Origin of the sequence: Pontibacter pamirensis, assembly GCF_010015475.1 — a bacterium.
GTDB classification, from domain to species: domain Bacteria; phylum Bacteroidota; class Bacteroidia; order Cytophagales; family Hymenobacteraceae; genus Pontibacter; species Pontibacter pamirensis.
In genome coordinates, this window is record NZ_SSNI01000030.1 from 1 (window position 1) to 83260 (window position 83260).

The window sequence follows — 83260 nt, forward strand, 5'->3', positions numbered from 1 at the left end:
CTGGGAGGATGGAAGCCACATGAAAAGAGAGCAGGTGTTATCACCCTCCACCGCGGATACATGGAATTCTGTAAAATCTTCGATGGGTGGATGCTCGCGCAGAAATTTGTGTCCTAATCGTAGCCTTGTCCAAGGAGGGGAGCCTGGTACTGCGACTTCAGGCTGCAATGCTTGTAGCTCATAATATTACAATACAGTTTGAAGCTCTTTTCTCTTCAGAATACACATGAGTCATGGAAAAAATTTGCAGGAGTAGGAAAGAAAACTCTCCGCCTTAGACAAGGAGGGGTCAGGGGGTGGTTGGACCCGGGAATCAAGATGCAGCATTAACCAAGCAGCAAAACAGGGATTAAAAAGATATATTAGAACTAAGAAATAAGACGATGATAACGCTAAAAAATATCGAAAAAGTCTACCAGACAAAGTCTATTGAAACGGTAGCCCTGCAGAACGTGAACCTGACGGTTCCACAGGGAGAGTTTTTGTCTATCATGGGGCCCTCGGGCTGTGGCAAAAGTACGCTCCTCAACATCATGGGGCTACTGGACGTGCCCAGCAGCGGCACTGTGGAAATTGGAGGAATGCCTATCACTTCCTATAAAGACAAAGAACTGGCGCACCTCCGCAACGAGAAGATAGGCTTTGTCTTCCAGAGCTACCATCTGATCCAGGACCTGAGCGTGCTGGATAACGTAGAGTTGCCCCTCCTCTACCGCCCCCATGTCTCTGCCTCTGTTCGCCGGAAGCGGGCGCAGGTAGCGCTGGAAAAAGTGGGCCTCAGCTCGCGCACCGGCCACTTCCCAAGCCAGCTATCGGGCGGGCAGCGCCAGCGGGTAGCCATTGCGCGCGCGCTCATCGGCATGCCGGAAATTATCTTAGCCGATGAGCCGACTGGTAACCTCGACTCCGTGATGGGCGAGGAAATCATGCAGATCCTCCTCGACCTGAACCGCAAGGAATTTACCACCATTGTGATGGTGACACACGATGAGCAGATGGCCCTGAAAACAGAACGCCTCGTGCGCTTCTTCGATGGCCAGCAGGTATCTGACGCTAAACTGTACGACTTCCAAAAAGCATAGAGCCATGTTAAAGAACTATTTAAAAATAGCCTGGAAGGTGCTCTTGCGGCGCAAGTTCTTTACCTTCATCAGCCTCTTCGGCATCAGCTTTACCCTGATGGTACTGATGGTGGCAACATCGCTTTTCGACCATGCTTTTGGTCCACAAATGCCGGAGCGGGAAACAGACCGGTTGCTTTTTGTGAACCAGATGCGGGAACAGGTAGGTAGCGGACAAAGAAGCGGGCCTGTCAGCTACCACTTCCTCAGCCGGAATGTGCGCACCCTGCAAACGCCTGAAACAGTTTCTATCAACTCTGTTTTCACCAGCGTTAACAGCTATGTAAACAACCGTAAGCTGGCGCTAGATATCAAATTTACGGACCGGGAGTTCTGGGACATTCTTAATTTCAATTTCCTGGAGGGGAATGCATTCAGCCAACAGGACGTAAAAAGCGCAAACCGTGTGGCTGTTATCAACGAGAACACCCGCCAACAGTATTTCGGCACGGAAGCGGCAGTGGGGCAGTACATCGAGGTAGACCAGGTGAGGTATAAAGTTGTAGGCGTTGTGGAAGATGTGCCGGTGCTGCGCCTTCATTCTTATGCTGACGTATGGGTGCCGATTACACTAAAGAGCCAGGATTTTAACAAGCCACAACTGCATGGCACCTACTTTGCCACCATTATGGCAAGGGAGCCTGCTGACATACCTAAAATAAAGGAGGAGTATGCAGCCATGATACAGGAGGTGGAAGGCCGGCAACCGAAGAAAGGCACAAGGCTATATTCCTTTCCTGACACCGTACTGGAGAGCTTTGCCAGAACCTTCTTAGGAAACGGGCGGGAAGCAGGTGTTGGCATCCTGTACGGTATACTGGCTGTTCTGGCGTTTTTGTTCATGCTACTCCCCACTATCAACCTGGTTAGCATCAACATCAGCCGCATCATGGAGCGCTCTTCTGAGATTGGAGTGCGCAAAGCTTTCGGCGCCTCCTCTACCACCATCATAGGCCAGTTTATCGTCGAAAATCTTTTCCTGACGCTGTTAGGTGGCCTGCTGGGCTTCCTGCTTTCGGCCGGGGTGCTGTGGCTTATCAACGACAGCGGCCTTATTGTGTATGCAGACCTGGGACTTAACCTGCGCGTGTTTGCTATTGGGCTGCTGCTCTGTCTTGTGTTTGGTTTGATTTCCGGGGTGTATCCGGCTTATAAAATATCACGATTGCATGCCGTAGAGGCGCTGAAAGGAGGTTCAAAATGATACGCCATTTGTTTAAATTAATCTGGAACAGGAAGAGGAACAACTTCCTGCTGATGACCGAAATTTTCTTTTGCTTCCTTGTGCTGTTCGGAGTACTGAGCCTGGTGGTGTATAACGTGCGCAACTACACCAAGCCGCTGGGATTTGAGCATGAGAACGTATGGTTGCTGACCATGCGCCCTACCAACGACTCCTCTGCCCTGAACCACCAGAACCTGGAACAGGTACTCCAGCGGGTGCGGGCATTCCCGGAGGTGCAGTATGCCTCTCTTAGTACAAGTAATGCCCCTTTTGCTTTCAGTCAGATGACAGATGTCCTGTCATATGGCAGCGTTAAAGACTTGCAGACGGATGTGTATGAGGCAGAGGACGACTTCCAGGGCGTTATGCAGTTGGAGTTGAGCCAGGGTCGCTGGTTCGGGCCGGCAGATAATGCCTCTCACCACGAGCCTATTGTCATCAACAAGGCATTGCAGGAGCAATTGTTTTTAGCAGAAGATCCGCTGGGCAAACTCATCCATAAAAATGATTCGACCAATTACAGGGTGGTAGGGGTGCTGGATCATTACCGTGCTTCCAGCGAGTTTGCGGCAGAAAGCCCGGCCATGTTCTCACGTATCAACCTTCAGAAAAACAAAGATTCTTTTTGGGGTGAGCTTCTTATCCGGGTAAAGCCTGGCACTGGGGTTAACATTGAAGAAAAAATGGTAAAAGAAATTTCAGGCATTAGCAAAGATTGGACGCTGGAGGTGGCTACACTGGAGAAAATGCGCCAGAACAAAGCAAAGCTCACCCTGGTACCGATGATTGCTTTGGGCTTTATCTGTGCTTTTCTAATCTTCAACGTTGCCCTTGGGCTGTTCGGGGTACTTTGGTACAACATCAACAGCCGCCACAGCGAGATTGGCCTGCGCCGGGCACTGGGTGCTGACTCCCGGCAGATTTACTTGCAGTTTATAGGCGAGGTGCTGGTGCTGGCAACGTTTGGTTTGCTGCTGGGTGTTGTGTTTGCCATGCAGATTCCCCTCTTGCAGGTATTCCAGGTGGGGTCTGTGGTATACACTATTGCCATTGCGGGGGCCGTTGCCACCATTTACCTGCTCACTGTTCTCTGTGCCTTCTACCCCAGCCGACAGGCGGCGGCCATACATCCTGCCACTGCTTTGCATGAAGAGTAAGCACTATATATACCAGAAAAAATTTATCTTTATATCTCCAGATCACCAGCTTAAACCAGACCATCAGATGATTCTTATTGTAGATGATGATGTTGCCATTCGCGCCTCACTTAGCTTGCTTATGAAGCAGAATGGCTATAAAACCCAGCAGGCGGCTTCTCCGAAAGAGGCGCTCGAACTTGCGCAGCAGTACAGGTTTAAGCTGGTGATCATGGACATGAACTTCTCCATCGAAACTACCGGCCACGATGGGCTGCAACTGCTGGAACAGTTTAAGAAGCGGATGCCAGAGGTACCTGTTATCCTAATCACAGGCTGGGGCTCCATCAACCTGGCCGTGGAAGGCATGCGGGCCGGTGCCGCCGATTTCATCACGAAGCCCTGGAGCAACGATTACCTGCTGCAGGCGGTGCGCACAGCGCTCAGCTTATCGGAGGAGACGGCTGATGCAGGCGATGCCCTGACGCGCAAAAAGCTGGACCAGCAGTATGATTTAGTCTTTATTGTAGGCCAGGACCAGGAGTTGCTGAAGATACTGAAAAAGGTTGGCCAAATTGGTCCTACTGATGCCTCCGTGTTAATAGAGGGAGAAAGTGGCACCGGAAAAGAGCTGATTGCGGAGGCGGTGCACCGGAACAGCCTCCGTAAGAATCAGCCTTTTATAAAAGTGAACTTGGGCGGCATCTCCTCTTCCCTCTTTGAAAGTGAGATGTTCGGCCACAGGCGCGGTGCCTTCACAGATGCCAAGGCCGACCGCGTGGGTCGTTTTGAGATGGCCAACAAAGGCACCATTTTTCTGGATGAGATAGGAGAACTGGATCTGAGCAGCCAGGTAAAGCTATTGCGCGTGCTGCAGGACCGGACGTATGAGGTATTAGGCGACAGCAAATCCCGGAAGCTCGACATCCGCGTGGTATGCGCCACCAACCGTAACCTGGAGCAACTGGTGGAAGAGGGCAAGTTTCGGGAAGACCTGTTCTACCGCATCAACTTAATAAAAGTTAGACTGCCCTCGCTGCGGGAGCGCGCAGATGACATCCCGCTGCTGGTACAGTACTTTGTGGGCAACCTTAAAAAAGTATACCATCGCCCGGAGCTGCAGGTAAGCTCCCGGGCCCTGCAATGGCTGAAGGAACTGGCGCTGCCAGGCAATATCCGGGAGCTGAAGAACCTGGTGGAGCGCACGGTGCTGGTGGCCGAAAGCAATGTGCTGGAGGCAGAGGATTTCCAGGCGCAGGCGCAACAGGGTCCTGCCAAACCAGGCGACAAAACGCTGCCTGCCGTTGGCACCATGACGCTGGACCAGATAGAGGCTTCGATGATAAAGAAGTCTATGGATTTTTATCACAACAACATCAGCAAAGTGGCCAGGGCACTAGGTTTGAGCCGTGCCGCCCTTTACCGCCGCCTCGACAAATTCAATATCCCCTATGACCCTGCGGACTAAGTTTCTGCTGTTCGCCGTTTTCGTGCACTCGCTCCTGGCTGTGCTGGCTTGGTATGTGCTGCAAGAGAATAAATTCCTTTTCCTGAGCGTCGAGCTGGTGATTATTATCTCTGTGCTGGTTACAGTACAGTTATACCAAGCATTTTTTAAGCCGCTTAAGCTGATTCGGGCGGGTATAGAAGCTATCCGCGACAAGGACTTCTCCACAAAATTCATGGCGGTGGGCCAGGAAGACCTGGACGAACTGGTGAAAGTGTATAACCGCATGATAGACCAGCTGCGCCGTGAGCGCGTGGGGCAGGCAGAAAAACATTTCCTGCTGGAGAAGCTGATTCAGGCCTCCCCTGCCGGTATCATTTTGCTGGGCTTCGATAACCAGGTGGAAAGTGTGAACCCGGCGGCGGAGCGGTTTCTGCAGCACAAAGCGCAGGAGCTAATGGGGAAACACGTAAGCCAGTTACCAGAGGAATGGTCAAAAGAGTTAACCCACCTTTCATCCGGCGAGTCCACCACTTTTCGCCTGCATGGCACCTGGACCTACCGCTGCCACCGCGCCCACTTCCTGGACCGTGGCTTTCAGCATTACTTTATTTTAATAGAGGAATTGACAGAGGCTATCCTACAAAACGAGCGGCAGGCTTACGAAAAGGTTATCCGGGTGATGTCGCATGAAGTAAACAACACCACCGGTGCCATCAACTCTATATTAGACTCTTTGCAGTATTATACGCCCCAGCTAGAGCCGGAGCACCAGCCTGACTTTGCGCATGTGCTGCAGGTAGCCATCGACCGGAACGCCAATTTGAGTCGTTTTATGGCCAACTTTGCGGAAGTAGTGCGCCTGCCTCAGCCAAAGAAAGCCCTCAAAGACTTGCACACTCTCCTGCAGAGGCTGCAGCGCCTGCTGCAACCACAACTGGAGAAGCGCCACATCAGCTGCACCTGGCACCTCGCTCCACAGCCACTTATCATCCTGATAGATGAACAGCAGATGGAGCAGGTAGTGCTTAATATCCTTAAGAACGCCATGGAGGCCATTGGGGAGGAAGGGGAAATCTGCATCCGGACGCAGCTCAACCCGCCGCAGCTAACTATCACGGACAATGGGGAGGGAATTCCCAAAGACGTGCAACAGCATCTTTTTACACCCTTTTACACAACCAAGAACAATGGCCAGGGCATTGGCCTTACGATGGTGCGCGATATCCTCATAAACCACGGTTTTACCTTCTCCTTAAGCTCTGAAGCAGACCTCACCAGCTTCACCATTAAACTGCAGCCCTTAACCTGAAGCGGACTCTTTCATCGAATTAAGAACTATGACAATTTAGTGAAATAACACCATTTTTGTGTACTTTTACGCCTTACACACAACAATCATTTATTTAACAACTCTACTTGTTTTTTACCATACTCCTTCAAACCATTATAATTGCTTGTTAAAAGTATAAATATTTAGGCCAATAAATGAAAATTTGCAAGATTATAAACTTTTTGTAAATTTTTCCGTAGCGCAACCATACAAGTTATGTTTTTATTCTTTACATTAGACCTATAGTTAGCACCCAAGGTCATGGAATATAACATTGTAATCGCCCCGACATTAGAAATATTAGCATCAGAAGTAGCAGGTTTTATCCCGCAAGGCTGGAAATTAAAAGGAGCTATTCTGGAGCATATGAACGGTTATGCACAGCAAATTGTGCGTCACCCAAAAGACAGTATCCGCCAGATACAGCAAAAGCAGCAAGTTCCTGTTAAACAGCGGCGCACCAGATGGATTGAATAACCTAAACCTATAAAGCAGTACTTTTAGCCAAATTATGAACCACTTCTGTTGTCTGCCTCAAAAGAAGCAGGACATAGAAGTGGTTTCGCTTTTGTATCAGCCGTATTCGCCTAAAATGCCACCACATCCTTCTACTGCCCAAGTGTACCACAATAGAAACAGGAACTCTAAAAAGAAGCCTCTACTATTCAAAGCCGTAGAAGATGAAGCCCTACAGCATGCACATTTGTATGAAGCAGGTCGAGATTTTTAGCTAAAGGGTATGTAAGGGGCGCTCCTGCGTATTGCTTCTTTCATTTTATACTTGTAGATTGATTTTCTAAAGTACGTTACCTTCATACCTCTACTGACCATTTTATCATAAACTGCTATGTTAGTAAAGAAAATTTTAGGCGTCTTTTTCGGGTTAGTTTTCATTTCCTTTGCAGTGGTACAGTACAACGACCCTGATCCTGCGCTATGGGTAACCATTTATGGTATAGCGGCTGCTCTGAGCGTTGCTGCGGGGTTCGGCAAGGTAAGTGACACGGTACTTGCTGTTGCTTGTGTCGTATTTGCCGTTGGTGTTATTTATTGGTGGCCTGAACAGTTTGAGGGAGTGGGTGACAGTATGCGGGATGATACAACAGGTTTACTTTTAAGGAACGTGGAAGAAGGACGTGAGTCATTAGGGCTAGCCCTTTGCAGCATAGCCATGGTAAGTTTTATCTTAGCATCCAGGTTGAGCAGTGGCAGCAAAACAGCCAATAAAGCACTATAACAAAACAGGGGCTAGCTATGAAATTGGCTAGCCCCTGTTTTGTTAAATAATCATTTCTTTAGATTTGCTCGGCCTTAAAGCCTGCTTTTTCTACTGTGGTTTTTATCTGCTGCGCATTTAGAGAGTCTGACTTTACTTCCAGCACTTTATCGGGGTTATTTGTATCTACCTTCCAATCCTCTACGCCTTCCAGCTTATTCAGATGCGGAGTTACAGCCTTTACACAGCTCCCACAATTTATGGTTGTTTTAAATTTGTACGTTTCCATATTTATTTTAATTAATTCAGTTAACAATAATTCTCATTTATAATTTCCTGCCTCTTAAGCGGAGGCTGTTCCCCACCACCGAAACTGAGCTGAGCGCCATGGCTGCACCGGCCACCATCGGGCTCAGCAGGAAGCCTGTGAAAGGGAAAAGCAAACCTGCTGCCACCGGAATACAGATTACATTGTAAAAGAAGGCCCAGAACAGGTTCTGATGGATTGTCTGCACGGTAGCCTTGGAGAGCTTCACAGCACCGGCTACCTGCATTAGGTTAGAGCGCATCAGCGTGATATTTGCCACATCCATGGCAATGTCCGTGCCCTGCCCCATGGCAATGCTGACATCGGCAGTGGCCAGGGCCTGCGCATCGTTTATACCGTCTCCTACCATAGCCACGACTTTGCCTTCGGCCTGCAGCTTCTTCACAAAATCAGCCTTGTCGTTTGGCAACAGCTCCGCCTGGAAATGCGCCACACCTACCTGCCGTGCCACAGCGGCTGCGGTCTGTTGGTTATCACCTGTGAGCATGTATACCTCCAAACCGGCCTCCTGCATCGCTTTTACACCTTCCGCCGAAGCCGGCTTGATAGGGTCGCTCACAGCGAATACCGCCAGCGCCTGCGTCGCATCTGCAAAGAAGATAACCGTCCTGGCGTCTTCCTGCAGCTGCCTTGCTGCCTGCAGCAGGTGCTCCGGCATTTGAATGTGCTGTTGTTTAAGCAGCTTTTCGTTTCCGGAATAATAATGCGTGCCCTCAAAAACGGCCTCCACGCCTAAACCTGTCAGGCTATTGAAACTAGCCGGCTGCAGCGCCTGCAGGCCCTTTTCTTTGTAGAACGTATAGATGGCCTGCGCGATAGGATGCTCTGACTGCGCCTCCATGGAGAAGAACAACTGCTCGAGACGTTCCTGCGCCACCGTTTCATCGGCCCATACCACATCGGTTACAGAAGGTTTCCCCAAAGTAATAGTTCCTGTTTTATCTAGTATCACTACGTCCGCTTTATGCGCGCGCTCCAGGCTCACGGCATCTTTTATCAGGATACCGTTCTCAGCACCTCTTCCCACTCCCACCATGATGGCTGTCGGGGTAGCCAGCCCCAGCGCACAGGGGCAGGCAATCACCAGCACGGATATGGTGGAGAGCAACGCTTCCGAAAGGTATGCTTCCCCGCCTATTACCAGCCAGGTAACGAAAGTCAACACTGCAATAACCAGCACAATGGGCACAAAGATACCGGCGATTTTATCCACCAGCTTCTGCACGGGTGCTTTACTGCCCTGCGCCTCCTGCACCAGTTTAATGATGTGCGCCAACATGGTTTCACCACCTGTCTTGCGGGCCACGAGTTGCAGGCTCCCCTTCTGGTTGATGGTTCCGGCAAAAAGCATGTCGCCGGCCTGCTTCTGCACCGGCAGCGGCTCGCCGCTCAGCATGCTTTCGTCTACGTAGGTGGTGCCTGCTACCACCTCGCCATCTACAGGAACGCGTTCGCCGGGCAGCAGCAGCACCTTGTCCTCTACCTGTACCTCTTCTATCTTGATCTCCAATTCGCTCCCGTTCCGTATTACCCGCACCGTTTTCGGCTGCAGCCCCATCAGCTTTTTAATAGCGGAGGAGCTTCGGTCTTTAGCGTTTTCCTCGAGGTACTTGCCCAAAAGGATAAAGGCGATAATCACCGCCACCGCCTCATAATACACATGCGGCATCAGTCCTCGGCTCAGGAAGAACTCGGGGTATACGGTATTAAAAAGGCTGAAAAGAAAGGCAATGCCGGTGCTGAGCGCCACCAGCGTATCCATGTTGGCCCGGAGGTGCTTTGCCTGCGCCCATGCCCCTACAAAAAATCGCTGCCCCGCCCACAGCAGGATGGGTGCGGTAAAAAGTAAACTCACCCAGTTGCCCCAGGCAAAGGCATTATGAAAGAACATCCCCAGGATAAACACCGGCAGCGCCAGCACACCTGCCACAATCGTCTTACGTTTCAGTTTTGTGAGCGCAGCTGCCTGCCGCTTCTCCAGTTCCTCCTGCGTTTTCTCTTCAACCAGTATATCAAAGCCAATCTCCTGCACCGTTTCACGCAGTTGTTCGGGGCTAACCTTTCCCGGCTCATAGGCGACCTGCAGTGTTTTGCCGGCAAAATTCACATTCGCCTCCTGCACGCCCTCCCTCGACTGCAGCATGCTCTCGATACTACCGGCACAGGAAGCGCAGCTCATCCCTTCTACCGGAAAGGTGGCTTTAGTCAGTTTACTTTTAGTTACAGTTGCCATTTTCTATCTCTGCTTTCATTCTTTTACAAAGGTAAGGCAGCTCCTTTGTCCTTCTGTTACACAATTCTGCCTTCGTGTTACAGATTTTTATACTCCGCCTAAACTGAAAAGATACCCTAACCGGGCTTCGGACTGGAGGCAGCAGCTTCTTATTAAACTTTTTTAAGATTCAAAAAGCACGGTATCCATAAGCTCTTAACTCTCCTGCTATGAACGATGCTTTGCAAGACAAAATATATTAACATGTAAACATTTAATGTATAAACATGTAATATTAAAATATTTTGATTCGAAAAAGCAATTTATATATTGGTAAAGTTCAAATAATAGTTCTTGATTTACCCATTTGTAAAACACAGGCCATACTTTTTGCCATTCTCATTCCTATATAGTACTTTTCACTTTCTAAAACTGCTTCAGCAGTAGTGCGCCTTATTTTTCAGGTTTTTATCTTGTATGCACCCCAAAGAATATAATCAAAATAGCAACAGTACTTATGGACGGACAATTCGTTCTATCGGATTTGCTTTTGCCGGTTTAGCATTTGTGCTCGTTGCAGTTTGTACTATTTCCTTTATAACGGCAAGGCAAGTGCAGCAGAACTATACTTCAGTAGTATTGAGTGCATTAAATAAGCTACAGCTTGTAAATGAGCTCCATAACAATGATGATGAGGTACAGAATTTAGTGGCCACATACATCAGTTTAGAGGATTCAAGCCTGAAAGAGGAAATAAGGAGAAGGATTAGGGTAGCACATGACGAAAACACCGCTGCTATCAACCAACTTGACAAGCTGCTACAGGACCAGGAAGGAAAGGAGCTGCTTCGTAGCATTATCAGGGAGCGTAATACATATTACATTGTATCCGATAGCCTGCTGAACCTGAGTATCGAAAGCCCGGAGGTGGCAAGGGCTTACGCACGAACAAGCCTTCATCCTATTCACCAACGCCATCAGCAATACCTCCTGGCACTGAGCAAGAAGATTAAGGAGACTGCAGACATACGGGCTGACGAGGCGGTAGCGTCCATCAACTCCTCCGTTGACAAATACACCCTGCTGTTACTCCTTGCCCTGGCTTCCGCCGCCGGTGCCGGCTACATTATGCGATTTGTCTTTAAAAAGCTGAAACAGGAAAACGAATACTTAAACGCAGAGATTGAGGAGCGCAAAAAACTCGAGTACGCGCTCGGCGAGCAGCAGCGGGAGTATAAAATGCTGTTTAATCGCAACCCGATCCCAATGTGGATTTATAATCAGAAAACATACTGTATACTGGAGGTAAACCAGGCAGCTGAGCAGGAGTACGGGTACTCCGAAGCGGAATTCCTGAACATGACAGTGCTGGACCTGCGCCCTGAGGAGGATATTGACAGATTTAGTGATAGCCTTAAAAAAGCAGCAAAAACGAAGAATGACTTGTCTGCTAAGTCCGTACACAAGCGCAAGGACGGTTCAGTGTTTCAGGTAGAGGTACGTTCTCATTCCCTGCCTCTTAAAGCTGAGCTACAACCAAGGCTGGTAGTGGCGGTAAATATACAGGAACGGGAACAGGCGCTGGAACAGTTGAAGCGGAACGAAGAGCAACTGCGTGAAGTCAGTTCCAGCGTGCCGGGGGCTGTGTTTCAGTACCAGATGGAGCAGGATGGCAGTTTTTGCTTTCCGTACATCAGCGAAGGAGTTCTTGGTTTATGCGGTGTTACACCCGAAGAAGTTTACCGGGAACCGATGCTGCTTTACAAAAACCTGCACCCCGATGACCTGACAGGAGTAAAACACACAACGACAGCCTCTTACAACAACCTAACCCCATGGGAGCAAGAGCTGCGGGTATGGCAGCCCGAAAGCAAAAAGTATATGTGGGTGCGGGGCCATAGTTTACCTTCCTGCAGAGGGAAAGGCACCGTTGTCTGGAATGGCACTTTCATAGACATCACAAAGCAAAAAGAGACAGAGGAACAGTTGAAGCGGAACGAAGCAAACCTGCGGGCCCTGCTTGACAGTTCTTCGCAGGCTATTTACCTGCTGGATGAAGAGTTGAAGGTAATTTCTTTTAATAGAGAAGCAGCAGCCGACGTATGGAAGTATCTTCTAAAAAAGCTGGAGCCCGGGCAAAGTATGCTGGAGTATATCTCAAGCACAAAAGTGAACAGCACCAGAAAGTGCCATGCCAGAGCTATGCAGGGCGAAACAATCGTTTTTGAGGCTGGCCACGGGGAGTTTTGGCACGAGATAACGTACCAACCTGTTACCAGCGATGAAAACCAGACACTGGCCGTTGCCCTGACTATCCGCGATATCTCGGAGCAGAAGATATCCATCGAAACGATCAGGCGAAACGAGCTACAGCTAGCCCGGGCACAGCAGCTGGCGAAATTAGGAAGCTGGGAATACCATGTAAGGCAGGGTATGCTGACATGGTCTGAGGGGACTTTTGCCGTTTACAGAAAAACGAAAGATAGCTTTGTCCCCTCGCTTCACAACATGTTAGCCCTTATTCATCCCGAAGACAGGGACAAGGTGAAGGCGAACTACCTGAGGGCCATCGAAACGAAAAGCAAGCTAAACTTTGAGCATCGCATTCTATTGCCAGGTGGGAAAGAGGCAAATGTAATGGAGGTGGCTGAAGTAACCTGTGACGAGGCCGGAGAAGTAATTAAACTATCTGGTACGGTGCAGGACATTACAGAACGAAAAAAGGCGGAGCAACAGGTCACTGAGGCTAAGAACCTGCTGCAGACAACCATTGAGAACATACCGGAAATCATTTTCACTCTGAATCCTGGCCTCAGCATTATTTACATAAGCCCACAGTGCAAGCAGATTACAGGCTACACGGAGGAGGCTTTTTTAGGAAAGCCAGAAACGTGGCTCAAGGTCATACACCCTGAGGATCAAAAGCCCTTGATGCAGGAGGTGCTGCCCCTGATTCTCTCAGGAGAGCCGCAGGAGTATGAAATGCGCTTGGTAGACAGTTCTGGAAAGCTGCGCTGGCTTTTGCTCCGTATGTCGCCAGGCCTGGACCAGGAGGGAAAAGTGATGCAAGTGTATGGCTCGGCCTCTGACATGACAGCGTACAAAGAGGCGGAGGCAAAGCAGCAGGAGCTCTCCGACCAACTGATAAAGCAAAACCAGAACCTGCAGCAGTTCGCATATATTGTATCGCATAACCTGCGGGCGCCTATTGCCAACATGCTGGGCCTTACCTCCATCTACGACAGGAACAGGTTTGATGCTCCTATCAACCAGAAGGTTATAGACAACCTGTTGAAGTCCGCACAGCTTTTGGATGCAACTATCCACGACCTGAACGACATCCTGACTATTCGCAGCCAGATCAGCAGCATCAAGGAAACCATCGCTTTCGATTGCCTGCTCCAAACCGTATTAGAAATACTGGATGCTGAAATAACTGCCTGTGGAGCCTCTGTGAGCACTGATTTCAGGGATGCACCGGAAGTTAGCAGCATCAGAAGTTATGCGCAGAGCATTCTGCTAAACCTTGTTTCCAACGCTATCAAATATAGGTTTCCGGGCAGAAAACTAGCGATTCGCATTAACACATTCAGGGTAAACAACTATATTTGCCTGCGTGTGCAAGACAATGGCTCTGGTATAGACCTGGAAAAGCAACAGGATAAAATCTTTGGTCTCTACAAACGATTTCATCAAGGTGTTGAGGGTAAAGGACTTGGGCTGCATCTGGTTAAGACCCAAGTAGAATTACTTGGAGGCAAAGTAGAGGTCCATAGCACGCTGCATGAAGGCTCCACCTTCAGTGTCTACTTCAAAAGTTAGATTTCTTACCATGAGTACTTTAAAGAAAGTAGTATTAGTAGATGATGACCAGGTAAACAACTTTGTTTGTGAGAGTATAATCCGCAACGAGAACTTTGCTGACGAAATTATCAGCTTTGATTGGGCGGAGGATGCTTTGAAATACTTGCAGGAAGAATCAGATAAAGGGGTAGATAACTTCCCTGACCTTATTTTCCTGGATATTAACATGCCCGGCATGGATGGCTGGTCGTTTATACATGAATACAAAAAGCTTCCGGAGCAGGCAACTGCTCACTGCAGCCTGTTTATGCTTTCGTCTGCCGTAGACAGAAAGGACATACTAACAGCAAAAAGCAACGAAGAAGTGAAGGAATTCTTCTCCAAGCCACTGTCGTCTGAAATTCTGAATATAATCAGGGAAGATTATATTCAGAATCGTTAGGCATTATCCGGCTCTGCATCCGAATTCGGCACTTTAGAACAGGTTTAATTCCCGGACCTGTTCTACCCTTTTCTCTTCCCCTATGTACCTTTGCTATTGCAGAAGCATCAGCTACTTTGCAAGCAAGATATGCAAACCCAGCATTTCTATCCATCATCTGGCAAATCGAAAGCACTATCAAAACATAGGATAAACTATATATTTCCGGGTTGCCTTTTATTGTGTATAAGCACCAAATCCGGTTAGAAAATCTTTGTTTTGGTGCGTTTATCACTGATTTGTTAGAAGATTTAAATCAAAAGAAGCATCTACTAATGCCAAATGACAAAAATTCAGATTACAATCAATGTATATATAGTATATCTAATATAAACTTATCTTACCTGTTAAATAACTTAAATAATATATTAAAATATAACTATATTTTTCAAGGTTCGTATCACGGGGCATCTACTATATAAACATGTTAATATATAGTAGAATCAATCAACATAAATAACCAAACCCTTATACACCCATGAAAAGGATATTATCTTTCGTCTTATTCGCTTTACTTCTGACTGCTCCTGCGTTCGCACAGGTTAGTATACTAGATTTATCCCCGGAGCTAGAGAAAAAATGCACCAGCATTACGCAAACTATGACGCAAAAGCTACAACTGAATGAACCTGCTTATATTCAGTTGAAGGCTCTAAACCGGAATCGGATGGCTAAAACAGCGGAAATAATGCGCAGCTATAGTAACAACGACAGCTTATCGCTTGAGAAACTGCGGGAAGTCGAACTTGATTATGAGCAGCAGCTTATTACTTTTCTGTCACCGAAGCAGATGGAAGTTTATGCCACCTACAGAAAAGATGCTTCAGATTTTATGTTCGTAGCAGCGAAAGAGAAAATGTAAGCCCCAAAAGCAGGCTTCCACAATGGAGACCTGCTGAAAGCATAAAAAGCAAGAGGGAGAGCCAAATGGCTCTCCCTCTTGCTTTTTATGCTGCCTTGTTAATTAGCGTCGGCTGTGGTCCGCGTTGTTTGGTCTTTCTTCATCTTCACCCAAAGGCTGATCTCCGCTTCTGATACCGTTCACACTATCATCCATGGCAGTATCACTGCCTTCAAACTCAAAACCTGGCCCCTGAGCACTCGCCTCTACGTTTTCATCCGTGTTGGCTCCGTAACCGGTCCTTTCGTTGCCACCAATGTGCAGGTTCTCCAGCTTGTCTTTCTGCCCCGGTCGTTCTGTAGTTCCGTCAGGCCCCATGTTACGCTTGGCAGAAGGGTCCGGATGGTTGCCCATGCCTACACGCTGCTCGTAATCGCTGTTTATATTATCTTGTTCGTTGTTTGGATCTTCTTCTTTTTTGCTCATAACTCAGTTTGTTTTAATACCCTTATGTATACGCTGCCTAGTGCCACATGTTTGGAATACACAGGTTCAGTTTAACATAATTAATCAACTATATACATGCTACCTCCCGCTGCTATCGTTGAGGTCCCAACTGTATGTATAGTAGCCCAACCGGTGCCCCTGCGGCAAAGCATGCTGACGGTACCGGTTTATGTAGGCCGCTATAGATGGTGCCTCCTGCAAAAAGTCCTGCTCATACCATTTAAATATCTCCGAGACCAGCACCTTTTTAGCGCTATCCTGCACTTTTATAAAGTCGGGGCTTTGCAGTGTTTGCCTTGCCTGTGCTTCCAGTTGTGCCTCTACCTGTGCAGGAGTGTAGGCTTTGTTCAGAAGCGGCGGGCAGGACTTAGCAGCACACACTAAAGAAAAGTGAACGCGGGCGTCTTTATAAGTGGCCAGTAGCTTTTGCTTTTCCAGTTCATTCAGGGTAAGGCGCTCTCCTGCCACGTTAAACTGCTGCTTATCAAAAAAACCTGGAACATCCATCACAGATTTAAGAGGGTAATTTGATAATACCTGCTGTAACACCAGCACATTGTAGGCATTGATATAAAAGGCTTTTCGTTCTGCAGCGGGAGCACCTTTAATATTATAGCGCGCTATCTGTTGCACCAATCGCTGCAGTTCCGCTTTGTCTTTTTGCAGGCTCCTGTAATCTACCTGCCCCTCCGTTACATGCTTTTGCAGAAGCCGTGACAAGGCTGTGTAAAAAGCATCATCAGTTACGGTCGCCGTACTTAATGGTACTGCAGCCTGAGCTGGCATGTTACCCATTATAAGGCAGCACAGGAGAATCGAAATGTTGTATAGGATGTTCTTTTTCATTGTTGCAAGAGTTAGCTACGGGCTTTGTTTTGCACACCTACAACAACTACTGCGCCGTTCTGTTATCTTTGCAGCAAAAAATACCAGGTTATGGCACCACTGTTGCTAAATAATCGTTAGGCAGAAATCAGGAATAGAACAGCAGCTTATGAAATTTACAAAAATATATGACCCTCGCGAGATGAACTCTTACCAGTTTGTGGCGGCAACCGGCTTAGTCATGACCTTGGTGGCGAACATTATCATGCTACTCATCGGCAAAAGCATGCACAACTTTGAGGCGCTTTACCTGTGCTGGGTAGTGTTTTTTGGCTTAGGCACCATTGCAAACTTCAATAGCAACCCCGACGACCACGATCACCACCACCACCATTAACGTACTGCTGCTACTTCAGAAACGATAGCAGCGCCTCATGAAAACGCTGTGTGGCGGCTATATGCGGGATATGCCCTACTCCCTGCAACTCTACCAGTTTAGCATTCGGAATGGCCCGGGCTGTTTTCTTTCCCAACTCCGGATACTGCCCATGCTCCTGTAGCTTCCGCTTGTCTTTTATATACCCTTTCCCCACTATGGTTCTGTCCTCCTGCCCTATCACCAGGAGTGTAGGCACCTGCAGCTGAATAAATTCATACACGACCGGTTGCTGATAAATCATGGCATACGTCAGGGCTGAGGCCTCGGCCACCTTCGGATAATCCGAGTGCCCGATTTGCGCTGCAGGCACCTTCACCCACTCGTTATAGGCTGGTTTCCATGATGTATAGTAGGATTGGTGGTAGCCGCGGATACTTTCCTCTGTGCGTTTGAGCTCTGCCTGGTACAGCTCCTCCAGATTTTTGTAAGGCACAAACAATCTGTAATCCTCCAACCCAATTGGGTTTTCCAGCACCAGTTTCGAGGTCATCTCCGGGTACAGCAGTGCAAAGCGTGTGGCCAGCATGCCTCCCATGGAGTGCCCGACAACCGCCACCTGCTGCACACCTAAGTGCTGTAAAAGCGCCTTCGTATTCTCCGCTAGCTGGTGAAAGTTATAGTATACCTCCGGCTTGTCAGACTTACCAAAGCCTATCTGATCCGGCACGATAACGCGGTAGCCGTTCTCGGTCAGGAATTTTATGGTCTGCGCCCAGTAAGCCCCAAAAAAGTTCTTGCCGTGCAGCAGCAGAACTGCCGGAGGGTTTTGTATCTGCCTGGCAGGAGGCACATCCATATAAGCCATTTTGTATTGCTCGCCTTCCACGCTAACGGGCAGGTATTTCACTTCATAGGGGTAAGTATAGCCATCTAGCGTCGCGTTAAGCGTGGCAGGCACCTGGGCCTGTAGCGGCAGGCATAGCAGCCAGCACACACAGAGGGCACATATACTTCTGATAGTATTGTTCGTTTTCTCCATTTTTTCGGGTTGTACCGCTATAATTTACTACGGAAACTTCAGATGGGTTTAAAACAAAAAAACCTGCCACCTGGGGTAGCAAGCTTTTCAGAACAAACAATTTATACGAACCAATTTTACTGCACAAGAATCTTTTTTGTGTGGTACTTGTTGCCCTGCGCAATCTGCAGGTAATAAATACCGCGCCCGAAGGGGGTCAGGTCTATCTGCCGGTTATAGTCCCCCGACAGCTTCTCCACGGTATCAACAAACACTTCTTCTCCGTTTCTGTCCATCACGCTTACCTTGGTGGTGCCTTTGTCCTGGAGGCTAAAGTTCAGGTTAAAGCGCCCATCGTTCGGGTTGGGGTAGAAGTTGATTTCTTCTACTTTTAACGCCTCTTTCTTTTTAGTTTCCACGGCAGCGCCCGCCTCTTTCAGTACTTGTTTGTCTTCCGGCTTCATGTCCTCCACGGTGGCTTTCATGAAAATCATGATGTGTGCACTTCCATGGTCAAGCTTCAGGAAATCTGCTTTAACTTCTTCTTCATTGCCATTCTCATCTATTCTATAAACTTTATTTTTACCTGTCTTCTCATCTTTTATCACTTTAAGCTGAATCTTTGTTTCTCCCGGAGAAAGCAAGGAATCAATACTGATGGCACTCCTGCCTTTATGGACCACAATGCTTCTGATTTCATGAGGCTTCAGGGCTGCAATTGTTTCGCTACCGTGCCGCAGCCGGAATACGTTGCCTGCTGAATCTTTTACTGATTCAAACAGGACGTTGGGATGCAAGGTGCGGAATTTGACTACATCCCCATCCTTTACAGACTCTACTCGCTGGAAGTGCATGGCGCTGTCTCCTTTGTGGTTTAAAATCCTGCTTCCTTTTATCGAGCGGGCGAAGATGGTATCCATCTTATGGCTTCTGATACGTTCAAGCAGTGCTTTGTGATCTGCGCTGCTAACTTCACCGTCCAGCTTGTAGACTTTGAGTTTGTCGCCATGTAAAACACGAAACGCTGCGGTGTCCATTCTCAGGCCCTCCACATTAATAAGTGCTTTTCTGATGTCAGTAATGGCTACTGTAGTATCGAACTTAAGCGTACCAGCTATACCCTTGTGTAGGCGCCTCATCAAAACCGTATCCGCCCTGATGCCTTTAACGGACTGAAGGAGCTGTGCATGGTCTGCTGCCTGCACCGTAGTGTCCGTCAACTGCATTTTCCCGTTTACCTCTTTCATCATCCTGATACGCAGGGTCTTTGTTTTCTCTGTTTCTGCATCCTGTGCAGCTAGCTGGTGGAGGGGGAAAAAGGCCAGTAAAAAAGCGATGGCCATCTTTACCACATGCAAGAGAAGCGTAGTTACAGTATTCATCTTTTTGTCCTTTTAAATTCTTGTTCAAACTTACGCCGTTTCGCGCCTCATTTTAGTTAAGGCAAGGTTAAAGTCTGTTAAAGAAATGTTAAATAAGAGGAAGGCTGCCAACTACTGTAAACATATGGTGGTGGTTGATAATACCGTCCGAAGTTCATACCTTATACTTGGCATTACCTCTTTCTGTATCAACAACTTAAATTTTTGCTACTGCATCTGTTAAAGCATTATCTAAAAGGTTAAAGAAAAGTTAAAGTCGAGCGCAGGGAGTTTCAAAAACGTACATTTGTTTTGTGAGCAAGCATATTATCATAGGCGTTATCGTGCTGATGAGCATCTCCCTGCTGGGTGTAGTAGGGCTGCAACTGTATTGGATTAACGACGCCATCAAAGTAAAGCAGGAGCAGTTTGACCGCAGCGTGAATACAGCGCTCACGAAAGTGGTGGAGAAGCTCGAAACACATGAAGCCGTTTCGGTGGTGGCGCACCAGATGGCATCCCTTAATAAAGAAAATCCAACTCTTTTACCGGACACAGCGCATGCCCCAGCGTTAGCAACAGAAGAAAAACACCCGGATACACCTTCGAAACCTGCAAAAGTCACTAAACCTGCTAAGCAAGTTCTGAAACCTCAGCCTGAAACGCCTAAGTCTACCGCCCTTCCATCTCCCTCCAAAAAAGAAACGGTAACAGCACATCGGGTAACCTATAATAATAACTTGCAAAAGGGTGAACCGGCAGACTTCATCATTATATCTCCGGATGGAAACATAAAATTTGACAACGGCAGAGTTACTCACCCTCTTGGGCGAAAGAACCTGAGAGACAATAAAGCAGAGGCAACCGCTCAGGTTATAGCCGCTTCTCCAATTTTCTACTCCTATCTCGATCGAGTAAAAGATTTGCCGGATACCATACATTTCAGGAATCCAGTTCTTGGGAAAGCCTATTCAATAGACTCTGCATTTCAGTGGGATAAAACGCTGGAATACAGAAAAATCGCTGATTCAGCAGCTATTTTGCTTCGGACACATCATACCCCACCCCTCCATATTTCTGTTGATACGCTGCGGTTTCTCGCAGCAGAAATGGGCAACCTGAAACATCAGAAAAGGATACCTATAACGTTTGAGCCTGCTGCTATATCCTCTGTAAATGTGCGCAACGACAGCATCTTTATTTACCGTACCGATACGGCAAGGCAGGCATACTTCCGCCGTGGCGCTACAGCCCGATCAGGAAACGCAGCCCGCGCCACCGTCTGGAGAGAAGCTACGCCGATGAGGATGGAAGCGCCATTGAAGGTTACTGCAAAGCTACAGGAGACGAAGGTGGCCACACCAACAAGAGTGACGACCAAAGGCAAGGACGGCGCAGTGAAACCCGCCAGATTGCCACATGCCAGAACAGACGCCTCCAATATTGAAAAAATAGAAATTAAGAAGGATAAGCTAAACGATGTAGTACAGAAAATGGTAGTGGAGTATGCGGTGAAAGACGAGCCTCTGCAGGAGCGCCTGAACCTGCACGGCCTGCAGCCACTGCTGAAGGCGGAACTGCAGCAACAGGGCATTCAGCTTGATTTTGGCTTTTGGGTCGTAGCGGGGCAAACCGATACAGTGGCCGCGCAGAACTTGAGCGCCATCCGGCATCAGGCCTTACCTAGTTACAAAGCTACCCTCTTCCCGAACGATATTTTTGATAAGCCGGATTACCTGGGTCTTTACTTCCCCGATAGTAAAGCCTATGCCTTGAAATCGCTGTGGGGGATGTTGTCGCTTTCGGTCCTATTCACGCTGGTAATCATCGCTACCTTCGGCACCACCATTCACATCATCTATAAGCAGAAGAAGCTCTCGGAGATGAAGAACGACTTCATCAACAACATGACGCATGAGTTTAAAACACCCATCGCCACCATTTCATTGGCTACAGATTCCATTGCAAACCCGAAAGTATTCGAGAACCCGGACAAGATACAGTATTATACCCGCATCATCCGGGAGGAAAACAAGCGGATGAATGCACAGGTAGAGAACGTGCTGCAGATAGCGTTGCTGGAGAAAAATGAGTTTAAGATGAACCTGCAGCCGATTGATGTGCATGCACTTATTATCAAAGCCATTGAAGGTATACGCCTGCAGGTGGAGCAGCGCCTGGGGCAGGTAAATGTGCAACTGGATGCCCTGCAGCATGAGCTACTGTCTGATGAGGTGCACCTCTACAATGTGATCTGCAATCTCCTCGACAACGCAAACAAATATTCACCTGCATCACCTGACATACAGCTTGTAACAGAAAACGTGAACGGGGGCATTCTGATTGCCGTGGAAGACAAAGGCATAGGCATGAGCAAGGATACGCAGCAGCGGGTGTTCGAAAAGTTTTACAGGGTACCAACAGGCAACCTGCACAATGTTAAAGGCTTCGGCCTTGGCCTGAGCTATGTGAAGGCGATTGTACAGGCGCACCACGGAGACATCAAATTAAAGAGTGAATTAGGAAAAGGCAGCCGGTTTGAGATTTTTTTACCATTGATTTAATTCAGTTATTCAAATATGCAGGAACCATGGCAGAAACAGTGACGAAAATACTTTTGGCTGAAGATGACCCAAACTTCGGCATTGTGCTGCGCGACTACCTTGAACTGCACGATTATGAAGTTACCCTTTGCGTCGACGGTTGCAAAGGCCTTACTGCTTTCCGGAAAGGCACTTACGACCTTTGCATACTCGATGTAATGATGCCGGAGAAGGATGGCTTTACGCTTGCGCGGGACATAAAGAAACTCAACCCAAACGTGCCGCTTATCTTTCTGACTGCTAAAACCTTGAAAGAAGATATGCTGGAGGGTTTTAAAATAGGTGCCGATGATTACATCACCAAGCCGTTCGACTCTGAAGTACTGCTCTGCAAGATAAAAGCCATTCTTAACCGGAAAGCCGGAGCAGGAACGGCAAAACCTGAACAATCAGAATTTATGATTGGGCAGTATATTTTCCAGCCAAAGCTGCGCCTGCTTACCCGGAAAGAGCAGGAACAAAAGCTTTCTCCTAAAGAAGCTGACCTGCTGCGCATGCTGTGCCAGCACCTGAACGATGTACTACCCCGCGAAGAAGCCCTGCATCAAATCTGGCACGAAGACAGCTACTTTACCGCTAGAAGCATGGATGTGTACATCGCCAAGCTTCGGAAATTCCTGAAAGAAGATTCTACTGTAGAAATCATCAACATACACGGGCAGGGTTATAGGTTATGCGTACACAACGGTGCCCAGCTTTAGTTTTGCTGCAGCTATAACATACGCTGCAGCCCCTGTCTCTTGTGTTGTCAGTTCCTTTTATCAACAAACTTAATAGTTTGATTCCTCCTTTTTCACCACTAAGCCTCCCACTATTTTATACGCCTCTTTTATTCCAGATTGACAGACTTTTATAGCTTTATAAGGAATTTATATACCAAAAAATAAATACTTTTAAAGTAATAATACCTGTTCAGATATTATTATATATTTGGCTTCTGTAAGGCACGTTCATCTTCCTTTTCTGGAATATCTCTTTTGATTGGCAAGCGCCAAAAGGTGCTGCCTAGGGGTGGTGCGTCTGGTTTTGAGCTATTTGAATATTTATACATTAACTTAATTAGCCATGAAAAAACTTTTACTATTCGTCATGCTCTGCGTTGTCTTGACAAGCTGCGGACCTCAGATTTACCAGGCTGCCTCTTTCAAGGAGGAAAGCAAGAACCACAAGGTAGTGGCTATTATGCCTTTCGAGGTGCTGATAGAAGCCAGAAAATTACCGAAAGGTATAACACATGAGATGCTTGAAGAGCAGCAGCGTGACTATGGCTATGGCATGCAAAGCGATGTGTATGGCTATTTTCTGAGGCAAATGAGTAAGAACCGTTACACGGTAACTTTCCAGGATGTGCACAAAACGAACGCCATATTAGAGGATGCCGGCATCACGTACGAAGAATTGCGCAAAGCCTCTAAAGAAGAAATCTGCGAGATACTGGGTGTGGATGCCGTTGTATCTGGCAATGCTACAATGGCAAAGCCTATGTCTGACGGTGCAGCCATTGCTGTAGGGCTTTTGGTTGGTGCCTGGGGGCCAACAAACTCTGTAAACACTACCATTACCATACACGAAGGAGCGAAAGGCGACCTGATGTGGAAGTATGATTACGTAGCCTCCGGAAGCGTAGGCAGCAGCAGGCAATCACTTTCCAACGCCCTGATGCGTAACTCATCCAAGAAATTCCCTTATAAGAATCAAAAATCTTAACAAGGTCATCAGATAGCATAAAAACGGCCCCTGCATTTATTACAATGCAGGGGCCGTTATATTTAAACGAGTTTAGGCTACCGCAAAGCAGTAGCCCAATACTTAACTAAACATTAAACTCATTATTAAAATGTAAATCCGACAGATGCTTTCACCACACGATTAAAGGTATCGAAACTGCGATTGTCATCAACGCTGTTGAGGCCGTAATCGTAGCCGGCGCTCAGGTTAAAGCCATTGGCGAATTTATAACCAAGGCCACCTGTTACAGCCACATCAAATTCACGAAAGCTGCTTTTCACATCAAACTCCTGATTTAGTGCCCTGATTCCTAAAGCACCTGCCTCTGTTCTCACTTTATTAGAGATAAGGTAAGAAACCTGCGGACCGGCAAAAATATGGAAGCCCTCTCCTACATAAACCTTGGCCAGCACAGGTAAATCCAGATACTCAGCCCTATTGGTGATAGTAACGTTTGTATTCAGAAAGTCAAGCTGCTCTACTGGAACTTTGCCTGTCAGCACGGTACCTTTTTGCGAATACTGCAGCCCCGGCTCAATTTCGAAGCCCGGTAGTATCGGAATGGCTACATAGCCACCTGCATGAAATCCTGTGCGCATTTGCCGTGAAAAAGAACCACCCGACATGTCAGCTAAATCCTGCAGGCTCTGCATAGTTTCACCTTCCCAATCTGCCAGGTTTACACCTGCTCTTATCCCGAAACGCACCGTTGATTGCTGCTTCTGCGTGTTGTATGGTTGTGATGGATTTATATATCCCGGTCTTTTTTGTGCACTCGCATCGCTTACTGCAAAGCCTAACGCAACTGCCATCAGTAGAAATATCTTTTTCATGATTGTAGTCTTTTTAACATACCCTATAAATTTCTAAGCTGCGCTGCTTGATTGTGAAGAATGGAATAACCGTGCCAGAAAGGTTCCCTTGATGCCTGCCCTATGTAAATTAAATTGCAATTAGTTCATTATCAGATAAATAATTTTAATTATAAATATGAATCTGATATTAAACGGAGGAATTTATAATGATTACCAAGCCTTTTTTAAGGCGGAGAGAGTAGACGAGTGATAGACTCAAAGAAAGACTGGCGCTAAAGCTGTAAGGAAATTAGAGGTATACGATACAATTATATACTTGTGAACAGTTGCCCACACCATGTAAATACTGAATCGGCAAAGATTAAAATAGTAGCTTTGCAGCCGCAACAGAAGGATACAAGAGATGAACGAAAAAACACAGGTGCGACTGAAGCAAGTAGCCGTGCACCGGGTAGGTAACAAAGCAAAAGACGAAGGTGTAGTGGCCTCGAAGGAAGTGGTGGATCTACGTGATGAGCAGCTGTCGGACCTGCTGCTGAACTACTTTCTGTCCCCTTTTAAGCAAGAAGAATTCTTCCGGTTTACGCATACCTCCGACATTGCCCTGAATGAGATGTTCGCCTATTCCGCCCTGATTTTTAGTGAGCCCGCCAAGTTCTTTGAATATTCCGTGCATATCCTAAACCACCTGTATGAGCAGTCGGACCACCCGAAGGTAAAAAGCGGTGAACTGTACGTGGTGCATTTTGCAGGTTGCTTGATGGAAGACGATTTTGTGGAGGCCGTTGGTATTTTTAAATCAGAGAATAAAGATACTTTCCTGACTTTCCAAGACAACAACGATGACCTGAACGTGGATTACCACTCCGGCGTTAACCTGAAAGGCGTAGACAAAGGCTGTATGATATATAACATGGAGGCCGAGGATGGCTTCAGAGTAAAATTAGTAGATGCCAACAGTACCGATGCCGTTTTCTGGAAGGAGGATTTCCTGAACGTGACGGAACTGAAGGACACGAACTTCAACACGAAGGCTGCTCTGAACCTATGCAAGGATTTTTCGGAAGAGGTGTTCGCTAAAACTGAAAGCAAAAAAGCACAGGTCGATTTTATCAGCCGCTCTGTCGACTATTTCTCAAAGAGTGAGACATTTGACCTGGAGGAGTTCACCAGCAGCGTGATTGATGAACCGGAAACAAAAGAGCGCTTTAAAGACTATAGCCAGGCATTTGCCGAAGAGCGCGACATAGAAGGCTTTGCAGACTTTGCCATCAACAAAAACACGGTGCGCAACATGAAGCGCAAGTTCCGCAACTTTATAAAGCTGGATACGCAGATAGAAATCAAGTTCAGCGGTTATAACCCTGAACAGAGTGAGCAGTATGTGGAACGCGGCTTTGACCAGGAACGGGGCATGCACTTTTACAAAGTATACTTCCACAGCGAAAGTTAACGCCAGCTGTAGAACTATCGCTAGAGCGGCTTTGTTAAAAAACCTTCAGTGACGTATAAAACGGAACGAAAATTGTTCTGCAACACCGGAAGATAAAAACCGATAATATGAAGAGAATAGCCTTTGCTTTATTTTTTGCACTTGCCACTACGGCCACTTTTGCACAAGGCCCTGCTGTTTCACAGCAGGAGGCTACAGCCGCACAGGCAGGTTCTAAATCACTTGAGCAGCGTGCGAACGAGATTACAATAGGTATGGCCAAACACCTGCGCCTTACCCCGGACCAAACTCAGAAGATAAAAGCTATAAACCTCAAAAGCATGCAAAATGCGGAGGAGGCCAAAATAAAGTTTCAGAGAGACCCCCAAAAGATTGTAAAGCAGATGGACGTAATCAGCCAGTCCAGGATTTCTCTGATAAAAGACGTGTTGACGCCACTGCAGTTTCAGCAGTACCAGCAGCGACGAGAAGAAAAAATGGGCGTGCCGCGCGAAGCACAGAGCAACCCCTCGTCGCGGCATGAGAGTTCACTAAACCAGGAAAGTTACTAATCAAAAAGCATGGCAACTGCCATGCTTTTTCTCTTCTAAATGACTTATACTCAGGCGGCGCCTGCCGTGTCTGCTGGTTGGTTGATTACTTTTTCGGGTGTTACCTCCTGCTGCGGTGGTGGCACAAGGCGCAACTGCTGGTGGGCTGTTACAATTGTTCCGGGAGGGCTGAACAGCATACGGAACACCTCTTTTACTGATTTAGTGTGCTTCAGATCCTTCACCAGATCCACCCATTCATGAAATACCAGGTACACGGGGTTAAATGATGTCACAGGCTTGGTAAGGCCATAGACAGGCTTCTTTTCCTCCGGTACAAAGGTGCCAAACATCCTGTCCCATATAATAAAGGTGGAACCGTAGTTCTTGTCTATATATTCAGGGTTAGTGCCATGGTGTGCGCGGTGGTGCGATGGCGTCACGAAGATATACTCGATGGGCGCAGGCATCTTCTTTACCAGCTCCGTGTGCACAAAGAATTGATACAATACCGCCACCTGGTGGCATATGAAGAACGTGAACGGATCTATACCGAGTAAGGGCACCGGGATAAAAAATATAAACTTGATATGCTGCGTCCAGCTGGTGCGGAACGAAACAGAGAAATTCATTCTTTCGGAAGAGTGATGCGTGACATGGGTTGCCCACCAAAAGCGTTGCTCATGCGCAATACGGTGTGCCCAGTAACGGCAAAAGTCCACGGCTACGAAGCAGATGATAAACCCCCACCATTCTCTTGGCATGGCCCAGGGTACCATGTTATAGACAACGAGGGCTACACCAAAGAGCCAGATTTTAAGCACACCACTGAGAATTGTGTTTACTGCCCCAATGGTTAAGGCCGAGACAAATTCTGTTTTATGATAGTAATTACGTTTTTTGTAAACGCCCACAATCCACTCCACCACCACCGACAGCACAATAACCGGTATGGCATAGTGCATTATGGTAAGGTCATCGAGTTGCTGTAGCTCATCAAACGTAAATATCTGTTTTTCCATAGCCTGCTTCTTCCTGCTTGTACCATCATTAGAACGTCCAAAGGAGTAAAGGGTTAAGCAGAAAGCGGCATAAGCGGAGCCAATGGAAAGGCCGGATGAAGGGAAATCACCAAGTCAATGGTTAAGCAGCGGTAACAAAAGTCTTGCTTCTATTCCCATAAAAACCTGGGCTTCGTACCTTTGCAGAAAACTTATCATGCGCATCAGAAAGAAAGTAAAGGCTCCGGTACCCGCAAAAGGCTCCCGCTTCACCGCGTTAGATATTTTTGTAAAAGCCGCTGAGAAGGAAAACTGGACCGAACAGGAGATTCAGTTTGTGATAAATGAGGTTGTAGAAGCCCAAAGTGATGAGGAGGGGCTGGAGATACTGCAGGACTATAAGTTGTAACCTGTGAAGGTGTGATTTTTTTTTACACCCCCAGCTTTCGCAGGGCCAGCAGGCAGAGGGCCACAGAACCGGAAACCTGTATTTTACCTTCCGATATCATATCGGCGACCTCGTGAAGCGGTATCTTCAGTACTTCAATCGCTTCTGACTCGTCCAGGTCCTGCGCTGCTACTTTTTTAACATTGCGGGCCAGGTAGTAGTACATCCTGTTCGTGTCTTTGGTGGGGTTATCTGTCACCTCGAGCAGCAGTTCCACCTCATCAATTGTATAGCCTGTCTCCTCCAGCATCTCCCGTTTGGCGGCTTCAGTGGGTTCTGTTTCGTTTTCATCCACCACTCCACCAGGTAATTCAATAAATATGTCACCGGCCGCATGCTTATACTGCCGCACAAAGATTACATGGTTGTCTTCAGTGAGCGGGAAAACGAGCACTACATTTGGCCGCACGCTCACATAATAGTCATCCATCTCTAGCCCGTTGGGAAGTGCTACGTGGTCGCGGCGCAGTTTGTACCACTTCTCATCTACTACCATTTCTGACTTTAGCACCTTCCAAGGTGCCGGGGTATGTACTTTGTTTTCCATTTAAATAAAGCTTGCCGCAAGTTAAGTTTTATCCCTTTTAAAACAGCAATGCCCGCTGTAATAGCGGGCATTGCTTAAAAATTTATACAATTTTCCGGTTTACCTTTTGATAAGAGGTATACTTGCTAGAATCATTTCCTGCCGTTCTGCCCCACCATATACTCATTTTTTCCCGCCACCTTCTGCTGTACCGCCTCCTGCCAATCCTGGCCTGTAGCCGAAAGAAGCTCTGACTGGTTCCACTGCTGCGCTTTCCGCAGTACCTCGTCCACCTCCAGGATGTAAATTTCGTGGCCCGGCTGTTCGGTTACACTCAAGCCGCAGGAGCGCAGCATAGCTTTGATGGCAGCATGGTTAGGTGCCCACCAGTTGGTAATATCCCCGGCCATCTTCTTTTCAATAAAAGCCATCTTTGGCCAGCTTTCCTCCAGCATACGCTGGCGGTCGTTTATCTCGAAATCATCTGGTGTTTCTGTGTCTCCAGCACCGGGCATCGTTAATGTCTGGAACACCATCATGCGGCGGGTTTTCTGGGAGAGGATATCCAGGGAGAGCAGTGGGTAGCGCAGGTGGTACAATACCCCCATATACCACACCAAGTCGAACTGCCGGTCCAGGCGGGCGACATCATACACCTGCATTTGCTTCAGTTCAATTTTATCTTCTAGGCCAAACTGTTTGGCAGCCCACTCGGCTTGCCGCAGGTAGTGCGGGTCTACATCAATCCCCAGCACATTCGCACCACGTTTAGCCAGTTCTATAGAATAGAACCCAGCGTTGCAACCAATGTCCAGCACCTCCCAGCCCGACAGATCAGTTGGAATATGCGGCTCCAGTTCCTGCCATTTGAAAGAGGGGAAATCACCTAAAAAATGATTCGGTGCTGTTTCTTCTCCGTTTGGCAAGTGCAAATTATGAAACCATGGTCCTAACTGTTCTATTTCCTGCATAATTGATTTTAAATTCTAAAGAATAACTCCTGCTATAAGTACGACAACGCAGGAGCTTGTGATAAGGTTAGAGGCTGATGCGTTCTCCCCTACAAGTACTTGATCAGGTTGGCTTTTATCGCCAGCCTGTCTCCTTCTGTATCTGACCTCTCCAGCCCTACATCTGTAAAGATGATTCCGTCGCCTCCGGCCTGCTTCGCTTTCTCAATCATTTTTGCCTTTACCACCTCCACATCATAATCCACCACTTTGTCATTCGTCATTTTGCCGATAACTTTATATTATCTTTTGCATCGTAGAATACCGCTTGGTTCATATGATTCACCCAAGTAGTGGTAGTAGGCGCACAAGAGTATAAAGCAACCTGTATACCGCCAGGAAAGCGGTATACAGGTTGCAAGCATTTATCATAGTGCTTCTCTTACAGCAGGTTTGAATAAGTTAAATGACAACTCCGTAGTCGTACGAATCATGATCACCATCCAGGGTCATGAGTTCTTCCGCATAGCTGACAAGCTCCTTTGCTCTGTGAGCTGCCGTGTGATGCGACAGCACTTTTTTACGGGCACGCTCGCCTATCATTTTGCGCTCAGACTTACAGATTTCACGCAGATACCGGAGCGTGTCTGTGGCAGAGTAAGACACCAGAATTTCAGAATCTATTTTAAAGAAAGTATCCAGCCCTTCCCAATAATCAGATATAATCGGAGTGCCACAGGCCGCTGCCTCAAACAGGCGCACACTTGGTGCATAGCCTGCCTGTATCATGTCGGCGCGGGTGATGTTTTGTGTAAAGCGCTGGCTATTGTAAAACTTGCGGTGCTTTGCAGGCGGCAGGTGATTGATATGCTGCGTGTTAGCAGGCCACTGCACGGTTTCCGGATACTGCGGCCCGGCCACCACAAAGCGACCTCCCGGCCAGGCGCGTGCCGCATCCAACATCAGCTTCTCTAAAGGAGGCTGGCGGTCGTTGGAGTAAGTGCCGAGGTAACCGAGATCCCAGATGGCTTCCTGAAATTCCGGATAATACAAGGTCGGGTCAACAGAGCAGTAGAGGGCACGTGCCATGGGGGAGCCGTACTTTTCCTCCAGTAGGTCTAAAGTTGGGCCACCTGTAAACGACAGGTATAAATCGTATTTGGGTATCAGGTCCGGGTGCAGGTATTCATAGTCCTTGCGCTCGAGTTTAGCCAGTGTTACAGGTGTGTCAATGTCGTAAAAGGATTTAATACCCTGCGCCGTCTTTACGACCCATTCTCCTACCTGTACGCCGTCCGGCACATAAGAACCCACCATCACCAGATCAGCCTCGCGCACCTGTTCGGTAAAGCGCTGCTTTAAATCCTTCAGGGAGGTATAGAGTTCTGTCTGGCAGTACTCCGGTTCAGGAAGGTCACGGTGGCCTGCATACCAGGGCACATCACGCTCCAGAAAAAGTACATTGTTGTTCTGATTATTCAGCTCACGCACCAATCCACGGAAAGTGGTGGCGTGGCCATTGCCCCAGCTCGAGGTGATAGATAGACCAAGGATAACTATGTTCATGCCCATGCTGCATTAGATTGTTTCACTTTTGTATATAGCAACTTTTCCAGTTGCGCTGCCCTGTGGCGGTATGTATGTGCCGACAGTACTTTTCTATACGCAGCTTCTCCTATTTCCTTTGCATTTTCTTCTGATAAACTTGAAATAATTTCACTTATATCTGCACCGTCCTTCGCTACTAAGATTTCCTTGCCTGGCTCGAAGAAGAAATCAATACCCTCCCAGTAGTCGGTGATGATGCAGGCACCGGCGCCGGCAGCCTCAAAAACACGCGTAGCAGGCGAAAAACCATAGCGGGCCATGCTTTCGCGGCTGATGTTGAGCACCGCTTTGGGTGTGCAGTTAAAGGCATTGTGATCTTTAGTATACACGTGGCCGATGTAGGTAACATTATCGGTCATGGGTTTATCACTCCAGCCGCTGCCTCCAATCATGTATCGTTTATCTGGTGTTGCCGCAGCAGGCTTCAGGAAGAATTCCTCCACGCGTGCCTCCCTGTCCGGCAGCCGGTTGCCCAGAAAGGCAAGGTCGCAGGCAAACTTTGCGTCCGGTGCTACCGGGTGATGGGTGGCCGTATCCAGGGCATTGTAAATCGGCACACACTTCTTAGCACCCAGGGCTTCATAGGCATTTACCACTGGATCACCGCCACCATAGGTCAGTATCATGTCGTATTGCGGAATCAGCTGGTGGAACTGGTCATCGGGGTTGTGGTGCACGCGGTCCAGGGTGGCAGGCGCATCCACGTCCCAGAACACCACCAGCCGCTCTTCTGTCTGCAGTTGCAGCACCTCGCGCTCCAGCAGTTCATCAAACACGCCCACGCCACTGGCTTTAACAACCATATCGGCACTGGCTGCCTCCTGCAGGCATTTCGCCACAGCTTCTTCTGTCGCTTGATACACTACCACCTTTGCCCAGTCCGGGTCATCCATGTCGCGGTTTTTCTGGCGGTCGTAGGCATCTGGTTCGTAAAAGGTAATTTCATGGCCACGCTCGCTCAGCGCCCGCACTATACCTCTGTAATAGGTGGCGGCACCATTCCAATAAGCCGATACCAGACTTGAGCCGAAGAAGGCTATTTTCAATTTTTTACTTTTCATGCAGGGCTTGTTCTTTTTGGGTGAGGTATATTCTGGAAGTTCCTATACCTAGTTCTTCACACACCTTCTCCAGTTCGTCTACACGGTGGGCACAGGTGTGGCGGCTACGTATCGTCTGAAGGCCATGGTCGGTCACTTCTTTTGCTGTGCCAGGCCGGTTCAGGATGGTTTGCAGCTGCTGCTTCATTTCCTCGCCGGTGCGGGCCACTAAAAAGTCTTTGCCAGGCGTAAAGAGGTTTTCAGCGTCCTTCCATGGGGAGGATATCAGCGGTATACCACAGGCCATGGCCTCAAAAGGCCGGATAGTTGGAATACCGGGTAATGCCTCTACATAAGGCCTACGCGGCACGTGCACCGTTACTTTGTACTTCGCGAACTCCTCAGCGGCTTTATAGTTAGGCAGCCAGCCACCGTACTCAATACCAGCATCTGCCAGTGCCTGGCGGGCGTGCTCGGGATAACGCACCCCGTAAATCTTCGCCTTCAGCCCCAGTTCCTTCACCGGGTTTATCAGGAACTCGTGCAATTCAGCGGTGCGTTCTTCATCGCCCCAGTTGCCAATCCAGATTAAATCCCCCTCCTTTTCTTCTGTTTCGTGTGGGTAGAAGACGGAGGTGTCTGCCGCTTCGTGCCAAGTCCAGGCTTTGCTTGTCCAGTTTTCCTGCAGGTATAGGTCACGGATCACCTGTCCGAATGCCAGCACCCCGTCGTAATGTGTCAAGTCATACTTGCTCATGGCTTCACGCTCTGTTACGGCGCGGTGGTGGGTGTCATGGAAAATCAGTTTATAGTGGCCTGTGCTGGCGCGGTGTTCGCCGATGCGCTTCACCAGCTCGTGCTCATTCCACTCATGTACCAGCACCAGGTCGGCTTCTGTGAGAACATCATCTAGGTCCAGCGTTTCCAGGGTATAGAAATTTGTACTGACGCCGGGGTAATACTGCTGCAGCTCTTTCAGTTTTTCTTCTCCATAGCCTTCCACCAGGTTCTGCAGGCTCCAGCCGTTCTCAGGTTCATATACCTTTACCTGATGGCCCCGCTCCTCCAGTTCCCGCACGATGCCGCGCAAGAAGTGGGCGTTGCCATGGTTCCAGTCAGAAAGTATAGAATGGTAGAAAAGGGTTATCTTCATTTTTTAGAATTTTGAATGACTGAATAACTGAATAATTGAATAATTACTGTTAACATCCCGTGTATTCAGTCATTCAAAATCCAGTTAATCAAAATTTAAACTTTTACAGATGACTTTAGCAGCTGCCGGTATACATGGTCATAATCCTGGCCCATGGGGTCTGCGGTGTAGCCGTGAGAGCGTTTTACAGCACGACAGCCCATGATGTTGCGCCCAAATTCATCTTCCGTTAAGTTATTGAGCGTGTCCCGCAAATCATCGGCGCTTCCCGGATCGACGTACTTGGCGGCATTGCCCCATATTTCCATCAGGCTATCAGTTTTACCAATCACAAGGGCGCAACCGGACATGGCGGCTTCCAGTATGGTCAGTCCAAACGGCTCATACCTAGCTGGTAGCGCATAGATGGAGGCCCGTGAAAGCCAGTCAACCACTTCTTTCTCCGACAGCTGCCCCAGGAAATGCACATTCTCAAGTTCTACTGATTTGCCTGTGGCAGGGTGCTTCTCGTCACCGGCTATATACACGGGCCACTGCAAATCAGATGCAATGTGCGCCAGCATCGAAATGTTTTTTGCCTCGTCCCATACACGGCCCATGCTGAAAATAAAAGGTTCTTTTTTTCCAAACTGGTACGTGTTCTGGGCCCGCCCATTGTAAATGACAGTGCGGGCCTGAAACGGGCCGTAAAGTGACTCTGCCTGGTTCATCATGGCCTGGGTTGGGGCTACCACCATATTGGCGGCCTGCAAACCGCGCGTCACCATCTCTTTGTACTTACCCCAGTTTTTCGGTGCCTCCTCGTCCTTCACGGCTCTCCACCACGACAGCACACAGGAATGCACCACCACCACCACCGGTACGCCCCATTCCAAGCCACCATGCACCATGGCATTCAGGTGCACAATATCCGGCTGCACTTCGTCTTTCAGCTGCAACAGCCAGGCGCCTGCCTTTTCTACGTCCTCCCAGGGTTCCTCCATCCACTCCAGTTTATAGTCACTCTCATGCAGGGTCAGGTTATTGAGTTCCTCCACCTGCCTTCGCTGATCGGCACTTAGAGGTCCACCCATCGTGGCCAATGCTACCTGCGTTCCGAACGGTGCCAGTGCGCCCACCAGTTCTATTGTATAATTCCAAACCCCTCCTACCGTATCTGTAGTCATCAGGATTTTTGAAGGATGATGTGCTTCCATCTGCTTATCTGCCGTAAATTTTATCTAATACTTCTGCTACCTTTACATATTCTTCTGCCGCTTCATCAAAGCCTTCGCCATTGGCCAGCCGCTTTGCCCAGGCCACTCCTGCCCTGCCCGACCACTCATCTGGCGGCGAGCACAGTGTTTCGGTTTTGGTGCCATAGTAGCGCTCGGCTACGAAATCGTAGAAAGACCCGTTCACATTTTTCATGGCTACACCACCCTCTGTGCCGTAAAAGGTGGCGCTGATGATGGCTTCCTGGCCAGCCGGCAGGTTCCAGGAGCAGCTTAGCTGCATGTGAGTGTTTCCCGCTAATTCCATACTGGCCGAGGCATAGTCTTCTACCTTACCCTCTGCCATGCCTATTGGTTTGCCTTTCGAGAACAGCTGGCTCTGCACCTGCTTCACCTTCGGGAAATTCAGCGACCACAAAGCCAGGTCCACCAGGTGCACGCCCAGGTCAATGACGCAGCCGCCACCGGAAAGCTTGGGTTCATAGAACCAGGCTTTGTCAGGGCCATAGGCATTATGGAAGACCAGCTCAACAGCATAAATGTGGCCTAATTCACCGCTCTGCACCACCTTATATACCTCCTGCATGGCAGCGGTATGGCGGTACGACAAGTCTACTCCCAGCAATTTGTTGTTTTTCCGGGCAGCTTCCACGACCCTTTTTGTTTCCTCCACGTTGCGGCCCAATGGCTTCTGACAGAAAACAGATTTGCCCGCCTCCAAGGCCAACTCACTTTGCTCGGCATGGAAAGCACTTGGGGTGGCGATAACGATGCCCTCTACCGCCGGTTCATGCAGCATAGCCTCCAGCGAAGGGACATGCTTTGCTTTAGGAGCGCTTTTAAGCGCCTCCTCCGCGTTGTGTGGTGCAGTATCAGCGATATAGGTTACTTCACCAGCATCATGCTTGGCTATCATTTCCATACGGTTACGGCCAATCCACCCTACACCCAAAAAGCCAAGCCTAGGCTTAGCGGAGGTAGATGAAGAAGATGCTGAAGTTCCCTGTTGTTTATCCTGTATCGTGTCTGGCATAGTTTAGTACGTTATAAGGGCTTTTACAAATCCGTCGGGGCGGCTTTTCAGGTTATCGAATGCTTTATCGATGTTTCCTAAGGTATAGGTGTGTGTGTACAGCTTATCCGGGTTCAGGGTTCCGTCTGACACTGCTTTTGCCGCTGCCTTGATGCCTTTAATGTATTCCTGTGGGTCGCGCTCATGCGCATTGATGACATCAATGCCGCGCCAGTTCCAGAGCTGGATGTTTACCTGCCGCATGCCGTCCTGGTGAAATCCGGCAATGATGAGTTTGCCACGCTCTGCCGTCAGTTCACCCGCCAAATTCAGCGGCCATTCTTTTCCAGTGCACTCTATCACGCGCTCACAGAAATTTTCCCCTGTCAGCTCCTTTACTTTTTCAATGATTTTATAGTGGTCATCCATTGGAACGATTTCATCGGCACCACATTCCTTTGCCATCTCCAGCGAGAACTCCCGCTGCGACACAGCAATAACTCTTGCGCCGGCATTTTTTGCCAGCTGCACCAGCAGTGCCCCAAGAAAACCCACACCTAGTATGGCCACTGTCTGACCGGCAGAGATATCGCTTCTCTTAAAAATATTCATGGCGCAGCCCAGCGGCTCACCGGGAAAAGGCTTACCTGCCAATGCTTCCGGCAGTTTCACCACCTTATCGGCATCCGCGATGTCATACTCGGCATAAGAGTTGTAGGAAAGGGCCGCCACACGGTCTCCCGGCTTTACGTTTTCTACGCCTGCTCCTATAGCATCCACTATTCCCCACCCTTCGTGCCCCGGGTTACCGGCGGCAACAGGATAGGTAAACCACTCGCGGCCTTCCCAAACAGGTATGTTGGAGGCGCAGAGGCCGCAGCCTTCCAAACGCAGACGCACCTGCCCGGCCTGTGGCTCCGGCAGGGTGGCGTCCTGTACTTCTACTCTTTCTGGTGCTGTAATCACAGCAGTTTTCATGCTTGTAGCGGGGGTAGTGGCTACAGCTTTATCTTCTGGTGTCAGTGTTTCTTGCATTTTAAGCTACTGCTACTTTTTTGGCGGGTTCTTCTTGGATATTTTTAGATGATATAGTGAATGGCACCTTTATTCCTCTGTTCTCGCAGAGCCACTGGTACAGCTTAGCTACCCCTTCCTGCACATTGTGCTTGGAGTACCAGCCGGTGGCTTCCTGGAACTTGCGCGTGTCCGACACATAATAGTGCTGGTCGCCCGGCCGCCAGTCGCCGAACCTGAGCTGCACTTCTTTGCCCCGGTACCTGCCGATTGTTTTCAGCAGTTCCAGCAAGCTTACTGTGTTCTCTGTGCCGCCTCCTATATTGAATGCCTGCCCGGAGATATGTTCGATGTGCTTGTGTGCCAACAGAAAAGCATCCACCAGGTCCTCCACAAAAAGAATATCACGCACCTGCTTTCCATCGCCGTATATGTTGATTGGTTGGCCTTCGATGGCCCGGATGGCAAAGTGGGCTACCCAGCCCTGGTCTTCGTTGCCATACTGATGCGGCCCGTAGATGCAGCTCATCCGAAACACCGCCATCGGCAGGTTATAGGTGCGGGCATAGTCTACCACATACTGGTCGGCGGCGCCTTTAGAGCAGCCGTAGGGACTGTGAAAGTCCAGCGGGCGCTTTTCACTGATGCCGTTTTCCTTTATTTCTTTATCTGAAGGGTAGTAGCGGGACCCGTTGGAGATGAACTCCACGTCTTCGAGGCCGCCGTATACTTTGTTTGTGGAGGTAAACACCAGCGGTGGCGGGTTGTCCTGCTCGCGTATAGCTTCCAGCACATTCATGACACCACGCGCATTAATTTCGAAGTCATTCATGGGCAGGTCCAGCGAGGTGGTCACTGCTACCTGGGCAGCGAAGTGATATACCGCCTCAGCACGCTGCATTACATAGCGCACCGTCTGCAGGTTACGGATGTCGCCGACGTATATCTCCAGATTCTCCGGGTAGTTCTCGTGCAGCCACTGCAGGTTCTGCTCCACGCCATCGCGGGAAAGGCTGTCGAACACCATCACGCGTTTTCCTTCAGACAGCAGCCGCTTAGCCAGGTTAGTACCCACAAAGCCCGCTCCACCCGTTATAAGGGTATAAGGCGCAGTATTCTCGTGGATGGTGCGCGTGATATGCGTTAAGTTCTCCAGTTGCTCCAGGCCATGTTTGGCCCACAAACGGTACAGCAGTTTGGAGCTGCCGTCGGAACGTTTGAGGCCAAAATGATACTCCCTGTCATCTAAATGAAAGCCTCCCACAGTGGGGTGTTTGGCATTCAAGTCGTAGGCACCATACCAGTATACCCTGGTTGCATCTGCCTTCAGCACTTCTTTGAACTCCTGCACCTGCTTCAGCTCATCGTGCTGCCAGGTAGAGAAGCCAGCCTCCGTTATCCAGAGTTCGGCTGTGCAGTTGTTCTGGTCCAGCACCTCACGCACCGCTTTGATGTTTTCATCCCATCCGTCCCACATCTGGTCGAACACAAACGGGAAGCCATGTATACCTACCGCATCGATATGCTCCATCACACCGCGCTCAAACATCATTTGCAGCCAGTTCGGGTCTATTGGGCTCATACCGCCCAGCAGGGTCTTCTTGCCCAATTGCTTGCACCAGTAAGCAGCGCCGCCCACCATCTCCGCGAACTTGTTCCAGCCGTAGTCCAGCGTAAAGTCATACTCTATCTGGTTGTTGGGTTCGTTCCAAAGCTCCACCCACTCAAAATGCTCCCCCATGTCCTTGATGAACACGTCCAGAAAGTCAGCGTAAGCCTTCTTGTCTCTTGGCGGGGAAGAGGTGCGTGGTTTCTCGCCCAGGGAAGGCGGTGTGTATAGGAAGCATGGCAGCACGTTTAATTCTTTTGCGAGAGTAGGTATAAGCCAGTTATACCACCCTTTGCCCTCTGGTGTATAGTAATCAGCCCACGATACGCCTGTTCTGAGCTCTGTTACGCCCAGTTCCTTCAAGTCGGCGAGCACCTGCTTTACGCGCTCATGCTCTCCTACCCGGAACCATTCCACTATTCCGACTTTGGGGAGTGACTTTTCGTTTTTAGCGTTCTTTATTTTCATAGTGATGAGAATCCTTTTTAATAAATCAGAAAATGGGTGCTTTAGTTTTAGCTCAGACAGTTAAACCGCGCGCAGCCAGTTCGGCACTTGCCTCATTCACCCTGTCATACGCAATCTGCCCTTCGAGCCAGTTAGCCAGTTCTTCCAGCCCATTGTTGAACTCTACCTGCGGATAAAAACCAAGTACCTCATTTGCCAGGGAGATGTCGGCATAGCAGTGGCGGATATCGCCTACCCTGTATTTGCCTGTTACCTCCGGCTTCAGGTGCGTCTTGTCCATGACAGTGGCCAGCCGCTCCGCTATCTCCTGTATGGTATAGTTGTTTCCGCTGCCCACGTTAAAGACTTTACCAGTAGCTTCTTCCTTCTCCATGGCCAATCGGCAAGCCAACGCCACATCGCGCACATGCACAAAGTCACGCTGTTGATATCCGTCTTCGAAAATCATGGGAGAATTGTTATTTAAAAGTCGGGAGGCGAAAATAGCCAGCACCCCGGTGTAAGGGTTTGATAATGCCTGGCGCGTACCGTACACGTTAAAGAAACGCATGGCCACCGTTGGGATGTTGTAGGCCCTGCCCACCATCAGGCAAAGGCGCTCCTGGTCGTATTTAGACAGGGCGTATACGGAAGATAATGATGGAATCTTAGATTCGGGTGTAGGAATCGGCTGCAAAGGCTGGCCTTTGTCATATAACTCCCAATCGGCGGCTTTTAATTGCTCCAGCGGTCGCTCCTGCGCGGTTACCAGTTCACCATTCAAGCTTTTACAGAGGCCTTCTCCATAGATACTCATGCTGCTGGCTACCACCAGCTTCTTTACAGGGTGCTTGATGAGTGCCTCCAGGAGCACGGCTGTGCCCATGTTATTTACATCGGTGTATTCCTTTATCTCATACATACTCTGGCCAACACCAACCATCGCGGCAAAATGGAAAACATATTCCACCCCCTCCAGTGCCTTGTCCACGTCTTCGCGGTTGCGCACATCACCTATCACCAACTCTACGTCCTCGTGCAGGTATTCGGGTCTTTTGCAGTCTTTGCCATGCACCTGCTCGCTCAGGTTATCCAGTGCTCTTACCTCATACCCCTGGCTCAGCAACTCATCTGCCAGGTGCGACCCAATAAAACCAGCACCTCCGGTTATCAATACTTTGCTTTTCATAGTCTGTTGTTCTTTCATGGTATGTAACAGATCCAAGTGTCCGGACTAAAGACTTCAGATCTGTTTATTCTTTTGCTAAACTTATAATATCCTTTGTACCCCCTCCTTGCTTTTGAAGACCGGTACAAAAAGTATTTAAAGCATTCTTTTTGTTTACACCTTTTACTTTCTGCACATAATTTAAAAAGGCTGTGCCGTTGGTCTTATGGTGATGTTGTTCAATGACACACCCGGAGGTTTACTTAAGGCATACAACACAGCATCTGCCACATCATCAGCAGAAATAGAACCGTACCCGATGTCTTCTGCTGTGTGGAACCCGGAAACAGTATTCTTAAAGAAGGTAGTATCAGTCACTCCTGGCGCCACTATTGTCACCCTTACGGCCGGCAGCACCTCCTGGCGCAGCGTTTCGGCCACCACCTCTAAAGCAGATTTAGTGGCGGCATATACACCACCATAAGGGTAAGCCTGTCCCGCCGAAACAGACGACACCAGCACCACATCGCCATGCCCCGCCTCCAGCATGCCTGGCACAAAGGCACGGATCAGCCGCAGGACACCCATCAGGTTGGTGTCTATAATTTGCCGCCATTTCTCTGGGTCTCCTTCCGTCAGCTTCTCATGAATGCCACGCCCTGCACTGCAAATAAGTATATCCGGTGTGCCAAGCTTTTCCTGCACACCGGCAAAGAGTGCATCCACAGCGTGTGCCGCTGTTACGTCGCAGGTAAAAGGGTAAACGTTTGATGACAGGTCAGAAGGCGGTTGCAGGTCAGCTACAGCAGTTACAACATCGGCCAAAGACAATCTCTCAACAATGGCCCGGCCTATGCCTGATCCACCTCCGCTCACTACTGCTTTTTTGCCTTTTAACTGCTGCACTCTGCTTGTATAATTCTGCTCCTTATATAGAAATAATTGTATCCTTCGCTAGCTTGCTAGAACGTAGTTGAGGCAAGTAGGGTTGTAGATGCTGCTCAAGGCCTATATAAAAACAGCTGTATTTTTGGCTAACTATTCAATTTTTCAAGGCTTTGCTGCCTCCATAAAAATGCATCGCTCGGTCCTGTTTCTATAGCCGAATTTTTCGAAGTGGCGCACTTATACTACCTTGCTGTTTACAACAAGTGTATAGCACCAAAATGAACTTTGAACAGGTACCCCTTCTGGAGGATGCACGCGTGCTGCTACGCCCTTTTCACCCCTCAGACACAGCGGCTCTTCGTACTATTGCCTTTGATGAGGAAATCTGGCGCTATATGATTACGCGCATCAGTAACGAGCAGGAACTGGAGGCTTGGATACAGACTGCCACCAATGGCTACCAACTCGGCACACGCTATACCTTTATGATAGAGGACAAAGTCACTGGTAAGCTGGCTGGCAGCACTAGCTATGGCAATATCTCGGTACCTGATAAACGCCTGGAGATTGGCTGGACCTGGCTAAGCGGGGAATACAGGGGCAGCGGACTGAACAGACACTGTAAGTTTCTGCTGCTGCGCTATGCTTTTGAGGTACTGCAGATGGAGCGGGTAGAGCTAAAAGGAGATGCGCTGAATATGCGTTCCCGCAAAGCCATGCTCAAAATCGGGGCTACGGAAGAGGGCATCCTGCGCAGCCACACCCTGATGCACGACGGCCGCCGCCGCGACACTATCTACTACAGCATCCTGCGGCCCGAGTGGGAGCAAATCAAAAGCACCATCTTCAAAGACCCGGCAGCACCCCTGCAGGCATAAGCAGACAGTACAAGGGCCTTGGCTGTAAGCCTATACATTGCTTTTTCGTATACCTGTATAACCTATATATTACATAGTATAGAGAACCGCAAATAGCCAGGCATTTGGAGACGCAACCGCACAGACCTCACTTACCCAAACGGATATTCCTGATACGACACGCGCGGCCGGAGGTAGCTGCAAAAGGCTTCTTCAGCGCAGCAGCAGCCAGCCGGTATATTTCCGACTACGATGCCGCCCAGGTAGAGGAATTCGTGCTGCAGCATGAGTCAATTCCCTATAAAGAAATCAAGGCTGTATACTGCAGCACCCTCATCCGCTCCCAACTTACGGCCAAAGCTATTTTCGGAGAGCAGGTGCTTCTGAAGGTGAAACACGAGTTTCGGGAGTTTGAACGGAAAATATTCTCTCTGCCATTCCTGCGACTGCCTATAAAGCTGTGGTTAGTTTCTGCCCGCATCCTCTGGTTTATGGGAATCAACAGCAAAGGCATCGAGACGTTTAAAGCAGCGAGGTGGCGGGCCAGGAAATGTGCGGAGCTACTGGCGGAAGATGCCCATGAAAATGCCACCACCGTGCTGGTAGCACACGGCCTGCTGAACTATTTTATTCGGAGAGAGTTGAAACAAATGGGATGGCACCAGACAGTGAAGGGCGGAAGCGGTTTTGTCAGCCTGAATGTGATGGAGAAGCGTGTAAGGCAGTAGCTTTACCTAAACGTTTTTTGTATGAAAAAAGCGCCTTTACTGCTATGGCAGTAAAGGCGCTTTAAATTTTGCTTTTGCTGTTCTGGCACTGCCAGATTTAGGCTAAGCGGGTATGATTAGTAACCGCTTGTTTGCTGGCCGCTAAGATTCTCATTTGCATCAATCTCAGCCTGCGGAATAGGCCATGCCCACTCGCGTGCATCTGGCGCTAACGTACAGTTCGTAACAGGAGAAGGGCAATCCTCGCGCACCAGGTTACGGGTGGTTCTCTTTATATCAAACCATCTGTGGCCTTCTACAAATAGCTCTTTACGTCTTTCGAGTGCAATCGCATTCAGCAAATCCTCACCTAGCAATACAACAGGAACGTAACCCTCAATTCTAGCGTCCCGAAGTGTATTCAGATCTTCTAGGGCACCTGCCATATCATCCTGCATCGCTCTCGCCTCCGCTCGGATCAGGTACATTTCGCCGGTTCTAAACACTTTCCAGTTTACTAAGTTGTCCTGGGCTGTACCACGGGTCACAAACTTATTCACAATCACTCTTTCATTTTCTCCACGGGTTCTTGTGCTGAAATATGATGGGAATCTGATGTCATCTTCCATATCATACTCCTCCACTAACTCTTCAGAAGGTCTGAAGCGGTTACGGTTAGAAGGGGCATTAAACACACCACCTGAAGGAGTACCTTCACCTGCATTAAAGGAAATAGCCCAGATTACTTCATCATCCGTTGCATCCATCCAGATATCCGCAAACTCGCCTCTGCTAGCTAAAGGTATTTCCTCAATCACCAATGTAGCATATTCCTCAGCAGCCGCATACTGTTCTGCATACAGGTTTACCCGGGCCAAAATGGCTCTTGTTACTGTCTGGTCAATATAAGCTCTGTTAGAAGCATTGATATCTCTGTCAACATTTTCCAAAAGCGTTTCTGCTTCCTGAAGGTCTCTTAAGATATTATCATATGTCTCACTTACAGTTAAACGGCTTGGCATTTCCTCCGGATCCACCGTTGTCTTATAAGGCACCCCCAAGGCAGTTGAGTTTCTGTCGAAGCTTTCGCCCCAGTAGCGCAGCAGGTCAAAGTGTACCATGCCCCGGATTGCCAGCGCCTGCCCTTTAAGTCTGTTCACTCTTTCAGCATCTTCATCAGAAAACTGCTCAATATTATTTAGCACCAGGTTGGCATTGTTGATTACAGAATAAGCAGCAAGCCAGGCAATCGCAATATCAGACTCATCGGCTGTATATACCCAGTTTGACTGGTTAGCCCAGTTTCCGAGGTCCTCATTTGTCTGCACCAGGTTATCAGACATCATGTCCGGCAAAGTTGACCATGTGCCGGTGGTTTGTCCACCGCTTGCAAAATAGCCTACCTGGCGGAATGCGGCATAAGCTCCGGTTAAGGCAAACTCATAACCATCCAAATCGGTGAAAACCTGACCAGGCTCTCTTGAAAATTCCGGCTCCACCTCAATTATATCTTCACAGGCAGATAGCCCCAAAGCACAGCATAGTCCTATACCTAAAAATATTCGTTGAATCTTCATTTTTTAAATTTTTATTAATTAGAAACCAACATTTAAGCCAAAAGTAACGGTACGCAGGGCTGGGTATTGTGCACCTGTCAGTGATCCGCCGGTTACTTCAGGGTCAAATCCCTGGAAGTCAGTCCATGTTACTAAGTTTTGGCCTTGAGCAAATACTCTAATGCTGTTTAATCCAATAGAGTTTACTACTGAACTTGGCAGAGAATAAGATACATTGATGTTTCGAAGTCTCAGGAAGTCCCCCTCCTCTACAAAACGTGTTGTTCCGCTTCTGAATGGAGCTCCCGGACGAGGGATATTGGTGATATCACCAGGCTCCTGCCACTCATCCAACATAGAAAGTGCCAGGTTATCCCACAGGTACTGAGGGTTCTCTACGTTTGCTCGGTCATTGTTAAATATTTGGTTGCCTCTCACAAAGCTGAAGAAAGAGCTTACTTCAAAACCTTTGAAATTTAGGGCAGTTCCAAAACCACCAAAGAATGGTGCCTCTGTTGTACCCACTAGAACACGGTCGCTTGGGTCATAAGTCTCCGTGATAGTGCCATCCGCTGTGTAGTACTGTGGGTTACCGTTGTCGGGGTTTACGCCAGCATAACGCACTACATAAAGCGAGTTGATTGGCTCACCCACACGATTGATGAAAATACCATTGACAATTTCTTCCTGGTCTCCTACTAATTGCGTCACCTCGTTTTTATTGTAAGTCAGGCTTACATTGGCGCTCCAGGTAAAATCCGGAGTTGCTACGATATCACCATTCAAAGCAAGTTCCACACCTCTGTTTCGCAATTCACCCACGTTGGAGGTTAGTTCTTCGTAGCCAGTAGTTCTGGAAAGTTGCCTGTCCAGGAACAGGTCGCTGGTAACTGAGTTATAGAATTCTACTGTAGTACCTAATCTTCCATTTAGCGTAGAAAATTCAAGACCTGTGTTGAAGGTAGTTTTTCTTTCCCACTGTAATAATGGGTTAGCCAGCTGAATCTGCCCTAAACCGCTTACACCAGCATAAACTTGTCTGCCAAATAATTCTCTTGGCGCAAAATCCTCATCCAGCGCCTGGTTACCAGCAGAACCGTAAGAAGCTTTAAACTTGATGTCGTTGAATACATCTGTTATGCCCTGCATGAAAGGTTCGTCAGATACAATCCAACTCAGACCTACAGAACCGAAGTTAGCAAAACGTCTGTCAGCGCCGAAACGAGAAGAACCGTCACGACGGGCACCTAGCGTAATGAAGTATCTGTCGCGGAAGCCGTAGTTGATGTTGGTAAAATAAGATAATAAGGCATTTTCGGTGCCCCCTCCGCCAACAGCAGGAATAAATCCGTTAGAAGCATTTCCAGGTGTGATACCCGCTTCGTTTGAGAAGGCACCTCCTAAACCATACCCAGTAAAGTTGAAGCCTCTTCCTATTCTCTTTACAATCTCATTATACAAAGCCACAGTTAGCGTATGCTCCCCTCCAAATTGCGTGCTATACGAGGCAGAGGTTGTTCCGGTGTACAGGAATCTTCTGTTATAACCACGGCCAAAGGAACCTGAACCACCCGTAGAGAATTGGCCGGAAACTGTAGAAGGGTCAACATAGCGGGACTCTTCATTGGATGTGAAGTCACCACCCCAAGTAGTTCTGAAAGATAAGCCTTCTAGGAAAGGAGCCTTATAGCCTACAAACACATTACCTACAGCTTTTAATTGCTGCCTTAAGTTATTGTTCTCCAGAAGTTCCTGTAAGGCATTCGGCTGGCCAGATACCATCTGCGTATAGTTACCCTCTTCGTCATAAGGCGTCTCATATGGGTTTGTCCAACGGATCGCATTCAAAGGAGAAGCTATACTTGAGTTAGCCTCACTGGTGTTGGTGAACTCAGAATAACCAAAAGTAGAATTCAAGCCGAAGTTAAAATTACCAGCGTTCGATTCGACATTTGCTCTACCAGTGTAACGCTCTAAGCCAGTATTCTGTACTGTACCCGTCTGGTCGAAAACAGAACCAGAAAGGTAGTATGTAGTTTTCTCACTACCACCGGAGGCGCTTAGCGTGTGGTTCTGCGTAGTACCCTTCTGGAAGAAAACATCTTCCCAGTTTGTGTCTACTTGTCTCAGTCTTGCCAAGTCGTCATCATCCCATCCGTAAGGGTTGCCTCTTTGCAACTCATACTGCAGCTTCTCCTCTGTGTTCATCAGTTCAAGTCTGTTTTCAGGAGCTCTTGAAAAACCGTACTGCACATCGTAGTTGATGCGTGTTCTGCCAGCAATACCGCTTCTGGTAGTAATTACCACAACACCATTGGCACCTCTTGAACCATAAATGGATGTGGCAGATGCATCTTTCAGAACCGTAAGGCTTTCAAAATCGGCAGGGTTCAGCGTAGCAAAATCATTGGCTGTAATCTGAACACCATCCATGATGTACAGTGGTTCGTTATTACCCACGATGGAGCCTCTGCCACGAATTACAACGTTTGCAGCCGCTCCTGGCTGGCCAGAGTTGGCCTGCACCAAAATTCCAGGTGCTCTACCTTGCAAGGCCTGGTCAAAAGATGCAAGCGGCACCTGTCTGATTTCTTCTGCCTTTATGGTAGAAATAGAGCCTGCCACCTCGCGGTTTGTCTGCGTAGTATAACCCGTCACTACTACTTCCGACAATTGCCTTGTATCCGGGCTCATGCTAGCATTAATAGTGGCTCTTCCTTCAACCGGAACCTCCTGCGTTGTCATACCAATCTGTCTGAATACCAGCGTTGCATTCGCAGGATTCACATTAGCTGGAATAGTGACAGAGTATTCTCCGTTAACTCCAGTGCTTGTTCCGGTGGTAGTACCTTTAACGATAACAGTAACACCCGGCAGACCCTGTCCTGTCTCCTGCTCTGTTACCGTACCTGTAACTGTTCCACCTTGTGCCATCACCTGTTGTATCAGGCATAGCATGAAAGCAAAATTCAATAATAAAATTTTTCTCATGTCAGGTTTTAGTTAAGAAAATAAAGTTGATAATCCGGAAATATGAAGTGAAGGGTTAAGTACGCTCTTGATATGCTGCGTAGTTGATCAAAAATGCCTAGTATATGAAGATATTGCACGACACCCTCCCATTCCAACACGAAAGATACACTACTGGAAGCTATTTGAAAATAGCACCAAAGTGTATCAGGGCGCAAAGGTAATAACTAAAAGTTTATTTTTGATGCAATTTTTCAACAATAAGTTCTCCTGATTGTAATTAACGCAATCCAGCCTCCCTTTTCACTGTTAAAAATTAATACCGGCAGAAGATAGTTATCATGCAGGAAATAAAGAATAAGCTGAATTTTCCGGCGGAAAATTGTAAAACTCTTGCCTGCACGTTTCTTTTCGCTGCAATGCGCATCCTGATTAGCTCAGATAAAGGGTGCCATTTTTCTACAGGCAGACTTTTTTTCTCAAATAAAACTAAACTTTTAGTTTTAAAACTAAGTAATTAGTTATATATTCAAATTACAGAACCTGAACAACACATAGATGAAAGAACTGACGAAGGCCGAAGAAGAGATTATGCAGGTACTCTGGAAGTTGCAACAAGCATTTGTCCGCGACATTCTGGAGGAACTACCGGAGCCAAAGCCTGCCTATAACACGGTGTCCACTATCGTGCGGATACTGGAGAGCAAAGGGTTTGTCGGGCACGAGGCCTTTGGCAAGTCGCACCAGTACTACCCGCTGGTGGCACAGGACAAGTATAAGAGCTACTTCCTGAAGAACTTTATGAGCGGCTACTTCGGTGGCTCCTTTGAAAAACTGGTATCGTTCTTCGCCAAAGACAATAACCTGAACGTGCAGGAACTGGATGAACTACTAAAGCAGGTAAAAGAAGACATAGACCCGGATAAGGAGGATCCGCAAAATGGAAGCACTACTTAACTTCATACTTAAATCCGGCATAGGGCTGCTGGCGCTGTACCTGTTTTACTACGCACTGCTGCGCAACGAAACCAACTTCCGGTTCAACAGACTGTACCTGCTGCTGGCTCCGCTGGTGGCGCTTACGCTACCCCTTATTAAGTGGCCTGCCCTGCTCTCTCCGGATACTGCCGTGGCACAGACACTTCAGGCTATCCAGTTATCTGAAGTGAATGTGGTAGCTTACGGGCAGCCAGAAAAGGGCGCTGCGCTGCTACAGTTTATAACGCCAACCAATCTAGCCCTGGGCTTATACTTGCTGGTGGCAGCGTTTCTTGCCTTTAAGCTGTGCAGGCAACTCTGGCACATCCGGAAGTTGAAATCCAAAGCAGTAACAGTTGCGCAGACACCGGACGCTGTACAGATAATACAGCTAGAGCAGCACTATTCTTCTTTTGCCTTTTTGAACTATGTGTTTTTGAGTAGCTAGGAGCAGCTCAGCCCACTCGAGAAGCAACAGGTGCTGGCGCATGAACTGGCTCACGTGCAATTGGGCCATACGTATGACATCCTGTTTTACGAGCTGCTATCTATTGTATTGTGGTTTAACCCGGTTGTCTGGTTTCTGAAGAGTGAGCTCCGCAACCTGCACGAGTTCCAGGCTGATGCCCGAGTGCTGGAGCAGCACCAGCTAAAGGAATACCGCACGCTCTTATCGAAGGAAGTGCTTTTTAACATGGGCCTGCCCGTAGGCAGTCATTTTCAGCGGCCGCAGGTGCTAAAACGTCTGCATATGCTGCAGCAACACGGCAAGCAACCAGGCTGGTTAAAACCCCTGCTCACGCTCCCCCTGTTTGTGGTGCTCCTGTTTTCCCTTACCTCCCAACAGGTAGCTGCCGATATTGCTTCGCAACTCGCCTCCCCAGCAGAGGCAGGCGCTCCTTCCTCAGAAGCCCTGCAAGCTGGTGAAGACAAATCCCAGCATTCGCCCTTACAGGCATTGGCTCCTACCATAGATGATGTCAGTAAAGCTTCTCCAGCACCTGCACAAACTGGCAAAATGCCGATCATGAAGGGTGATTCAACTGCAAACATGCCGGTTCGCAAAAGTGAGACTGCCGACGATATGCCTAACAGCTACACAGAAAGACATTACACTTATGCAGAGCAGATGCCCCAGTTTAAAGGAGGAGAAGAAGAAATGCTGAAGTACCTGGGCATGAATGTCCGCTACCCGGAAGAAGCACAAAAGGCGAAAGTAGAAGGTATAGTTGTGGCCAGCTTCATAGTTGAAGTGGATGGCTCCCTAAATGACATCCGGATTATAAAAGGGTTGGGCATGGGCACCGACGAAGAGATCATTCGGGTCGTAGAGTCGATGAACGGAAAATGGCTACCAGGTAAGCAGGATGGAAAAACTGTACCTGTTCAATATACTTTGCCTGTAAGGTTCACTATAAAATAACAGCGCTCAAAAGCCAAACACATGCTTGCTAAATCCTAAAACACCAGCTAAAAAGCTGGCGCTGGATTCCTATTGTCTTCTTTGAAATGATTTGTCATACAAAACACCTATAAGCTATGAGAAAGCACAACATATTTCAACTACTTTATAAAGCACCGCTGGTGGCGCTGCTCTTAAACATTGCAGCCTGCGCTACGGATGAAGAACCTGTTACCATCAATCAACCTGAAGCAGAAGCACTGCCTCCTAAACAGGAAGATGCTGCGGTAGAAGATGCTAAGGTATATAATTTTGTAGATCAAATGCCCGCTTTTGAAGGGAGTGAAGAGAAGATGTTTGAATTTTTACATGAGCACGTTCGCTACCCGAAGGAAGCACGGGAGGCAGGTGTAGAAGGGATAGTCGTCGTTAAGTTTATTGTTGAAAGAGACGGCTCCATTACTGATGTAGAAATGGAGAAGAACCTTCATCCTGAGATAGACCAGGAAGCTCTGCGAGTAGCACGAATGACGGATAGAAAATGGAAACCTGGCTTGCAGGACGGAGAACCCGTACGCGTGCAATACATCCTTCCGATGCGGTTTACAATAAAGTAAAACACCACACCTTTCATTAATCCTTTTTTTGCGCGGCTTGGAGCCGTTCTTGGAAAAATATTGCCTAAATAAATCAATTTAAACTTAAAACCAATAAAATGAAAAAGCTCACCTTAACGAAAACAACCATCCTCGCTTCCTTCTCCGCATGCCTGTTTGCCACCGTCTCCTGCTCTACTGATGAAGACCCAACAGCAGTGGTACAGGAACAGCAAACAACTTCACTTAAGAAAACAGACGCCTCAAGGCCTTACACTTATGTAGAGCAGATGCCGGAGTTTAAAGGAAACGAGAATGCACTGCTGTCCTTCCTGGGAAGTAACATCAGGTATCCTGAAGCGGCAGAGAAAGCAGGAATAGAGGGGCTCACTGTTTTAACGTTTGTTATAGAAACAGATGGCTCTGTGACAAATGTGCAAACGGTAAAAAGCCTTAGTCCTGAAATTGATCAGGAGGCTGCCCGGGTAATCAAACTCACAAGCGGGAACTGGAACCCAGGTAAACAGGACGGAGAACCTGTACGCGTTAAATATACCATTCCGGTCCGCTTCGCGCTGAAATAGAACTCCGAATGTTTGTAAAAATCAGTTGGCTGCGTCTCCTGACTACGGAGCTGATGTATTAGTGTTTTAATGTTGGCGAATAAAAGCAATGTAGCTTTTATTCGCCAACATCTGCTAAACCTTGAAAGTAAAGAGCATAATATTTTGGCTCTTTAATCAAAAACCTCTACCACTGCTCCTTCAATAAATGAGGGCCGCTGAAAACGTGTAGGAAATGAACTGTTATGATAATTTAACAAATTTTTATTAAATTCAGTATAATTCATATTCACTCTATACGCACCATCAGCTCATGAAAAACATACTACCTTTCTCTTGTCTCGCAGGCATTGTACTGCTGGGTTCCACTACGATCATAACACCGGAAGCACTGGCCCAAGCCGGTGATTCAGAGGAAAAAGTGTATTCTTATGTAGAGCAGATGCCAACATTTGCTGGTGGCGACACAGAAATGATGAACTTTATCACCAGCAATATCCGGTATCCACAGGACGCCCGTGAAGCAGGTGTAGAAGGCTTTGTTATAGTATCTTTTGTAGTAGAGACAAATGGTTCTGTCACTCACATTGATACCGTTAAAGGCCTGTCAGCGAGCACAGATGCCGAGGCAAAACGCTTGGCAGGTTTAACAGCTGGCAAATGGACGACAGGCAGGCAAAACGGAAAGCCTATACGGGTAAAGTATACCCTCCCGGTCAGGTTCAGCATGGACAAAGAGGGCAACCCGGCAGTATTACATAAAATGCCTCAGTTCAGAGGTGGCCAGGAGGCGATGGTACGTACTATCTACCAGCACCTGAAAATGCCTGCAGCAGCGCAACAAGAGAACATTAGTGCCCGCATGCAGGTGAACTTCAACATAGAGGAGGACGGTAAAGTGTCAAACATCGCCATTGCCAACACAAAGCTGAAGCATGTTGTGGGTGCCGGTGCCGACATGGACTACATGGATGCTTCTACTTTTAAGCTTCAGAACAAAACGGTGCTTGCCGAATTCAGCAAAGCAGCAGCCGAAGCCATACAGGCTACCAGTGGCATGTGGGAGGCTGGGACCAGGCACGGGAAACCAATAGTGGCAGAGGTAACCCTTCCTGTGCTGTTCTCAGGCGCCGGCGAGACCGACACAGAGCAAAATTTAGAGACCATGCTCCTCACCTACCAATCAGATGCTTACGATAGCAAATTCTCTTATAAAGCAGATGAAGTAGATGTGAGGCCGGCACTACAAGATGGAGCTGTAGACAAGTTCCTGGCAAAGCATCTTCGCTACCCCGATACCTCTTTCGAAGGCACCATCAAAGTAGCGTTCTTCGTAACGCAGGATGGCAGACTAATAGGCCCAAAGACAAATGTATCAGAAGAAGTAGCTATTGCTGACGAAATTGCAAGAGTATTTGAACTCACTGAAGGGAACTGGATACCTGCCAAAAAGAATTCTCAGCCAATAACAGCGATACAGGAGATTACGGTTGCGTTCGTGACAAAGGACAGCAAAAAGAAATCATCTGCTAGTGCGGCTATACCTGCAAACGTAGTAGTGACCAGGAACAAGTAGTTGTTTCAAACTACTCACCGCTCCGCTGGCTCTTTTAAATCAGGTCTACTGTATAAAGGCTCAAAGCTCATCATAGCAAAACAGCCCCGGCTAAAGTATAGCCGGGGCTGTTTCTGTTTTATACCAACTTGAGCATACTCAAAAGATAATGTTACTTAAAACTCCCACCCTTCGTTCAGCATGCCAATGGCGTGATAGGCTGTCATGTCGAACTGGCAAGGCACAATAGAGATATAGTTGTTCACCAGCGCCCACTCGTCGGTATCCTCGCCTTTGTCGAAATTCACGAAGCTGCCCGTCATCCAGTAGTATTTGCGGTTGCGCGGGTCCAGGCGCTCGTCAAACTCCTCCTGCCACTTGGCATGCGCCTGGCGGCAGATTTTGATGCCCTTGATCTTCTCCTCACTCTTCTTGGGCAGGTTTACGTTCAGGGCAGTGTTGTCCGGAATCTTATGCTCCAGCGCCTGACGGATAATCTTCTCCACAAACTCTTCGGTATGAGAAAAATCTGCCTCGTGCCCATAATCACAAAGCGAGAAACCGATAGACGGCATTCCCTCTATCGCCGCTTCTATCGCTGCCGACATCGTGCCGGAGTATAGCACGCTGATGCTGGAGTTGGAACCATGGTTGATGCCGCTCACCACCAGGTCAACTTTCCTATCTTTTACAACATGGTGCTTCGCCAGTTTCACGCAATCTGCCGGGGTGCCGGAGCACTCGTAGGCTTCCACATCCAGGTCCTCGAAAGCAATGGACCTATCCAGGCGAAGCGTATTGCCGATGGTGATGGCATGTCCCATACCCGACTGCGGACTATCTGGTGCTACAACCACCACATCGCCTATCTTCATGGCAACTTTTACCAGTGTACGTATGCCCGGTGCGGTAATGCCGTCGTCGTTTGAGACCAATATCAGTGGTTTTGCCATTCTATTATTTAATTAATGTATGATAATATTAAAGAATTCGATTTTAGTGCTAATATACTATAACCTCCTGCTGCGCTACAAGGTTTAAATAATAAAGAAAAGACACAAGCGCTATATGATGATAAGAAATATGCTATACGCCATCCTGCTGGGAGCAGGGATGGCCGCCTGCCTTTCGCAGCAGGAAAACGACGAAGAAACACAAACCGAAACCTTGCAACAGGAAGAAAACCTGAACCCAACCGGCAGCACAACAGCGCCCGCGCAGGTTCCGGATCCAGCCAGTTTCGTGATGGAAAAAGGCAAGGCAGGCGATGTTGCCATTGGTATGCCGATTGAGGAAGTGCGGAATAATGTACCCATGGGCTTTGCCGTTAAAGACACTATGCTGATGCTGGAGGGGCAGCAGAGTACAGCCTATGTGCTCACTCCCCAGGGCCAGGACAAGGGGTTGTTAGTTGAACAGCAATGTGAAGCAGGCTGCCGCGTGTGGCGCATCAGCGTCCTCAGTACTGATTTCAAAACACCAAAAGGGCTTGGAGTCGGCTCTAAGTATGGCGAGGTGAAAGAGGCCTACCCTATCGGAACAGTGGCACTGGCAGAAGGCAATTTTGTTGCTGTGTCGGAGGCGGCAGGAATGAGCTTTGTGCTCGACGACACCCAGCTGCCGCAGGATGCACAAGACCGAGGCAGGTATAACCCAGGAAATATTCCTGCCAACACCTTAGTAAAACGCATCATATTATATTAGTATGTTGCTATACTAAGTAGTAATATGTATTATTGTATTTATGTTACTTCTACGCTCCGACTTCCGGTATAAAGACTTTGGTTTGCTGCTGCTGCGCATTGGCATCGGCACGATGTTTATTTTGCACGGCTGGCCTAAACTTGCTGGCGGTCCTGAGCGTTGGGCAGCCATCGGGCAAAACATGGAATTCGTCGGCATTACTTTTGCCCCGGCATTCTGGGGCTTTATGGCAGGTTTCGCTGAGGTTGTGGGAGGTTTACTGCTGATACTGGGCCTGTTCTGGCGCATTACCTGTCTCCTGTTATTGTTTACGATGATCATTGCCACCGCGCGCCACGTAGCTGCTGGCGACGGCTTTGGTGGGTATTCTCACGCACTGGAAGCGGCTATTCTGTTCTTTTCGCTGTTCTTTATCGGCCCCGGCAAATACAGCCTTGATAACAAGTTCTTCCCCACAGATAAATACCGAAGCCGGTTTAGCAGAATTGTGGTGTAAGCCTGCGATTCAAGAGATACTTCTGAAGCCTTAGCCTTAAGCTGAGGCTTTTTTGTTGGGCTCCATTACTATAGCATGGCACAACACATTTCCCCTCAAAAATGCCTAATTTTACCTACTCATACATCCTACGCTAACCTGACAACATGCTAACTACTTTACTTTTGGCTGCCTTGCTATCTACCGGAGATCCCGGCCAAAATAAACCTGACCTGAAAACACCGTACGAGCAGGGCAACGGAAACCAAACCGCCACCTATGAGGAAGCCATCAACTGGTATCAGAAACTGGATGCCGCTTACGATGAAGTAAAAATGATACCGTATGGTACAACGGACGCAGGTCGCCCGCTGCACCTGGTGGTGGTTTCTACTGACAAAGACTTCGACCCGGCTTCTATACACCAGAAGAACAAACGCATCCTGCTCATCCAGAACGGCATTCACCCGGGAGAACCGGAAGGCATTGATGCGACCATGCTGCTGGTCCGCGATTACCTGCAGGACAAAAAGCTGCGCAGGCAACTCGACAATGTGGTGCTGGCCATCATACCCGTGTACAACATCGGCGGCGCGCTGAATCGCAACAGCCACACCCGCACCAACCAGAACGGGCCGAAGAGCTACGGTTTCCGGGGCAATGCCCGCAACCTGGACCTGAACCGCGACTTTATTAAAACGGACTCCGACAATGCCAAAACCTTCCATGAGATTTTTAGGGAATGGGACCCGGATGTATTCATGGACAACCACACTTCTAACGGTGCTGACTACCAGCACGTGATGACGCTCATTGCCACGCAGCACAACAAACTGCACCCGACGCTGGCAAAGTACCTCTCCGGCAAAATGGTGCCCACACTGTATGCAGGTATGAAGCAGGACAAGTTCCCGATGGTGCCCTACATGAATCACGCCGGTGACACACCCGATGAAGGCATCATTGGCTTTATGGAATCTCCGCGCTACGCCACCGGGTATACTGCCCTCTACAACACCATTGGCTTTGTACCCGAAACGCACATGCTGAAGCCATTCGACCAGCGCGTGAAAGCTACTTACAAGCTGATGGAAAACATGATTGAGACGGTGCACCGCGATGCGAAAGAGATTGGAGCATTGCGAGCCCAAGCAAAACAGGAAACGCTGCAGCAACAAAAATTCCCGCTGGACTGGAAACTGGACACCACCAAGATAAGCCAGATTCCTTTCCTGGGCTATGAAGCTAAATATAAGCCAAGCGAAGTAAGCGGCATCGACCGCCTGTACTACGACCGCAAGGCACCGTACAACAAAATGATTAACTACTACGACGAGTTTGTGCCGACTGTAACGGTAGAAAAACCGGTCGCATACATCATTCCGCAGGCCTGGGGCGAGGTAATTGAGCGACTGAAAGTAGACAAAGTACAGCTGCAGCAACTGAAAAAAGACACCACCCTCACCCTCGAAACCTACTACATCACAGATTATAAAACAGGTCAGCGCCCTTACGAAGGACATTATTTACACTCTGATGTACAGGTGGAGAAGAGAAATATACCGCGCCAGTTCTTTAAGGGCGATTACGTGGTGTACCTGAACCAGCCGGCTAACCGCTTTGTAGTAGAAGTGCTGGAGCCGCAGGCCGTAGACTCCTACTTTAACTGGAATTTTTTCGACTCTATTCTGATGCAGAAAGAGTATTTCTCGTCTTATGTATTTGAGGACTTAGCGGCGGAGTACCTTCAGAAAGACCCCGCCTTACGCCAGCGCCTCGAAGAACGAAAGAAGCAGGACCCGGACTTCGCAAAAAGCGCCCGGGCCCAGTTAGACTTTGTGTACCGCAACACCCCGCACTACGAGTACACGCACAATATGTACCCAGTTGGGAGACTGATGCAGGATGTGAAACTACCCTTGTAAATAACATGAAAAGCCACCGATGAGGTGGTTTTTCATGTTATAGCTGTTGTGTCACTTCTGAAATTATAATCACTTATTGCCAATCAATAAGAAAGTGCTATTGTACTACTCATTGATTCAGGGAAAAATCGATTTCATTTTGTCTGAGAGGCTGGTGGGGCAGGAATCCTATCTTTGTTGATGTCACGGTGCCGTGTAGTACCACTTAGATTAGTCTGCTGTGTTATAGTTAAATACATGGTGTGAATTTATTCGGGGGAATAGCACAGAGTTGGAATAACGAAACTATTTTGCCTAAGGTGCTTGTGCAGCCGAAGCCCGAAGAGTAGCCAAGTATGCTTTTGTTCTTTGTTAGCTGTTCGTGTTTCTTTCATTTCTAAACTGCTTCCAAAATTTATGAAGCTCATTCTCCCTCAATTCAACAAGCTTTTTAACTATATCCATTTCACACATATCAAACTCTGTTCTAAAATCAGTATGGCTGTCGAACAAATCAGAATTAATTTGAAAAATAATATCTTCAGTTAATTCTAAAAGAACTTTTAACTCCTCAAATTCAAAACCATATTGTTCTAAATCGGGCTTTTGCCTATCTGTATGCGCATAAAGCTTATCCCTTAAGACATTTATATTATTTATGGTACTTTCGTAAGACTGAAGCTTTAAGTCCCATTGTACTAATTTGGCTTGATCAAACTTAAGCTTAGAATAATGTCCGTACCTTTTTAGCTTCTTTAACAATTTAGGAACACTAAATTTCTGATTGTTGCTATCCTTGTTATAAAGTTTGCATAATTCTATTATCAAAACCCTTAGAATAGTATGTCGTGTGAAATTTAGAAAATGGTTTCTATTTATTTCTGTAGTCTCTTCTTCCGAATCAGGCTTATGGAGGTAATAAGAGTATTGATAGCTTTGCTTTGCTAAATGAAAAATCTTCCAAATTGATGATATGTCGCTTTTTAGTTCTGCTTTCAACTTTTTGAATGATTAATGTGACAGCCAACAGTTTATTAATGTAAAAGCCGTATCGAATCAAGGGTTTTATATATACAATGTTAGGCGTAGGACTATTACTTTTTATACAATAGCAGTGTCAATTCATCAACTTGAGACAATTGTTTGTCGGCAGTGACAAGAGGAAAATCCAAATATAATGCAGAAGCAACAACTATGGCATCTGGCAACTTAATCTTGTAGTTTTTTCTTAATAAGACTACAAGCCGCTTTATTTCCGCATTAATGTCAATTACAGTTGCTTCTCTTATAAGCTCCTGAATAATTTTTGAGTCGCTTTCAGATAAGTTGCTATATCCTAATAATTCTAGTTCGGTGACAAATGAAATGGTGATATGCTTCCCGTCAAGTAGTTCCGCTACTGTTTCGTCACCAGAGATGAGGTATAGCAAGATATTAGTGTCTACAAAAAGACTATTCCCACTCATTTCTTAAATTCTTCTGAATCGTGAGAGGCTCTTTTTCTAACTTAACTTTTCCACAATATTTGAAAGCATTCATCCCCTTCCGAGTACTTATGCTTTCAAGTGCTTTTTGAATGCTGATTCTGTCTGTACCTTTTTTTATAACAGTTACCATGCTAATTATATAATTCGTAAACAGTAAATAAATTTAATAATTTTTACTTCAAGATCTTATTTTTGTTTTGCCTTACGCCTAACTATAGTATAAGCGGAGTTGTTCAGCTTATGTGCACTATGTATGGAAACGGCTTCCTGGTCATCTGTCATTTTATGTAATTCCCTTAGGTTGAATACCATATCCACAGTTAGACTTATCCTTTTATTTCAGAACATGCGTCATAGATCCTATTTATTCTAAAAATTAGTACTTATCATATATAGAGAGTTATCTTCTTGAAAGAATACCCCTCCTACACTTCTATTTCACCGGATAAATAAGCTACTGCCTTGCCAGTTATTTTCACTCTGTCTCCCAGAAACTCACACCTCAGGTCACCTTGCCTTGCCGAAACCTGCTTGGCGCTAAGCACCTTTTTGTACAGCTTTTGGCTCCAGAATGGGGTAAGCGTAGTATGAGTAGAGCCTGTTACCGGGTCTTCGTCGATACCAACCTGAGGGCAGAAAAACCTTGACACAAAATCCACTTCATCGCCGGGGGCAGTCACAATGACGCCGCGTGCTTCTACGGATGCCAATATTCTGAAGTCAGGTGCCAAACGCTCTATTTCTTTTTGGGTATGGAAGAGCAGCAAATAATCAGTTTTGCCTTTGTAGACTTCTGCCGGTGTAGCGCCTAAAGCACTTATCAGCGCCTGCGGTGCCTCTACCTGCTTATACACATCTGCAGGGAAATCTAGTGTAAGCTCCTCTCCCTCTCTGTCCACTGTCAAAAGCCCGCTTCTACGCGATTGGAAGTTGATGGTGTTCGTAGGATGGTTATAGAAGTAAAACAACACATATGCTGATGCCAGAGTGGCGTGCCCGCAAAGGTCTACTTCCACCGTAGGGGTGAACCATCTTATTTCATAATCGCTCCCGTTTTGTACCACAAAAGCAGTTTCTGCCAGGTTGTTTTCAGCAGCTATCTGCTGCATTACCTTGTCCTCTAGCCATACATTCAGTACGCATACAGCAGCAGGATTGCCATGAAACACTTTGTCTGTAAAAGCATCTATCTGGTATAGTTTTATTTTTTCCATCTGTTTAATATGTTCGATTCATTATTGATGTTAATACAGGGTCAACTTTTTTGCCCCCTTTGAAGTAGGGCTGTTTCATTCTACATCTTTCGTAGCGCGAGACTCCTGGCTCGTGAATGATATCACGCGGCCTATAGTTGGTATTAATGAAAGCGGCCAGAGACCGTAGAATAGTAAACACGAGCGAAGACGCTCGCGCCATACGCGCCATAATTAAAGCAGTAAAAACTTGAGAATGAAACGGCCCTACCCCTTTAAAGGGGTAGTTTTTACAAACCCACTCTTTTTGGATTAGGTCAGTTGCAACAAGCAGTAACAGAAAAAGCCACCTCAGCGGTGGCTCTTCTTGTTACTGTTTATGCTTTTTGGTTATACATCCACAGAATCATACACCACTACCTTGTCCCACAGGTGAGAATAGTTCTCTACAAACTTCAGGTGTATTGGATGCTTCTGATACACTTCCTGCTCTTCCAGATTATTGAAGAACAATAACCAGGAAACGTCATACCCTCTTTCAATCACATCGCGGTTGGTGCTGGCTGGCACACCTATACGTGCCAGTTGTATGGCCTTTATGCTTTTCAGGGTATTCAGGCCTTCTATCAATTTCGCTTTATCTTCCGCAGAACCAGGATTCTTGAGCCAAAAATAAACATGATGGACAAAATCGCCTTTCTGTTTCTGCTTGCCTAAAGCCGGCATCACTCCAAAGAAACCGGCAAGGGATAAAGAAGTACTGTTGCCAAGGAACGACCTTCTGGATAGCTTTTTCATATAGTTTATTTTAACGCGCTGTTAAATGTATAGATTTATTTTAAACCTCCTCCTGCAATCCCCTCTTTTTCAAACCATGAAGTAAGCAATATTTCCGGACAATTCCGAAGTTAAAGGTCTTCCAGTCTCTCCTTCTGTTCAAATCCAGATAAATAGCACCAGCAAAGAGCCAAACAAATCTTTAACCGCTCCGGTACTATCTCTCATAAAGCCACTATATTATGAAAGAACAAACCGTAACTCCTTTGCACCTCCAGCCGGACGGCAACATCCCTAACAACCAGCAATTGCCCCTCCTGCTTTACCGGCAGGTATTCGCTGACAGCAATAACCTGGAGCACCAGTTTAAAGAGGCCTTTGCACAGCACAATTGGCGCGGTAGCTGGACCAATGGCGTATACGACTATCACCATTACCACAGCAAATCGCATGAAGTGTTAGGCGTGGCAGCAGGTTCGGCTACTATCGTTTTCGGTGGGCCAGGAGGGGAAGAAGTAGAAGTAAAGGCAGGTGATATGGTGGTGCTGCCTGCTGGCACCGGTCATTGCCGCAAGAGCGCCTCCTCTGATTTTAGTGTGGTAGGCGCTTACCCCGGCGGGCAGGAAAACTATGACATCTGCACCCAGGAAGACGACATGGAAGAAAAGAAACAGCATATAAAGCAGGTGCCCCTCCCCGGTGCAGATCCTGTAGCGGGTAAAGAAGGTCCGCTACTGCTGCACTGGAAGCAATAGAACAGCAAGCCTACTTTTTACCTGGTATCAAGCAAAAGTCCCGCCGGGACTAAAAAATAAACAAACGTGCTGATGTCTTACGTGCGGCTTTCAGAGAATTCTCCTTTATTATTCCTGATGCTATGATTTAGCATTCTCATGAAGTAGGCGCAGGAAATTTCCTCCTAAAATCTTATGTACATCCTCTTCGCTGTAGCCTCTTGCCAGCAACTCTTTTGTGATGACAGGAAAATCCTGCACCCCATTTAATTGCTGCGGTGTGGAGGAAATGCCGTCGAAGTCAGAGCCCAGGCCCACATGGTCTACGCCTATCAACTTCACGATATGGTCGAAGTGGTCGATCAGTAGCGACAAAGATGGGCGCATGGCTGCGGCCTCTTTCGGATACTTTTTAACTAACCAACTGTTGATAGCATAGCTTGACCAATTCAGTTGTTTTAAAGAGTCTACCTCTGCCTGGTGCCGGGAAATAAATTGCTGCCGTCGCTTACCAAAATCAGGGTCTACAAAACTTGCTTCGAAGTTTATGTTGATGACACCCCCGTTTTTCCCTACAGCCTTTATCTGCTCATCGGTCAGGTTTCTGAAGTGCGGGCTGATGGCTTTCACAGAGCTATGCGATACCAGTACCGGTTTAGTAGTAGTCTCCATGGCATCCCAGAACGTCTGCTCCCCCACATGGCTCAGGTCCACCAGCATCCCCAGTCCATTCATGCGCTGCACCACCTGCCGGCCGAAATCGTTCAGGCCTTTTTTGGGGTTTGGCACTTTGCCGCTGCTTTCGTCCATGGCAGAGGTAGCCCAGGAGGTAGAGTTATTCCAGGTAAGGGTCATGTAGCGGACACCACGGCGGTGGAGGCTGTCGAGGTAGCTGAGGTTGTCTTCTATCATATGTCCACCTTCCACCCCAATCATAGCAGCCAACTTCTGCTGCTGCACCGCCTGCATCACGTCAGCAGGTGTTTTAGCTATCATCACTTTATCAGGATGGCGGGCCGCCACCGCGTAAAGTGAATCTATCTGCCTGTTGGCATAAGCGAAGCCTTTTCCTTTCCCGTAGTTCTCGTCACTCCATACAGAGAAAACCTGCACATCCACTCCGCCTTCTTTAAACCGGGCTAAATCAGAATGTGTTTTGCCTTTCAGGTTATCAGCTATGTCTAATCCCTCCAGTATATTAATCAGCACATCATTATGCGTGTCCACTACAACAGCTTGCTCGTGCACTTCTTTGTAGTTCTGTGCCTGTAAGGAGGTATAGCCCAAAAGTAAGGCTGCAAGTGCCACGCCTTTGGCTAGCGATTTTCTGTTTGTCATGTATTTAGTCCGTCTTTGGCTGTTGTGTTTTAGCTCAGTAAGCGCATGATTTTATGCGCAGGGTATAACTATAAAATAGAACCCACTACTGTCCCTCTTAGGGGGGAACTCTAGCTATTGCAGAAACTCCTCTTCTCGGCCGGTGTGGGTAAAAGTTCTATAGTATAAGAATTCATGTAATTCTCAACCCTAGCCTAATAGCAGAGTTACCAAGATAGCAAATTCTTTTCAGTTTACCTGACCCAGTTGTCTACAATCAAACCAGAGAAAGCGAAGAAGTTGGTGAGGATATGCGCCATAGTTGGCGCGAGCACACGCTGCTGTTTGTAGGCTGTATAGCCCCAGAGGCAGCCCATGAAAAAGGCTCCGCCTACCAATGGCAGGAATCCACCCTGGTATGTGATGCCGTAAGCAGCATACACAGAAATGTGCCAGAGGCCGAAAAGGAGAGTTGGAAAAATAAATGCCAGCCATAAGTGTTGCTTATAGCGGCTTATAAAAGCTCCACGCCAGTATAATTCCTCTACAAAGCCATTAACTAAAGCCGCAGCGACAAGTATAAAATACAGCGTACTGTTGAGCTGAGAGTATGTTATCAGAAAAGCTGCAAAAAAAGCACCTACAGCCGGTACAAAGCAAAGGAACAGGAGTAAAACGTTCTGCCTGTTAAGTGGCGGCCATGTGTAGAGTTTCGCCATATTATTTCCTTTCAGTTGCACGCCATGCAGCAGGCAATACAACCAATAAATGCAGAAGCTGGCAAGGTAGCCAACTGTTTTACCTAAAAGCTGGGGCAGGAAAAAGAAGGCCGCAAAGGTGAGAGGCAAAATCAGGAAGCTAAAAAGAAACGGACTTTTGCTTCCCAGTATCTTCGGTTCAAGCATACGATACATAGGGTTTCAAACACGAATATATTCAGGATACAGTGCTATCAATGCCTCATAAGCGGCCTCAACCTCTGCCGGAATTTCCACAGCCGTAATAAAGCCTTTCCCTTTGGGACCATAGCCGTTTTCGTTGTTCCAAAGCCTTGGAATTTCTCCCATTAGCAGAGAAAACAGCCTGTCTATCCCGCAGAATTCGCGGTGCGCCCCATCCATATAGGTTAATTCCCCCTCTTTCAACTTCAGCAACGGAACAAAAGCAGCGAAGCTGATAAACTGCACATCTGCATTTTTCTGTTGCTGCCATACTTTCTCAAAAGAGGCCTGGCTTCTGCGCTGCAGCACCGGGTCTTGCAGGAGTAGTATAGTTTGAGGTTTTCTCTGTAGCTTCTCCAGCACCTGATACGCTTCTGTGGCATTGCTGCCGCAGTTGGTGGACTGGTTTTCTACTATAATACTGCTTTCCTCTATGTCCCAGTGCTTCACAAAGATGTCCTTCAGCATGTCGGCCTCTGCTCTGCCTCCTGTCCATACATTCTTGTATACCGGATGCCGTTTTATGTTTTCTTCCAGAAACATGGTGGAATGACCAATGCCGCCACAAATCATCAACTCTTTTGCCAAACCCTTCTGATAGGCTATTGCCGCCTGTTCTGCTACATTCAGGCTACTGTTGCCCAGCAGAATCAAGAGGTCGGCTTGTGGTATGCTATACTCTTTTTGAAGCGCTGCTTCCGTCAAACTGTCGATGTCCCTTTTCGCCAGGAAAGGGATGAGGGTGTTAAACAGAGAGAGGTGGTATTGCACTTTCTGCATGGCAAAATATCAGCCTGAGTTTTAAATCTATTCTTTACGAAGTACAAAGCAGCCAATCTTGTCGGGGTGGTCCTGCACTAAATCAGTGGACTGGCAGTGGCGAAGCATCCAAAGCACCAGCATGTCGCCGGCAGCGGCCAATGTAAAGAAAAGGCCGAAAAAGAATACCCAGGGATTCCCGAAAAACATACCAGTTACCGCAGGCAGGACTCCCATCACCACACCGGGCATCATGCCCCCGATGATATATTGCTTCAGGGGCAGCACTTCTTCACAGTGGCAATAAGGTGCAAGGGCTTTCCAGTGAATACCATACTTGATTGAACTGACGCCATTTTTACAAAAAGCAGCCCAGGTGAGGCCATGCAGTAGTTCGTGCACCACTGCTCCAGGTATAAAAACGAGCATCATCAGGAACGGCAGGAACAGAATACGACCACCATATACCTTCACCAGGCCTTCTATGGTTTCAGACGAAAATTGCTCCGGCCACAGCAGCACGTAAGGCACCAGGAGCACCAGCATGACGGGCAGGGCAAAAGCCAGTGCCTGCACGTTAGCTTCTGTAGCCGTAGTAGCAAGCTCTATTTTCCTGTAAGATTTTTCGGGCATGGCGACACCTGTCATCTGTCTATAGCTTTTACCTGCCTGAGCTGGCACTTAAAACAGTTTCCGGAGGTCAGCAAATGAATCGATGCTTTGTACATCAGCCGCCACTTCTCCGAAGCCATACCTTGCAAACACAAATGGCACCTCCGCAACCTGGCTCGCCTCGTAATCGCCTTTGGTATCGCCTATGTATATTGCATCCTTCAGGTTGTTGCGTTCGATAACAGCCTTGATGTTTTCTCCTTTGGGTCTGTTCTTGTCTCCGTAGCAGGCATGGTCGGTGAAGAAGTGCTGTAGCTGATGAAACTCCAGGAAATTATCAATATAGCCAACCTGGCAGTTGCTCACGATAAAGAGTTTGTAGTTTTCCTGTAACTGCTCCAATGTTTCCTTTAGCTGTGGGTATAACTCACCGCCCTTCTCCTTCAGTTTCTCCATCTGCAACTGGTCGCTCACTTTCTGCAATTTATGTCGCTGTTCCGGGCTCAGGTCCGGGAAAAGTTTTTCATAGATATCATCATGCGGCATTCCTGCAACATTGCGAATGTCGTCGGCAGTAAGCTTCTTGTCTACAAAATCAAACTGGTCGATGGTAGCGTTCCAGGCTTCGGCAATGGCAGGTGTGCAGTCCCATAGGGTGCCGTCCAGGTCAAAAATTAGTGCGTCAGTATTTTGGTTCATGTCGAAATTATCTAAGTGTTATGTAAGGCAGGACCTACTTCTAATGATCCGAAGGCTCCCGCCGCTGTTGTATGCTCTCACAAGGAACATGCTGGTCATAAGACGCAGTATAGGCATGTGTGGTTTATACGTGCCGTCTCCTGGTGTTAGCAACTCTCAAAGGTAAGGTATTTCAGAAACACCTAATGTCAATCATAATCTGGTGCTATAAGTCCTCCTCCGCTAGCCAGTAATATTATCAATGCTGTTACAGCCGTCGCTATTGCATGCTCACTACCAACTCCCGCAACTTCTCCGCATTGAAGACGGCGTTTCCGAGGATGGTGTTGTTGAAGTATACCCACACCTGCTTGCCATCCAGCAGCCAATCGTGAATCATAAAGGCGTAACGCTCCAGCTGTTCGTCGGTGTAGGCGGAAGCATACAGCTTCTCGTCGCCGTGCAGGCGCAGGTACATTGTGTCTGTAGTGGTGGCTTCAAGACAGGGAAAACGCTTGCCGCCACTCGTAATCACCCAGGTTATAGCATATTCGTGCAGCAAGTCCTGCGCCTCTTGCGTAAACCACGACTTATGCCGTGCCTCCAGCGCAAAATCCGGGGCAGGATATTTCCCGCGCAGCATATCAAAAAAATCAGCCACCACACCAAAATCAAAGTGCAGGCTGCCTGGCAACTGGATTAGAACCGGCCCCAGCCGCTCCCCCATCGCCAGGAAACGTGACATAAACTTTTCCACTGGTGCCTCTGTGTCTACTAAGCGGCGCTTGTGGGTGACCTCCTGGTGCATTTTGGCTGCAAACTTAAAGGATTCCGGTGTCTCGTTCAGCCACTTTTCAACTGTTTTTGCCATCGTGAAATGATAGAAGCTGCTGTTCAGTTCTGTGGTGTTGAAACGTGAGGCATAATAGCTCAGACGCTCCGCAGACTTGATTTCCTCGGGGTAAAAGACGCCCTGCCAGCGGTAGCTCCAGCCGGAGGTGCCTATGTATAAGTTATCGTGTAGTGCCATGGTTTAGGCAATACGTAAGGCAGTGGCTGCGTAGTTAATTCTGCGGATTCCTTTTATTTGTATTTCCTGTTCTCTATATTCAAGTAAAACAGCTTCGCAGCAGATGATACAGAGACTCACGTGACAGTAATACTAGACAGTAACAATCTTTCCAAGCGCTTCGGCTCCATACAGGCTGTAGATAACCTTTCCATTAAGGTGGAGCAGGGAAGCATTTACGGCATTCTGGGGCCTAATGGAAGCGGCAAAACCACCACACTAGGAATGGTGCTGGATGTGATCCGGCCTACTTCCGGCAGCTTTACATGGTTTGGCCAGGCAATTACCCGGGGCACGAAGCAGCGTGTGGGCGCCCTGCTCGAAACACCCAACTTCTACCCCTACCTCACCGCCCGGAAAAACATGGAGATAGTTGCCACCATAAAAGGGGTAAGCAACGCTAACATCAATCCGGTACTGCAGATCGTAGGGCTGGAAGAGCGGAAACACACGACCTTTAAAGGCTTTTCGCTGGGCATGAAACAGCGTCTGGCTATTGCCTCGGCACTTCTCAACAACCCGGAGGTGCTGGTACTGGACGAGCCGACAAACGGCTTGGACCCAGAGGGAATAGCCGAAATAAGGGAACTTATACTTAGCATAGCTTCTGAAGGGAAAACGATCATCCTGGCCAGCCACCTGCTGGATGAGGTAGAGAAGGTATGCACCCATGTGGCGGTGCTACAGGGCGGTGTGCTGCGGGCCGAAGGACCGGTAAGCACCATTCTCTCTGCCAAGGACCAAATTATCATCAGCGCGCCCGATACGGCACGTGTGCTGGAGGTGCTGCGGCAACTGCCCTTTGTGGAAAAATTTCAGCCGGACCGTGACCTGGTGCACCTCTCCTTGCAGGATAACTTTAGCAGCGCGGATGTGAACAAGGCGATGTTTGACGCAGGCATTGTGCTGACGCAACTAACGGTGCGACGCAAGAGCCTGGAAGCTCAGTTTCTGGAAATCATTAAAAAACAATCCTGATGAACTTACTCCGCATAGAGCTGCACAAGATACTGCCTTACCGTACGGTGTGGGTGATTCTGGCCACGTTTGCCATCCTGTTAACGCTCTTTCTGTACGCCAGCAGTCAGGTAACCGTGAACGGACAGCAACTAGGAGACACCATGTACCGCCTGCCTGCTTTCTGGCAGCGCCTCACCTACATCGCCAGCTACTTTAACCTGCTGTTCAGCATCCTCATTATTGTGCTGATAACAGACGAATACTCCTTCCGGACGCTACGGCAGCAGGTGATTGACGGCCTTTCCCGGGCAGAGCTGGTGATGGCCAAGTTCTACGTGATATTAACTCTTGCTGCAATAAGCACTCTCTTCCTGCTGCTACTGGGCCTGTACTTCGGCCTGCTTTACAGCACCGAACGTTCTTTATCGGCCATCTTCGGGCAGATAGAGGCGCTCTTCTATTATTTTGTGCAGTCGGTGGGATACATGACACTGGCCATGCTGTTTGCCTTTCTGATCAAGAAAAGTGGCTTGGCCATCGTGGGTTTTATTGCTTATACCATCATTGTGGAGCCCCTCATTCGTTTTCGCCTGCCAGAGGCAATAGACAAATATATGCCCATGAAGGTAATGGGAGGCCTGACGCCAATGCCGCTGCAGGAGGTACTCGACCAAATCACAACACCATCTGAAGTGCTCTCACCAGCCCTGGCAACTCTGCTGGCCGTTGTTTACATCGCGCTTTTCTGGCTATTCAGTTACTATGTACTCAGACTCCGCGACCTGTAGGTAGTTTTTACAGAGAATTGAAGTAGTTGACAATGGCGATCAGCTCGTGCGGTTTGCTGTAGTCCAGTTTTTTATTTTTAGCGAATTTCTTCACCTGCCTGGATTTCTTCCCGAACAGCCTGTGCAAATCTTTTCGCACGTTGCGCAGTGTTACGATTTCTCCATCCGGTAAGAGCACGTAGTAGAGTTCGTCGACCTGGTTTATGTAATTATTACCCATCGGGTATAAATACGGATCAGCATAGTAGCCTTGCCTGCTGGCATATTGCACATCGCGGCGAACATACTTTTCCCGCATCACAAGGGTAAGCGGCCCCTGATTCAATTGCTCAAAAAAGGTGGGTTTTTTAAAGTCAGTATAGTCGCGGCCCATGTCCCACATCAGTGTCTGGAAAATATAGGGTCTGTTACTGGGCTGCTCCTGCGCTACAAAGTACTGTACGTTTACCGGAGAAAACGCACTGATAGTACCATCTTCATTATGCACATTAATCACTTCCTGTGTCCGGTAAAATGTTAAAGGCCCGTAAATTGTATCTCCGGTAGTGAGCACAACCTTCCCGGCTGGCCATTCCTGCACATCAATTTCAGGACGGTATTGCGCAGATGCATCGAGTGAAAGTACCATTACAGCAATCACCACATACACCACCTGCGCAAGCATGGTTAAACTCTTTTTCATGTGGTTTAATATTTATAAATTCTACACATGTCGCAGAACGCGACTCATTCTACAAACTCTTACAAGTTAGTATGCTTCTTTTCCGATAAAAGTTACTTAACCTATTGAGTTTAAGTATAAAACTCTACAAACTACGTATTCATGCTGTTAAAAGTCTGGATTTTCAAGACTAGCCATAAAACCAGAAACCCTAACCTTCAGGGAAAAGGCAAGGGCACTCCGGTATTACAAACTGGCAGCTGTACAGGAAGTTTTAGTTTATTGCCACGTACTTAAAACGATAGCGACAGTTGCAGCAATGCCAACCAATGTTCCGATTCCTGCACCTGCAGCTGCTTTCCCTATCTTTTTCTTCTTTGCCTGCTCCTTGTAACCCTTCACGTATGTCGGGTAAGAGAGCAATACCATGTCTGATACCCTGTTCTGATGAACGTTTGGTGGCGTAAAAGCCAGAACGGCAGAACCAGCTAAGCCATACGGAACGATAAGCGCACTGGCAGCGGAGCCCCATAACACCCCGTTTCCTTTGTAGTATTGTATAGCGTCCCGCTTGCCTAACAGGTAGAGTTGGTCAGGTGATAGTGCTTGTGCTGTCACTACTTCGTTACCTGGCAGGTTTTCAGTAAATACTTCTTTGGTCCCGTTCTCAAACCGGATCATAAACACCTCTTTCTTTGGCAAGCGCAGAACCGCTGCTGCGGAGGAGTCCGGCTGGTGGTACAGTATTTCCTCTAGCGTAATTTCCAGCACCCGCGCCGGTATTTCGTCTCCGTTCACCTTTAAGATATAATCCTGTGCCAGGGCGTTCTGTAGCACGAGTGTAAGCATGATCAAAATCAGGTTTCGTTTCATGTAATGTAGTTAAATGAATGAGATAATGTGGTGGGGTAGCAACACTGGTGCTTAGTGGCAGTACACTATTCCTTATCCTCGTGCTAAGAACAGGTAACTTGTAGAAGCCCCTAATACATGGCCATAAATGAAGCGAAAAATATGCCGTATACTGTCACTGCAACGGCGGAACCTATACCTGCTCCTGCCAGCGCCTTCTTAATCTTTTTCTTTTTCGCCTGCTTTTCATAACCCCATACATACTCCGGGTGTGAGAGCAGTGCTGTGTCTGACACTTTGTTCTGATACACGTCGGTAGGGGCTACCCCCAGTGCTGCAGCTCCCAATAAACCATAAGGGAAGACCAGTGCTGTGGCGGCGGCTGAGCCCCACATCGTACCGTTCCCTTTGTAATATTGTAAGGCGTCCTGTCTGCCCAACAGGTATAATTGGTCCGGCGTTAGTACTTCCACTGCAGCCGTATCCTTTTCCGCCAGTCTTTGTGTAAACACTTCCTTTGTCCCGTCCTCAAACCGGATCATAAATACCTCCACCTTCGGAATGCGGGAGGCCAGTTCTTCTGCAGAATCCGGATGGTGGTACACAATATCTCCGGCTGTGATCTCCAGCACACGTGCTGGTATCTCGTCCCCGTTTACCTTCACTATGTAATCCTGTGCAAAGCCGCTCTGAAGCACAAGGGTTAATATGATTAAAATTAAATTCCGTTTCATATCGTTGAGCTTTATGTTTATTTTGTTGATGATGTTGAGGCACTGACCACGTTGGACGTATGGTCTGGTAGAAACGACCTGCAGTACCAGGTGAAAGCCGGCACTTAAAGGTAAGTGGGGAGGTAATTATGAATGAATAAGATACTTAATACTTTCGTGCGTTAAAGCCAAACAGCAGGCTGAACCTGGCACCGTCTTTTGACGGAGCTACTGCAAGGTTTACCGGAAAGTTAATGCCCTGACTCTGGAAATTAGTACCAATCGCCATGACCAGTCCGGCACCGCCCAGCGACACGTTCGGGCCAACTCCAAACTCAAAACCCTTTGCTGTTCTAAGCCCTATCAGGCCGCTCACGCTGGGCAGGAACTTGCCTTGTTCCAGACCACCCACCAGTGGCACGAACTCAAACAGCCCGGACATGCCGCTATCCAACGTAAAGATCCGGGTTTCGAACTGCCACCCGAACTGCGTAATAAAAGGATTTATATCCCTCCCAAACTCCTCAATAATATTATCGGCATAGCGCTCGCTCAGCACAGTGAAACCTACTCTTGGTCCCGAAAGCTTGAGTACCTGCTGCTCCTGTGGCACCTGTACTGGTTGGTAGACGGGTGCATTGGCAGCAGACCGGGCTGCCTCATTTAAAACTTCTTTTGTGCCATTCTCATACCTTATCATAAACACTTCTGCTTTCGAAACAGATATCATAGGCCCCTCTAGGTTATCGAAACGCTTGTATTTGACCAGGAGGGGAGTAATTTCCTGTACTTTTACCTGTAGTTCGTCTCCATTCCGCTTTACAAGTATATCCTGTGCCTGGCACAGCATGAATGCACACATCGCACTTAAGGTTAAAAACAGCTTTTTCATTTGTGTATAAGTATGAGGTTGATGTAAAATATTTTGTCTTATTCCTTGTGCTAAAGGTAGCCGGGCACCAGCCGCTAACAAAGCCTAATTACAATAATATCAGACTTTTACACATTAAATAACCAGACTCTATCTATCTATTTTACAGCATTTTATACTATAGTTATCAGACTTTTAATATTTTAGATTATCTTACACTGAAGTAGCCAAAAGCCTATAAAAACTGCTGCAAACAAAATGGATGACCTGAAGATTACGCTCGATACCTTTTCTGATGATGACAAGCGCGAATTAGCTGTGTTTATACAGCGGGAGAAAAAGAAAAAGCACCGGAAGGACCTGGAGCTATTCCAGCTCCTGCAACAGAAGAAAAACTATAAGCCGGAGCAAGTTATTCAGCGCCTCTACCCGGATGACCCTAACCCAGTGGCATACTATGCGCTCCGTAAGCGGCTCATGCGCCACATCACCAATTTTATACTCTTAAAGCGCGTAGAGCAGGATATTACAGCTGCCTCTCCTATTATGGGTATGCTGTCGCTGGCGCACTATTTATTTGACATGCGGGCAGATAAACTGGCCTGGACTTACCTGCGCAAAGCGGAGAAACTGGCCACTACAAACGAGCAATATGACTTGCTGAACATGGTGTACAATCTTCAGATAGAAAAAGCCGACAGTGAGTTTGCCGACATCCTGGATCTGATCATCAGCAAGCGCAACCAGAACAAACTGGCAGCCGACGAAGAAGAGCGGGCCAACATTGCCAGCAGCATTATCAGCCAGCGCCTGCAGGCTGTGCGCCGCCAGGGCAGCGACCTGTATTTTAACAACATCATACAGGAGGTGCTGAAAACGTATGGGCTCACAGAGGCGGTAAGCAAGCGACCTTCGCTCCTTTACAAGCTGCTCTCTATTGCTAGAAGCGCCGTTCTGGCCCGTAAAGACTTCATCTCTTTTGAACCCTACATCATTGCCCAGTACCACGAAGCCGAACAGAAATATGGTTTCAGGAAAGCGCACCAATACTACAAGGCAAGCCTGCTGTATATGATTGCTCACGTGCTGTACCGCAATAAGAAGTTTCGGGAATCAATGCACTACCTGGGACTGCTGCACGAAGGCATCAGCGGAGAAGGCAAAAGCCACTATGTGCTGTTTTACCCGCGCTATACCTTCCTGATGGTTGCCAACCTGGTGTTCCTGTTCCGGATACAGGAAGCCATCGAGTTGATGGAAAACCTGCTCTTTAAGAACTCAGCGATTCTAGGCACAAAGGATCTGCTGACGGCCCAGTTGGGATTAAGCTTTAACTATTTTGCACAGGGCGCTTTTTCAAAAGCCAATAAAGTGCTCCTGAACATCAACCATTCCGATAAGTGGTGCGAAGGAAAAATGGGCCGTGAATGGGTGCTCAAAAAGAACCTCGGTGAGCTCCTTATACAATACGAACTAGGCAATGAAGATTTGGTACTGAACAAGATAAGGGGGTTTGAGCGCACCTTCAGCGCCCTTCTGCAGGAGCCTGCTTATAGAAACGTGAAACACTACCTGCAACTCATCAAGCACATGATCGATTTTCCGGAGGAGGTATACCGCACTGAGTTTGTGCAGAGTGTGGAGAACACACTGGAGTTCACCTCTTTTGAAGGCACCGACATACAAGCTATGAGCTTCTACGCCTGGCTGAAATCCAAGATGCTGCGGCGCCCTTACTACGATGTGCTGTTAGAACTGGCCCAGACAAAACATTAATTTGAAGGCATAGAGCAGACCATGAAACAGACGCAGCCACAGCAGGTACCTAAAAAAAATCCTGAGAATTACGAATAAACGCTCCTTCTCAGGATTTATACTACTGTTGATTCAGGTTAGACTGATGCTTGATGGTAGTAGACTGCAAAATTTCGTGGCCCAGTTTATCCCGCTTTGTTGTAAGATAGTGCTGGTTATGTTCGTTTGGGAAAATCTCTATCGCCACCCGATCTACAATTTCCAGGCCGTAGCCCATCAGGCCGGAACGCTTCTTAGGGTTATTGGAGATCAGCCTCATTTTCGTCACGCCCAGGTCACGTAGTATCTGTGCACCTACGCCATAATCGCGCTCGTCCATGGCAAAGCCCAGTTCAATGTTCGCTTCTACTGTGTCGCGTCCCTGCTCCTGCAGCTTATAGGCCTTTAGTTTGTTTATCAGGCCGATGCCGCGGCCTTCCTGATTCATATAGACTACCACGCCTTTCCCTTCTTTCTCAACCATGCGCATGGCCTCGTGCAGTTGTGGGCCGCAGTCGCAGCGGCATGAACCGAAGATATCACCGGTTACGCAGGAAGAATGCACCCGCACCAGGATAGGCTCGCCCTCTTCCCAGGTACCTTTTACCAGTGCCAGGTGCTTGGCACCTGTGCTACGCTGCGTAAAGGCATATAAATCGAAATTCCCGAAGTCGGTTGGCATTTGCACCGCAATTTCACGGTCAATCAAGCTCTCTTTCTGCAGCCGGTACTTAATCAGGTCTTTTATGGAAATAAGCTTCAGGTTGAAGCGGTCAGCCACCCGGAAAAGGTCAGGCAGACGGGCCATCGTACCATCCTCATTCATGATTTCCACCAACACACCAGCTGGTGCGAGTCCGGCTAAGCGTGCCAGGTCTACCGCTGCTTCGGTATGGCCGGAGCGTCGCAGCACCCCTTCTTTTTTTGCTTTAAGCGGAAAAATATGGCCCGGTTTGCCCAGCGCGTGCGGATCGGTGTTCGGGTCTACGAGCGCCTGAATGGTTTTGGCACGGTCGGAGGCAGAGATACCGGTCGTGCAGCCATGGCCAATCAAATCCACCGATACGGTGAAAGGTGTGGCGTGCAGAGCTGTGTTTCGCCCCACCATCAGTTCCAGCCCCAGTTCATCACAACGTTCTTCTGTAAGTGGCGCACAAATGAGCCCCCGGCCGTGTGTGGCCATAAAGTTTACGATTTCAGGGGTTATTTTCTCGGCTGCACACACAAAGTCGCCTTCGTTTTCGCGGTCATCGTCGTCTACCACAATCACCACTTTGCCCTGGCGTATATCCTCAATAGCAGACTCAATAGAGTCTAAAGGCCTGCTATCATTTGTTGTATTGGATTCCATATATTTCTGTTGTGCCTGCACTGCATAGGTAGCAGCCCCGGCTATTGATCTATTAGTAAAAGCCATGCAAAATTAAAAAGTTTAAACGGCTTTCCCTTTTTTATTTGATCAACACTTTTAAGGGGGATTTAGTTGTCCAGGACTCTTAGGATTCAGGGATTAACAGAAGGAAGGAGTAGCACTTTGCCGAAGACCTCGCAGCGTGCGCAGCTTCTGCGAGTGCCTGGTACAATATAGCTGTTGCTCAGGTAAAGAATCCTCTAACCTCTTTGAGGTTTTCCTTTTAGGAATTGAAGAGACAAATCCATACTATTTGCCATATGTTTCAAGCAGAAGCTTCTGGTTCAGACGCTCGCAGGAGCTGCACACGCTGCGAGGTCATTGTGCCTTACCCGATCACAATCCCGAGCATGTCGCCTAGCTGGCAGTGCAGGGTTTTGAGGTTGCGGATAAAGGTGAGCTGCTGTATCTGCTCCTGCGGGTCTGTGACGAGGCGCAGCTTCTCCATTTCACCTTTAATCATCAGCTCCACATTCCGCCACTTCAGGCGTAGCACGGCCCGCTCGGCTCCATAAGGCAACAGATCAGATTCAGTGGGTACGAAAATATGGTGTGTTTCCCAGTTATGGCTCAGCTCGTGTGGGTCTGAGAGCAGGTTTGTGGCTTCGGTGCGTATCTCCTGGTCGGGGTGGTTGATGAAGTCTTCTGCTGTGGCCAGATTCCCGTCGCAAAGCTTGTCTTTGATCAAATCCATCAGGCGGGCGTAGAGCGGCGTCCGGAACTCCACATCCTCCAGCTGCTCCAGCATATACTGGCAGGTGTTCATCCCTTCTTCCAGCACACGGTTTGGGTAGTTGAGCAGCATGCGCACGATTTCGCGCTCGTACCGCTTCAGCATGTCCATATCCGAGATCGGCTTCTCCGGCTCGGGTTCTGCAAAAGGCGGCGCCATAAAATGCTCCGGCCCATCCTGCTTCTGCTGTTGCTGGCGGTCCTGCAGCTGCATTTTGTTGTACTCCGAGATCAGCACCTGCTCATCAATATCGAAGATGAGGCTGCAGCTACGGAAGAAAACCGTGCGCTTAATAGAATCCGGAATTTTGGCAATGGAGGCGACAATTTCGCGAATCGCCTCTGCCTTTTTTACCGGACTGCCTTTGGCTTCGGCGGCATACAAGCTGGTTTTGAAGGATATAAAATCCTGCGAATGCTCCTGTATATATGCTTTGAAAGCGGTGTCTCCTACTTTTTGGATGTAAGAATCCGGGTCCTCCCCTTCCGGGAACGTCACCACATCCACATTCAGGCCACTCTCCAGGATTAGGTCAATCCCGCGAAGGGAAGCTTTGATACCAGCTGCATCACCATCATATAACACCGTGATATTCTCTGTATAGCGGGCAATCAGCTTTATCTGTCCTTCGGTGAGCGAGGTGCCTGAAGAGGCCACCACGTTCTCAATACCACCCTGGTGCAGCGACAGCACATCTAGGTAGCCCTCCACCATATAGCACATGTCCTGCATCCGTATGGCCTGCTTCGCCTGAAACAGGCCATACAGCACGTTGCTCTTGTGGTAGATATCTGACTCGGGAGAATTAAGGTATTTCGGGCTTTTCTTGTCGTTTGTCTTCAGCGTACGGGCCCCAAAACCCACCACGCGTCCCGACACGTTATGAGTCGGGAACATGACACGGCCCCGGAAACGGTCATACTTCTTGCCATCTTCTTTAGCGATAGTCAGACCGGTTGCCTCCAGGTATTTCTGCTGATACCCTGCTTTAAGCGCGGCATCCGTCAGGTCCGTCCACTCATCCACGCTATAACCCAACTCATACTTCTTGATGGTATTCGCGCTCATGCCCCGCTGCTTCAGGTACGACATGCCGATGCCGCCCTGCTCGTGTGCATGCAGATTCTGCTGGAAGTGCTTGTTAGCGAAATCAGAGACAATGAAAAGGCTGTCGCGCTCGCTCTGCTCCTTTGCATATTCCGGGTTCGGATTATCCTCCGGCACCTCGATGCTGTACTTCTTCGCCAGGTATTTAATGGCCTCTGGAAAGCTCGTGCCTTCCACATCCATTATAAACTGCACCGAGTTGCCTGCCTTGCCACAGCCAAAGCACTTATAAATGCCTTTTGCCGGAGATACTGAGAAAGACGGGGATTTCTCGTGATGGAAAGGACAGCAGGCCCACATGTTCTGACCCTTCTTCTTCAGCGACACAAAATCACCCACCACCTCCGTAATATCGGCCTGGACTAGCACTTGGTCAACAACTTCTTTCGGGATCAGGGACATGGGCAAAGGGTATTAGCGGAAGACAAAGATAAGGGTTTCGCTAATTTGGAGTAACGGAATTTTAAATAACTGAAAGTTTTGGGATACGCAGCAGGCGTGGTTGCCGTAAAAACGCCTTCCACTGTTTCCCGTGGGAATCTTGTTGGTAAGCTGCAAAGACTTAACCTCTCCTCTACCAAGTTTTTTTTACAAGAGTCCGTATTAAGGCATGGGAAGTATAATACTTTCAAACAGCAAATATGTAATCTGCCTAAGCTGCCGTTGCGACCGTTCATACAGTGGCATCTAACCTATAGTTGCATTGTTTCTCTCTGAGCTCTCAAGCCCGAGAGGCCTCGTCTTTGGGCATCGCGCTGGGCGTTTTTTGCGCCAAGGCGCTGCCGCGCGAGCGGCACCAAAAATCTCCAAAGGCGCTCAACCCAAAGACTGGAAACTACTTCACTCCGTGCTGACGGAAAGTGAAAAATAACAAAGGGGCGGTGCTATAAAAGGAAATTTATGTGAATGGTATAGAAAATAAACAGGCTTCGCACTTACTCATTTTATATGCTTCCTGTAAAATGAAGTTATTCATAGCTTACCCCTTCAACATCTCCTCATACAGCTTCCTGTTCTCTGCATCAAAACATACAAATACCACCTGCTGCAGGCTGGTGTCGTGTTGCTGCAGGTAGTCATTTACCGCCTGCACCGCTACCTGGGCGGCTTTGTCTTTAGGGTAACCGTACACGCCGGTACTAATGTTGGGGAAGGCGATGCTTTGCAATTGTTTATCAGAGGCAATCCGGAGGCTGTTTTTGTAGCAGTTGGCAAGCTGCTCCGGCTCATCTTTGTCGCCGCCATGCCAGACAGGGCCAACGGTATGTATCACGTACCGGGCGGGAAGCTTGCCTCCTGTTGTGATAACAGCCTCGCCGGTGGGGCAGCCACCCTGCCGCGCCCGTATCTGCTTGCACTCCTCCAGAATAGCGGGGCCGCCTGCTCTGTGAATGGCACCGTCTACACCGCCACCGCCTAACAGGCTGTTGTTGGCGGCATTTACAATAGCGTCCGTTTCTACTTTAGCAATATCTCCCTGTTGTACTTCTATTTTTGTGCCTGCCATAGTATAAATGTTTTCTCTCCACTACGGCAAATAGCTGGCAAAGTCGAAGAAGAAGCTATGACTGCTGGTTTACAGGATGAGCCGCTGCTTTAGAGCAACTTTAGCTGAGGCCGGCGCAGCAGTGGCAGGTGAATCCGGCACAGGAATAAACTCTTCCTGTGCCCCTGCCTTAGCTGCCGTTGTACTATTGCCTGTACTGCCCAGTTCCAGGCAGCATATGATGACGAAGAGAGCCAGTAACAGCAGCAAGAGACTGCCAAATCCTTCTGAATGTTCTTTTTCCATAGCTAAGTTAGTGCAGCGGGTATACAATCAAATAAAAGACCCGGCTATCCGCTGTACCGTTGCATCAGCAGGAGAGATAATTTACTGATGGCCAGCGGCAAACTAATACATACCACAGCTTGTTACACTCTAAAGGCCTTCGCTTATGAATAGCGGTTTTTCGTTTGTATCTTTGCGGGGCTAAAAGCAAAGCTTTATACTATGGCAATCACAAAAGAAGATATATTAAAAGCACTCAGCTATGTAGAGGAGCCTGATTTAGGTAAGGACCTCGTGACGCTGAACATGATAGAGAATGTGCAGGTAGACGGCAAGAACGTAAGCTTTACCGTAATCCTGACTACGCCTGCCTGCCCGCTGAAAGACCTTATCCGCAATGCCTGCGTTACCGCCATCCATACGATGGTGGACAAAGAGGCCGACGTAACCGTGAACATGACTTCACGGGTAACCTCCGGCCGTGGCGACACCTCTGAAATAATGAAAGGGGTTAAAAACATCATAGCCATTGCATCTGGCAAAGGCGGTGTGGGTAAATCAACTGTAACTACTAACCTCGCGATTGCCCTGGCACAGTCCGGCGCAAAAGTGGGCCTGATTGATGCCGATATTTCCGGCCCGTCTATCCCGACCATGTTCGGGGTGGAGCAGGAGCGCCCAAACATGGTACAAGGTGATAACGGTAAGAACTATATCATGCCGGTAGAGCGGTATGGCGTTAAGATGATGTCTATTGGCTTCCTGACACCAGCAGACGGTGCCGTGGTTTGGCGCGGCCCGATGGCCAGCTCAGCGCTGCGCCAGTTTATCTCTGATGTGGAATGGGGTGAACTGGACTACCTGCTGCTGGACCTGCCGCCGGGAACCTCCGATATCCACCTGACGATGGTACAGGCCTTGCCGGTAACGGGTGCCGTTATCGTAACAACGCCGCAGAAAGTGGCTTTGGCTGATGCGGTGCGCGGCCTGCAAATGTTCCGCCAGCCGCAGATAAACGTGCCAGTGCTTGGTGTAGTGGAGAATATGGCTTACTTTACGCCTGCTGAGCTTCCTGAAAACAAATACTTCATTTTTGGCGAAGGTGGTGGCAAAGCCCTTGCTGAGAAATATGAGATAGCACTTTTAGGCCAGGTGCCAATTGTGCAGAGCATCCGGGAGAGCGGCGATGCCGGAACTCCTGTGGTTTTAGAGAACGATTCCCCGGCTTCCGGTGTTTTCAAGGAATTGGCACAGGCTGTGGCGCAACAAGTATCGGTTCGCAACGCCACGGTAGCCAAAACAAAACCTGTAGAAATTAAAAGCTAAAGATAATGGCAGTCACAAACATAGATCAAGATTTCATGCTCCGGGTAGAGAGTGCCCTCGACCAGATCAGGCCTTACCTCGAAGCTGACGGCGGCAATGTAAAAGTGCTGGAGGTAACCGAGGACATGGTGCTGAAACTGGAACTGTTAGGCGCATGCGGCTCCTGTCCCATGTCTGCCATGACTTTAAAGGCTGGCGTTGAACAGTCGGTGTTAAAGGCTGTGCCGGAAATCAAATCCGTCGAAGCCGTGAATGTCATGCCTTTATCAGTATAAATGAGATGTAAGCAGCTAGATATTAGACTATTTTGTAAGTGTATACAAAGAAGCGGGTGTGGTTTTTCCATACCCGCTTCTTTCTTTTATACGGAGGTGAGGTCTGTGTTAACAGCAACTAAAATTAAATTTTAAGTTTCATACTCGCCCGTCTTCGTACGGACAGGTCGCGACCCAATGCCGTTAACTTAAGCTTTATCTTGTCATTTCGAACCCTGTGAGAAATCTGGGTTTTTTCATGGCCCCGCAATATTTCAGATTTCTCACAGCGTTCGAAATGACAGTTTAGCTACTGTATTTCCTTAAGTTAACGGCATTGGGTCGCGGTCTGTCCAATCGTTCCAGAGACAATCTGGCAGAATCAAGATTTTAAGGATTTGTTGGATGGACACCCATAACTACTTCAGTCATCGCTGTTTCACCCACAAGCCGATGTCCGGACAGACCTGCCCTACGAGCACCAGAGACATAGCAAACATAAATTCACCGCTGTTCCGGACATCTCTGTCCGGAACGAAACTGCTGGGGACTTCTTTGTCCCCGTTCTACTTTACCGGGTCCAACCACCCCTACCCCTCCTGGGGGTGAAGGGGCCCCCTTTAAAGTCCAAGGCGGGGAACCTGCTATTCTAGTTCGCTTTTGGCTAGTTGCATTGCAAATAGTTAGTATTAGAAAAAGATTTAGCTTTTCTTAATGCTGCAAATCAGGTCTTTCTCATCCTTAAATCTTCAAATCTTTTTTTCACTTTCCCTTCAAAGGCAAAAAAGCTATATTTACATACAACCTGACGCACGGACAAAATGATCAAAGCAAACGATCCGGACCTCCACTCCTGGATAGAGATAGCCCCTGACAGTGATTTCCCCATCCAGAACCTACCCTTCGGTATTTTCACCACTCCTGAAAGAACACCGCGTGTGGGAGTGGCCATCGGAGAGTATATCCTGGACCTGTGCGTGCTGGGCCAGCACGATTTTTTTGTGCTGATCGACCTGGACCCAAACGTATTCCACCGCCCTTACCTGAACGACTTCATCTCCTTAGGCAAACCTGTGTGGCGGGCGGTACGCAACCGTATCTCAGAACTCCTCCAGAACAACAATACAGAAATCAGCGGGAACAGCAACCTAATACGGGAGTGCCTGGTGAAACAAAGTGAGGCAGAGATGCTGCTGCCGGTAAAAGTGCAGAACTACACAGACTTTTACAGCAGCATGGAGCACGCCACCAATGTGGGTTCTATGTTCCGGGACCCGGAGAACGCGCTGCTGCCAAACTGGAAACACCTCCCGGTAGGCTACCATGGCCGCGCCTCCTCAATTGTGGTATCAGGCACTGACATTTACCGGCCAAAGGGACAAACGAAATCGCCGGATGCAGCCGCACCTATTTTCGGACCCACCCAACAACTGGACTTTGAGTTGGAGGTGGCTTTTATTACAGGCAAAGACTCTGTTTTAGGCGAAAGCATCACCACGTACGAGGCAGAGGATTATATCTTCGGGCTCGTGCTGTTCAACGACTGGTCGGCGCGGGATATACAGACTTGGGAGTATGTGCCGCTGGGGCCCTTCCTGGCTAAAAGCTTTGCCTCTTCTGTTTCACCCTGGGTTGTGACCTTGGATGCGCTGGAGCCATTCAGGGTTAAAGGCCCGGAGCAGGATCCACAGCCGCTGCCTTACCTGGAGGTACTGGGCAACCGAAACTTCGACATACAATTGGAGGTGCTGCTACAGCCGGAAAGTGGCAGCGAGCACAGCATCAGCCGCTCTAATTCCAAGTACCTTTACTGGAACATAAACCAGCAGCTGGCGCACCAGAGCAGCAATGGCTGCAACATCCAGGTAGGCGACCTCTATGCCTCCGGTACCATCAGCGGCCCCGACAGGAGCTCCTACGGTTCCATGCTCGAACTAACCTGGCGTGGCACACAGCCGCTGCTACTGCCAGATAACACCACACGCCAGTTCATCCATGACTATGATACCGTCATCATGCGCGCACATGGCGAACACAACGGCATCAGGATAGGTTTTGGCGAGGTGAAGACAAAGGTGTTACCAGCTATATAGCTTCAGGGGGTGATCTGCAAATCCGCAGCAGGTTGTGCTGCACTGACACCTCTGAAGAAGCTATACAGGCAATGTGAAGCTGAAATTATCTGCCTTTTGTTATGTGATTTTTTTAATGCAAGCGAATAATAGGCCTATCCTATCATCCAGCGGTAAAGCCATTTTATTCTCTATTTCACTGGCGCAAGTTTTCAAACTTGTGTCTAAAAATGTTGTCGGGTTGCAAACCCTCACCAGAGGCAAGCGAGGACCAGTACAGGGACAGCTGCCTTAACCAAATGAAACAGCCTTAAGTCCCAGCGGGAATTTTTGTAACGGCTTTGCAGGACGTCATCTTTTAAAAGAAACCAATTTTAAGATAACTGGTGAAAGGAGAAGGCTTATAAAGAAAGCGGCAACCGTTGTGACGACAAAATCCCAAAAATCACCATCCATACGCAAGACTTCTTCTAAGTTTAATCCAGCTACAATTCTGACAGCGACAATAACTAAAATAACCACCATAACAACAGGCCAGTAGGCAACCGTCTTATTGGTTTTGTCCGCGGGAACATCTTCTCTCGGCAGCCTTAAAACGGCATATAACACAACAGCCAGCCCTACAACTGAACTTAGCACATTCAGTACAAAGAAAAGAGGGAGCGACATTATCCTTAAGTCGGCATCTGCGGGTAGCATGGCGAACTGATTTTGCCCCGGACCATTTCTATGGGTAAAACCGTCCCAAATAAGGTGGCTTGCAGCCCCAAGTATGATCGAGACTACAATTATAAAGTAGTGCTTTTTGAAATGCACCAACCAGTTCAGTTCCTTAAACCGGGCCAATCGTTTTCTCAGAAAAGCAGGCAGGTTGTCTATTAGCGGATCACGAACTAACCTGTGAAATAAAAAAGAAAGTATAATCCCCAAAGGAAGACAGAACCAGAATATCGCGCCCCAGGTATGGCTGTAACTGTTGCCACCTTCCATGTTAAAAAACTTCTCAAAGTCCGGGGCCATGCTCCCAATCACCAGACCAGTTAAAGAAGACCACCCTTTAGGCAGATACTTGAATGGTAAAACAGCGGCAGGATGAGATAAAGTAAACGGCATTGCTTAAACGCTATGGATGTGTTGATGCTGTTCAACAGATACTCCACCTAAGGCACAATGGTTATCGAACATACTCTTAAAACCCAAAGAGGGCAAACTGATTAGCTTGCCCTCTTTGGGTTTTTATGTTTACAATTTCTTTATGTTGCTCATCCAGTCTGCTATGTCTGGAATTACTTTAAAAAATCAGCAAGAATATACTCACATCTTAAATTATACAATCTAGCCGACTGCTATCTGTTATTTCTGCGGAATCTTTTTCCTCTAAAGTCTGGTGTATATAAAGCCTTAACTGAAGCAGTCAAGAAATGGTCGTTCTCTCCTGAATACCCCGCCTCATTCACCATGTTGTCAAGGTAATCAGTTGAAGTGAAGGTAAAGTTAATTTCCGGTGCTACACTGAACTCTTTTGAACATTGAATATTCAGCCCCGCTCCTATGGGAACAACCGCTGCTACAGATGGATAGTCCTTTAAAGCCGGAAGTGTTCCATTTTCATCCTCGAAATAAGAAGAAGCTTTATAGCGCGCTACACCCAATCCTACTTTCACGTAAGGTATCAGTATGCTCCTGCGCTTGTTACTTCCAAAGCCACTGTATCCATCAATTAAGTTTACAACAAGAGAACCTGAAGCTTGTAAGGTATGTGACTTAAAGGAAACATCCTTGTTGTCAGTCTCACCTTCAGACGCTTTGAAACCATTATAGTCGAAGCTCCCCAGCACGCCTATAATAGGTGTGAACATATACATCACGCCTAGACTAGCGTTTGGCCCAAAGCCATTGTTCCTGAACGGTCGTAGGCCATCGTCGCCAAAGTTATGCCCCCTGTTGTCACTGTTCAGAACCGACATACCTGTTCCTGCAATAAACGAGATCCCAGGGCTTGATTTACTGCCATAGATACTCCTTTTTTTAATGTTGTACTGCGACCTAAACTTGGGCTTGTGCGATTGTGCCTCTACACTAACTGCTGCAACCAAAAGAGAAAAAAGGAGCGCAGTTAAGAATTTTGTTTTTTGAAACATGGGTGTTGCAGCCTTGATAGAAGAATGGATAAGAAACAGATTGCTGTGTTTACAATATTTATAGATGTAAATATATAGTTTTATTGATAATAAAAAAAATATACCATATCATTTACAATAAAACTCATAATGAAGCATAGCAGCGTGTCACTTCATGCATTGTGCTGTACACTGGAGGCACGACAGATTATTGTAAAGGAGTACAGGAGAAATTGTTTAATTTCTTCGTACGAACAGGTCGCGCCCTGGCCAATCGTTGCCATTTAGTCTGAATCAGGATTTTCAAGATTGTAAGGATTAGCAGGATTGGCAGGATGAATATTCATTACCAGTTCAGCCGCCCCTGTTGCATCCCTGAGCTGACGCGTGGGCAGGTCGCGCCTTAATATCGTCAACTTAAGTTATTTTTGTCATCCTATCTTTGAATGGATGTGCAAGAGTCCTAAAATAGTCTTTACAAAGAAGGGCTGAGTCTGTAGCTTTAAAAGCAAAAGAAGAAGGGGAAAAGAGTAAGGCAGCTGTTTGTCATTG

General features: G+C 48.0%; 78 protein-coding genes and 1 pseudogene. 36 read left to right on the forward strand and 43 right to left on the reverse strand.

Translation table 11 applies throughout. The annotated features are described in order from the left end of the window. Window positions 1-383 precede the first annotated feature (383 nt). The 7 genes from E1919_RS19730 to E1919_RS19760 all read left to right on the forward strand — a co-directional run bounded on the left by E1919_RS19730 (window position 384) and on the right by E1919_RS19760 (window position 7499). Window positions 384-1082: an ABC transporter ATP-binding protein gene (locus tag E1919_RS19730; protein WP_162055146.1), complete on the forward strand. Its 699-nt coding sequence runs from the start codon at window positions 384-386 to the stop codon at window positions 1080-1082. A gap of 4 nt (window positions 1083-1086) precedes the next feature. Next, on the forward strand, window positions 1087-2325 hold the full coding sequence (locus tag E1919_RS19735; protein ID WP_162055147.1) for an ABC transporter permease: 1239 nt from the start codon (window positions 1087-1089) through the stop codon (window positions 2323-2325). A gap of 53 nt (window positions 2326-2378) precedes the next feature. Then, window positions 2379-3503 (forward strand): ABC transporter permease, encoded by a 1125-nt coding sequence (locus E1919_RS19740; RefSeq protein WP_237144669.1) that lies wholly within the window; start codon window positions 2379-2381, stop codon window positions 3501-3503. A 67-nt stretch (window positions 3504-3570) separates the two neighbouring features. Then, window positions 3571-4950 (forward strand): sigma-54-dependent transcriptional regulator, encoded by a 1380-nt coding sequence (locus tag E1919_RS19745; protein WP_162055149.1) that lies wholly within the window; start codon window positions 3571-3573, stop codon window positions 4948-4950. After that, a complete protein-coding gene (locus E1919_RS19750; RefSeq protein WP_162055150.1) occupies window positions 4934-6241 on the forward strand; it encodes a sensor histidine kinase in 1308 nt (435 codons plus the stop codon). Before E1919_RS19745 ends, E1919_RS19750 begins: the two co-directional genes overlap by 17 nt. 282 nt (window positions 6242-6523) lie before the next feature. Next, a complete protein-coding gene (locus E1919_RS19755; RefSeq protein WP_162055151.1) occupies window positions 6524-6739 on the forward strand; it encodes a hypothetical protein in 216 nt (71 codons plus the stop codon). A 370-nt stretch (window positions 6740-7109) separates the two neighbouring features. After that, on the forward strand, window positions 7110-7499 hold the full coding sequence (locus E1919_RS19760; protein WP_162055152.1) for a transmembrane 220 family protein: 390 nt from the start codon (window positions 7110-7112) through the stop codon (window positions 7497-7499). 58 nt (window positions 7500-7557) lie between these two features. Here E1919_RS19760 and E1919_RS19765 read toward each other — a convergent pair whose 3' ends face one another. Together E1919_RS19765 and E1919_RS19770 are read right to left on the reverse strand one after the other, a co-directional pair. Beyond that, on the reverse strand, window positions 7558-7767 hold the full coding sequence (locus E1919_RS19765) for a heavy-metal-associated domain-containing protein (protein WP_162055153.1): 210 nt from the start codon (window positions 7765-7767) through the stop codon (window positions 7558-7560). A 37-nt stretch (window positions 7768-7804) separates the two neighbouring features. Further along, window positions 7805-10039 (reverse strand): heavy metal translocating P-type ATPase, encoded by a 2235-nt coding sequence (locus tag E1919_RS19770; RefSeq protein ID WP_162055154.1) that lies wholly within the window; start codon window positions 10037-10039, stop codon window positions 7805-7807. A 456-nt stretch (window positions 10040-10495) separates the two neighbouring features. Here E1919_RS19770 and E1919_RS19775 point away from each other — a divergent pair, with 456 nt between their 5' ends. From E1919_RS19775 to E1919_RS19785, 3 genes are all read left to right on the forward strand, one after another. Further along, window positions 10496-13840, forward strand: coding sequence for a PAS domain S-box protein (locus E1919_RS19775; RefSeq protein ID WP_162055155.1), 3345 nt, complete (start codon window positions 10496-10498; stop codon window positions 13838-13840). 10 nt (window positions 13841-13850) lie between these two features. After that, window positions 13851-14264: a response regulator gene (locus E1919_RS19780; RefSeq protein ID WP_162055156.1), complete on the forward strand. Its 414-nt coding sequence runs from the start codon at window positions 13851-13853 to the stop codon at window positions 14262-14264. Between the two features lie 517 nt (window positions 14265-14781). Next, window positions 14782-15165 carry a hypothetical protein gene (locus tag E1919_RS19785; protein WP_162055157.1) on the forward strand — a complete coding sequence of 128 codons (384 nt, stop codon included), beginning with the start codon at window positions 14782-14784 and terminating at the stop codon, window positions 15163-15165. Window positions 15166-15267: 102 nt separating this feature from the next. Here the strand turns inward: E1919_RS19785 and E1919_RS19790 are convergent, their stop codons facing one another. After that, window positions 15268-15630 (reverse strand): hypothetical protein, encoded by a 363-nt coding sequence (locus tag E1919_RS19790; protein ID WP_162055158.1) that lies wholly within the window; start codon window positions 15628-15630, stop codon window positions 15268-15270. Window positions 15631-15729: 99 nt separating this feature from the next. Then, a complete protein-coding gene (locus E1919_RS19795) occupies window positions 15730-16497 on the reverse strand; it encodes a DUF547 domain-containing protein (RefSeq protein WP_162055159.1) in 768 nt (255 codons plus the stop codon). A 148-nt stretch (window positions 16498-16645) separates the two neighbouring features. Here E1919_RS19795 and E1919_RS19800 point away from each other — a divergent pair, with 148 nt between their 5' ends. Further along, the gene (locus tag E1919_RS19800; protein ID WP_162055160.1) at window positions 16646-16873 is read left to right on the forward strand and encodes a hypothetical protein; all 228 of its coding nucleotides are present in this window, start codon (window positions 16646-16648) and stop codon (window positions 16871-16873) included. Between the two features lie 10 nt (window positions 16874-16883). On the opposite strand, the gene E1919_RS19805 is transcribed toward E1919_RS19800, so the two are convergent. Together E1919_RS19805 and E1919_RS19810 are read right to left on the reverse strand one after the other, a co-directional pair. Then, window positions 16884-17894 (reverse strand): alpha/beta fold hydrolase, encoded by a 1011-nt coding sequence (locus E1919_RS19805; RefSeq protein ID WP_162055161.1) that lies wholly within the window; start codon window positions 17892-17894, stop codon window positions 16884-16886. A 116-nt stretch (window positions 17895-18010) separates the two neighbouring features. Further along, the gene (locus E1919_RS19810) at window positions 18011-19255 is read right to left on the reverse strand and encodes a T9SS type A sorting domain-containing protein (protein WP_162055162.1); all 1245 of its coding nucleotides are present in this window, start codon (window positions 19253-19255) and stop codon (window positions 18011-18013) included. A gap of 293 nt (window positions 19256-19548) precedes the next feature. Between E1919_RS19810 and E1919_RS19815 the strand changes: the two genes are divergently transcribed. The 3 genes from E1919_RS19815 (at window position 19549) to E1919_RS19825 (ending at window position 23544) form a co-directional block, all read left to right on the forward strand. Next, window positions 19549-21798, forward strand: coding sequence for a sensor histidine kinase (locus tag E1919_RS19815; RefSeq protein ID WP_162055163.1), 2250 nt, complete (start codon window positions 19549-19551; stop codon window positions 21796-21798). 38 nt (window positions 21799-21836) lie between these two features. After that, window positions 21837-22538 (forward strand): response regulator transcription factor, encoded by a 702-nt coding sequence (locus E1919_RS19820; protein WP_237144672.1) that lies wholly within the window; start codon window positions 21837-21839, stop codon window positions 22536-22538. 364 nt (window positions 22539-22902) lie between these two features. After that, window positions 22903-23544: a hypothetical protein gene (locus E1919_RS19825; RefSeq protein WP_162055165.1), complete on the forward strand. Its 642-nt coding sequence runs from the start codon at window positions 22903-22905 to the stop codon at window positions 23542-23544. Between the two features lie 125 nt (window positions 23545-23669). Here E1919_RS19825 and E1919_RS19830 read toward each other — a convergent pair whose 3' ends face one another. Next, on the reverse strand, window positions 23670-24398 hold the full coding sequence (locus E1919_RS19830) for a porin family protein (protein ID WP_237144679.1): 729 nt from the start codon (window positions 24396-24398) through the stop codon (window positions 23670-23672). A gap of 385 nt (window positions 24399-24783) precedes the next feature. Here E1919_RS19830 and E1919_RS19835 point away from each other — a divergent pair, with 385 nt between their 5' ends. Both E1919_RS19835 and E1919_RS19840 read left to right on the forward strand, forming a co-directional pair. Beyond that, complete coding sequence (locus tag E1919_RS19835; RefSeq protein WP_162055166.1) at window positions 24784-25833, forward strand: nucleoid-associated protein; 1050 nt, start codon at window positions 24784-24786, stop codon at window positions 25831-25833. Between the two features lie 107 nt (window positions 25834-25940). Further along, window positions 25941-26384: a hypothetical protein gene (locus E1919_RS19840; protein WP_162055167.1), complete on the forward strand. Its 444-nt coding sequence runs from the start codon at window positions 25941-25943 to the stop codon at window positions 26382-26384. A 50-nt stretch (window positions 26385-26434) separates the two neighbouring features. Here E1919_RS19840 and E1919_RS19845 read toward each other — a convergent pair whose 3' ends face one another. Next, window positions 26435-27385, reverse strand: a complete 951-nt coding sequence (locus tag E1919_RS19845; RefSeq protein ID WP_162055168.1) for a sterol desaturase family protein — start codon at window positions 27383-27385, stop codon at window positions 26435-26437. A 196-nt stretch (window positions 27386-27581) separates the two neighbouring features. Here E1919_RS19845 and E1919_RS19850 point away from each other — a divergent pair, with 196 nt between their 5' ends. After that, window positions 27582-27773, forward strand: coding sequence for a hypothetical protein (locus tag E1919_RS19850; protein WP_162055169.1), 192 nt, complete (start codon window positions 27582-27584; stop codon window positions 27771-27773). A gap of 22 nt (window positions 27774-27795) precedes the next feature. Here the strand turns inward: E1919_RS19850 and E1919_RS19855 are convergent, their stop codons facing one another. The 12 genes from E1919_RS19855 to E1919_RS19910 form a co-directional block, all read right to left on the reverse strand. Continuing rightward, window positions 27796-28359, reverse strand: coding sequence for an NUDIX hydrolase (locus E1919_RS19855; protein ID WP_162055170.1), 564 nt, complete (start codon window positions 28357-28359; stop codon window positions 27796-27798). 131 nt (window positions 28360-28490) lie between these two features. Further along, window positions 28491-29309, reverse strand: coding sequence for a TIGR04290 family methyltransferase (locus E1919_RS19860; RefSeq protein WP_162055171.1), 819 nt, complete (start codon window positions 29307-29309; stop codon window positions 28491-28493). Window positions 29310-29398: 89 nt separating this feature from the next. After that, window positions 29399-29572 carry a hypothetical protein gene (locus tag E1919_RS19865; protein WP_162055172.1) on the reverse strand — a complete coding sequence of 58 codons (174 nt, stop codon included), beginning with the start codon at window positions 29570-29572 and terminating at the stop codon, window positions 29399-29401. Between the two features lie 178 nt (window positions 29573-29750). Next, window positions 29751-30854: a CgeB family protein gene (locus tag E1919_RS19870; RefSeq protein WP_162055173.1), complete on the reverse strand. Its 1104-nt coding sequence runs from the start codon at window positions 30852-30854 to the stop codon at window positions 29751-29753. Further along, window positions 30851-31957 (reverse strand): CgeB family protein, encoded by a 1107-nt coding sequence (locus E1919_RS19875; protein ID WP_162055174.1) that lies wholly within the window; start codon window positions 31955-31957, stop codon window positions 30851-30853. Before E1919_RS19875 ends, E1919_RS19870 begins: the two co-directional genes overlap by 4 nt. Continuing rightward, window positions 31947-33089 carry a CgeB family protein gene (locus tag E1919_RS19880; RefSeq protein WP_162055175.1) on the reverse strand — a complete coding sequence of 381 codons (1143 nt, stop codon included), beginning with the start codon at window positions 33087-33089 and terminating at the stop codon, window positions 31947-31949. The genes E1919_RS19875 and E1919_RS19880 overlap by 11 nt, the downstream gene beginning before the upstream one ends. 95 nt (window positions 33090-33184) lie before the next feature. Beyond that, window positions 33185-34285: a glycosyltransferase family 4 protein gene (locus E1919_RS19885; RefSeq protein ID WP_237144681.1), complete on the reverse strand. Its 1101-nt coding sequence runs from the start codon at window positions 34283-34285 to the stop codon at window positions 33185-33187. 4 nt (window positions 34286-34289) lie between these two features. Then, window positions 34290-35336: a Gfo/Idh/MocA family protein gene (locus E1919_RS19890; protein WP_162055176.1), complete on the reverse strand. Its 1047-nt coding sequence runs from the start codon at window positions 35334-35336 to the stop codon at window positions 34290-34292. A 3-nt stretch (window positions 35337-35339) separates the two neighbouring features. Beyond that, window positions 35340-36350, reverse strand: coding sequence for an MDR/zinc-dependent alcohol dehydrogenase-like family protein (locus tag E1919_RS19895; RefSeq protein ID WP_202915952.1), 1011 nt, complete (start codon window positions 36348-36350; stop codon window positions 35340-35342). 1 nt (window position 36351) lies between these two features. Further along, on the reverse strand, window positions 36352-38406 hold the full coding sequence (locus tag E1919_RS19900; RefSeq protein WP_162055177.1) for a GDP-mannose 4,6-dehydratase: 2055 nt from the start codon (window positions 38404-38406) through the stop codon (window positions 36352-36354). Window positions 38407-38458: 52 nt separating this feature from the next. Continuing rightward, window positions 38459-39574: an NAD-dependent epimerase/dehydratase family protein gene (locus tag E1919_RS19905; protein WP_162055178.1), complete on the reverse strand. Its 1116-nt coding sequence runs from the start codon at window positions 39572-39574 to the stop codon at window positions 38459-38461. A 180-nt stretch (window positions 39575-39754) separates the two neighbouring features. Then, entirely contained in the window at window positions 39755-40459 is a 705-nt protein-coding gene (locus tag E1919_RS19910) for an SDR family oxidoreductase (RefSeq protein ID WP_162055179.1), read from the reverse strand. Between the two features lie 260 nt (window positions 40460-40719). On the opposite strand from E1919_RS19910, the gene E1919_RS19915 reads away from it, so the two are divergent. Next, a complete protein-coding gene (locus E1919_RS19915) occupies window positions 40720-41319 on the forward strand; it encodes a GNAT family N-acetyltransferase (RefSeq protein WP_162055180.1) in 600 nt (199 codons plus the stop codon). Between the two features lie 104 nt (window positions 41320-41423). Further along, window positions 41424-42026: a histidine phosphatase family protein gene (locus E1919_RS19920; RefSeq protein ID WP_162055181.1), complete on the forward strand. Its 603-nt coding sequence runs from the start codon at window positions 41424-41426 to the stop codon at window positions 42024-42026. Between the two features lie 116 nt (window positions 42027-42142). Here the strand turns inward: E1919_RS19920 and E1919_RS19925 are convergent, their stop codons facing one another. Next, window positions 42143-43582, reverse strand: coding sequence for a RagB/SusD family nutrient uptake outer membrane protein (locus E1919_RS19925; RefSeq protein WP_162055182.1), 1440 nt, complete (start codon window positions 43580-43582; stop codon window positions 42143-42145). A gap of 18 nt (window positions 43583-43600) precedes the next feature. After that, complete coding sequence (locus tag E1919_RS19930; protein ID WP_162055183.1) at window positions 43601-46552, reverse strand: SusC/RagA family TonB-linked outer membrane protein; 2952 nt, start codon at window positions 46550-46552, stop codon at window positions 43601-43603. Window positions 46553-47089: 537 nt separating this feature from the next. Between E1919_RS19930 and E1919_RS19935 the strand changes: the two genes are divergently transcribed. The 7 genes and pseudogenes from E1919_RS19935 to E1919_RS19960 all read left to right on the forward strand — a co-directional run bounded on the left by E1919_RS19935 (window position 47090) and on the right by E1919_RS19960 (window position 51646). Beyond that, the gene (locus tag E1919_RS19935) at window positions 47090-47488 is read left to right on the forward strand and encodes a BlaI/MecI/CopY family transcriptional regulator (RefSeq protein WP_162055184.1); all 399 of its coding nucleotides are present in this window, start codon (window positions 47090-47092) and stop codon (window positions 47486-47488) included. Next, the gene (locus E1919_RS19940; protein ID WP_162055185.1) at window positions 47472-47957 is read left to right on the forward strand and encodes a hypothetical protein; all 486 of its coding nucleotides are present in this window, start codon (window positions 47472-47474) and stop codon (window positions 47955-47957) included. Before E1919_RS19935 ends, E1919_RS19940 begins: the two co-directional genes overlap by 17 nt. 15 nt (window positions 47958-47972) lie before the next feature. Continuing rightward, window positions 47973-48245 (forward strand): annotated as a pseudogene (locus tag E1919_RS27935) (M56 family metallopeptidase); the annotation flags it as partial. A 441-nt stretch (window positions 48246-48686) separates the two neighbouring features. Beyond that, entirely contained in the window at window positions 48687-48932 is a 246-nt protein-coding gene (locus tag E1919_RS27940) for an energy transducer TonB (RefSeq protein ID WP_262888741.1), read from the forward strand. A 116-nt stretch (window positions 48933-49048) separates the two neighbouring features. Beyond that, window positions 49049-49528: an energy transducer TonB gene (locus E1919_RS19950; RefSeq protein ID WP_162055187.1), complete on the forward strand. Its 480-nt coding sequence runs from the start codon at window positions 49049-49051 to the stop codon at window positions 49526-49528. Window positions 49529-49626: 98 nt separating this feature from the next. Beyond that, entirely contained in the window at window positions 49627-50091 is a 465-nt protein-coding gene (locus E1919_RS19955; RefSeq protein WP_162055188.1) for an energy transducer TonB, read from the forward strand. A 292-nt stretch (window positions 50092-50383) separates the two neighbouring features. After that, window positions 50384-51646 carry a TonB family protein gene (locus E1919_RS19960; protein WP_162055189.1) on the forward strand — a complete coding sequence of 421 codons (1263 nt, stop codon included), beginning with the start codon at window positions 50384-50386 and terminating at the stop codon, window positions 51644-51646. 155 nt (window positions 51647-51801) lie between these two features. Here E1919_RS19960 and surE read toward each other — a convergent pair whose 3' ends face one another. Then, a complete protein-coding gene (gene surE, locus E1919_RS19965; protein WP_162055190.1) occupies window positions 51802-52578 on the reverse strand; it encodes a 5'/3'-nucleotidase SurE in 777 nt (258 codons plus the stop codon). A gap of 115 nt (window positions 52579-52693) precedes the next feature. On the opposite strand from surE, the gene E1919_RS19970 reads away from it, so the two are divergent. From E1919_RS19970 to E1919_RS19980, 3 genes are all read left to right on the forward strand, one after another. After that, window positions 52694-53329 (forward strand): mechanosensitive ion channel protein MscS, encoded by a 636-nt coding sequence (locus E1919_RS19970; RefSeq protein ID WP_237144683.1) that lies wholly within the window; start codon window positions 52694-52696, stop codon window positions 53327-53329. A 40-nt stretch (window positions 53330-53369) separates the two neighbouring features. Further along, window positions 53370-53825 carry a DoxX family protein gene (locus tag E1919_RS19975; RefSeq protein WP_162055191.1) on the forward strand — a complete coding sequence of 152 codons (456 nt, stop codon included), beginning with the start codon at window positions 53370-53372 and terminating at the stop codon, window positions 53823-53825. A 146-nt stretch (window positions 53826-53971) separates the two neighbouring features. Continuing rightward, window positions 53972-55729 carry a M14 family zinc carboxypeptidase gene (locus tag E1919_RS19980; RefSeq protein ID WP_162055192.1) on the forward strand — a complete coding sequence of 586 codons (1758 nt, stop codon included), beginning with the start codon at window positions 53972-53974 and terminating at the stop codon, window positions 55727-55729. A gap of 351 nt (window positions 55730-56080) precedes the next feature. On the opposite strand, the gene E1919_RS19985 is transcribed toward E1919_RS19980, so the two are convergent. The 4 genes from E1919_RS19985 to E1919_RS20000 all read right to left on the reverse strand — a co-directional run bounded on the left by E1919_RS19985 (window position 56081) and on the right by E1919_RS20000 (window position 59186). After that, a complete protein-coding gene (locus tag E1919_RS19985; RefSeq protein ID WP_162055193.1) occupies window positions 56081-56707 on the reverse strand; it encodes an AbiU2 domain-containing protein in 627 nt (208 codons plus the stop codon). A gap of 95 nt (window positions 56708-56802) precedes the next feature. Continuing rightward, window positions 56803-57174: a type II toxin-antitoxin system VapC family toxin gene (locus tag E1919_RS19990; protein WP_162055194.1), complete on the reverse strand. Its 372-nt coding sequence runs from the start codon at window positions 57172-57174 to the stop codon at window positions 56803-56805. Between the two features lie 446 nt (window positions 57175-57620). Beyond that, complete coding sequence (locus tag E1919_RS19995; RefSeq protein ID WP_162055195.1) at window positions 57621-58409, reverse strand: PhzF family phenazine biosynthesis protein; 789 nt, start codon at window positions 58407-58409, stop codon at window positions 57621-57623. Window positions 58410-58778: 369 nt separating this feature from the next. Then, window positions 58779-59186: a Dabb family protein gene (locus E1919_RS20000; protein ID WP_162055196.1), complete on the reverse strand. Its 408-nt coding sequence runs from the start codon at window positions 59184-59186 to the stop codon at window positions 58779-58781. A gap of 221 nt (window positions 59187-59407) precedes the next feature. Here E1919_RS20000 and E1919_RS20005 point away from each other — a divergent pair, with 221 nt between their 5' ends. Continuing rightward, entirely contained in the window at window positions 59408-59920 is a 513-nt protein-coding gene (locus E1919_RS20005; protein ID WP_162055197.1) for a cupin domain-containing protein, read from the forward strand. Between the two features lie 120 nt (window positions 59921-60040). On the opposite strand, the gene E1919_RS20010 is transcribed toward E1919_RS20005, so the two are convergent. The 6 genes from E1919_RS20010 to E1919_RS20035 all read right to left on the reverse strand — a co-directional run bounded on the left by E1919_RS20010 (window position 60041) and on the right by E1919_RS20035 (window position 65236). Further along, the gene (locus E1919_RS20010) at window positions 60041-61237 is read right to left on the reverse strand and encodes a dipeptidase (RefSeq protein WP_162055198.1); all 1197 of its coding nucleotides are present in this window, start codon (window positions 61235-61237) and stop codon (window positions 60041-60043) included. A gap of 233 nt (window positions 61238-61470) precedes the next feature. Then, entirely contained in the window at window positions 61471-62121 is a 651-nt protein-coding gene (locus E1919_RS20015; RefSeq protein WP_162055199.1) for a CPBP family intramembrane glutamic endopeptidase, read from the reverse strand. Window positions 62122-62136: 15 nt separating this feature from the next. Next, complete coding sequence (locus E1919_RS20020; RefSeq protein WP_162055200.1) at window positions 62137-62937, reverse strand: YdcF family protein; 801 nt, start codon at window positions 62935-62937, stop codon at window positions 62137-62139. A gap of 27 nt (window positions 62938-62964) precedes the next feature. Next, window positions 62965-63564 (reverse strand): DUF3267 domain-containing protein, encoded by a 600-nt coding sequence (locus E1919_RS20025; protein ID WP_162055201.1) that lies wholly within the window; start codon window positions 63562-63564, stop codon window positions 62965-62967. A 33-nt stretch (window positions 63565-63597) separates the two neighbouring features. Beyond that, window positions 63598-64227, reverse strand: coding sequence for an HAD family hydrolase (locus E1919_RS20030; protein WP_162055202.1), 630 nt, complete (start codon window positions 64225-64227; stop codon window positions 63598-63600). Window positions 64228-64486: 259 nt separating this feature from the next. Next, window positions 64487-65236 carry a DUF72 domain-containing protein gene (locus tag E1919_RS20035; protein WP_162055203.1) on the reverse strand — a complete coding sequence of 250 codons (750 nt, stop codon included), beginning with the start codon at window positions 65234-65236 and terminating at the stop codon, window positions 64487-64489. A gap of 120 nt (window positions 65237-65356) precedes the next feature. Here E1919_RS20035 and E1919_RS20040 point away from each other — a divergent pair, with 120 nt between their 5' ends. Further along, complete coding sequence (locus E1919_RS20040) at window positions 65357-66253, forward strand: ABC transporter ATP-binding protein (RefSeq protein ID WP_162055204.1); 897 nt, start codon at window positions 65357-65359, stop codon at window positions 66251-66253. After that, complete coding sequence (locus tag E1919_RS20045; RefSeq protein WP_162055205.1) at window positions 66253-67023, forward strand: ABC transporter permease; 771 nt, start codon at window positions 66253-66255, stop codon at window positions 67021-67023. Before E1919_RS20040 ends, E1919_RS20045 begins: the two co-directional genes overlap by 1 nt. Before the next feature lie 7 nt (window positions 67024-67030). Here the strand turns inward: E1919_RS20045 and E1919_RS20050 are convergent, their stop codons facing one another. From E1919_RS20050 to E1919_RS20065, 4 genes are all read right to left on the reverse strand, one after another. Continuing rightward, on the reverse strand, window positions 67031-67705 hold the full coding sequence (locus tag E1919_RS20050; RefSeq protein WP_162055206.1) for a hypothetical protein: 675 nt from the start codon (window positions 67703-67705) through the stop codon (window positions 67031-67033). A gap of 258 nt (window positions 67706-67963) precedes the next feature. After that, window positions 67964-68557: a hypothetical protein gene (locus tag E1919_RS20055; RefSeq protein ID WP_162055207.1), complete on the reverse strand. Its 594-nt coding sequence runs from the start codon at window positions 68555-68557 to the stop codon at window positions 67964-67966. Window positions 68558-68667: 110 nt separating this feature from the next. Continuing rightward, entirely contained in the window at window positions 68668-69270 is a 603-nt protein-coding gene (locus tag E1919_RS20060; RefSeq protein ID WP_162055208.1) for a hypothetical protein, read from the reverse strand. 145 nt (window positions 69271-69415) lie between these two features. Continuing rightward, on the reverse strand, window positions 69416-70141 hold the full coding sequence (locus E1919_RS20065; protein ID WP_162055209.1) for a hypothetical protein: 726 nt from the start codon (window positions 70139-70141) through the stop codon (window positions 69416-69418). A 237-nt stretch (window positions 70142-70378) separates the two neighbouring features. Between E1919_RS20065 and E1919_RS20070 the strand changes: the two genes are divergently transcribed. Then, window positions 70379-71896: a hypothetical protein gene (locus E1919_RS20070; protein WP_162055210.1), complete on the forward strand. Its 1518-nt coding sequence runs from the start codon at window positions 70379-70381 to the stop codon at window positions 71894-71896. A 100-nt stretch (window positions 71897-71996) separates the two neighbouring features. Here E1919_RS20070 and E1919_RS20075 read toward each other — a convergent pair whose 3' ends face one another. From E1919_RS20075 to E1919_RS20090, 4 genes are all read right to left on the reverse strand, one after another. Beyond that, on the reverse strand, window positions 71997-73265 hold the full coding sequence (locus E1919_RS20075; protein ID WP_162055211.1) for a bifunctional 3,4-dihydroxy-2-butanone-4-phosphate synthase/GTP cyclohydrolase II: 1269 nt from the start codon (window positions 73263-73265) through the stop codon (window positions 71997-71999). Between the two features lie 388 nt (window positions 73266-73653). Next, window positions 73654-75567, reverse strand: coding sequence for a DNA primase (gene dnaG, locus E1919_RS20080; protein WP_162055212.1), 1914 nt, complete (start codon window positions 75565-75567; stop codon window positions 73654-73656). A 577-nt stretch (window positions 75568-76144) separates the two neighbouring features. Then, complete coding sequence (locus tag E1919_RS20085) at window positions 76145-76672, reverse strand: O-acetyl-ADP-ribose deacetylase (protein WP_162055213.1); 528 nt, start codon at window positions 76670-76672, stop codon at window positions 76145-76147. A 69-nt stretch (window positions 76673-76741) separates the two neighbouring features. Beyond that, window positions 76742-76957, reverse strand: coding sequence for a hypothetical protein (locus E1919_RS20090; protein ID WP_162055214.1), 216 nt, complete (start codon window positions 76955-76957; stop codon window positions 76742-76744). A gap of 201 nt (window positions 76958-77158) precedes the next feature. Here E1919_RS20090 and E1919_RS20095 point away from each other — a divergent pair, with 201 nt between their 5' ends. From E1919_RS20095 to fahA, 3 genes are all read left to right on the forward strand, one after another. Continuing rightward, window positions 77159-78262, forward strand: coding sequence for an Mrp/NBP35 family ATP-binding protein (locus E1919_RS20095; protein ID WP_162055215.1), 1104 nt, complete (start codon window positions 77159-77161; stop codon window positions 78260-78262). A gap of 5 nt (window positions 78263-78267) precedes the next feature. Further along, a complete protein-coding gene (locus E1919_RS20100) occupies window positions 78268-78537 on the forward strand; it encodes a NifU family protein (protein ID WP_162055216.1) in 270 nt (89 codons plus the stop codon). A gap of 800 nt (window positions 78538-79337) precedes the next feature. Beyond that, a complete protein-coding gene (gene fahA, locus E1919_RS20105) occupies window positions 79338-80609 on the forward strand; it encodes a fumarylacetoacetase (protein WP_162055217.1) in 1272 nt (423 codons plus the stop codon). 330 nt (window positions 80610-80939) lie between these two features. Here fahA and E1919_RS20110 read toward each other — a convergent pair whose 3' ends face one another. Continuing rightward, window positions 80940-81701 carry a DUF4184 family protein gene (locus tag E1919_RS20110; RefSeq protein WP_162055218.1) on the reverse strand — a complete coding sequence of 254 codons (762 nt, stop codon included), beginning with the start codon at window positions 81699-81701 and terminating at the stop codon, window positions 80940-80942. A 233-nt stretch (window positions 81702-81934) separates the two neighbouring features. After that, window positions 81935-82729 (reverse strand): outer membrane beta-barrel protein, encoded by a 795-nt coding sequence (locus E1919_RS20115; protein WP_162055219.1) that lies wholly within the window; start codon window positions 82727-82729, stop codon window positions 81935-81937. Between the last annotated feature and the right edge of the window lie 531 nt (window positions 82730-83260).

Excerpts from the sequence above, each read along its gene's own strand:
- E1919_RS19730 (WP_162055146.1), top strand. The coding sequence starts at position 384 with ATGATAACGCTAAAAAATATCGAAAAAGTCTACCAGACAAAGTCTATT.
- E1919_RS19735 (WP_162055147.1), top strand. The coding sequence starts at position 1,087 with ATGTTAAAGAACTATTTAAAAATAGCCTGGAAGGTGCTCTTGCGGCGC.
- E1919_RS19740 (WP_237144669.1), top strand. The coding sequence starts at position 2,379 with ATGACCGAAATTTTCTTTTGCTTCCTTGTGCTGTTCGGAGTACTGAGC.
- E1919_RS19745 (WP_162055149.1), top strand. The coding sequence starts at position 3,571 with ATGATTCTTATTGTAGATGATGATGTTGCCATTCGCGCCTCACTTAGC.
- E1919_RS19750 (WP_162055150.1), top strand. The coding sequence starts at position 4,934 with ATGACCCTGCGGACTAAGTTTCTGCTGTTCGCCGTTTTCGTGCACTCG.
- E1919_RS19755 (WP_162055151.1), top strand. The coding sequence starts at position 6,524 with ATGGAATATAACATTGTAATCGCCCCGACATTAGAAATATTAGCATCA.
- E1919_RS19760 (WP_162055152.1), top strand. The coding sequence starts at position 7,110 with ATGTTAGTAAAGAAAATTTTAGGCGTCTTTTTCGGGTTAGTTTTCATT.
- E1919_RS19765 (WP_162055153.1), bottom strand. The coding sequence starts at position 7,767 with ATGGAAACGTACAAATTTAAAACAACCATAAATTGTGGGAGCTGTGTA.
- E1919_RS19770 (WP_162055154.1), bottom strand. The coding sequence starts at position 10,039 with ATGGCAACTGTAACTAAAAGTAAACTGACTAAAGCCACCTTTCCGGTA.
- E1919_RS19775 (WP_162055155.1), top strand. The coding sequence starts at position 10,496 with ATGCACCCCAAAGAATATAATCAAAATAGCAACAGTACTTATGGACGG.
- E1919_RS19780 (WP_162055156.1), top strand. The coding sequence starts at position 13,851 with ATGAGTACTTTAAAGAAAGTAGTATTAGTAGATGATGACCAGGTAAAC.
- E1919_RS19785 (WP_162055157.1), top strand. The coding sequence starts at position 14,782 with ATGAAAAGGATATTATCTTTCGTCTTATTCGCTTTACTTCTGACTGCT.
- E1919_RS19790 (WP_162055158.1), bottom strand. The coding sequence starts at position 15,630 with ATGAGCAAAAAAGAAGAAGATCCAAACAACGAACAAGATAATATAAAC.
- E1919_RS19795 (WP_162055159.1), bottom strand. The coding sequence starts at position 16,497 with ATGAAAAAGAACATCCTATACAACATTTCGATTCTCCTGTGCTGCCTT.
- E1919_RS19800 (WP_162055160.1), top strand. The coding sequence starts at position 16,646 with ATGAAATTTACAAAAATATATGACCCTCGCGAGATGAACTCTTACCAG.
- E1919_RS19805 (WP_162055161.1), bottom strand. The coding sequence starts at position 17,894 with ATGGAGAAAACGAACAATACTATCAGAAGTATATGTGCCCTCTGTGTG.
- E1919_RS19810 (WP_162055162.1), bottom strand. The coding sequence starts at position 19,255 with ATGAATACTGTAACTACGCTTCTCTTGCATGTGGTAAAGATGGCCATC.
- E1919_RS19825 (WP_162055165.1), top strand. The coding sequence starts at position 22,903 with ATGAAAAAACTTTTACTATTCGTCATGCTCTGCGTTGTCTTGACAAGC.
- E1919_RS19830 (WP_237144679.1), bottom strand. The coding sequence starts at position 24,398 with ATGAAAAAGATATTTCTACTGATGGCAGTTGCGTTAGGCTTTGCAGTA.
- E1919_RS19835 (WP_162055166.1), top strand. The coding sequence starts at position 24,784 with ATGAACGAAAAAACACAGGTGCGACTGAAGCAAGTAGCCGTGCACCGG.
- E1919_RS19840 (WP_162055167.1), top strand. The coding sequence starts at position 25,941 with ATGAAGAGAATAGCCTTTGCTTTATTTTTTGCACTTGCCACTACGGCC.
- E1919_RS19845 (WP_162055168.1), bottom strand. The coding sequence starts at position 27,385 with ATGGAAAAACAGATATTTACGTTTGATGAGCTACAGCAACTCGATGAC.
- E1919_RS19850 (WP_162055169.1), top strand. The coding sequence starts at position 27,582 with ATGCGCATCAGAAAGAAAGTAAAGGCTCCGGTACCCGCAAAAGGCTCC.
- E1919_RS19855 (WP_162055170.1), bottom strand. The coding sequence starts at position 28,359 with ATGGAAAACAAAGTACATACCCCGGCACCTTGGAAGGTGCTAAAGTCA.
- E1919_RS19860 (WP_162055171.1), bottom strand. The coding sequence starts at position 29,309 with ATGCAGGAAATAGAACAGTTAGGACCATGGTTTCATAATTTGCACTTG.
- E1919_RS19865 (WP_162055172.1), bottom strand. The coding sequence starts at position 29,572 with ATGACGAATGACAAAGTGGTGGATTATGATGTGGAGGTGGTAAAGGCA.
- E1919_RS19870 (WP_162055173.1), bottom strand. The coding sequence starts at position 30,854 with ATGAACATAGTTATCCTTGGTCTATCTATCACCTCGAGCTGGGGCAAT.
- E1919_RS19875 (WP_162055174.1), bottom strand. The coding sequence starts at position 31,957 with ATGAAAAGTAAAAAATTGAAAATAGCCTTCTTCGGCTCAAGTCTGGTA.
- E1919_RS19880 (WP_162055175.1), bottom strand. The coding sequence starts at position 33,089 with ATGAAGATAACCCTTTTCTACCATTCTATACTTTCTGACTGGAACCAT.
- E1919_RS19885 (WP_237144681.1), bottom strand. The coding sequence starts at position 34,285 with ATGGAAGCACATCATCCTTCAAAAATCCTGATGACTACAGATACGGTA.
- E1919_RS19890 (WP_162055176.1), bottom strand. The coding sequence starts at position 35,336 with ATGCCAGACACGATACAGGATAAACAACAGGGAACTTCAGCATCTTCT.
- E1919_RS19895 (WP_202915952.1), bottom strand. The coding sequence starts at position 36,350 with ATGCAAGAAACACTGACACCAGAAGATAAAGCTGTAGCCACTACCCCC.
- E1919_RS19900 (WP_162055177.1), bottom strand. The coding sequence starts at position 38,406 with ATGAAAATAAAGAACGCTAAAAACGAAAAGTCACTCCCCAAAGTCGGA.
- E1919_RS19905 (WP_162055178.1), bottom strand. The coding sequence starts at position 39,574 with ATGAAAAGCAAAGTATTGATAACCGGAGGTGCTGGTTTTATTGGGTCG.
- E1919_RS19915 (WP_162055180.1), top strand. The coding sequence starts at position 40,720 with ATGAACTTTGAACAGGTACCCCTTCTGGAGGATGCACGCGTGCTGCTA.
- E1919_RS19925 (WP_162055182.1), bottom strand. The coding sequence starts at position 43,582 with ATGAAGATTCAACGAATATTTTTAGGTATAGGACTATGCTGTGCTTTG.
- E1919_RS19930 (WP_162055183.1), bottom strand. The coding sequence starts at position 46,552 with ATGAGAAAAATTTTATTATTGAATTTTGCTTTCATGCTATGCCTGATA.
- E1919_RS19935 (WP_162055184.1), top strand. The coding sequence starts at position 47,090 with ATGAAAGAACTGACGAAGGCCGAAGAAGAGATTATGCAGGTACTCTGG.
- E1919_RS19940 (WP_162055185.1), top strand. The coding sequence starts at position 47,472 with ATGGAAGCACTACTTAACTTCATACTTAAATCCGGCATAGGGCTGCTG.
- E1919_RS27940 (WP_262888741.1), top strand. The coding sequence starts at position 48,687 with ATGAATGTCCGCTACCCGGAAGAAGCACAAAAGGCGAAAGTAGAAGGT.
- E1919_RS19950 (WP_162055187.1), top strand. The coding sequence starts at position 49,049 with ATGAGAAAGCACAACATATTTCAACTACTTTATAAAGCACCGCTGGTG.
- E1919_RS19955 (WP_162055188.1), top strand. The coding sequence starts at position 49,627 with ATGAAAAAGCTCACCTTAACGAAAACAACCATCCTCGCTTCCTTCTCC.
- E1919_RS19960 (WP_162055189.1), top strand. The coding sequence starts at position 50,384 with ATGAAAAACATACTACCTTTCTCTTGTCTCGCAGGCATTGTACTGCTG.
- surE (WP_162055190.1), bottom strand. The coding sequence starts at position 52,578 with ATGGCAAAACCACTGATATTGGTCTCAAACGACGACGGCATTACCGCA.
- E1919_RS19970 (WP_237144683.1), top strand. The coding sequence starts at position 52,694 with ATGATGATAAGAAATATGCTATACGCCATCCTGCTGGGAGCAGGGATG.
- E1919_RS19975 (WP_162055191.1), top strand. The coding sequence starts at position 53,370 with ATGTTACTTCTACGCTCCGACTTCCGGTATAAAGACTTTGGTTTGCTG.
- E1919_RS19980 (WP_162055192.1), top strand. The coding sequence starts at position 53,972 with ATGCTAACTACTTTACTTTTGGCTGCCTTGCTATCTACCGGAGATCCC.
- E1919_RS19990 (WP_162055194.1), bottom strand. The coding sequence starts at position 57,174 with ATGAGTGGGAATAGTCTTTTTGTAGACACTAATATCTTGCTATACCTC.
- E1919_RS19995 (WP_162055195.1), bottom strand. The coding sequence starts at position 58,409 with ATGGAAAAAATAAAACTATACCAGATAGATGCTTTTACAGACAAAGTG.
- E1919_RS20000 (WP_162055196.1), bottom strand. The coding sequence starts at position 59,186 with ATGAAAAAGCTATCCAGAAGGTCGTTCCTTGGCAACAGTACTTCTTTA.
- E1919_RS20005 (WP_162055197.1), top strand. The coding sequence starts at position 59,408 with ATGAAAGAACAAACCGTAACTCCTTTGCACCTCCAGCCGGACGGCAAC.
- E1919_RS20010 (WP_162055198.1), bottom strand. The coding sequence starts at position 61,237 with ATGACAAACAGAAAATCGCTAGCCAAAGGCGTGGCACTTGCAGCCTTA.
- E1919_RS20015 (WP_162055199.1), bottom strand. The coding sequence starts at position 62,121 with ATGCTTGAACCGAAGATACTGGGAAGCAAAAGTCCGTTTCTTTTTAGC.
- E1919_RS20020 (WP_162055200.1), bottom strand. The coding sequence starts at position 62,937 with ATGCAGAAAGTGCAATACCACCTCTCTCTGTTTAACACCCTCATCCCT.
- E1919_RS20025 (WP_162055201.1), bottom strand. The coding sequence starts at position 63,564 with ATGACAGGTGTCGCCATGCCCGAAAAATCTTACAGGAAAATAGAGCTT.
- E1919_RS20030 (WP_162055202.1), bottom strand. The coding sequence starts at position 64,227 with ATGAACCAAAATACTGACGCACTAATTTTTGACCTGGACGGCACCCTA.
- E1919_RS20035 (WP_162055203.1), bottom strand. The coding sequence starts at position 65,236 with ATGGCACTACACGATAACTTATACATAGGCACCTCCGGCTGGAGCTAC.
- E1919_RS20045 (WP_162055205.1), top strand. The coding sequence starts at position 66,253 with ATGAACTTACTCCGCATAGAGCTGCACAAGATACTGCCTTACCGTACG.
- E1919_RS20050 (WP_162055206.1), bottom strand. The coding sequence starts at position 67,705 with ATGAAAAAGAGTTTAACCATGCTTGCGCAGGTGGTGTATGTGGTGATT.
- E1919_RS20055 (WP_162055207.1), bottom strand. The coding sequence starts at position 68,557 with ATGAAACGAAACCTGATTTTGATCATGCTTACACTCGTGCTACAGAAC.
- E1919_RS20060 (WP_162055208.1), bottom strand. The coding sequence starts at position 69,270 with ATGAAACGGAATTTAATTTTAATCATATTAACCCTTGTGCTTCAGAGC.
- E1919_RS20065 (WP_162055209.1), bottom strand. The coding sequence starts at position 70,141 with ATGAAAAAGCTGTTTTTAACCTTAAGTGCGATGTGTGCATTCATGCTG.
- E1919_RS20070 (WP_162055210.1), top strand. The coding sequence starts at position 70,379 with ATGGATGACCTGAAGATTACGCTCGATACCTTTTCTGATGATGACAAG.
- E1919_RS20075 (WP_162055211.1), bottom strand. The coding sequence starts at position 73,265 with ATGGAATCCAATACAACAAATGATAGCAGGCCTTTAGACTCTATTGAG.
- dnaG (WP_162055212.1), bottom strand. The coding sequence starts at position 75,567 with ATGTCCCTGATCCCGAAAGAAGTTGTTGACCAAGTGCTAGTCCAGGCC.
- E1919_RS20085 (WP_162055213.1), bottom strand. The coding sequence starts at position 76,672 with ATGGCAGGCACAAAAATAGAAGTACAACAGGGAGATATTGCTAAAGTA.
- E1919_RS20090 (WP_162055214.1), bottom strand. The coding sequence starts at position 76,957 with ATGGAAAAAGAACATTCAGAAGGATTTGGCAGTCTCTTGCTGCTGTTA.
- E1919_RS20095 (WP_162055215.1), top strand. The coding sequence starts at position 77,159 with ATGGCAATCACAAAAGAAGATATATTAAAAGCACTCAGCTATGTAGAG.
- E1919_RS20100 (WP_162055216.1), top strand. The coding sequence starts at position 78,268 with ATGGCAGTCACAAACATAGATCAAGATTTCATGCTCCGGGTAGAGAGT.
- fahA (WP_162055217.1), top strand. The coding sequence starts at position 79,338 with ATGATCAAAGCAAACGATCCGGACCTCCACTCCTGGATAGAGATAGCC.
- E1919_RS20110 (WP_162055218.1), bottom strand. The coding sequence starts at position 81,701 with ATGCCGTTTACTTTATCTCATCCTGCCGCTGTTTTACCATTCAAGTAT.
- E1919_RS20115 (WP_162055219.1), bottom strand. The coding sequence starts at position 82,729 with ATGTTTCAAAAAACAAAATTCTTAACTGCGCTCCTTTTTTCTCTTTTG.